111 protein-coding genes (2 of these 111 only partly in view) are annotated in these 111,021 nt (G+C 65.2%); 65 read left to right on the plus strand and 46 right to left on the minus strand.

The features are described from left to right. Both PSAL_RS14795 and PSAL_RS14800 read right to left on the minus strand, forming a co-directional pair. Positions 1–677 carry the 5' portion of a hydroxypyruvate isomerase family protein gene (locus PSAL_RS14795; protein ID WP_119839334.1) on the minus strand. It extends 112 nt beyond the left edge of the window, so only the first 677 of its 789 coding nucleotides appear in the window; it begins with the start codon at positions 675–677; its stop codon lies off the left edge, out of view. 100 nt (positions 678–777) lie between these two features. Then, complete coding sequence (locus PSAL_RS14800; protein ID WP_119839335.1) at positions 778–1,371, minus strand: DUF1285 domain-containing protein; 594 nt, start codon at positions 1,369–1,371, stop codon at positions 778–780. A 69-nt stretch (positions 1,372–1,440) separates the two neighbouring features. Here PSAL_RS14800 and PSAL_RS14805 point away from each other — a divergent pair, with 69 nt between their 5' ends. From PSAL_RS14805 to PSAL_RS14820, 4 genes are read left to right on the plus strand one after another with little or no spacing between them, the layout of a single operon-like run. After that, positions 1,441–2,448, plus strand: coding sequence for an AAA family ATPase (locus PSAL_RS14805; protein ID WP_119839336.1), 1,008 nt, complete (start codon positions 1,441–1,443; stop codon positions 2,446–2,448). Then, positions 2,445–3,320, plus strand: coding sequence for a DUF58 domain-containing protein (locus PSAL_RS14810; protein ID WP_119839337.1), 876 nt, complete (start codon positions 2,445–2,447; stop codon positions 3,318–3,320). Before PSAL_RS14805 ends, PSAL_RS14810 begins: the two co-directional genes overlap by 4 nt. Next, the gene (locus tag PSAL_RS14815; RefSeq protein WP_231388532.1) at positions 3,320–6,103 is read left to right on the plus strand and encodes a DUF4159 domain-containing protein; all 2,784 of its coding nucleotides are present in this window, start codon (positions 3,320–3,322) and stop codon (positions 6,101–6,103) included. The genes PSAL_RS14810 and PSAL_RS14815 overlap by 1 nt, the downstream gene beginning before the upstream one ends. Further along, positions 6,103–8,154: a glutamine amidotransferase gene (locus tag PSAL_RS14820; protein WP_119839338.1), complete on the plus strand. Its 2,052-nt coding sequence runs from the start codon at positions 6,103–6,105 to the stop codon at positions 8,152–8,154. The genes PSAL_RS14815 and PSAL_RS14820 overlap by 1 nt, the downstream gene beginning before the upstream one ends. 115 nt (positions 8,155–8,269) lie before the next feature. Here PSAL_RS14820 and PSAL_RS14825 read toward each other — a convergent pair whose 3' ends face one another. Next, on the minus strand, positions 8,270–8,986 hold the full coding sequence (locus PSAL_RS14825) for a DUF599 domain-containing protein (RefSeq protein WP_119839339.1): 717 nt from the start codon (positions 8,984–8,986) through the stop codon (positions 8,270–8,272). A 117-nt stretch (positions 8,987–9,103) separates the two neighbouring features. Between PSAL_RS14825 and PSAL_RS14830 the strand changes: the two genes are divergently transcribed. The 5 genes from PSAL_RS14830 (at position 9,104) to PSAL_RS14850 (ending at position 14,446) form a co-directional block, all read left to right on the plus strand. Further along, complete coding sequence (locus PSAL_RS14830) at positions 9,104–10,564, plus strand: FAD-linked oxidase C-terminal domain-containing protein (protein WP_119839340.1); 1,461 nt, start codon at positions 9,104–9,106, stop codon at positions 10,562–10,564. A 20-nt stretch (positions 10,565–10,584) separates the two neighbouring features. Then, positions 10,585–11,730, plus strand: a complete 1,146-nt coding sequence (gene glcE / locus PSAL_RS14835; RefSeq protein WP_119839341.1) for a glycolate oxidase subunit GlcE — start codon at positions 10,585–10,587, stop codon at positions 11,728–11,730. A gap of 9 nt (positions 11,731–11,739) precedes the next feature. After that, positions 11,740–13,074 (plus strand): glycolate oxidase subunit GlcF, encoded by a 1,335-nt coding sequence (gene glcF, locus PSAL_RS14840; RefSeq protein WP_119839342.1) that lies wholly within the window; start codon positions 11,740–11,742, stop codon positions 13,072–13,074. A gap of 20 nt (positions 13,075–13,094) precedes the next feature. Then, complete coding sequence (locus PSAL_RS14845; RefSeq protein ID WP_119839343.1) at positions 13,095–13,802, plus strand: trypsin-like serine peptidase; 708 nt, start codon at positions 13,095–13,097, stop codon at positions 13,800–13,802. A 185-nt stretch (positions 13,803–13,987) separates the two neighbouring features. After that, positions 13,988–14,446 carry an Hsp20 family protein gene (locus PSAL_RS14850; protein WP_119839344.1) on the plus strand — a complete coding sequence of 153 codons (459 nt, stop codon included), beginning with the start codon at positions 13,988–13,990 and terminating at the stop codon, positions 14,444–14,446. A 94-nt stretch (positions 14,447–14,540) separates the two neighbouring features. Here the strand turns inward: PSAL_RS14850 and PSAL_RS14855 are convergent, their stop codons facing one another. Together PSAL_RS14855 and PSAL_RS14860 are read right to left on the minus strand one after the other, a co-directional pair. Then, on the minus strand, positions 14,541–15,173 hold the full coding sequence (locus PSAL_RS14855; RefSeq protein ID WP_119839345.1) for a VOC family protein: 633 nt from the start codon (positions 15,171–15,173) through the stop codon (positions 14,541–14,543). Continuing rightward, positions 15,174–16,346 carry a MalY/PatB family protein gene (locus PSAL_RS14860; RefSeq protein ID WP_119839346.1) on the minus strand — a complete coding sequence of 391 codons (1,173 nt, stop codon included), beginning with the start codon at positions 16,344–16,346 and terminating at the stop codon, positions 15,174–15,176. 153 nt (positions 16,347–16,499) lie between these two features. On the opposite strand from PSAL_RS14860, the gene def (PSAL_RS14865) reads away from it, so the two are divergent. Genes def (PSAL_RS14865) through fmt form a run of 3 tightly spaced genes read left to right on the plus strand, consistent with a single transcriptional unit; the run spans position 16,500 to position 18,493 of the window. Then, positions 16,500–17,018, plus strand: a complete 519-nt coding sequence (gene def / locus PSAL_RS14865) for a peptide deformylase (protein WP_119839448.1) — start codon at positions 16,500–16,502, stop codon at positions 17,016–17,018. Positions 17,019–17,048: 30 nt separating this feature from the next. Then, positions 17,049–17,543: a peptide deformylase gene (gene def / locus PSAL_RS14870; protein WP_119839347.1), complete on the plus strand. Its 495-nt coding sequence runs from the start codon at positions 17,049–17,051 to the stop codon at positions 17,541–17,543. 20 nt (positions 17,544–17,563) lie between these two features. Beyond that, positions 17,564–18,493, plus strand: coding sequence for a methionyl-tRNA formyltransferase (gene fmt, locus PSAL_RS14875; protein WP_119839348.1), 930 nt, complete (start codon positions 17,564–17,566; stop codon positions 18,491–18,493). 42 nt (positions 18,494–18,535) lie between these two features. On the opposite strand, the gene rnhA is transcribed toward fmt, so the two are convergent. The 3 genes from rnhA to PSAL_RS14890 form a co-directional block, all read right to left on the minus strand. Further along, positions 18,536–18,991, minus strand: a complete 456-nt coding sequence (gene rnhA, locus PSAL_RS14880; RefSeq protein ID WP_119839349.1) for a ribonuclease HI — start codon at positions 18,989–18,991, stop codon at positions 18,536–18,538. A 286-nt stretch (positions 18,992–19,277) separates the two neighbouring features. After that, a complete protein-coding gene (gene ispH / locus PSAL_RS14885) occupies positions 19,278–20,228 on the minus strand; it encodes a 4-hydroxy-3-methylbut-2-enyl diphosphate reductase (RefSeq protein WP_119839350.1) in 951 nt (316 codons plus the stop codon). A 224-nt stretch (positions 20,229–20,452) separates the two neighbouring features. Next, positions 20,453–21,031, minus strand: coding sequence for a LabA-like NYN domain-containing protein (locus PSAL_RS14890; RefSeq protein WP_119839351.1), 579 nt, complete (start codon positions 21,029–21,031; stop codon positions 20,453–20,455). An 82-nt stretch (positions 21,032–21,113) separates the two neighbouring features. Between PSAL_RS14890 and folK the strand changes: the two genes are divergently transcribed. The 5 genes from folK to PSAL_RS14915 all read left to right on the plus strand — a co-directional run bounded on the left by folK (position 21,114) and on the right by PSAL_RS14915 (position 26,101). Further along, entirely contained in the window at positions 21,114–21,782 is a 669-nt protein-coding gene (gene folK / locus PSAL_RS14895; RefSeq protein ID WP_119839352.1) for a 2-amino-4-hydroxy-6-hydroxymethyldihydropteridine diphosphokinase, read from the plus strand. Positions 21,783–21,816: 34 nt separating this feature from the next. Beyond that, on the plus strand, positions 21,817–22,173 hold the full coding sequence (gene rpoZ, locus PSAL_RS14900; RefSeq protein ID WP_119839353.1) for a DNA-directed RNA polymerase subunit omega: 357 nt from the start codon (positions 21,817–21,819) through the stop codon (positions 22,171–22,173). Positions 22,174–22,251: 78 nt separating this feature from the next. Beyond that, positions 22,252–24,465 (plus strand): RelA/SpoT family protein, encoded by a 2,214-nt coding sequence (locus tag PSAL_RS14905; RefSeq protein WP_119839354.1) that lies wholly within the window; start codon positions 22,252–22,254, stop codon positions 24,463–24,465. A gap of 28 nt (positions 24,466–24,493) precedes the next feature. Beyond that, positions 24,494–25,279: a DUF2062 domain-containing protein gene (locus PSAL_RS14910; RefSeq protein WP_331274412.1), complete on the plus strand. Its 786-nt coding sequence runs from the start codon at positions 24,494–24,496 to the stop codon at positions 25,277–25,279. A 72-nt stretch (positions 25,280–25,351) separates the two neighbouring features. After that, the gene (locus PSAL_RS14915) at positions 25,352–26,101 is read left to right on the plus strand and encodes a pyridoxine 5'-phosphate synthase (protein ID WP_119839356.1); all 750 of its coding nucleotides are present in this window, start codon (positions 25,352–25,354) and stop codon (positions 26,099–26,101) included. 7 nt (positions 26,102–26,108) lie between these two features. Here the strand turns inward: PSAL_RS14915 and PSAL_RS14920 are convergent, their stop codons facing one another. After that, positions 26,109–27,029, minus strand: coding sequence for a LysR substrate-binding domain-containing protein (locus PSAL_RS14920; protein ID WP_119839357.1), 921 nt, complete (start codon positions 27,027–27,029; stop codon positions 26,109–26,111). 97 nt (positions 27,030–27,126) lie between these two features. Here PSAL_RS14920 and PSAL_RS14925 point away from each other — a divergent pair, with 97 nt between their 5' ends. From PSAL_RS14925 to PSAL_RS14955, 7 genes are all read left to right on the plus strand, one after another. After that, complete coding sequence (locus PSAL_RS14925) at positions 27,127–27,324, plus strand: hypothetical protein (RefSeq protein ID WP_119839358.1); 198 nt, start codon at positions 27,127–27,129, stop codon at positions 27,322–27,324. An 81-nt stretch (positions 27,325–27,405) separates the two neighbouring features. Then, a complete protein-coding gene (gene acpS / locus PSAL_RS14930) occupies positions 27,406–27,861 on the plus strand; it encodes a holo-ACP synthase (RefSeq protein WP_119839359.1) in 456 nt (151 codons plus the stop codon). Between the two features lie 114 nt (positions 27,862–27,975). Further along, positions 27,976–28,848, plus strand: a complete 873-nt coding sequence (gene lepB / locus PSAL_RS14935; protein WP_119839360.1) for a signal peptidase I — start codon at positions 27,976–27,978, stop codon at positions 28,846–28,848. 56 nt (positions 28,849–28,904) lie between these two features. Then, a complete protein-coding gene (gene rnc, locus PSAL_RS14940) occupies positions 28,905–29,594 on the plus strand; it encodes a ribonuclease III (protein ID WP_119839361.1) in 690 nt (229 codons plus the stop codon). 36 nt (positions 29,595–29,630) lie between these two features. Next, a complete protein-coding gene (locus PSAL_RS14945) occupies positions 29,631–30,518 on the plus strand; it encodes a DMT family transporter (RefSeq protein WP_231388533.1) in 888 nt (295 codons plus the stop codon). Positions 30,519–30,629: 111 nt separating this feature from the next. Next, positions 30,630–31,535 (plus strand): GTPase Era, encoded by a 906-nt coding sequence (era, locus tag PSAL_RS14950; protein ID WP_119839362.1) that lies wholly within the window; start codon positions 30,630–30,632, stop codon positions 31,533–31,535. 70 nt (positions 31,536–31,605) lie between these two features. After that, positions 31,606–31,935 carry a DUF1491 family protein gene (locus tag PSAL_RS14955; RefSeq protein WP_119839363.1) on the plus strand — a complete coding sequence of 110 codons (330 nt, stop codon included), beginning with the start codon at positions 31,606–31,608 and terminating at the stop codon, positions 31,933–31,935. Between the two features lie 12 nt (positions 31,936–31,947). On the opposite strand, the gene PSAL_RS14960 is transcribed toward PSAL_RS14955, so the two are convergent. Next, positions 31,948–32,568, minus strand: coding sequence for a Pr6Pr family membrane protein (locus PSAL_RS14960; protein ID WP_231388534.1), 621 nt, complete (start codon positions 32,566–32,568; stop codon positions 31,948–31,950). Positions 32,569–32,622: 54 nt separating this feature from the next. Here PSAL_RS14960 and recO point away from each other — a divergent pair, with 54 nt between their 5' ends. Next, positions 32,623–33,357, plus strand: a complete 735-nt coding sequence (recO, locus tag PSAL_RS14965; protein ID WP_119839364.1) for a DNA repair protein RecO — start codon at positions 32,623–32,625, stop codon at positions 33,355–33,357. Positions 33,358–33,362: 5 nt separating this feature from the next. On the opposite strand, the gene PSAL_RS14970 is transcribed toward recO, so the two are convergent. The 3 genes from PSAL_RS14970 to PSAL_RS14980 all read right to left on the minus strand — a co-directional run bounded on the left by PSAL_RS14970 (position 33,363) and on the right by PSAL_RS14980 (position 35,273). Then, entirely contained in the window at positions 33,363–33,860 is a 498-nt protein-coding gene (locus tag PSAL_RS14970; protein WP_196941864.1) for an META domain-containing protein, read from the minus strand. Further along, a complete protein-coding gene (locus PSAL_RS14975; RefSeq protein ID WP_119839366.1) occupies positions 33,841–34,374 on the minus strand; it encodes a TetR/AcrR family transcriptional regulator in 534 nt (177 codons plus the stop codon). Before PSAL_RS14975 ends, PSAL_RS14970 begins: the two co-directional genes overlap by 20 nt. Before the next feature lie 206 nt (positions 34,375–34,580). Next, a complete protein-coding gene (locus PSAL_RS14980; protein ID WP_119839367.1) occupies positions 34,581–35,273 on the minus strand; it encodes a fumarylacetoacetate hydrolase family protein in 693 nt (230 codons plus the stop codon). Positions 35,274–35,432: 159 nt separating this feature from the next. Here PSAL_RS14980 and ade point away from each other — a divergent pair, with 159 nt between their 5' ends. Continuing rightward, positions 35,433–37,133, plus strand: coding sequence for an adenine deaminase (gene ade / locus PSAL_RS14985; RefSeq protein ID WP_119839368.1), 1,701 nt, complete (start codon positions 35,433–35,435; stop codon positions 37,131–37,133). A 192-nt stretch (positions 37,134–37,325) separates the two neighbouring features. Here the strand turns inward: ade and PSAL_RS14990 are convergent, their stop codons facing one another. Beyond that, entirely contained in the window at positions 37,326–38,462 is a 1,137-nt protein-coding gene (locus tag PSAL_RS14990; RefSeq protein WP_119839451.1) for an alkane 1-monooxygenase, read from the minus strand. A 33-nt stretch (positions 38,463–38,495) separates the two neighbouring features. After that, positions 38,496–39,545 (minus strand): A/G-specific adenine glycosylase, encoded by a 1,050-nt coding sequence (gene mutY / locus PSAL_RS14995; RefSeq protein ID WP_196222803.1) that lies wholly within the window; start codon positions 39,543–39,545, stop codon positions 38,496–38,498. Positions 39,546–39,708: 163 nt separating this feature from the next. On the opposite strand from mutY, the gene PSAL_RS15000 reads away from it, so the two are divergent. After that, positions 39,709–40,224 (plus strand): DUF721 domain-containing protein, encoded by a 516-nt coding sequence (locus tag PSAL_RS15000; protein ID WP_119839369.1) that lies wholly within the window; start codon positions 39,709–39,711, stop codon positions 40,222–40,224. A 14-nt stretch (positions 40,225–40,238) separates the two neighbouring features. Then, on the plus strand, positions 40,239–40,910 hold the full coding sequence (locus PSAL_RS15005; protein ID WP_119839370.1) for a DsbA family protein: 672 nt from the start codon (positions 40,239–40,241) through the stop codon (positions 40,908–40,910). A gap of 67 nt (positions 40,911–40,977) precedes the next feature. Here the strand turns inward: PSAL_RS15005 and PSAL_RS15010 are convergent, their stop codons facing one another. Next, the gene (locus PSAL_RS15010) at positions 40,978–42,027 is read right to left on the minus strand and encodes an NADP-dependent oxidoreductase (RefSeq protein ID WP_231388535.1); all 1,050 of its coding nucleotides are present in this window, start codon (positions 42,025–42,027) and stop codon (positions 40,978–40,980) included. Positions 42,028–42,213: 186 nt separating this feature from the next. On the opposite strand from PSAL_RS15010, the gene smpB reads away from it, so the two are divergent. From smpB to PSAL_RS15025, 3 genes are all read left to right on the plus strand, one after another. Beyond that, the gene (gene smpB / locus PSAL_RS15015; protein WP_119839371.1) at positions 42,214–42,687 is read left to right on the plus strand and encodes an SsrA-binding protein SmpB; all 474 of its coding nucleotides are present in this window, start codon (positions 42,214–42,216) and stop codon (positions 42,685–42,687) included. 92 nt (positions 42,688–42,779) lie between these two features. Beyond that, positions 42,780–43,631, plus strand: coding sequence for a 3-mercaptopyruvate sulfurtransferase (gene sseA, locus PSAL_RS15020; RefSeq protein WP_119839372.1), 852 nt, complete (start codon positions 42,780–42,782; stop codon positions 43,629–43,631). Positions 43,632–43,638: 7 nt separating this feature from the next. Beyond that, entirely contained in the window at positions 43,639–44,826 is a 1,188-nt protein-coding gene (locus tag PSAL_RS15025) for an amino acid aminotransferase (protein ID WP_119839373.1), read from the plus strand. Positions 44,827–45,138: 312 nt separating this feature from the next. Here the strand turns inward: PSAL_RS15025 and PSAL_RS15030 are convergent, their stop codons facing one another. Continuing rightward, complete coding sequence (locus PSAL_RS15030) at positions 45,139–45,345, minus strand: cold-shock protein (RefSeq protein ID WP_119839374.1); 207 nt, start codon at positions 45,343–45,345, stop codon at positions 45,139–45,141. Positions 45,346–45,585: 240 nt separating this feature from the next. Continuing rightward, a complete protein-coding gene (dapA, locus tag PSAL_RS15035; RefSeq protein WP_119839375.1) occupies positions 45,586–46,473 on the minus strand; it encodes a 4-hydroxy-tetrahydrodipicolinate synthase in 888 nt (295 codons plus the stop codon). A gap of 170 nt (positions 46,474–46,643) precedes the next feature. Here dapA and PSAL_RS15040 point away from each other — a divergent pair, with 170 nt between their 5' ends. Beyond that, entirely contained in the window at positions 46,644–48,728 is a 2,085-nt protein-coding gene (locus PSAL_RS15040; RefSeq protein WP_231388536.1) for a lytic transglycosylase domain-containing protein, read from the plus strand. Here the strand turns inward: PSAL_RS15040 and PSAL_RS15045 are convergent. Both PSAL_RS15045 and mnmD read right to left on the minus strand, forming a co-directional pair. Continuing rightward, positions 48,693–49,559, minus strand: coding sequence for a DMT family transporter (locus tag PSAL_RS15045; RefSeq protein WP_119839377.1), 867 nt, complete (start codon positions 49,557–49,559; stop codon positions 48,693–48,695). The two genes, PSAL_RS15040 and PSAL_RS15045, sit on opposite strands and share 36 nt — an antisense overlap. Then, entirely contained in the window at positions 49,556–50,233 is a 678-nt protein-coding gene (gene mnmD, locus PSAL_RS15050; RefSeq protein ID WP_119839378.1) for a tRNA (5-methylaminomethyl-2-thiouridine)(34)-methyltransferase MnmD, read from the minus strand. Before mnmD ends, PSAL_RS15045 begins: the two co-directional genes overlap by 4 nt. A 58-nt stretch (positions 50,234–50,291) precedes the next feature. Between mnmD and PSAL_RS15055 the strand changes: the two genes are divergently transcribed. Continuing rightward, positions 50,292–51,338 carry an NAD(P)/FAD-dependent oxidoreductase gene (locus tag PSAL_RS15055; protein WP_119839379.1) on the plus strand — a complete coding sequence of 349 codons (1,047 nt, stop codon included), beginning with the start codon at positions 50,292–50,294 and terminating at the stop codon, positions 51,336–51,338. A gap of 77 nt (positions 51,339–51,415) precedes the next feature. Here the strand turns inward: PSAL_RS15055 and PSAL_RS15060 are convergent, their stop codons facing one another. Then, positions 51,416–51,826, minus strand: coding sequence for a PaaI family thioesterase (locus tag PSAL_RS15060; protein WP_119839380.1), 411 nt, complete (start codon positions 51,824–51,826; stop codon positions 51,416–51,418). Between the two features lie 299 nt (positions 51,827–52,125). Here PSAL_RS15060 and PSAL_RS15065 point away from each other — a divergent pair, with 299 nt between their 5' ends. From PSAL_RS15065 to PSAL_RS15075, 3 genes are all read left to right on the plus strand, one after another. Next, on the plus strand, positions 52,126–53,067 hold the full coding sequence (locus PSAL_RS15065; RefSeq protein ID WP_119839381.1) for a class 1 fructose-bisphosphatase: 942 nt from the start codon (positions 52,126–52,128) through the stop codon (positions 53,065–53,067). Positions 53,068–53,180: 113 nt separating this feature from the next. Beyond that, entirely contained in the window at positions 53,181–53,870 is a 690-nt protein-coding gene (rpe, locus tag PSAL_RS15070; protein ID WP_119839382.1) for a ribulose-phosphate 3-epimerase, read from the plus strand. 476 nt (positions 53,871–54,346) lie between these two features. Beyond that, entirely contained in the window at positions 54,347–55,159 is an 813-nt protein-coding gene (locus PSAL_RS15075) for an antibiotic biosynthesis monooxygenase (RefSeq protein WP_196222795.1), read from the plus strand. Positions 55,160–55,306: 147 nt separating this feature from the next. Here PSAL_RS15075 and PSAL_RS15080 read toward each other — a convergent pair whose 3' ends face one another. After that, on the minus strand, positions 55,307–56,443 hold the full coding sequence (locus tag PSAL_RS15080) for a histidine kinase dimerization/phosphoacceptor domain -containing protein (protein WP_119839384.1): 1,137 nt from the start codon (positions 56,441–56,443) through the stop codon (positions 55,307–55,309). Positions 56,444–56,680: 237 nt separating this feature from the next. Continuing rightward, positions 56,681–57,256 carry a LuxR family transcriptional regulator gene (locus PSAL_RS15085; RefSeq protein ID WP_119839385.1) on the minus strand — a complete coding sequence of 192 codons (576 nt, stop codon included), beginning with the start codon at positions 57,254–57,256 and terminating at the stop codon, positions 56,681–56,683. 130 nt (positions 57,257–57,386) lie between these two features. Between PSAL_RS15085 and PSAL_RS15090 the strand changes: the two genes are divergently transcribed. The 9 genes from PSAL_RS15090 (at position 57,387) to PSAL_RS15130 (ending at position 69,218) form a co-directional block, all read left to right on the plus strand. Continuing rightward, complete coding sequence (locus PSAL_RS15090) at positions 57,387–58,685, plus strand: acetylornithine deacetylase/succinyl-diaminopimelate desuccinylase family protein (protein WP_119839454.1); 1,299 nt, start codon at positions 57,387–57,389, stop codon at positions 58,683–58,685. Positions 58,686–58,824: 139 nt separating this feature from the next. Next, positions 58,825–60,324, plus strand: a complete 1,500-nt coding sequence (locus PSAL_RS15095; protein ID WP_119839455.1) for an ABC transporter substrate-binding protein — start codon at positions 58,825–58,827, stop codon at positions 60,322–60,324. Positions 60,325–60,602: 278 nt separating this feature from the next. Continuing rightward, positions 60,603–61,550, plus strand: coding sequence for an ABC transporter permease (locus PSAL_RS15100; RefSeq protein ID WP_119839386.1), 948 nt, complete (start codon positions 60,603–60,605; stop codon positions 61,548–61,550). Continuing rightward, positions 61,547–62,389 carry an ABC transporter permease gene (locus PSAL_RS15105; RefSeq protein ID WP_231388537.1) on the plus strand — a complete coding sequence of 281 codons (843 nt, stop codon included), beginning with the start codon at positions 61,547–61,549 and terminating at the stop codon, positions 62,387–62,389. Before PSAL_RS15100 ends, PSAL_RS15105 begins: the two co-directional genes overlap by 4 nt. Further along, entirely contained in the window at positions 62,386–63,975 is a 1,590-nt protein-coding gene (locus tag PSAL_RS15110) for an ABC transporter ATP-binding protein (protein ID WP_119839387.1), read from the plus strand. The genes PSAL_RS15105 and PSAL_RS15110 overlap by 4 nt, the downstream gene beginning before the upstream one ends. Before the next feature lie 34 nt (positions 63,976–64,009). Then, complete coding sequence (locus tag PSAL_RS15115) at positions 64,010–65,458, plus strand: aldehyde dehydrogenase family protein (protein WP_119839388.1); 1,449 nt, start codon at positions 64,010–64,012, stop codon at positions 65,456–65,458. A gap of 42 nt (positions 65,459–65,500) precedes the next feature. Next, positions 65,501–66,238 (plus strand): glucose 1-dehydrogenase, encoded by a 738-nt coding sequence (locus PSAL_RS15120; protein WP_119839457.1) that lies wholly within the window; start codon positions 65,501–65,503, stop codon positions 66,236–66,238. A gap of 148 nt (positions 66,239–66,386) precedes the next feature. Then, the gene (locus PSAL_RS15125) at positions 66,387–67,409 is read left to right on the plus strand and encodes an aspartate-semialdehyde dehydrogenase (RefSeq protein ID WP_119839389.1); all 1,023 of its coding nucleotides are present in this window, start codon (positions 66,387–66,389) and stop codon (positions 67,407–67,409) included. Positions 67,410–67,580: 171 nt separating this feature from the next. Continuing rightward, the gene (locus PSAL_RS15130) at positions 67,581–69,218 is read left to right on the plus strand and encodes a DUF4139 domain-containing protein (RefSeq protein ID WP_196222796.1); all 1,638 of its coding nucleotides are present in this window, start codon (positions 67,581–67,583) and stop codon (positions 69,216–69,218) included. 46 nt (positions 69,219–69,264) lie between these two features. Here PSAL_RS15130 and PSAL_RS15135 read toward each other — a convergent pair whose 3' ends face one another. Further along, entirely contained in the window at positions 69,265–69,915 is a 651-nt protein-coding gene (locus PSAL_RS15135) for a carbonic anhydrase (protein WP_119839391.1), read from the minus strand. 333 nt (positions 69,916–70,248) lie between these two features. Between PSAL_RS15135 and PSAL_RS15140 the strand changes: the two genes are divergently transcribed. The 3 genes from PSAL_RS15140 (at position 70,249) to PSAL_RS15150 (ending at position 72,981) form a co-directional block, all read left to right on the plus strand. Continuing rightward, positions 70,249–70,629 carry a hypothetical protein gene (locus PSAL_RS15140; RefSeq protein ID WP_119839458.1) on the plus strand — a complete coding sequence of 127 codons (381 nt, stop codon included), beginning with the start codon at positions 70,249–70,251 and terminating at the stop codon, positions 70,627–70,629. A gap of 91 nt (positions 70,630–70,720) precedes the next feature. After that, positions 70,721–72,124: a leucyl aminopeptidase family protein gene (locus PSAL_RS15145; protein ID WP_119839392.1), complete on the plus strand. Its 1,404-nt coding sequence runs from the start codon at positions 70,721–70,723 to the stop codon at positions 72,122–72,124. After that, entirely contained in the window at positions 72,121–72,981 is an 861-nt protein-coding gene (locus PSAL_RS15150) for a C40 family peptidase (RefSeq protein ID WP_119839393.1), read from the plus strand. Before PSAL_RS15145 ends, PSAL_RS15150 begins: the two co-directional genes overlap by 4 nt. 138 nt (positions 72,982–73,119) lie before the next feature. Here PSAL_RS15150 and PSAL_RS15155 read toward each other — a convergent pair whose 3' ends face one another. Continuing rightward, complete coding sequence (locus tag PSAL_RS15155; RefSeq protein WP_119839394.1) at positions 73,120–73,461, minus strand: DUF2794 domain-containing protein; 342 nt, start codon at positions 73,459–73,461, stop codon at positions 73,120–73,122. A 115-nt stretch (positions 73,462–73,576) separates the two neighbouring features. After that, the gene (locus PSAL_RS15160) at positions 73,577–75,277 is read right to left on the minus strand and encodes a Y-family DNA polymerase (protein ID WP_119839395.1); all 1,701 of its coding nucleotides are present in this window, start codon (positions 75,275–75,277) and stop codon (positions 73,577–73,579) included. A 136-nt stretch (positions 75,278–75,413) separates the two neighbouring features. On the opposite strand from PSAL_RS15160, the gene PSAL_RS15165 reads away from it, so the two are divergent. Next, positions 75,414–75,851 carry a c-type cytochrome gene (locus PSAL_RS15165; protein WP_119839396.1) on the plus strand — a complete coding sequence of 146 codons (438 nt, stop codon included), beginning with the start codon at positions 75,414–75,416 and terminating at the stop codon, positions 75,849–75,851. A gap of 149 nt (positions 75,852–76,000) precedes the next feature. Here the strand turns inward: PSAL_RS15165 and PSAL_RS15170 are convergent, their stop codons facing one another. Next, the gene (locus PSAL_RS15170; RefSeq protein ID WP_231388538.1) at positions 76,001–76,666 is read right to left on the minus strand and encodes a TetR/AcrR family transcriptional regulator; all 666 of its coding nucleotides are present in this window, start codon (positions 76,664–76,666) and stop codon (positions 76,001–76,003) included. Positions 76,667–76,790: 124 nt separating this feature from the next. Between PSAL_RS15170 and PSAL_RS15175 the strand changes: the two genes are divergently transcribed. Beyond that, the gene (locus tag PSAL_RS15175) at positions 76,791–77,246 is read left to right on the plus strand and encodes a YaiI/YqxD family protein (RefSeq protein WP_119839398.1); all 456 of its coding nucleotides are present in this window, start codon (positions 76,791–76,793) and stop codon (positions 77,244–77,246) included. A 59-nt stretch (positions 77,247–77,305) separates the two neighbouring features. Further along, positions 77,306–77,935 carry an HAD family hydrolase gene (locus PSAL_RS15180; protein ID WP_119839399.1) on the plus strand — a complete coding sequence of 210 codons (630 nt, stop codon included), beginning with the start codon at positions 77,306–77,308 and terminating at the stop codon, positions 77,933–77,935. 45 nt (positions 77,936–77,980) lie between these two features. Here PSAL_RS15180 and PSAL_RS15185 read toward each other — a convergent pair whose 3' ends face one another. Next, positions 77,981–79,222, minus strand: a complete 1,242-nt coding sequence (locus PSAL_RS15185) for an MFS transporter (protein ID WP_119839400.1) — start codon at positions 79,220–79,222, stop codon at positions 77,981–77,983. Between the two features lie 152 nt (positions 79,223–79,374). Here PSAL_RS15185 and zapE point away from each other — a divergent pair, with 152 nt between their 5' ends. Continuing rightward, complete coding sequence (gene zapE, locus PSAL_RS15190; RefSeq protein WP_119839401.1) at positions 79,375–80,463, plus strand: cell division protein ZapE; 1,089 nt, start codon at positions 79,375–79,377, stop codon at positions 80,461–80,463. A gap of 334 nt (positions 80,464–80,797) precedes the next feature. On the opposite strand, the gene PSAL_RS15195 is transcribed toward zapE, so the two are convergent. From PSAL_RS15195 to PSAL_RS15210, 4 genes are all read right to left on the minus strand, one after another. Next, positions 80,798–82,036 carry a bifunctional folylpolyglutamate synthase/dihydrofolate synthase gene (locus PSAL_RS15195; RefSeq protein ID WP_408004215.1) on the minus strand — a complete coding sequence of 413 codons (1,239 nt, stop codon included), beginning with the start codon at positions 82,034–82,036 and terminating at the stop codon, positions 80,798–80,800. 32 nt (positions 82,037–82,068) lie between these two features. Continuing rightward, on the minus strand, positions 82,069–83,139 hold the full coding sequence (accD, locus tag PSAL_RS15200; RefSeq protein ID WP_119839403.1) for an acetyl-CoA carboxylase, carboxyltransferase subunit beta: 1,071 nt from the start codon (positions 83,137–83,139) through the stop codon (positions 82,069–82,071). Between the two features lie 62 nt (positions 83,140–83,201). Further along, positions 83,202–84,164, minus strand: coding sequence for a CPBP family intramembrane glutamic endopeptidase (locus tag PSAL_RS15205; protein ID WP_196941865.1), 963 nt, complete (start codon positions 84,162–84,164; stop codon positions 83,202–83,204). Then, on the minus strand, positions 84,131–84,973 hold the full coding sequence (locus PSAL_RS15210; RefSeq protein WP_119839405.1) for a CPBP family intramembrane glutamic endopeptidase: 843 nt from the start codon (positions 84,971–84,973) through the stop codon (positions 84,131–84,133). The genes PSAL_RS15205 and PSAL_RS15210 overlap by 34 nt, the downstream gene beginning before the upstream one ends. 245 nt (positions 84,974–85,218) lie before the next feature. Between PSAL_RS15210 and ilvD the strand changes: the two genes are divergently transcribed. The 5 genes from ilvD to PSAL_RS15235 all read left to right on the plus strand — a co-directional run bounded on the left by ilvD (position 85,219) and on the right by PSAL_RS15235 (position 90,325). Continuing rightward, positions 85,219–86,976 (plus strand): dihydroxy-acid dehydratase, encoded by a 1,758-nt coding sequence (ilvD, locus tag PSAL_RS15215; protein ID WP_119839406.1) that lies wholly within the window; start codon positions 85,219–85,221, stop codon positions 86,974–86,976. Continuing rightward, positions 86,963–87,667: a hypothetical protein gene (locus PSAL_RS15220; RefSeq protein ID WP_196222798.1), complete on the plus strand. Its 705-nt coding sequence runs from the start codon at positions 86,963–86,965 to the stop codon at positions 87,665–87,667. Before ilvD ends, PSAL_RS15220 begins: the two co-directional genes overlap by 14 nt. Before the next feature lie 245 nt (positions 87,668–87,912). After that, positions 87,913–88,686: a DUF6478 family protein gene (locus PSAL_RS15225; RefSeq protein WP_119839408.1), complete on the plus strand. Its 774-nt coding sequence runs from the start codon at positions 87,913–87,915 to the stop codon at positions 88,684–88,686. Between the two features lie 13 nt (positions 88,687–88,699). Continuing rightward, entirely contained in the window at positions 88,700–89,212 is a 513-nt protein-coding gene (locus PSAL_RS15230; protein ID WP_196222799.1) for a hypothetical protein, read from the plus strand. A 207-nt stretch (positions 89,213–89,419) separates the two neighbouring features. After that, entirely contained in the window at positions 89,420–90,325 is a 906-nt protein-coding gene (locus tag PSAL_RS15235) for a LysR family transcriptional regulator (protein WP_119839409.1), read from the plus strand. 33 nt (positions 90,326–90,358) lie between these two features. Here the strand turns inward: PSAL_RS15235 and PSAL_RS15240 are convergent, their stop codons facing one another. From PSAL_RS15240 to PSAL_RS15250, 3 genes are read right to left on the minus strand one after another with little or no spacing between them, the layout of a single operon-like run. After that, positions 90,359–91,417: an OmpA family protein gene (locus PSAL_RS15240; RefSeq protein ID WP_119839410.1), complete on the minus strand. Its 1,059-nt coding sequence runs from the start codon at positions 91,415–91,417 to the stop codon at positions 90,359–90,361. A gap of 9 nt (positions 91,418–91,426) precedes the next feature. Next, the gene (locus tag PSAL_RS15245) at positions 91,427–92,161 is read right to left on the minus strand and encodes a GNAT family N-acetyltransferase (protein ID WP_119839411.1); all 735 of its coding nucleotides are present in this window, start codon (positions 92,159–92,161) and stop codon (positions 91,427–91,429) included. Then, positions 92,158–92,880: a competence/damage-inducible protein A gene (locus PSAL_RS15250; protein WP_119839412.1), complete on the minus strand. Its 723-nt coding sequence runs from the start codon at positions 92,878–92,880 to the stop codon at positions 92,158–92,160. The genes PSAL_RS15245 and PSAL_RS15250 overlap by 4 nt, the downstream gene beginning before the upstream one ends. A 46-nt stretch (positions 92,881–92,926) precedes the next feature. Here PSAL_RS15250 and sfsA point away from each other — a divergent pair, with 46 nt between their 5' ends. Beyond that, positions 92,927–93,634, plus strand: coding sequence for a DNA/RNA nuclease SfsA (gene sfsA / locus PSAL_RS15255; RefSeq protein WP_119839413.1), 708 nt, complete (start codon positions 92,927–92,929; stop codon positions 93,632–93,634). Positions 93,635–93,780: 146 nt separating this feature from the next. Then, entirely contained in the window at positions 93,781–94,575 is a 795-nt protein-coding gene (map, locus tag PSAL_RS15260; RefSeq protein ID WP_119839414.1) for a type I methionyl aminopeptidase, read from the plus strand. Between the two features lie 40 nt (positions 94,576–94,615). On the opposite strand, the gene rsmD is transcribed toward map, so the two are convergent. Next, complete coding sequence (gene rsmD / locus PSAL_RS15265) at positions 94,616–95,176, minus strand: 16S rRNA (guanine(966)-N(2))-methyltransferase RsmD (protein ID WP_119839415.1); 561 nt, start codon at positions 95,174–95,176, stop codon at positions 94,616–94,618. Beyond that, positions 95,176–96,384, minus strand: a complete 1,209-nt coding sequence (locus tag PSAL_RS15270) for an NAD(P)/FAD-dependent oxidoreductase (protein WP_119839416.1) — start codon at positions 96,382–96,384, stop codon at positions 95,176–95,178. Before PSAL_RS15270 ends, rsmD begins: the two co-directional genes overlap by 1 nt. A gap of 89 nt (positions 96,385–96,473) precedes the next feature. Between PSAL_RS15270 and PSAL_RS15275 the strand changes: the two genes are divergently transcribed. Then, positions 96,474–96,962: a peroxiredoxin gene (locus PSAL_RS15275; RefSeq protein ID WP_119839417.1), complete on the plus strand. Its 489-nt coding sequence runs from the start codon at positions 96,474–96,476 to the stop codon at positions 96,960–96,962. A 44-nt stretch (positions 96,963–97,006) separates the two neighbouring features. Here the strand turns inward: PSAL_RS15275 and PSAL_RS15280 are convergent, their stop codons facing one another. After that, positions 97,007–97,582, minus strand: a complete 576-nt coding sequence (locus PSAL_RS15280) for a protein-tyrosine phosphatase family protein (protein ID WP_119839418.1) — start codon at positions 97,580–97,582, stop codon at positions 97,007–97,009. Between the two features lie 114 nt (positions 97,583–97,696). On the opposite strand from PSAL_RS15280, the gene PSAL_RS15285 reads away from it, so the two are divergent. Next, on the plus strand, positions 97,697–98,377 hold the full coding sequence (locus PSAL_RS15285) for a GntR family transcriptional regulator (RefSeq protein WP_119839419.1): 681 nt from the start codon (positions 97,697–97,699) through the stop codon (positions 98,375–98,377). Positions 98,378–98,467: 90 nt separating this feature from the next. Here PSAL_RS15285 and PSAL_RS15290 read toward each other — a convergent pair whose 3' ends face one another. The 7 genes from PSAL_RS15290 to PSAL_RS15320 form a co-directional block, all read right to left on the minus strand. Continuing rightward, positions 98,468–99,340 (minus strand): mechanosensitive ion channel family protein, encoded by an 873-nt coding sequence (locus PSAL_RS15290; protein WP_119839420.1) that lies wholly within the window; start codon positions 99,338–99,340, stop codon positions 98,468–98,470. Further along, positions 99,337–99,633, minus strand: coding sequence for a 4a-hydroxytetrahydrobiopterin dehydratase (locus tag PSAL_RS15295; RefSeq protein ID WP_119839421.1), 297 nt, complete (start codon positions 99,631–99,633; stop codon positions 99,337–99,339). Before PSAL_RS15295 ends, PSAL_RS15290 begins: the two co-directional genes overlap by 4 nt. Further along, positions 99,630–100,826: a GNAT family N-acetyltransferase gene (locus PSAL_RS15300; RefSeq protein ID WP_119839422.1), complete on the minus strand. Its 1,197-nt coding sequence runs from the start codon at positions 100,824–100,826 to the stop codon at positions 99,630–99,632. Before PSAL_RS15300 ends, PSAL_RS15295 begins: the two co-directional genes overlap by 4 nt. 32 nt (positions 100,827–100,858) lie before the next feature. After that, entirely contained in the window at positions 100,859–101,662 is an 804-nt protein-coding gene (locus PSAL_RS15305) for a glycerophosphodiester phosphodiesterase family protein (RefSeq protein ID WP_119839423.1), read from the minus strand. A gap of 55 nt (positions 101,663–101,717) precedes the next feature. Next, the gene (locus PSAL_RS15310; protein ID WP_119839424.1) at positions 101,718–102,182 is read right to left on the minus strand and encodes a RidA family protein; all 465 of its coding nucleotides are present in this window, start codon (positions 102,180–102,182) and stop codon (positions 101,718–101,720) included. A gap of 161 nt (positions 102,183–102,343) precedes the next feature. Next, positions 102,344–103,681: an HlyD family type I secretion periplasmic adaptor subunit gene (locus PSAL_RS15315; RefSeq protein ID WP_119839425.1), complete on the minus strand. Its 1,338-nt coding sequence runs from the start codon at positions 103,679–103,681 to the stop codon at positions 102,344–102,346. Further along, positions 103,678–105,411, minus strand: coding sequence for a type I secretion system permease/ATPase (locus PSAL_RS15320; RefSeq protein ID WP_119839426.1), 1,734 nt, complete (start codon positions 105,409–105,411; stop codon positions 103,678–103,680). The genes PSAL_RS15315 and PSAL_RS15320 overlap by 4 nt, the downstream gene beginning before the upstream one ends. 221 nt (positions 105,412–105,632) lie before the next feature. Here PSAL_RS15320 and PSAL_RS15325 point away from each other — a divergent pair, with 221 nt between their 5' ends. Further along, positions 105,633–106,610 carry an MlaA family lipoprotein gene (locus PSAL_RS15325; RefSeq protein ID WP_231388539.1) on the plus strand — a complete coding sequence of 326 codons (978 nt, stop codon included), beginning with the start codon at positions 105,633–105,635 and terminating at the stop codon, positions 106,608–106,610. After that, positions 106,588–107,208: an MlaC/ttg2D family ABC transporter substrate-binding protein gene (locus PSAL_RS15330; protein WP_119839427.1), complete on the plus strand. Its 621-nt coding sequence runs from the start codon at positions 106,588–106,590 to the stop codon at positions 107,206–107,208. The genes PSAL_RS15325 and PSAL_RS15330 overlap by 23 nt, the downstream gene beginning before the upstream one ends. Positions 107,209–107,318: 110 nt before the next feature. Here the strand turns inward: PSAL_RS15330 and PSAL_RS15335 are convergent, their stop codons facing one another. Continuing rightward, a complete protein-coding gene (locus PSAL_RS15335) occupies positions 107,319–109,340 on the minus strand; it encodes a transglycosylase domain-containing protein (protein WP_119839460.1) in 2,022 nt (673 codons plus the stop codon). Positions 109,341–110,327: 987 nt separating this feature from the next. Between PSAL_RS15335 and PSAL_RS15340 the strand changes: the two genes are divergently transcribed. Then, positions 110,328–110,666 carry a P-II family nitrogen regulator gene (locus tag PSAL_RS15340; protein ID WP_119838554.1) on the plus strand — a complete coding sequence of 113 codons (339 nt, stop codon included), beginning with the start codon at positions 110,328–110,330 and terminating at the stop codon, positions 110,664–110,666. Between the two features lie 33 nt (positions 110,667–110,699). Continuing rightward, positions 110,700–111,021, plus strand: partial view of an ammonium transporter gene (amt, locus tag PSAL_RS15345; RefSeq protein ID WP_119838553.1) — the start only. 1,013 nt of this gene lie beyond the right edge of the window; 322 of the gene's 1,335 nt are visible here — the first part of the coding sequence; the start codon lies at positions 110,700–110,702; its stop codon lies beyond the right edge, outside the window.

Raw genomic sequence — 111,021 nt, forward strand, 5'->3', positions numbered from 1 at the left:
CCGCCTTTTGCCAACTGGCTGAAAAAACCATAGAAATCGATCTCTCCGCCGTCGGGTTCAGCCTGATCGGGGGCCGAGGCGATCTGCACATGGCTGGCCAGATGCCCGTAGCGGTCCCAGGTCCCGGCCACGTCGCCGGTGATCATATGGGCATGGTAGGTATCGAATTGCAGCCCGAGGTTCTTGCGCCCCACGGCCTTGATGACATCGGCAGCAAGGCTGAAATCGTTCATGAAATAGCCCGGCAGATCGGCATCGTTCATCGGTTCGATGGTCAGGCTCTGGCGCGGGGCAAAGTCGCAGGCCCAGGTGAGGTTCTCTATCATCGTCGCGCGCGCCGCCTCGCCAAAGGCGCTGCCAGACATGACATGGACGTGCTGTGCCTTCAGGGCATTGGCATAGCGCAGGGCGCGGCGAAAATCGTGTTGAAACCGCATCTGCCCGTTGGGGACGGCGGCAAAGCCCGCCATGCCACCGGTGTAATTCGGCGGCGGCGCGGCGATCAGGGTCACTGGCAGACCGGTAAAGCCGAGCGTATTGCGCAGATCGACCGCCGGAGCATCATAAGGGAAGGGGATTTCGACCGCGTCGAAGCCGGCCTCGGCCGCCGCCGCGATGCGGTCGGGCACCGGGCGGTCGGTGAACAGGGTCATCACATTTGCAGCGAATTTCAGCATTCAGCCCCCCATCCGACCGGTGGTCCGCGCAGTTTGGCCGCCAGGGCGCAGCGGGCGATCCCTGCGCGGGGCCGGGTCGTTGCTCAAGGATGCGAAGTGGTTACTCGTCGGTCAACTCTTTCGCGCGAATTATCGGAAAAAACTCGCGCGAGGAGCTTAACCCGAACCAGTCTTCCCCTTCATGAAGCCGGGTTTCACCGATCTCGACCAGCCTGTAAAAGCTCTTGCGATCGATCAGCGCCTCCAGCCGGTCGCGGATCAGCACATAGGGTGCTGGTTCGCCCGATTCTGGGTCGCGGGTGACGCGGATCGGGTGGGCTGGTCCGGCAGCCGCATGGTCAGCGACATTGGTCTGAAAGGTCAGCACCTGGTCCGGGCCGGGATCACGCAGGTCGAAATCGACCGCCAGAAACGGCGCATCATCGACGGTTATGCCCACCTTTTCCGCCGGAGTGACGAGAAAGTAATCGTCGCCGTCCCGGCGCAGGATGGTGGAAAACAGCCGCACCAGTTCCGGGCGCCCGATGGGCGTACCAAGGTAGAACCACGTGCCATCCCTCGCAATTCTCATGTCGAGGTCGCCGCAGAAGGGCGGATTCCAGTCGTGGACCGGCGGCAATCCGCGCCCCTTTGCACTTCGGGCCGAGGCGAGGATGCTCTCGGCGGTGACTTTCACGCTTTTTTGTGAGGTCATGAATTGGCCGTTAACCTTATGAGCGGTAGGGTTTGTTATTAAGATATAGTTACACGCAGGAGTAATGTCATGGCAGAAGCCGACGATCTCGTGGCCGCCATCGAAAAGGTCGAGGAAAAACTGGCCGCGGCCAAGGCCTCTATCACCAAGCGATTTGTCGGTCAGGAACAGGTTGTCGATCTGACGCTGTCGGCGCTTTTGTGCAGTGGCCATGCGCTGCTGATCGGTCTGCCGGGGCTGGGCAAGACGCGGCTGGTGGAAACCCTGTCGACGGTCATGGGGCTGGATGGCAGTCGGATTCAATTTACGCCGGACCTGATGCCTGCCGATATTCTTGGCTCCGAGGTGCTGGAAACCGCCGCCGATGGCAGCCGCAGCTTTCGATTTCTGCCCGGTCCGGTGTTCTGTCAACTTCTGATGGCGGATGAGATCAACCGCGCTTCGCCCCGGACGCAATCCGCCCTGCTGCAGGCGATGCAGGAAAAGGTCGTGACCGTGGCCGGGGAAAACCGATCCCTGGGCAAGCCATTTTCGGTTCTGGCGACCCAGAATCCCATCGAACAGGAGGGCACCTATCCGCTGCCCGAAGCGCAGCTTGACCGTTTTCTGGTCAAGATCGACGTAACCTACCCCGACCGGGACACCGAACGCGCCATCCTGCTGTCGACCACCGGCACCGCCGAGGAAGAAGCCCATGCTGTCTTTACCGCGCAAGAGCTGATCGAGGCGCAGTTACTGCTGCGCCGCATGCCGGTCGGCGACAGCGTGGTCGAGATGATTCTCGACCTGGTGCGCGCCTGCCGTCCCGAAGATCCTTCAGCGTCGCAGCGGGTCCGGGACACCGTGTCCTGGGGGCCGGGGCCGCGCGCGGCTCAGGGGTTGATGCTGACGGTGCGCGCGCGCGCCATGCTGCAGGGCCGCCTTGCGCCCTCGCCCGAGGATGTCATTGCCTGCGCCCAGCCGGTCTTGTCGCACCGCATGGGGCTGAACTTTGCCGCCCGTGCGCGCGGGGACAGCCTTGACGGGCTGATCGCGGATGTCGCCACCCAGGTCTCCGGGGTCGAGGCCGCGGCGTGAAAACACCCACCGAACTCCGCCACCGGGCCGAGGAAGAGGCCGCCCGCCTGCCGCCTCTGCTGGCCCGTGCCGAGCAATTGGCTGGCACCGTCCTGCTGGGCGATCATGGTCGGCGGCGGGCCGGGTTGGGGGATGATTTCTGGCAATATCGCCCGGTTCAGCCCGGCGATCCCCGGCGTTGGGTGGATTGGCGCCGCTCTGCCCGGTCGGACGACAAGTTCGTGCGCGAAAGGGAATGGCAGATCGCGCAAAGCGTCATGCTCTGGGTCGATCAATCGGCCTCGATGCAGTTTTCCTCCTCCAAGGCCCTGCCGATGAAGGGTGACCGGGCGCGCAACCTCGCCCTGGCCGCCGCGATCCTGCTGATCCGGGGCGGCGAACGCGTCGGGCTGACCGGCACGCTGCTGCCGCCGCGACGCGGCCAGAATCAGGTGCTTCGGCTGGCAGAGTTCTTTTCCCGCGACGCGGATCAGGATTACGGTGTGCCCGAACATCGCGCCATGATCCCCAACGCCCGCGCGCTGTTCCTGTCCGATTTCCTCGGCCCGATCGATCAACTGACCCTGGCCATGACCAAGGCCGCCGACCGTGGCATCCGGGGTGTTCTGCTCCAGGTCCTCGACCCCGTTGAAGAGGCTTTTCCTTTTTCGGGGCGCACCATTTTCGAAAGCGTTGGGGGCACTGTCGCCCATGAAACGCTGAAGGCCAACGACCTGCGGGACCGCTACCTTGACCGGTTGGCCGCCCGGAAGGAAGAACTGAGCGCGCTGTGCCGTGTCACCGGCTGGCAGGTCAGCACGCATCACACCGAAGCCTCGGCGCAATCGGCGTTGCTGTGGATCTGGCAGGCGCTCGACAGGGGGACGAACTGATGCTGATCGGCGGGCTTGGTTTCATCGCTCCCTGGCTGCTGGTCGCCCTCGCGGCGCTGCCGGTGCTCTGGCTGTTGCTGCGCGCCGTGCCGCCCGCGCCGGTGCGGCGGCGGTTCCCCGGTGTGGCGCTTCTGCTGGGTCTGCGAGACGAGGAAAGCGTTTCCGACCGCACGCCCTGGTGGCTTCTGGCCCTGCGTATGCTGGCGGCGGCAGCGGTGATCATCGGCCTTGCCGGGCCGGTGCTGAACCCCGATCCCGCGCGGCGTGCCACATCGGACCCGCTGCTGATCCTGCTTGACGGCAGCTGGGCCTCGGCCCCCGAATGGCCCCGCAAGGAAGATGCGGTCGAGACCCTTCTGGGCGAGGCTGCGCGACAGGGGCGCACCGCCGCCGTTGTGCGCCTGACGACGCCCGAAGCCCCGGTTTTCCAGACGCCTGAGACATGGATCACAAGGCTGCCCGGTCTTGGCCCCGAACCCTGGCAGCCGCCAGCGGTGGATGACGCCGCGATGGTCCGCTTCCTTGATGCGGTGAACGAGATCGACGGCGGGCTTGAAACCGTCTGGGTCTCGGACGGGCTGGCCCGGCCATCGCGCAACGCGGTGCTGGCGGCGGTGGCAGACAAGGGCCAGGTGCGGGTGCTGGAGACGGGTCGCGACGTGATCGCCCTGCGCCCTGCCAGTTTCGAAGACGGCGCCGTGCAATTGACGGCGGTGCGCGCCAGCCACGATCTGGACCGTCCGCACGTCGTCTCGGTTCAGGCCCATGGCCGCGATCCCGCCGGTGCCATGCGGTTGCTTGAGACGACGGAGATCAGTTTTGCCGAAGGGGCCGCGACGGCGTCGCAATCCCTGATCCTGCCGGCAGAACTGCGCGCTCGGCTGACCCATTTCACCATCGCGGCAGAGCGGTCTGCCGGGGCGGTCGCGCTGACCGATGACGGGCTGCGCCGCCGCGAAGTGGCGCTGATCGCGGGCCGCGAAGACCGCGAAGGGCTGGAACTGCTGTCGCCGCTGCACTACCTGCAGCGGGCGCTGGAAACCAATGCCGACCTCCTGCATGGCGCTTTGACTGATGTGCTGCCGGCCAATCCGGATGTGGTCGTTCTGGCCGATGTAGCCACCTTGTCGGATGGCGAAGCGGCTCAGCTTCAGGATTGGGTGGAAGGCGGCGGCATGTTGCTGCGCTTTGCCGGGCCGCGCCTTGCCGCCAGTGACCTCAGCCGTGATTCGGAAGATGCGCTGATGCCCGTCCGCTTGCGTGCAGGCGGACGCAATGTCGGCGGCGCGATGAGCTGGGGCGAACCCAAGACCCTTGCGCCCTTCGATGCCGAAAGCCCCTTTCACGGGCTCGAATTGTCGCCCGATGTGACGATATCCTCGCAGGTCATGGCGCAGCCCGACCCCACCCTGTCGCAACGTGTCATCGCCCGGCTGTCCGACGGCACGCCGCTGGTGACGCGCAAGCATCTTGGCGACGGCCAGGTCGTGCTGTTCCACGTCACCGCCAATGCGGAATGGTCGACCCTGCCGCTGTCGGGGCTGTTCGTGCAGATGCTGGAACGGCTCTCGGTCAGTTCGGTGACCTCCAACCCCGACCCGGTCGAGCTGGAAGGCACGACATGGCAACCGCAACGGGTGATCGACGCCTATGGGACGATCTCCAACGCGGGCACCTTGCCCGGCGTGGACGGGGAACAGATGCTGTCCGCACCCATCGGACCCGCGCTTTTGCCGGGCCTTTATCAAAGCGAGGACCGGGCCATCGCCCGCAATGTTCTGGCGTCCGACGACAGCCTGGTGCCCAGCACCTGGCCCGGAGATGTGATCGTCGAAGGCATCACCGACCCGGCTGAGCAACCGCTTGGCGGGGCCCTTCTGGCATTGGCGCTTCTATTCCTGTTGGCGGATATAGTGGCCTCCCTTGCCCTGTCGGGCCGCTTGCGGGGGGCGCGACCCACGGTGGCCGCGCTGGCCCTTCTGGCGGCCGCTTCCGGGCTGCCGGGGCAGGGGCGTGCGCAGGACAGTGATGCCTTCGCGATCGAGGCCACGTCAGAGGTCGTTCTGGCCCATGTGCTGACCGGAAATGACCAGATCGACGGGTTGGCACAGGCCGGGTTGCAGGGGCTGTCAAATGTGCTCAGCTTCCGCACTTCGGTGGAGCCGGCGGTACCCATGGCGGTGGATCTTGAGACGGACGAACTTTCGCTGTTTCCCTTCCTGTACTGGCCGATTTCGGCGGATCAGCCGATCCCGTCGGACGCGGCCTATGCAAAGCTGAACCGCTACCTGCGTACCGGTGGGATGATCCTGTTCGACACGCGGGATGCCGATATCGCCGGATTCGGCGCGGCCAGTCCCGAAGGGCGCCGCTTGCAGGCCATTGCCCGGCCGCTGGATATTCCCCCGCTTGAGCCGATCCCCGAAGATCACGTGATCACCCGCACCTTCTACCTGCTGCAGGACTTTCCGGGGCGTTTCGCGCGCGGTGACATCTGGGTCGAAGCGGCTCCTGCGGATGCCGAACTGATCGAGGGCATGCCGTTCCGCAACCTGAACGACGGCGTCACGCCGGTGGTGGTCGGGGGCAATGACTGGGCCTCGGCCTGGGCGGTGGATGGCAATGGCAATGCGCTGGTCGTCGTGGGCTCGGGGCTGGCCGGGGAACGCCAGCGCGAGATCGCCTATCGGTTCGGCGTCAATCTGGTCATGCATGTGCTGACCGGCAACTACAAATCCGACCAGGTCCATGTGCCTGCGCTTCTCGACCGATTGGGCCAGTAATGACAGGACAGATCATCTTTGACCCGCTGGTGCCCTGGGTGCTGCTTGCCGTTCTGGCTGCGCTCACCCTTGGCGGGGTGGGGCTGGCAGTCTGGCGCGGCCTTGCGGGCTGGGCCTGGCGCGGGTTGGCGGGGCTGGTGATCCTGGCGGCGCTGACCGGGCCGGCGCTGCGTCAGGAAGACCGCGCGCCCCTGACGGATATCGTGCTGATGGTCGAGGACCGCTCGGCCTCGCAGCGCCTGTCGGACCGCGCCGCCCAGACCGCCAGCGCGGCCCAGACCCTGGCGACTCGAATCGAGGCGCGCCCCAACACCGAATTGCGCCGCATCACCGTCGGTGACGGCACCGAAGACAGCGGCACCCTGCTGATGACCGCCCTTGCCGAGGCGTTGGCCGAAGAACCGCGGGGGCGGATTTCCGGCGTCATTCTGTTGTCGGACGGGCGTCTGCACGACCTCGATCAGCTGCCGGGCGTGCCGGCCCCTATGCACCTGCTCCTGACCGGTCAGCCCACGGATTGGGATCGCCGGCTGATCGTCAGCAATGCCCCGGCCTTCGGGATTATTGACGAAGAGGTCATGCTGAGCCTTCAGATCGAGGACAGCGGCGCCGTGCCTGCCGAGGTCGCGGGCGAAGCAGAGCTGACCATGTCCGTTGATGGCGGCGACCCGATTTCCGTCCGCGTCCGCCCCGGTGTGACCTTCCAGGTACCCGTGACCCTGACCCATGGCGGGCGCAACGTGATCCAGTTTTCGACCCCGGAAAGTGCAGGCGAGCTGACCGAGCGCAATAATTCGGCCATCGTGCAGATGAATGGTGTGCGCGACCGGCTGCGGGTGCTGCTGGTCTCGGGCGAACCGCATCCCGGTGGGCGGACCTGGCGCAACCTGCTGAAATCGGATTCCTCGGTCGACCTGGTGCATTTCACCATCCTGCGCCCCCCCTCTAAACAGGATGGCGTGCCGGTATCGGAATTGTCGCTGATCGCCTTTCCGACGCGGGAATTGTTTCTCGAGAAGATCGAGGATTTCGACCTGATCATCTTTGATCGGTACAAGCGGCGGGGCATCCTGCCGACGCTCTATATCGACAACGTGCGCCAATATGTCGAAGACGGCGGGGCCGTGCTGATCGCGGCGGGACCTGATTTCGCCTCTGCCGATAGTCTCTATCGCTCGCCCCTGGCCGAGGTTTTGCCCGCCCGTCCCACGGCCCGTGTCTTTGAGGAAGGTTACACACCCAAGGTCACGGACCTTGGTCAGCGTCACCCTGTGACCGCTGGTCTGGAGGCCGAATGGGGCGGAGAGTGGGGCCGCTGGCTGCGCCAGATCGAGGTCACTCCAGAGCGTGGTCAGGTGGTCATGTCCGGGGTCGACGACAGCCCGCTGCTCGTGCTCGATCGGGTCGGGGAAGGCCGCGTGGCGCTGATGGCGTCTGACCACGCCTGGCTTTGGAACCGCGGGTTCGAAGGCGGTGGTCCGCAGCTGGAATTGCTGCGGCGGCTGGCGCATTGGATGATGAAGGAACCGGAACTGGAAGAAGAGGCCCTGACCGCCGAGGCAATGGGGCAGCGCATGGTGATCACCCGGCGCAGCCTGACCGACGACGTGGCTGGCGTGACCGTCACGGCGCCGGACGGTAGCGAAACCGAATTGCCCCTGGTCGAGACGTCACCGGGGCGGTTCGAGACGAGCTACGAGGGCCCTGAGATCGGCCTCTATCGGCTGGCCTCCGGGGATCTGAGCAGTGTAATCGGCCTCGGTCCGGCGGCGCCGCGCGAATTCGAGGAAACGATTGCGGATGGCGTCGCGCTGGAACCGGCCGTTGCGGCGACGCGCGGTGGGGTGGTGACCCTGTCGGATGGGCTTCCCGGATTGCGGGATGTGCGCCCTGGCCGGCCTGCCGCGGGGCGGGGTTGGATCGGGTTCACGCCGCGTGATGCCTATGAGACCCGCAACGTGACCCAGGTGCCGATGTTGCCGCCCTGGCTGGTATTGGTGCTGGCCTCCGGGTTGATCCTGGTGGGGTGGTTGCGGGAAGGTCGCCGCTAGGGTCGGGAGCCTGCGGGGGCTCTGCCCCAACGCCCGGTGACCGCTCGATGCGGTCTCCGCGCGTTCCCCCGGGATATTTGGAACAGGGAAACGGGCGGGGATGCCGAATGTGGTGTCAGTCGTCCTCCGTCTGGAGCAGGGTTTCGCGGGATTGCGAGGCGAATTCGCGGCGCCAGAGCAGGGCGCAGGTGGCCAGGGTCGCGGCCAGCAGGCCGTAGGGGCCTAGAAACCAGCCGGTTGCGGCCAGCGCGAAATAGATCGAGCGCAGGCCCCTGTTGAAGCTGCGGGCAGCGAAGATGTTGATTTCGGCGGCCTTGAGAGCACGCGGAATGGCCTTCGGGTCGTCGGTGCGGTTGGGGATCGCGCCCATCAGCACGGCGCAATAGCCGAACAGCCGGTTTGACCAGACGAATTTCAGGAAGGCGTTCACGAGGAAGAAGCCGATCAGGCACAGCTTTACCTCCCAGAAGACGACGGGGGCACGGGCGGAGGTCAGTTCCGCCACGCCGAGGTCGGTGGCGACGCCGCGCAGTTCCTCGGAGTTGCCCAGAAGGGCGGCGACACCGCCGATGGCAATCATGGTCGAGGAGGCAAAGAAGGAGGTCGCCGCGCGAAGGGTTCCGAGGATCTGCGCGTCGAAGATCCGGGTGCCGCGTTCGGCCATCTTGCGCAGCCATTCGCGCCGGTATTCCGCCATCAGCATCGAGACCGAGGGCCGGTTGGCGGCTGGATGTTCGATCCGCCAGCCAATCGCCAGCCAGGCCAGCAGCAGGGTCCCCACGGCCAGGGCATCAGGGATCGTGTAGAGGGCGAGAAAATCCAGCGCGGTCATGACCTTCGTGTTACCCTTCCAAAGGGCCGCTTGCCTATCGGAATTATTGGAAATAATTTTCCGATGTGCCGCTTTTCGAGGCGGACGCCGGGGGGAGCCGGATCGGGAGGGATCTGAATGGAAATGCCAAGGCCCGATTCACGGGTGCTGGAGCGCAAGGCCGAGCTTGTCGCGCGGTTGACCAAGGCGCTGCCCGCGGGGGCCGTGATCTCGGATCCGGCGGAAACGCGGGCTTATGAATGTGACGCGCTGACGGCATATCGCTGCCCGCCGCTATGCGCCGTTCTGCCGTCTTCGACGGACGAAGTCGCGGCCGTCCTGCGGATCTGTCACGAGATGTCGGTGCCGGTGGTGCCACGCGGATCGGGCACGTCGCTTGCCGGTGGCGCCTTGCCGACGGCGGATTGCGTCATCCTTGGGGTGGCACGGATGGGCGCGGTGTTGGAGACAGATTATGCCAACCGCCTGATCCGGGTGCAGACTGGGCGCACCAACCTCAGCGTTTCCGGCGCGGTCGAGGCGCAGGGATTCTTTTATGCGCCCGACCCGTCGAGTCAGTTGGCATGCGCCATTGCGGGCAATATCGCGATGAACTCCGGCGGGGCGCATTGCCTGAAATACGGTGTGACGACGAACAACCTGCTCGGGGTGACCATGGTCACCATGCAGGGTGAGGTGGTCGAGATCGGTGGCGGCCATCTGGATGCGGGGGGGCTTGATCTGCTGGGGCTGATCTGCGGCAGCGAGGGCCAGCTTGGCGTCGTGACCGAGGCCCTGTTGCGGATCCTGCCGAAGCCCGAGGGCGCGCGCCCGGTGCTGATCGGCTACGAAAGCTCTGAAGTCGCGGGGCGCTGTGTCAGCGACATCATCGAGGCAGGCATCCTGCCCGTGGCGATCGAATTCATGGACCGCCCCTGCATCCGCGCGACCGAAGCCTTTGCCGGCGCGGGCTATCCCGATTGCGAGGCGATGCTGATTGTCGAGGTCGAGGGCAGCCCGGCCGAGATTGACGAACAACTGGCCGTCATCATGGACATTGCCCGGCGCCATGATCCGGTAGCCCTGCGCGAAAGCCGGTCGCCCGAGGAAAGCGCGCGTATCTGGCTTGGCCGGAAAAGCGCCTTCGGGGCGATGGGGCAGATCAACGATTACATGTGTCTGGACGGCACGATCCCGGTCTCGGCCCTGTCCATGGTCCTGCGGCGCATCGGGGAGCTGAGCGCGCAATACGGGCTTGAAGTCGCCAATGTCTTTCATGCCGGGGATGGCAACATGCATCCGCTGATCCTGTTCGATGCCAACCGGCCCGGCCAGCTTGAGCTTTGCGAGGAGCTTGGTGCCGAGATCCTGCTGCTTTGTGTCGAGGCGGGCGGCTGTCTGACCGGCGAACATGGCGTTGGCGTGGAAAAACGCGACCTGATGGACCGGCAATACGGGCCTGCGGATCTTGAGGCGCAGATGGCGGTGAAGGATGTCTTTGACCCGACATGGCTGCTGAACCCGGCCAAGGTGTTTCCCCTTGCCGTCAGCGCCGGGCGACGGGATGGCGCGGCAAGATCCGCCGGTCCGACATTTTGAGTATTTGAGACAGGATGAAGATGCGACCTGCAAGCGAGATCGAACTGGCCGAAGCGATCCGGGATGCGTCGGGCGCCCTGCGCATTCGCGGTGGCGGGACGCGGGGGGCCTGGGTGCCGGGGTCTGCCGAGGTGCTGGAGACCGCCGGTCTGGCGGGGATACGTCTTTATGAACCCGGTGCGCTGACCTTGGTCGTCGGGGCCGGGACTTCGCTGGCCGAGGTCGAGGCAGCGCTGGCGGAAAAGGGGCAGCGGCTGGCCTTCGAGCCGATGGACAACCGGGCCCTGCTGGGCCGCAAGGGTACGCCGACGATCGGCGGTGTCGTGGCAGCCAATATTTCCGGCCCACGTCGGGTGCAGGCGGGCGCGGCGCGGGATTTCCTGCTGGGCGTGCGCTTCGTCGATGGTGCGGGCCAGGTGCTTAGCAACGGTGGGCGGGTGATGAAGAACGTCACCGGCTATGATCTGGTCAAGCTGATGGCGGGCAGCTGGGGCACCCTCGGCGTGCTGAGCGAGGTCAGCCTGAAGGTGCTGGCCCGGCCCCAGGCCGAGGCGACGCTGGTTCTGCGCGGACAGGGGGCGGCTGCGGCGGTGGCCGATCTGTGTCGCGCCATGGGCACGCCCTGGGATGTCTCCGGCGCGGCCTGGCGGGGGCCGGCGCAGGAGCGGCTGATCAGAGTCGAGGGCCTGCTGGGCAGCGTGACCTATCGCGCCGGACGGCTGCGCGATCTGCTTGGCGCCGATGCGGTCGTGACGGGGGAAGAAAGTGCGACCCTGTGGCGCGACCTGCGTGACGTGACGGATTTCGCCGGCCAGACGGCGCCCCTGTGGCGGATTTCCCTGAAGCCGACCGACGGGCCCGCGCTTCTGTCCCGGCTGGAGGTCGCAGGCATCTCCCATCAGGCGATCTGCGATTGGAGCGGCGGCCTGGTCTGGTTGCAGATGGTGGGCCCTTCGGCGCAGGCCGGAGCGCTGCGCGCCGCTGTCGACGCGCTTGGCGGTCATGCCACTTTGATGCGCGCGTCCGAAGAAGAACGCGCAAGGATCCCGATGTTCCACCCCGAACCGTCCCCGGTCGCGCGGCTGACAGGGGCGCTGCGCGCGCGGTTCGATCCGCGTGGCATTCTGAATCCGGGGCTGATGCAGCCCGCGTCGGTTCCGGCATAGGGGCAGGATATGCAAACGAATTTCACGGAAGACCAGCTGCGGGATCCATCCATGGCGCAGGCCAACAAGATCCTGCGCAGCTGCGTGCATTGCGGGTTCTGTACCGCGACCTGCCCGACCTATCAGGTGCTGGGGGACGAGCTGGACAGCCCGCGCGGCCGGATTTATCTGATCAAGGACATGCTGGAAAACGAACGGGTGCCGGATGCGACGACGGTCAAGCATCTGGATCGCTGCCTGTCTTGCCTCGCCTGTGTGACCACCTGCCCCTCGGGGGTCGATTACATGCATCTGATCGACCAGGCGCGGGCCTATGTCGAAACCCATTACAAGCGGCCCTGGCATGATCGGCTGTTGCGGGCGGTTCTGGCAGCGGTGCTGCCCTATCCGGGGCGGTTCCGGGCCGCATTGGTGGGTGCGAAACTGGCGCGGCCCTTCCGCCGCTTCCTGCCCGATCCCCGTCTGCGGGCGATGCTGGAAATGGCGCCCGCGCGCATTCCGCCCCGGTCTCCCCGCGATGATCCGCAAAGCTTTGTTCCCGACCGGCCCCGGATGCGCGTCGCGCTGATGACGGGCTGTGCGCAGAAGGCGCTGAACACCGATATCAACGACGCGACGATCCGCCTGCTGACCCGCCTCGGGGTCGAGGTCGTGGTGGCGCAGGGGGCGGGCTGCTGCGGGGCGCTGACCCATCACATGGGTAAGGATTCCCACGGTTTCGCCGCCGCCAATATCCGTGCATGGACACAGGAATCGGGCGCGGGCGGGCTGGATGGGGTGGTCATCAACACCTCGGGCTGCGGCACGACGGTCAAGGATTACGGCCATATGTTTGCCGGTACCGACCTCGCGCAAGAGGCCGCGCAGATCTCGGCGATGACGATGGATATCAGCGAACTGCTGATGAAGCTGGCCCCGGATGCCGCCTTGCCGGTGTGTCCCGACCACCCCGCGCGGGGTATGCGGGTCGCCTATCATCCGGCCTGTTCGCTGCAACATGGGCAACGTGTCACGGAAGCGCCCAAACGCCTTCTGGCCGCGGCAGGGTTCGAGGTCGCAATCCCCGCGGATGCGCATCTTTGTTGTGGATCGGCAGGTACTTACAACCTGTTGCAACCAGATATTTCGGGTCGGCTCAAGACCCGCAAGGTCGCCACCCTCGAAGCGCTCGCGCCGCAGGTGATCGCGGCGGGGAATATCGGCTGCATGATGCAGATCGGCTCTGGCACCGGCGTGCCGGTCGTGCATACAGTCGAGCTTCTCGACTGGATGACCGGCGGGCCGGTTCCGGCGGCGCTGACCAGCGATCCCCTGCCGCAACCGGTGCCGGTGCTGCGGCCATAGTGACGGATACCGGGACCGGAATGCGGCTGCTGTTGCTTTGCCTTTGTCTGACGCTGTCGGCGCCGCTGCATGCGAGCGACCTGACGACCCTGCGCCGTGGCGCGGTCGAAGGCGGCTGGTGGCAGGCGGTCGGGCGGCTTGATCTGGGCGACGACGGGTTTTGCACCGGGGCGTTGATCGCCCCGGATCTGGTGCTGACGGCGGCGCATTGCCTTTATGATCCCCGTGACGGCGCCGAAATCGCCCCCGGGGACATCCGGTTCCGCGCCGGTCTGGCCGAGGGCGCTTCGGCGCGGCGGGCGGTGCGCCGGACCCTGGCGCATCCCGCCTATCGTCCCGGCGCGGCGGGGGCCGGGCGGCTGGCCCATGACATCGCCTTGCTGCAACTGGATCTGGCCCTGACGGCGCCGCCCTTTGGCATCGACCCGCATCCCGGTATCGGGGATCGCGTCGGCGCGGTGTCCTACGCGATTTCACGGGACAGCGCCCCGCGCCTGCAAGAAGTCTGCGATGTGCTGGCGCGCGAAGCCGGGGTGCTGGTGACCTCCTGCATGGTGGATTTCGGATCTTCGGGGTCGCCGGTGTTTTCCTTTGCCTCCGGGGCGCCCCGGCTGGTGTCTCTGGTTTCGGCCAAGGCCGAGATGGCGGACCAGCCGGTCGCGCTTGGCCCGGAACTGGGCAGCGCGCTTGGCGAATTGCTGGACGCCTTCGACGCGGCTGGCGAATGATCCGCGTTGCCAATGGCCCGGTCGCGACATGCGCCGCTGCGGGGGCGTGCCAAGGGTCTTGAAACCCCGTGATCCGCTCCCCAGATTAAGGTCACAGGACGCCAGACAGGGTCCTGTAACGACCAAGGTCCGTCCCCTCGGGAGGGCCGCCAACATATTGTTATCGCTTCAAGAAGGATGACCCCATGCGTAATCTTGATTTCGCTCCGCTCTACCGTGCGACTGTCGGTTTCGACCAGATCGCCGACATGATGGACCGTGTGCTTTCGGCCGAAGGCGGGCAGCAGACCTATCCTCCCTACAACATCGAAAAGACCGCCGAGGATGCTTATCGCATCTCGATCGCGGTGGCCGGATTTGCCGATGCCGACCTCAACGTCGAGGTCCGCGACAAGGCGCTGATTGTCTCGGCACGCAAGGCTGAAGACGACGAGACCCCGCGCGCCTATCTGCATCGCGGCATCGCCACCCGCGCCTTCGAGCGCCGCTTTGCCCTGGCTGATCATGTGCGCATCACCGGCGCCACCCATGCCGATGGCATGCTGCATATCGAGCTGAAGCGCGAGATCCCCGAGGCGCTGAAACCGCGCCGTATCGAGATCGCCAGCACGCAGGGCGCCGCGTCTCAGGCCCTGGAAGCCTAGGACCGATTTTCGGATCGTCAGATCCGGAGTGCCAGCCATATCGCCAGCCGGATGCGCGGCCCTTTCCGGGGCCGCGCTTTTCGTGTGGGGCAGGTCAGCTCAGGGTGCGGATGCCGTCCGGACCGCTGATGCGCGCCTGCAACGACACGGTGTCAGCGTCGATGAAATGGATGCGTGGGTCCGCCAGATAGGGCGCCAACTGCGCGGCAAGGGCCGAGGCACGGGGATGCCGGATGTCCAGCCGCGACAATTCCAGCCCGGCGCCTGCCATGCGCCGGGGGGGCAGATCTGCGTCATGCTTTGCACACCAGTCGATGACGGTCGGAAAGGCGCCGTCATGGGGCAGGGACCCGTCGTCGGGCACGGTAATCAGCCAGCGCAGATCACCACGCCGGCCTTCGATCACCGGGCCAAGCGCCTGAGGCAGATCGGCGCGCAGCTGCGCCAGCCCGGGCAGGCGGATCACCCAATGCAGAAGCCGGGGCCGCGCGGGCGGATGATCCAGCCCGAACCAGCGCGGCCTGTCCGGGGGGCTGGCCTGGGGGTCGGGCGCGATCACTTCCAGAAAAGATGCCTCGCCCAGTTTCAGCAATCGGTTGTGGGTGCCCATCAGGGGATGCGCCCCGCCGCCCGGCAGGGGGATGCCCAGAGCGGTTTCCGCATGGGCCACCCCTTCGGCCAAAGTCGCCGCCGCGAGAACGAGGTGATCGAAGGCCGCGCCAGCCATCTACTGAAGGTCGCCGAAGGCCGATTGCATTCGCGTCACTGCCTCTTCAATACGGGCCCGCTGGGTGGCCAGGTTGAATCGCTGGAACATCTCGCCGCCGCTGCCGAAGGTGGCGCCGTCATTGACCGCGATCTTCGCGTCCTCGCGGATGCGGCGCAGGACTTCGTCCCGCTCCATCCCGGTGCCGGAAAAGTCGACCCAGGCCAGATAGGTCCCTTCCAGCGGCATCGAGCGCAGGCCGGGGATCGCATTGATCCCGGCGTCGAAGATGCGGGCGTTTTCCGCGATATAGGCACAAAGCGCGTCGACCCATTCGGCGCCTCCTGGGGAATAGGCCGCCTCTGACATCACCTGCCCGAAGGAATTCTGCGACCCGCTGATCGCGGCGTAAGCGCGGGCGAAATCCTGCCGCAACTGCGGATCCGGCACGATGACGTTGCCGACATGACCGCCTGCCAGGTTGAAGGTCTTGGTGGCCGCGGTCATCATCACCAGGCGATCCGAAACCTCGGGCGCGGCAACCGGCATCGGCACGTGCTTGTGGCCCGGCATGACCAGATCACAATGAATTTCATCCGAGACCAGCAGCAGGTCGTGGCGCTGCGCGAAATCGGCAATCTGGCGCAACTCGTTCACGGTCCAGACCCGCCCGCCGGGATTATGCGGCGAACAGAGCACGATCATCTTCTCGGCGCCGGTCATCTGCGCGTCGTAGGCGGCGAAATCCATCTCGTAGCGGCCGTCGTTCAGCACCAGCTGGCATTCGACGACCTCGCGCTCCTGCGCGCGGATGACCTTGGCAAAGGCATGGTAGACCGGCGAGAACAGGATCACCCCATCGCCCGGTTCGGTCCAGGCCTGCAGACAGACCTGAAGCCCGTTTACCAGCCCGTTGGTGGTGAAGATCGCTTCGCGCGGCGGGGTCCAGCCATGCCGGGTTTCGGCCCACCAGCGCACCGCGTCCAGATAGCTTTCGTTATCGCCGTAATAGCCGTAGACGCCGTTTTCCAACATGGCGCCAAGCGCGTCCTGGACAACCTGAGGCGCGCGAAAGTCCATGTCCGCGACCCACATCGGCAGGCCCTCGTCAGGCGAAATGCCGGAAAAGGCCTTCATGTTGTCCCACTTGGCGGCATGGGTGCCGCGGCGTTCGATGATCTCGTCGAAATTCATGGCGTTCGGTCTCGCTATCGTTTTCAGGGACGCTATCGGTTTCCGCGCCGGGGGCAAGGGCACAGCCCCGTCCCGACCGCGCGTGGGTGCACATTGCCTGCCCGATCACCTGCAGATATTGCGCAGACAGGACCCATGTCATACATGGTCGCCATGAAACGCCCCATTCTCATCCACCCGGATCCGCGCCTCAAGAAACTCGCCACGCCTGTCGCCGACCTGGACGACGGGTTGCGCATCCTGGCGGACGACATGCTGGAAACCATGTATGACGCGCCGGGCATCGGTCTGGCCGCGCCGCAGATCGGCATCCTGCAACGGCTGATCGTGCTCGACTGCGTGAAGGAAGAAGGCGAGACGCCCAGCCCGCTGATCATGTTCAACCCCGAGATCATCGCGGCCTCGGACGAGACAAGCGTCTACGAGGAAGGCTGCCTGTCGATCCCCGAGCAATACGGCGAAGTCACCCGCCCGGCCGAGGTCACGGCGCGCTGGATCGACCGCGACGGGACCGAACGGCAGGACACCTTCACCGGGCTCTGGTCAACCTGCGTCCAGCACGAGATCGACCATCTGAACGGCAAGCTGTTCATAGATTACCTCAAGCCGATGCGGCGCCAGATGATCACCCGCAAGATGCAGAAGCTGAAGCGCGAAAAGGCCCGCGATTAAGGCCCGTACCGCCCGATACCCGAGGATTTCATGACCAAACGCCGCTGCATCCCCTGGCCCGACAAGCGCCTGCGCTCTGCCGCCATCGAGGTCGAGGAAATCACCCCCGAGATCCACGCGATCTGGCGCGACATGATCGACACGATGGAGGCCATGCCCGGTGTCGGCCTGGCCGCGCCGCAGATCGGCGTGATGCTGCAACTGGCGGTCGTCGATGCCTCTGACAAGCGCGGCGAGGCGATCCGGATGGCCAATCCGCAGATCCTGCATGCCTCGGTCCAGCCACGCGAACACGAGGAAGCCAGCCCCAACCTGCCCGGCGTTTCGGCCGTGATCTCGCGCCCGCGGGCGGTGACGGTGCGGTTCCTGAATGGCGAGGGAGAGGTCGAGGAGCGCGATTTCGTCGGCCTCTGGGCGACCTCGGTCCAGCACCAGATCGACCATCTGGCAGGGCGGATGTATTTTGACCACCTCAGCAAGACCCGGCGCGACATGCTGCTGCGCCGGGCCCGGAAGACGGCCTAGGTCAGACAGGAGACGACAGGATGCGCGTGATCTTCATGGGAACCCCGGATTTCTCGGTCCCGGTGCTGGAGGCCCTGGTTGCGGCAGGCCATGACATCGCGGCGGTCTATTGCCAGCCGCCCCGCCCCGCGGGGCGCGGCAAGAAGGACCGCCCGACGCCGGTGCATGCCCGCGCGCTCGACCTCGGCCTCCCGGTGCGCCATCCCAAAAGCCTGAAGGGGGCGGCAGAGCAGCAGGAATTCTCGGCCTTCGGGGCCGATGTGGCGGTGGTCGTCGCCTATGGGCTGATCCTGCCCCAGGCCATTCTGGATGCGCCTGCCAAGGGTTGCCTGAATATCCACGCCAGTCTGCTGCCGCGCTGGCGCGGCGCGGCGCCGATCCATCGCGCAATCATGGCGGGGGATTCGGAGACCGGCATCTGTATCATGCAGATGGATGCCGGGCTCGACACCGGCCCGGTGTTGCTGCGCGAAAGCCTTGCCATCGGGCCCGAGGAAACGACCGCCGAACTGCACGACCGCCTCGCCCCCCTCGGCGCCCGGCTGATCACGCAGGCGCTGGCGCAGCTACCCGATCTAAAAGCCGAGCCCCAGCCCGAAGATGGCGTCACCTATGCCCACAAGATCGACAAGACCGAAGCGCGGGTGGATTTCACCAAACCGGCGGAGGAAGTCGATCGGCGGATTCGCGGCCTGTCGCCCTTTCCCGGTGCCTGGCTGGAATACGAAGGTCAGCGGCTGAAGCTGCTCGCCTCGCGCCGCGTCAACGGCAACGGGCCGCCGGGACGTGTTTTGGACGATGCGCTGACAGTGGCCTGCGGCACGGGTGCGGTTCAGATCCTGACGCTGCAAAGGGCGGGCAAGGGACCGCAGGCAGCGGAGGTGTTCCTGCGAGGGGTGCCGATTCCGTCCGGCGCCTGTCTGGGCGGAAGGGGACCGGAAAAGGCTTGATGCCTCCGGCGGGAGTATTTGGGACAGGATGAAGGCGGGCGCCTACCCCTTGAATGGGGCCATCCCGGCACGGGCAAGCTCGTCCGCGCGTTCGTTTTCCGGATGGCCTGCGTGTCCCTTCACCCATTCCCAGACAACGTCATGCTGCGCCTGCGCGGCGTCCAGCCTTTGCCACAGATCGGCGTTCTTCACCGGCTTCTTGGCAGAGGTCTTCCAGCCGTTGCGTTTCCAGCCATGGATCCAGGAGGTCACGCCGTTCTTCACGTATTGGCTGTCGGTGATGATGGTAATCGGGGTCGGGCGTCCCAGGGTTTCAAGCACCTGGATTGCGGCCATCAGTTCCATGCGGTTGTTGGTGGTATCCGCCTCGCCGCCGCTCAGTTCGCGTGATTTCAGGACGCTCTCATCGTCGCGCGCCTGCAACAGGACACCCCAGCCTCCGGGGCCCGGGTTGCCGGAGCAGGCTCCGTCCGTGAAGGCGCGGTAGGTCGTGGGCATGGAGCTTCTTCCTTTTCAGTTCGCGGCGAAAGATCATCTTCGGTGGACGAGGTCAAGGGAAGGGCGGGTCGGAGATCTCGAGGTCAAGATGTCAGGGAATGCCACGCAGTTGGAGCCTGGAAGGGGCGCTGCCCCCGTCTCCGTTCCGGAGACTCCCCCGGGATATTTCGAACAGGGAAACCTTTAGGGCGCGCCCGGTGGTGGCGCATGGTGATGTTTCCCTGTCTGAAATATCCCCGCCGGAGGCAGGAAACTCTTTTGGAACTGCAGTCGCGGTCGCGCGCCATCAGACGGTCGTGCGCAGGATCCGGGGCACCTTGAATTCGACATTTTCCTCGGCAGTTTCGACAAGCTTCCGTGTCACCTCGTAGCGTGCTTCGAGGGCGGCGATGACTTCATCCACAAGGATTTCGGGGGCAGAGGCGCCGGCGGTGATACCGATCGAGCGGATGCCGTCGAGGGCGCGCCAGTCGATGTCGTCGGCGCGCTGCACGAGCTGGGCGTAGGCGCAGCCATTGCGACCGGCCACTTCGACGAGGCGGCGGGAATTGGAGCTGTTCGGGGCCCCCACCACCAGCATGGCGTCGATAAGGCCGGACATGGCCTTGACCGCCTCCTGACGGTTGGTGGTGGCGTAGCAGATGTCTTCCTTGTGTGGCCCGATGATCGCGGGAAAGCGGGCCTGAAGGGCCGCGACGATACCCTTGGTGTCGTCGACGGAGAGTGTGGTCTGGGTGACGAAGGCCAGCTTTTCGGGGTCGCGGACGGTCAGTTCGTCTACGTCGCCGGCTTGTTCCACCAGCAGGACCTCGCCCGGGGGAAGCTGGCCCATGGTGCCGATGGTCTCGGGGTGGCCTTCATGGCCGATCATGATGATCTGCAGGCCGGCATCGCGGTGACGTTCGGCTTCGATATGGACCTTGGAGACCAGAGGGCAGGTGGCATCGACATAGATCATCTCGCGCCGGGCGGCTTCGGCGGGCACGGCTTTGGGCACGCCATGGGCCGAGAAGATTACCGGGCGGTCATCGGGACACTCGGACAGTTCTTCGACGAAGATCGCGCCCTGGTCGCGCAGATTGTCCACAACGAACTTGTTGTGCACGATCTCGTGCCGGACATAGACTGGCGCGCCCCATTTCTGCAGGGCCATTTCGACGATGTTGATCGCCCGGTCGACGCCGGCGCAAAAGCCGCGCGGGGCGGCGAGGTATAGGGTGAGGGGCGGCTTGGTCATCGGGCTCTCCTGTCGCAGGACAGAGGTAAGGAATAGGCCCGGGCAGGTAAAGGGGCGGTTTCGCCGCCTTCTTGCGTGGCGCCTTTCGCCCGCCGGACCCCTAGGAGACGCCTATGAGGCCGCGCGCCGTCGGCCGCAAGGATCCTGAACGGCAGTTTGAAATGACGAAGTCTTTGGCCCTTCCGGTGCGTGCGGGTGGCCGGAAGGGGCTGCGGCTGTGCCTGTCAGCTGTTCACGGAGGCAGATCGCGACGCGCGCACGTCGTCGCCGACGTCACGTGGCGGGCGTCCGATGACTTCTTTCAACTCGTCCAGTTCGATGAAATTGTCAGCCTGGCGACGCAATTCATCGGCGATCATCGGAGGTTGGCTGCGAATGGTGGACACGACCGACACACGAACGCCCTGACGTTGCAGGCTTTCCACCAGCGGGCGGAAGTCCCCGTCGCCCGAGAACAGCACGATGTGATCGACCCGTGGCGCAAGCTCCATCGCATCCACCGTCAGTTCGATATCCATGTTCCCCTTGACCTTGCGGCGGCCCTGGCTGTCGGTAAATTCCTTGGCCGGCTTGGTCACCATGGTGAAGCCATTGTAATGCAACCAGTCGACAAGCGGACGGATCGGCGAATATTCGTCATTTTCAAGCAGCGCGGTGTAGTAGAAGGCCCGTAACAACTTGCCCCGGCGCATGAATTCCTGCCTCAACAACTTGTAATCGATGTCGAAGCCGAGCGCCTTGGCGGCGGCGTACAGGTTCGAGCCATCGATGAACAGCGCGAGCCGTTCGTCCTTGTAGAACATCAAAAAATCCCTTCCAATCAACTGGCCCGGCCATCTGAGTTAAAATTCCGCGGTCCGATCCGGAGCAGATCAGGTAAATTAAATGCCAGAGGAGGATGCATCAAGTGACCCCCGAAGTCCAAGGGATAAGAGCAACCTTCCCGTGAGCCTCTCGTATATCATCGCTCTCGGCGGGAATATGTTCCATGCCGATGAAAGTCGCGGTGCATTTGTGCGCTCGGTCGTGGTGCAATTGGGGCGCGAAATCGGCCCGGTCGAGGCGCTGAGCCGGCTCTACCGGACACCGGCGTTCCCTGCTGGTTCGGGCGAGGATTTCGTGAATGCGGCGCTGATCCTGCGGTCGGATACTGACCCGGAGACGCTTCTGGCGCAATTGCATGAGGTGGAGCATCACTTTGGCCGAGAACGGAAAAAACGGTGGGGGCCACGTCGGCTTGACCTCGATCTGATCGCGGCGGGCGATTGCGTCCTGCCGGACGAGGCGACGCTGAAACGTTGGCGCGACCTGCCGCTGGACCGGCAGATGAAGGACAGCCCCGACCGCTTGTTGCTGCCCCATCCAAGGTTGCAAGAGCGGGCATTCGTCCTGGTGCCCGTCAAAGATGTTGCACCGGGCTGGCGGCACCCGATCCTGGGCCTTACAGTCACGCAAATGTGCGACGCCCTGCCCCCCGAAGCGCGGGCCGAGGTGACGCCACTGCCAGAATCTGCTTGTCTCCTTGCCGCAAAGGGCTTAGGAGTGCCTTTCTAGTTTTCTATCCGATCCTATCCGCAAGGAGTGCCAGATGGCCCGCGTCACAGTTGAAGATTGCGTCGACAAGGTCCCGAACCGGTTCGAACTGGTCATGCTGGCAGCCCATCGTGCGCGCGAAATCAGCGCCGGCGGCCCGATCACCGTGGATCGTGACAACGACAAGAATCCTGTCGTGTCCCTGCGCGAGATCGCCGAAGAAACCCAATCTGCGGATGAACTGCGTGAACGGCTGATCGAATCGAACCAGAACCAGATCGAAGTCGACGAGCCGGAAGAAGACAGCATGGCCCTGCTGATGGGTGCCGAAGCTGCCGACAAGCCGGTCGAAGACGACATGAGCGAAGAGAAACTGCTGCGCGCGCTTGTCGAAGCGCAGCGTCAGGGCTAACCGCCGCCTGGTCGTGGCGCGCCCATTGTGCCGCGACCGACGCCGACCGCCCGGATCACTGATATCCGGAACTGACAGATGCAGGATGGCACGGCCATAGAGGAACAAGGCGCCGGGTTCGAACTTTTCCCCGTCGATGACCTCATCGCGCTTGTACGCGCCTACAACCCCAAGACAGATGAAAAGCGCATTCGTGCCGCCTATGAATTTGGGCGCGACATGCACGACGGGCAGTTCCGCCGCTCTGGCGAGCCCTATTTCAGCCATCCCATTGCCGTCGCGACGATTCTTGCCGGGCAGAAGCTGGATGATGCGACGATCATAACTGCCCTGCTGCATGACGCGATCGAGGATACCAAGGCCTCCTACATGCAGATCGCCGACCAGTTCAGCGAAGAGGTCGCGGATCTGGTCGATGGCGTCACCAAGCTGACCAACCTGCAACTTTCCTCGTCCGAGACCAAGCAGGCTGAGAACTTCCGCAAGCTGTTCATTGCCATGTCCCGTGACATGCGGGTGCTGTTGGTGAAACTGGCCGACCGTCTGCACAACATGCGGACGATCAAGGCGATGAAGCCGGAAAAGCAGACCCAGAAGGCCCGCGAGACCATGGATATCTATGCCCCCCTGGCGGGTCGCATGGGGATGCAATGGATGCGCGAGGAGCTTGAAGACCTGTCGTTCAAGGTGCTTGATCCCGAACGCCGCATGGCGATCATCCGGCGGTTCGTATCACTTCAGAACGAGACCGGCGATGTGATCGAACGGATCACCAGGGACATGCGCGCCGAGATGAAGCGCAATGCGATCCCGGCCGAGGTGCGTGGCCGCGCCAAGAAGCCCTACTCCATCTGGCGCAAGATGGAGGAAAAGGGCCAAAGCTTTTCCCGTCTGTCCGACATCTACGGCTTTCGCATCCTGACCGAAACCGAGGATGACTGCTATCGTATCCTCGGGGTCATTCACCGGCGCTGGAAATCCATTCCCGGTCGCTTCAAGGATTACGTGAGCCAACCGAAATCCAATGGCTACCGGTCGATCCACACCACGGTTTCAGGCCAGGACGGCAAGCGGGTCGAGGTGCAGATCCGCACCCGCGAAATGCACGAGGTCGCCGAAAGCGGCGTTGCCGCGCATTGGGCCTATCGCGATGGAATCAAGGTCGAAAACCCCTTTGCCGTGGACCCGACCCGGTGGATTTCGGCGCTGACCGAACAGGTCGCCGGCGAAGAGGATCATGAAGATTTCCTCGAAGCCGTGAAGCTGGAAATGTATTCCGACAAGGTCTTCTGCTTCACCCCCAAGGGCGAGGTCGTGAAGCTGCCGCGCGGGGCCACGCCAATCGATTTCGCCTATGCGATCCATACGCGTATCGGGTCCGCCTGTGTCGGGGCCAAGGTGGATGGCATGCGCGTGCCTCTCTGGACGCGGATCAAGAACGGCCAGTCGGTCGAGATCATAACCGCCGAAGGTCAGGCCCCGCAGGCGACCTGGCTGGAGATCGCCAAGACCGGCCGGGCCAAGGCCGCAATCCGCCGCGCCCTGCGCGAGGTAGACCGCGAACGCTATATCAAGCTGGGCCGTGAACTGGCGCGCTCGGGCTTTGATCACGTCGGCAAGAAGGCGACCGACAAGGCGCTGGAAGCCGCCGCGCGCAAGCTGCGGCTGGAAGGCCGCGATGAATTGCTGGCCCAGCTTGGCCGGGCCGAGTTGCGCGTTGCCCGCGTGGTGGCCGTTCTCTACCCCGAGTTGATGGAGACCGACGACAAGACTTCGGTCAAGCGGGACCGGGCGCTGATCGGTCTGGAACAGGGACAAAGCTTCAAGCGCGCGCCCTGCTGCCAGCCGCTGCCCGGCGAACGGATCGTCGGCATCACATGGCGCGGCCGCCCGCTGGCGGTACATGCGATCAATTGCGAATCCCTGTCGCAATACGAGGACCAGCCGGACCGCTGGGTCGATCTGCACTGGCAGGCGGGCCGTCACGCGGCGATCTACAGCGTCACGCTGGAACTGACCCTGGCCAATGATCCCGGCGTCCTGGGCCGTGTCTGCACCCTGATCGGCGGGCAGAAGGCCAATATCTCGAACCTTGATTTCAAGGACCGCAAGCCCGATTTCTATAGACTTCTTGTCGATATAGACTTGCGCGACGCGGAACATTTGCACACCGTGCTCTCGGCCCTGGAAGCCGAAGCGGATGTCGCCTCCGTGGGCCGTCACAGCAACCCGGAGGTGGCCCCGCCCGTCGCCCCCGTGACCCCGCACCAGGGAGAGCCCGTTGGTCTTTAAGCGCCGCGACAAACGGCCTGTCCGGACGATGATATCGGATTTCGTCTGGCCCCGTGGCGGCTGGGCCCGTGCGTTTCACTATACCAAGCACCGCTTGCGCCGGCTGCCGGATTCCCCGGAAAAGATCTCTCGCGGGATCGCGGTGGGGATCTTCACGGTCTTCACCCCGTTGTTCGGGTTGCATTTTCCCTTTGCTGCCGCGCTGGCGCTGCTGGTGCGGGGCAATGTGCTCGCCGCACTTCTGGCGACCTTCATCAGCAACCCGCTGACCTTCGTGCCGATCAGCCTGATCTCGCTTCAGACCGGTTTCTACATCGTCAACACCGCCGCCGAGCATGGGATCGGCAATGGGGTCCAGTTCGGCTTTCACCCGCCGGGCGCGCATATGCCGCCACCCCCACCGCCACCGGGTTTCGCGGGCGGCCCTGACGTTCTGGGACCGAACGGCGACCCCGGACTGCCCGGCATGGGTATGGGGCCGGGCGACGGTCGCCGGTCCTTCGTCGGCAAGTTCGTCGATGCGGGCGAGGATCTGGCGGACAATATCCGGGCGCTGTTCACCGATGCGGAACCGCATTGGGAAGGCCTGCGGATTTTCTACCACGAGATCTTCTTTCCCTACCTGATCGGCGGCATCGTTCCAGGGGTGATCTTCGGCATCATCGGCTATTACGTCACCGTGCCCGTGATCCGTGCCTACCAGACCCGGCGGCGCGGTGTGCTGAAGGCCAAGCTGGCGGCGATCCGCGCCAAGTCCGGTCAGGCGCCCAAGCCGCGCAGCAAGCCGGTGTCGGAAACCGGCAAGGGGCGCTAGGGCCAGATTTCGCTGGCTCTCGCCACCGGCTTGCGGCATTCAAGTCCCCGGATTGACTGACAGGAGCCCGGCATGAGCGATCTGCCCCATCTGCGTCTTGGCGTGAACATCGACCACGTGGCTACGGTGCGCAATGCGCGCGGCGGCGCCTATCCCGATCCCCTGCGGGCCGCCAAGCTGGCCGAAGAGGCCGGGGCCGATGGCATCACCGCCCACCTGCGCGAAGACCGCCGCCATATCTCGGACGCGGATATCGAAGGGCTGGCGGACATCCTGACGGTGCCGCTGAACTTCGAGATGGCCGCGACGGATGAAATGCAGGTCATCGCCCTGCGTCACAAGCCCCACGCGGTTTGCATCGTCCCCGAAAAGCGCGAGGAACGCACGACCGAAGGCGGTCTGGAGGTCGCGCGCGAAGAGAACAAGCTGGCGCATTTCATCGCGCCGCTGCGCGAGGCGGGGTGCCGGGTGTCGATCTTCATCGCCGCCGACCAACGTCAGATCGAAGCGGCGCATCGCATCGGCGCCCAGGTGATCGAACTGCACACCGGGGCCTATTGCGACGCCCATGCCGAAGGCCGCTTTGCGGATCGGGATGAGGAGCTTGATCGTCTGCGCGAGATGTCCGCCCTTGGTCATTCCCTCGGGCTGGAGGTCCACGCCGGCCATGGGCTGACCTATGACACGGTGCTGCCCGTCGCCGCCTTCCCGGAGCTGCGCGAGCTCAACATTGGCCATTTCCTGATCGGAGAGGCGATCTTTCGCGGTCTCCAGCCGGCCATCGCCGAAATGCGCCGCCTGATGGATCAGGCCCGCGCCTGAGGCGGGTCTAGCTACGCGGATGGGTTTCAATCGGGCGATGCCCCAGCCCCTCGGCCGAAGTCGTATCGACAAGCCATTTGCGGAACAGCCGCTGGGACGGGGACAGCGACAGATCCCCCGAGGATAGCAGCCAGTAGCGCAGGTCGGTGCGGTGGAACCGCGGGATCGGCGCGACGATCCGGCCCCGGTCCAGCGCGTCCCGGCACAGCGTCTCGAACGACAGGAAGACGCCCGCGCCCCCCATCGCCGCATCAAGGCACAGCGAGGCTTCCGAAAACTCCGGGCCATCGCGCAGGGGCAGCCCGCCGACGCCTTCGGGTTCCAGCCAGTCGTCCCAGGTGTACATCGCGCCGGTGTCGCGGATGATCGGGACCGATGCGAAATCCTGCTGGCTGGTGATGGTGCGGGCCATCTCGGGGCTGCACACCGGTACGATGCGCAGCGGGAACAGCGATTGGGCGCGCAGGTCCGGGTAGGGCCCGCGCCCGATGCGGATCGAGAAATCGGTGTTTCCGTCGTTGGGGTCGGCAAAGGCCACCTGGCTGTCCAGCCGCACTTTCAGATCCGGCCAGGCGCGGTAGAAGGCGGGCAGTCGCCAGATCAGCCAGCGCGCGGCAAAGATCGGGGCGCTGGAAATCCGCAGCTCCTGCCCGCGATCCCGGTGGCCAACCTCGGCGGCGGCGGAAATCTGACGAAAGCCGCTGGTCAGCAGGCGAAAGAACTCGGCCGTGCCGGGCAGGGGGACCATGCCACCGGGCCGCCGGTCGAACAGCTTGTGCCCCAGCGTATCCTCGGCCCGCGCCACCTGTTGCGACACCGCCCCGGCCGAGATCCCCATCTCGGACCCGGCGGCGCGCAGGGACCCCGTGCGGGCCACGGCCTCGGCCGCGCGCAGGTTGTTCAGATGAAGGCGATTGAGCGGGTGCATATAGCTTAGCTAAACCCGGATATACGTTTGCTGCAATTCAAAAGGGGGGTGGGGAACCTTATGTTCGCATGATCTGAAACCAGGAAAGGAGAAAACCATGTTCAAATGGTTCACCAAACCCGCAATGCGCAGCCCCCGCGACCCGATGGATCATCCCGAAATTGCACGGATGTCCCAAAGGGAACTGGCGGATCTGCCGCTGCGACGGCCCGCCGCCCCCGTGGTCCGGCTTGCCGACTACCGCGCCCCCCGTCCTGCGGGTGCGCCGGTTCGTCCGGGCCTCTGCCTCGGCTGACCGACTGACCGCCCAGAAGATCGGACCTGACAGCGCGCACAAATCGCGTTAAGTCGGCCCGAACCCTCTGGCGGAGCAGACATGATCCTTGGAATCGGCACCGATCTGGCAAACATCGACCGTATCGCGAATACGCTCGACCGTTTCGGGGATCGCTTCCGCAACCGGGTCTTCACCGATACCGAACAGGCCAAGGCCAGCCGCCGCAAGGATCAGCCGGGCACCTATGCCAAACGCTGGGCCGCCAAGGAGGCGTGCTCCAAGGCGCTTGGCACCGGGTTGCGCATGGGCATTGCCTGGCGCGACATGGCTGTCAGCAACCTCGAGACGGGCCAGCCCGTCATGCAGGTCACCGGCTGGGCCGCCGAACGTCTGGCCGCGATGACCCCGCCGGGGCACAGCGCCATCATCCACGTCACGCTGACAGACGATCATCCCTGGGCCCAGGCCTTCGTGGTGATCGAGGCGCGTCCCCTCGGCGCCCCCGACATGCCCGCCGTGCCGGTCCCCCCGGCGCCTCCGGTCGCGCCCGATTGATCCTGCGCGGCTTGACTTTTCCCCTGGCCGACGCGCATGAAGCCTCTGTTGGCGGCCCCTTTCAGGGCCCGCGCTATCGGCAGGCATTTCGAGGCAGCAAGGGATCGGCAGCACATGGCTGAAAAGGCGAAGACGGAAAGCGGCAATTTCCTGTGGGAAACGGCAAAGACGATCTTCTGGGCACTGCTGATCGCCGGAGTGTTCCGGGCCCTGTTCTTCCAGCCCTTCTGGATCCCTTCGGGGTCGATGAAAAGCACGCTGCTGGTCGGGGACTTCCTGTTCGTCAACAAGATGGCCTACGGCTATTCCTATGCCTCCTGCCCGTCGATCAAGCTCGGCCCGATCGACATCGACGCCGAAGACATCTGCGGATTTCTCGGTGATGGCGAAGACCGGTTCCTGGGCGGCGATCCCGTCCGCGGTGACGTGGTCGTCTTCCGTCATCCGGTGACCGGCGAAGACTATATCAAGCGGCTGATCGGTCTGCCCGGCGACGAGGTCCAGGTGATCGATTCCCTGCTTTATATCAACGGCGAACCGGTGAAGGTCGAAGACGGCGGCACCTTTGTCGAGACCTATGAACCCCAGGGCCGGCAGGGTCGTCCGCCGCTGTGCTCCAACGGGCCGGTGGGTCTGAACGGCGAATGCGCCAAGACCCGGATCATCGAGACCCTGCCCAATGGCGTCAGCCATGTCGCCCTCGACATCCGCTATCAGCGCGCCGCCGATGACACCGGCGTCTACCATGTGCCCGAAGGCCATTACTTCTTCATGGGTGACAACCGCGACAATTCCACCGACAGCCGCTTTGCCCAAAGCGCGGGGGGTGTCGGCTTTGTTCCGGCGGCCAACCTGATCGGGCGCGCGGACCGGATCATGTTCTCTTCCGCCGGTCGGTCGCTGCTGTTCTTCTGGGATTGGCGCGGGGACCGGTATTTCCGGGCGATCCAGCGCAGCAAGGAACAATTGGAAGCCGAGGGCAGCTGAGCCTTGCGCCGCCGTAAGGCGCGGTGGAATAATCGCAGGATGCCGGGAACCGACAGATGAAGATTTCGCAGGAACTGAAAGCCTTTCAGGACCGGCTCGGACATGAATTTGTCCGGGCCGAACTGCTGTTGCGCGCGGTCACCCACAGCTCGGCCTCGACGCCCGTGCGCAGCGACAACCAGCGGCTGGAATTCCTTGGCGACCGGGTGCTGGGCCTCGTCATGGCCGAGGCGCTTCTGGCCGATGACGAAGAGGCCAGCGAAGGCAAGCTGGCGCCGCGGTTCAACGCCCTGGTGCGCAAGGAAACCTGCGCCGACATCGCGCGCGAGATCGGTCTTGGCGATGTGCTGAAGCTGGGGCGGTCCGAACAGATCAGCGGCGGACGGCGCAAGCTGGCCCTGCTGGGCGACGCGATGGAGGCGGTGATTGCCGCCGTCTATCTGGATGCGGGGTTCGAAGCGGCGCGGGTCGTAATTCTGCGGCTTTGGGCGACGCGGGTCGAGACGGTCGAGGCGGATGCGCGCGACGCCAAGACCTCGCTTCAGGAATGGGCGCAGGCCCGTGCCCTGCCGCCGCCTGCCTATGTGGAACTGGCGCGCTCCGGTCCCGATCACGCGCCGGTCTTCACCATCGCCGCCCGCCTTGTCAGCGGCGAGGAATCCAGCGCGCGGGCGACCTCCAAGCGGGCAGCGGAACAGGCGGCGGCCAAGGCGCTGCTGGATCAGCTTCTGAAAGACGACACGTGATCCTTGCTCTGTGTCCGTCGTGACGCGGGGTCTGGCGTGACGGACAACCTGCGCGGTGCGCTCTGGATGCTGCTGGCCATGGCCGGTTTCGCGGTCGAGGACATGCTGTTCAAGCTGATCACCCGCGACATATCCCCCGGCTTTGCCCTTGCGATTTTCGGCCTGTCGGGAATGGTTCTTTTTGCCGCCCTGTCGCGGCGCGCCGGCGAGCCGGTCTTGCACCCCCAGACCTTCCGGCCGCGCCTGCTGCTGCGTTCGGGGTTCGAGATCGCGGGGCGCTTGTTCTTTGCGCTGGCGCTGGCCTATACGCCGCTGTCCAGCACGGCGGCGATCCTGCAGGCCTCGCCGCTGGTGGTGACCTTCGGTGCGGCGCTGTTTCTGGGCGAAAAGGTCGGGATGCGGCGCTGGACGGCGATGGCCATGGGGCTGGCCGGTGTCCTGCTGATCCTGAAACCGACGCCCGAGGCCTTTCGCCTGGATGCGCTGCTGGCGCTGGCGGCGATGATCGGCTTTTCCGGGCGCGATCTGGCCACCCGCGCCGCGCCGCAGGGGGTGTCGCGCTGGCAGCTTGGCACGCTGGGGTTCGCGGTGCTGCTGATCGCGGGCACGATCCTGATGCTGACCACGGGCGTGCCGGGCCATCTGCCGCAGCCTGCGACCTGGGGTCTGCTGGCTGCGGAAACGCTGTTCGGGGTGCTGGCCTATACCGCGCTGACGCTGGCGATACAGACGGGCGAAATCTCGGTCGTGGCGCCGTTCCGGTATCTGCGGCTGCTGGTGGCGCTGCTGTTCGCCTATTTCCTGTTCGGTGAGCGGCCCGATCTGTGGACCCTGGCCGGGGCGGTGCTGATCGTCGGCAGCGGCATCTATACCCTGCTGCGCAGTGGCCGCGTGGCGTCGCCCCCGCCCCCGACGCGGCCCTGAATTGTCCCGATCCGGCCCATCAGCGCCTGTTGGCGCATCTGGACCGAGACAGGGCTGGCGCAGCAGGGTAAACTGCCCTAAGAGGCGCTCTTCTGTTGCAAGGATCCCCCCATGAGCACACGTGCAGGCTTTGTTGCCCTGATCGGCGAACCCAATGCCGGTAAATCGACCCTGCTGAACCGGATGGTCGGGGCCAAGGTCTCGATCGTGACCCACAAGGTGCAGACGACCCGCGCCCGGATCCGGGGTGTGGCGATGCAGGGCGACAGCCAGATCGTCTTTGTCGATACGCCCGGTCTGTTTCAGCCCAAGCGGCGGCTGGATCGCGCCATGGTCGCGGCGGCTTGGGGTGGGGCGGCTGATGCCGATGTGGTGGTCCTGCTGATCGAAGCGCACCGCGGCATTTCCGAAGGGGTCGAAAAGATCCTCGAGGCGCTGCGCGAGATGAAGGGCAAACGCCGCGTGGCACTGGCGATCAACAAGATCGACCGGGTCGAATCGCCGGTCCTTCTGGGCCTGTCCAAGGACATGAACGAGCGCTACGATTTCACCGAGACCTTCATGATTTCGGCCGAAAAGGGCTTTGGCGTCCAGGCGCTGCGCGACTGGCTGGCGGCCGAGGTCCCCGAAGGGCCGTGGCTGTATCCCGAGGACCAGATCGCCGATCTGCCGATGCGCATGATTGCCGCCGAGATGACCCGCGAAAAGCTGACCCTGCGGTTGCACCAGGAACTGCCCTACCAACTGACCGTGGAAACGGAACACTGGGAAGAACGCGACGACGGCTCGGCCCGGATCGATCAGATGATCTATGTCGCGCGGGATGGCCACAAGGGCATCGTACTGGGCAAGAAGGGCGAGACGATCAAGGCGATCTCGACCTCGGCGCGTCAGGAGATGGAAGAATTCCTTGGCCGCCGCGTCCACCTGTTCCTGCAGGTGAAGGTGCGGGAGAACTGGCTGGAAGAGGCCGAGCGCTATTCCGAGATGGGCCTTAATTTCAAGGACGGCAACTAGGGCGCCGCCCGGCGCTCGCCCCCCCTTTGCGGGGGCACCTTGCCCCGCCCGCCGTCCCACGAGGATCGCCATGCGCCTGACCGCTGAAATCTGGGTGTCGGCCTATCTGACCCGGCTGCGACTGTCCGATATCCCGGCCTTCGTTGTCGCCCATGGCGATGACACCGGCGGCGCGGTGCTGGTCAAGCTGAACACCCTGAATGGGGAGGCGGTGCTGTTCCAGCGCAGTTTCGACATCCTCAGCGGGGATCGCAAATGGATCGAACTGGCGGCGGGCGTCGAAGCGGATGTCGATGCCGCGATAAGCCGACAGCGCGGCTTTGACCCCGATCTCTGGGTGATCGAGGTCGAGGACCGGCAGGGCCGCCACCTGCTGGATGAACCGGGTCTGGCAGACTGACGCCTTGCGGGATCAGCGGCGCAGCATCCGGGCGATAGCGACCAGCACCAGCCCGGCGACAAAGAACGCGAGGCCGATGATCCCCGACCAGATCGTCACCCCATCCCAGCCGACATCCATCGGATCGAGGAAGAAATAGGGATATTTCCCATCCGCATGTCCCCGCGCCAGCACATACAGGATATAGATCAGCGGCCAGGCCAGCCAGGTCAGCGCCGAGCCCGGTGACAGCCGGGCCTTGGGAGCGAAGGCCAGCCACCAGAGCAATGTCAGCACCGGCACCACGCTGTGCAGCCCCAGATCGGCCCAGAAGGCCAGACCGGTCAGCGGCCGCGCCAGCAGCACATGATAGACCAGCCCGGTGATCGCGATCCAGGTCGTCATCCCGCCCAGCCAGCCACCCCAGGCCATGCGCCGCGACAGGGTCATGCCCGCGAATGTCACGAAGACGAGAGCGTTGGTCAGGATGGTGAAATACCGGGCATGGCGCCACAGGATCGCCACCAGGGCCTGATCAGGATCGGCCAGAACCGAATCGACGATTTCCAGTATCAGCGCCCCAGCTGCTGCCAGCGCGGCCAGGGCAGCAAGGGATCGCGCGAGCGGGGACAGGGACCTAGAACGAAATTCCATGGCCGCAGGCTGAGCCATCTTGCACTGCTCCGCAAGTCGATGGATTGTCAGCGGATGGACTGGCGCGAAGACGGAATTCTTCTGGCTCTGCGGCGACATGGCGAAAGCGCGGCGATCATCGAGGTCTTCACGCCCGGCCATGGCCGACATGCCGGAATCGTGCGCGGCGGGGCGTCGCGCAGGCTGGCGCCGATGTTGCAGCCGGGGGCGCAGCTTGACCTGGCCTGGCGCGCCCGGTTGGAAGAACACCTTGGGTATTTCGCAGTCGAGCCGCGCCGGTCGCGTATGGATCATCTCGGCAACCGGCTGGCGCTGGCGGGGCTGAATGCCGTCACCGGGCTGCTGGTCTTCTGCCTGCCCGAACGGGCGCCCTATCCGGGGCTTTATCACCAGACGGAACAGCTGCTGGACCTGATGGGGCAGGACGACCTATGGCCGCTGGCCTACCTGGGCTGGGAACAGCGCCTGCTTGAGGAAACGGGGTTCGGCCTTGATCTGGGCAGCTGTGCCGTCACCGGCGCACGAGAAGGGCTGGAACTGGTCTCTCCCCGGACCGGGCGGGCGGTGACGCGGGCCGGAGCAGGGGACTATGCCGACCGCCTGTTGCCGCTGCCGCCCTGCATGCTGGGGCAGGGGGCGGCAACGGATGCGGATGTGTTCGAGGCGCTTGAGGTGACAGGGCACTTCCTTCGCAACCATCTGGCGCCGGAACTGGGCAGCAAACCATTGCCGGATGCGCGTCAGAGGCTGATCGACCTGATCGCCCGGCGGGCTGCCGCCGGGACCTGAACCGCCTATTCTCCGGTCGCAAGCCGGGCAAAGCCAAGCCGGATACCCGGCCCTTCCAGCCCCAGCCTGTCCTTTCCCGGATCAACCGTGGTCACCCGGTTCAGCGCCGCGAAAAAGGCGGTCTCGGCGGGGAGGTCCGGACAACCCTTTCGGGTCGAAAAGACCCCGTAGATGCGAAAGTCCTGCCCGACCCCGGTCCAGCTGCCACCGTAGTTGTTGCAGGGCGCGACGCCATGCAGCCGGCCTTCTTCCGCAATGATCAAGGTGGCACGCCCGGCGTCGGGCACGGTCGCGCCATTGAGGCTGTGCAATTGCCAGGTGGTCTCGGGGTCGATCGGAGTTTCCTCGCGACAGGCGCTCAGCAGCGCCAGGGTCAGGACCGGTGCCGCCAGCGGCAGTCGCCGGGGAATGGTCGCGATGGCACGCCGCAGGGAGGTCCGGCCGCCCCCTTCCCACCAGAGGCAGAGGGCGAAAGCGGCGCGTTTAGCGCAGCGCCAGGACAAGATCCACCAGGGTATCCAGGGCCGTCTCATTTTCGGGGGTGCCGCCTTCGCCGATCTGCACGATGCCGATCTGTGCGCCGTAAAGCATCCGGGCGATATCGGGATTGGTCACGCCGATCTGACGCAGGATGTCTTGCAAATAGCTGAGCCGGCGCGCATCGATATCCGCAAGGGTCGCCGCCGCATTGGCATCGGTCCGCGCCCAGGCCCGCAGGGCGGTTTCCGCTGCCATGTCGCCGGTAAAGCCATTGCGCATGATCTCGTGCAGTCGCGCCACCGATTGCCGCTTGTCCGACGGCATCTCGTGGTCGGCGCTGGCCATGCGACCCCAGAAATCCAGCAGCGCCTTGCGATAGGCGGGTACATCCGCGAAATGCCAGTAGAAGGATCCCTTGGTCGTGCCCAGTTCGCGCGCGAGGGGTTCTGCCTTCAACGCCTCCGGCCCGGCCACAGCGAGGGCCTGAAGACCGGCATTCAGCCAGTCATCCGGGGAAAGGCGAGGTTTGCGACTCATATGGAAACCATACGTGAGTCGCTGCAGCGCAGCAACGCACCGGGGCGGATCCGTGCCGATCAAGGGCACGGTGACGGCGGTTTGACGCCACACGGGCGAACCAATGCCTTGCGACGTGCGCTAAAGGCGAGGGCCCCGCCCTGAAGCTTGATCTGGCGCCGGAAAGGCGCAGGTCGGGCTGACGTCAGGCGGGGTCCTGCGAAGGGTCAGGCAGGGTCCGTGATCCGCAGGGAAATCGGCTCCAGCCCGTCGATCCGGCCTTCGATCAGATCGCCGGGTTGCACCGGCCCGACGCCTTCGGGGGTGCCGGTCATGATCACGTCGCCCGCCCCAAGGTGATAATACCCCGACAGGTCGCAAAGCACGGCCGCCACGTCGTGCAGCATCAGGTCCAGGGTCGAATCCTGCTTCATCGTGCCATTCTGCGTCAGGCTGATGCGTTGCGCGGCGACCGTGCCGAAATCCGCAGCCTTGGTGGCCGGCGCGAAGACGGCCGAGTTTTCGACATCCTTGCCCAGATCCCAGGGACGCTGCTTTTTCCGCTCGCGGATCTGCAGATCGCGCCGGGTCATGTCCAGAGCGCAGCCATAGGCATAGATCGCGGCGACCGCCTCTTCGCGGGTCGCACGGAACAGGGGGGCCTTCAGGTAGACGGCGAGTTCCAGTTCGAAATGGTAGCTTTCGGTATTGGGCGGATAGGGCGTTTCGGCGCCGCTCAGCACGGCCGAGGCCGGGGATTTGGTGAAATAGAAGGGGGCCTCCAGATCCGGTTCGAAACCGTATTCCCGCGCATGGGCGGCGTAGTTGCGCCCGACGCAGAAGATCCGCCGCAGCGGATAGGTGTCGCTTTCCCCGATGATCGGGACTTCGGGCAGGGGGGGGAGGTCGAACATGCTCATGAATGGCTCCGGTTCTGTGACGAATCATCGATACGCCCCGCGTGGCGCCGGGGCAAGATATCCGGCGGTCCGCAGGCGGGGGCAGATCGGAACAAGTCAACTGGACATGGCCGGGCCTTCGGGCTTTGCTGGCGCCGTGTGAACCCGAAGGAGACCGTCATGCAGTCAAGATCCCTATCCCAGATGATTTCGCAGGGGCATGGCGATCAACCCGCCGACCTCGTGCTGCGCGGAGGGCGGGTGCTCGACGTGGTGACAGGCGCGCTGCTGGACGGCGACGTGGCGATCTGTGGGGGCCGGATCGTCGGCATCATGGCGGGTTACGAGGGCACCGAGGTGATCGACGTGACCGGCAAGATCCTGGTGCCGGGCTTCATCGACACGCATCTGCATATCGAAAGCTCGATGGTCACGCCGCATGAATTCGACCGCTGCGTCGGCCCGCGCGGCGTCACCACCGCGATCTGCGACCCGCATGAGATCGCCAATGTAATCGGTGTGCCGGGGATCGAATATTTCCTGTCCTGTGCCTCGGAAACGGTGATGGACATCCGGGTCAACCTCTCCTCCTGCGTGCCCTCCAGCCACATGGAAACCGCCGGCGCCCGGATCGAGGCCGAGGATCTGAAACCCCTGATGGGTCACCCTCAGGGTATCGGCCTGGCCGAGTTCATGAATTACCCCGGCGTGATCTTCCAGGACCCCGGCTGCATGGCCAAGCTGGAGCTGTTTCGCGGTCAGCACATCGACGGCCACTGCCCGCAACTGGTCGGCAAGGGGCTGAACGCCTATATCAGCGCCGGTATCCGCACCGAACACGAGGCCACGACCGCCGAGGAGGCGCGCGAAAAGCTGCAAAAAGGCATGCGGGTGCTGATCCGCGAAGGCTCGGTCTCAAAGGACATGGTGGCCTTGCAGCCGCTGCTGACCGATCTGACCAGTGCCTACATGTGCCTGTGCACGGACGACCGCAACCCGCTGGATATCGGCGAACACGGCCACCTTGATTTCATGATCCGGGAGTTGATCGCCATGGGCTGCCCCGCGACGGCTGTCTACCGCGCCGCCAGCCTCTCGGCGGCCGAAGCCTTCGGCCTCAAGGATCGCGGCCAGATTGCACCGGGCAAGCGGGCCGATATCGTGGTGCTTGACGATCTGGCGACCTGCCATGCCGAACTGGTGATGTGCGGCGGGGTCGTCAGCGGCGAGGCGGCCTTTGCCGCCCGCAATATCACTCCGCCGGTGGGGCGCAACTCGGTCAAGGCGCCGGTGGTAAGCGCGGCCAGTTTCCGCACTGCGGCCAACCGCGAGGAAACCGACGTGATCGGCATCCTCGAGGGCAAGATCATCACCGAACACCTGAAGGAGGAAATCCCGATCGTCGACGGCGACAAGCGACCCGACCCGGCGCGCGACCTGGTGAAGATCGCCGTGGTCGAACGCCATGGCATCAACGGCAATATCGCGTCCGGCTTCGTGAAGGGCTTCGGGCTGAAACGCGGGGCCATCGCCTCGACCGTCTGTCATGATCACCACAACATCGCCTGCGTCGGCGTGGACTACGACGACATGGCGCTGGCCGCGAACCGGCTGGGCGAGATCGAAGGCGGTTTCGTCGTGGTCGAGGGCGGCAAGGTGCGCGCCGAACTGCCCCTGCCGGTCGCCGGCTTGATGAGCATGGAACCCTTCGAGGTCGTGCACGAGGCGCTGATCCATCTGCGCGCCGCAGCCAGGACCCTGAATGTCACACTGGAAGAGCCCTTCCTGCAACTTGCCTTCCTTGCCCTGCCGGTGATCCCTGCGTTGAAGATCACCGATCGGGGAATGGTCGACGTGGTGAAATTCGAAATCATCTCCTGACGAGGGAGATGCAAGGGCCTGCACGCCTGCTCTCTGGGGAGACCGGGCTTGGGGGCTCTGCCCCCCTCCGCCGCCGGCGGAGCCCCCCGGGATATTTGGAACAGGGAAACAATCGGAGGACTCATCGGGTTTCCCTGTCGCAAATATCCTGGGGGAGGCGCTCGCAGAGCGGCGGGGGCAAAGCCCCCTGTTTCAGGCCGGTTCTTCGTGGCGGCCAGTCCTGTAGGGCTGCCAGTCCGTGATTTCGGGGTAATACATTGCATGCCATTTCCTCACGCGCGGGTTCATCTTGCGCCGCCATAGGGGCGGGATCATCGCCATGAGGCCCATCAGCGGGTAGCCGTGTGGTAACTGGGGTGCCTGGTCGGGGCCGTGGGCTTGCAGCAGCGGATAGGGCCGGTCGGGGCGGGCATGGTGGTCGGAATGGCGTTGCAGGTTGATCAACAGCCAGTTCGTCGCCTTGAACGAGGTGTTCCAGCTGTGATGGGGCTTGACGTGCTCGAAGCGCCCGTTCCCGAGGTACTTGCGCGTCAGGCCATAGTGCTCGACGTAGTTCGTGAGTTCGAGCAGCCAGATTGCGACGAGCGCTTGCCAGAGCAGGAGGAGCAACCCTGTCCAGCCACTGAGGAGCACAGCCAGCAGCAGCATGGCTGCCTGCAAGGCGGCATAACGATAGAAAGGGTTGCGTGGGTCCAGCGGGTCGCGGCCGCGTTTTTTCAGGCGAGCGGTCTCCGCTGTCCAGGCCGAGCGCGGGCATTGCCGCAGGACCCGGCGGAAGAAATGCGGGAAGCTTTCATTGTAGCGGGCCGTAACCGCATCTGATGGCGTGCCCACGGCAGTATGATGCACCAGAAGATGCTCGCTGCGGAAATGGCCGTATAGCGCCATGGCCAGCAGGATATCCGCCAGCCAGCGCTCCTGCCGACTGCGTTGGTGCATCAATTCGTGCGCATAGACGATGCCGATTGCGCCGGTCATCGTGCCGACGCCGAAGAACAGGATGATGGTTTCCAGGGTCCCGAGGTGCTCGGCGCGGGCTGTATACCAGATCACCCAGAACAGTGTCACGAATTGGATCGGCGCCCAGGCCAGCGTGATGGCGCGATACCAGAACAGGTCGTCTTCGGGGGTGTCGGGATCCGCATCCGTGGCATTCAGCCCCAGCAGGCTGTCGAGCACCGAGAACAGCACATAGCCGTAGACCGGCACCAGGATCACTGTCCAGCCACCGAAAAGCGCGCCCGAAACCACCAGGGGCACCATCCCCAATGACAGCCAGAAGGGCGCGGCCTTGCCGAAGCTGGAAAAGCCCGCGCTGGGCAATGTCATGTTCGGCGCCATGTCCTGAGCCTCCCGGTCGGGTCAATTCCTGTCTACGAAGCTGGCATGGGCCAGGTCAAATGCCTTTCGCATCACGGTGGGAAGATCCGAGGGTCGGAAATCTTCGGGGGGCAGGAAGGTACCGCGTTGCGGGTTTGCGCCCTGGTCGATCTGCGCGGTGAGGATCTGCAGGCGCAAGTGGAAATGGGTGAAGGTATGACGCGCCTCTTCGGGGACCGGCTGCCAGTCGGCCTCTATCGGGGGGGCTGGTACGGGCGTGGTTTCGGCCCAGTCCGAGCCAGGCCAGCCGAGCATCCCGCCAAGCAGCCCCTTGTCGGGGCGGCGCTCCAGCAGGTAGGCGCCATCGGTACGGCGTGCAATATAGGCGATGCCAAGGCGGATGGGCTTGGCCTTTTTCGGGGTCTTGCGGGGCAGGTCTGGCGCAGTGCCGCGTGCCCGCGCCAGGCAGGGATCGTGCCAGGGGCAGAGAGCGCAGGCCGGTTTGCGCGGCGTGCAGATTGTCGCGCCAAGGTCCATCACGGCCTGAGCGTAATCGCCGGGCCGGGCGTGGGGCGTCAGCAGCGCCGCCTTTTCGGTCAGTTCGGGCTTGGCGGCGGGCAGGGGCGTATGGATGTCGAACAGCCGCGCCATGACCCGTTCCACGTTGCCGTCCACCACCGTTTCGGATCGGTCGAAGGCGATCGAGGCGATGGCCGCGGCTGTGTAGGGCCCGACCCCGGGCAGGCTCAGCAGCGCGGCTCGGTTGTCGGGAAACTGGCCGCCATGACCGGCCACCACGACGCGGGCGCATTTCAGCAGGTTGCGGGCCCGCGCATAATAGCCAAGTCCGGCCCATTCGCCCATTACGCGGGCGTCTTCGGCGGCTGCAAGATCCGCGACCGTCGGCCAGAGCGCGGTGAAGCGCAGGAAATAGGCGCGCACCGCCGCTACCGTGGTCTGTTGCAGCATCACTTCGGACAGCCAGATGTGGTAGGGATCGGGCCGCTGCCCTGCGGCGCGGGCGGCCGGGCCGGTGCGCCAGGGCATGTCGCGGGCATGCTGGTCATACCAGGCCAGCAGGTCGGCGGACAGATCGCCGGGCCGGGTCGCTCGCGGTGCATCCGGCTTTGTCCGGGCGGCTGGCGTTATGGGGGTCTCACGCAATCTTTATGGCTCCTCGTTGCCGGCCTTGGGCTTTGCGCTGGTTTGCAGCGTATCTTGGACTAGAATAGCGCCGAACCAGAGGATGCAACCCATGCCGCGCCGCAAGACGACAACCTACGGCTTTACCCGCGCCCACGGTCTGATGGAGACGCGGATCCGCAAAGCCGGTGAAACCCGCGGGTTCGCCGAGGCGCGCATCATCACCCATTGGGAAGAAGTCGCGGGTACCGAGATCTCGGCCATCGCACGCCCGGTGAAGGTGACCTATCCGCGTGGCAGTGGCAATCTGGGCGCGACACTGGTGCTGCTGACCACGGGGGCCCATGCCCCGGTGCTGGAAATGCAGAAGGAAACCCTGCGTCAGCGGGTGAACGCGACCTATGGCTACAACGCCATTTCGCGGATCAACATCACCCAGACGGCGCCAACGGGCTTTGCCGAAGGCCAGGTCGCCTTCAGAACCCGCGAAAAGCCCCTGAGCCCGCCTCCGCCCGACCCGGCACTGCTGGCGCGGGCGGCCGAGGTTGCGGATGGCATCCGCGACGAAGGGCTGAAGGCCGCGCTTGAGACTCTGGCGCGCAACGTATTAAAGACATCCGGAATTTAGGAAAGGAATCCTCGATGGATCGCAGGACCCTCATCGGAGGCGGTATTGCCGCGGTTGCCCTCGTGGCTGTCGGCGGCGGCTACTTCTACTTCAAGCAGGACAGCGCACAGACGGAAATGGATCCGGCCGCCGGGGAAGACGTCGCCGCGATCGACACCTCATCGATCACCGAAATGGTGCTGGGCGACGCGGATGCACCGGTGACGCTGATCGAATATGCGTCCTTCACCTGCCCGCATTGCAAGTCCTTCCACGACACGGTCTTTCACCAGCTGAAGACGAATTACATCGACACCGGCAAGGTAAAGTTCATCTACCGCGATGTCTTCTTTGACCGCTACGGTCTTTGGGCGTCGCTGATCGCGCGATGCGACGGCGGGATGCGGTTCTTCGGCATTGCCGACATGCTTTACGACCAGCAGGCCAACTGGTTGCAGGGGGCCGAAACCGAAGCCGGGATCGCAGACAACCTGCGCCGTCTGGGTAAGGTCGTGGGCCTGGAAGAAGCCCAGGTCGACGCCTGCATGGCGGACGAGGAGAAGGCCAAGACCCTGGTCGCCTGGTTCCAGCAGAACGCGACCGCAGACGAGGTGACGGGCACGCCGACGCTGATCATCGACGGCGAAAGCCATGGCAACATGAGCTACGAGGACCTGTCGCAGATCCTCGACGAAAAGCTGGGCTGACGGCTCTTGCGGAATGTCTGACGAAATCGGGCCGGGGGAAACCTTCGGCCCGTTTCACGTTCCGGGGTCAGGCGATCCTGACGATCTGCTTGCCCTTGTTGCCACCCTTCAGCATCGCGAAGAAGGCTTCGGGCGCATTTTCGAGCCCTTCTGCGATGTCCTCGAGATAGGCAATCTCGCCAGAGGTGACAGGCGGGGCGACCTTGGTCAGGAATTCACCGAACCGGCCGACATGATCGGTCTGTAGCAGGCCCTGCACGGTCAGCCGCTTGACCAGCGCAATGCGCCACAGCTTTTGCAGCGCCATGTCCCCGGTTTCGCAACTTTCACCGGAATACCAGGCGATCATGCCGCAGATGATGATCCGGCCATGGGTGTTCATCACCGGCAGCACGCCGCCCAGCACATGGCCGCCGACGTTTTCGAAATAGATGTCGACGCCGTCGGGGCATTCCCTGTGCAACGCCTCCATCATGTCGAGCACGCTGTTATGGGCACGGTGGTCGATGCAGGCGTCAAAGCCGAAGGTATCCACGGCCATGGCGCATTTTTCGGGGCCACCGGCCACGCCGACGACTCGCAGCCCGGCCTGTTTCGCCAATTGCCCGACCATGGAGCCGACAGGCCCGGTAGCGGCGGCCACGACCAAAGTCTCGCCCGGCTTCATCCGGCCATGGACCTCCAGCCCGGCCCAGGCGGTGAAACCGGGCATCCCCAGCACACCAAGGGCTGTCGAAGGCGGCAGCGCGGGGTCCAGTTTTCGCAACTGGCGACCCGGCAGGCAGCCGTGGCTGGCCCAGCCGAACATGCCGAAAACAAGATCATCCTTGCTGAACTTCGGATCGCGAGAGGTGATGACCCGGCCCACACCGCCAGCGCCCATGGTGTGGTTCAGCTCTTGTGGGGCGGTATAGCTTTTGACGTAATCCATCCGTCCGCGCATGTAGGGATCAAGCGACATGTAGGTGGCCTGCACCAGAACCTCGCCCGCCGCGGGGCGCGGCATCCCGGTTTCCTCAAGCCGGAAATCCTGCGCCACGGGAAACCCCTGGGGACGTCGTGCGAGGACGATCCGCTGCATGACCTGCGGATCGACCGGCTTCATCGTATCGGACATATTGAAATTCCCCTCCTTGCGCACAACTTAACCCTTCGCAGGAAACATCCTATCGCTACAGGGAAAACCTTTCGGCTCTCTTGCCGAAAGGCTGGTGGGCCTTGGCACCGTCGGGATAGGGCCGGGACCCTGCGAAAGCAGACCTGATGGACATGGCCCTCGGGTCTGACGTAAAGAGGCGCGATCATGATACAGAAGAAATCAGACCCGAATTACAAGGTGATCGCCGAAAACCGGCGAGCGCGCTTTGATTATGCGATCGCGGATGACCTGGAATGCGGCATCCAGCTGATGGGGTCGGAGGTGAAATCCCTGCGCATCGGCCAGTCCAACATCGCCGAAAGCTATGCGACCGTCGACAACGGAGAGCTGTGGCTGGTCAATGCCTATATCGCCCCCTACGAGCAGGCGATGTTCGGTCACGAAGACCGGCGGCGGCGCAAGTTGCTGGTTTCGCGCAAGGAATTGTCCCGCCTCTGGAGCGAAACCCAGCGGAAGGGCATGACCCTGGTGCCGCTGGTGATGTATTTCAACCATCGCGGCATGGCCAAGATCAAGATCGGCATCGCCAAGGGCAAGCAGGCCCACGACAAGCGCGAATCCGAAGCCAAGCGCGACTGGGGACGGCAGAAACAGCGGCTGCTGAAGGATAACCGCTAAGGTCGCGGAGCCTGCCTGCCCTTGCGCATTTGCGACAGGGCGGCTAGGGAATCAGCGGTTTCCCCGTGAATTGACCTGAGAGGCGCGGTTCTGTGCAGGATGATCCCAAGGTACTGGTTTCGACAACCTGGTTGGCGCAGCACCTGAAGGACCCCGATCTTCGGGTTCTGGATGCAAGCTGGTTCATGCCCGGTGCGGGGCGCGACGGACGGGCGGAATACCTTGCCGCCCATATACCCGGCGCCCGTTTCTTTGACATCGACGAGATCAGCGACCACCGGTCCGAGCTGCCGCACATGGCGCCGCCGGTTGAAAAATTCATGTCGCGGCTGCGGGCCATGGGGGTCGGGGACGGCCATCAGGTCGTGGTCTATGACAGCCAGGGCATCTTTTCCGCCGCCCGCGTCTGGTGGCTGTTCCGCCTGATGGGGCAATTCGATGTCGCGGTGCTGGATGGCGGATTGGCGAAATGGATTGCCGACGGCCACACCGTCGAGGATCTCGATCCGCTGATCCGCGACCGCCACATGACCGTGCGCCGCCAGAACCAGATGGTGAAGGACGTGACCCAGGTCAGCGCCGCCAGCAAGCTGGGCGATTACGAAATTGTCGATGTACGCGCCGCCCCGCGGTTCCGTGGCGAGGTGCCCGAGCCCCGCGAAGGCCTGCGCGCGGGCCATATTCCGGGCGCAAGGAACGTGCCTTTCGCCGATCTGCTGACTGCAGAGGGGCTGATGAAGGAACCCGCCGCGCTGACGGGGGTTCTGCAAGGGGCCGGCGTCGACCTTGGCAAGCCGATCATTGCCAGCTGCGGTTCGGGCGTGACGGCGGCGATCCTGTGCCTGGCGCTGGAACGGATCGGCAAGACCGACCATGCAATTTATGACGGCTCGTGGGCGGAATGGGGGGCCTTCCCCACCCTGCCCCTGGCCACCGGAGAGTGAGAGACTGATGTTCGAGACCCTCAAGGAACAACCCGCCGACAAGATCCTGGAGCTGATAGGCCTCTACAAGGCCGATCCGCGTGCCGAAAAGATTGACCTGGGCGTCGGCGTCTACAAGAACGCCGAAGGCGTGACCCCGGTGATGCGCGCCGTAAAGGCCGCTGAGAAGAAGATCTGGGAAGAGCAGACCACCAAGGCCTATACCGGCCTCGCCGGTGATCCGGTCTATGTCGACACCATGATCGACCTGGTGCTGGGCAACAGTGTGCCGGGCGACCAGATCGCCGCGGTGACCACGCCGGGCGGCACCGGTGCCGTGCGTCAGGCCTTCGAACTGACCCAGAGCGCCACACCGGGCGCACGGGTCTTCGTTTCCGATCCGACCTGGCCGAACCACCTGTCGATCCTGAAGTACCTCGGCATGGAAACCATTCCCTACCGCTATTTCGACAGCGAAACGGGTGGCGTGAATTTCGACGGCATGATCGCCGATCTGAAAGCCGGGCTGAAGCCGGGCGACGTGGTGCTGCTGCATGGCTGCTGCCACAACCCCACCGGCGCCAACCTGAACATGGTGCAGTGGAAAGAGGTCGTCGCGGTCCTGAATGAAAAGGGTGCCGTGCCGATGATCGACATCGCCTACCAGGGCTTTGGCGATGGTCTGGAAGAAGATGCCGCCGGCACCCGATATGTCGCGGAAAACGTGCCGGAACTGCTGATCGCGGCCTCGTGCTCCAAGAACTTCGGGATCTACCGCGAACGCACCGGCCTGCTGATGGCTGTCGGCAAGGATACCTCGCGTCGCGACGTGACCCAGGGGATGCTGGCCTTCCTCAATCGTCAGAACTTCTCCTTCCCGCCGGATCACGGCGCGCGGGTGGTCGGCACGATCCTGTCGGATGCCGAATTGCGCGCCGACTGGAAGGCCGAGCTGGAAGACGTGCGTCTGGGCATGCTGGAACTGCGCAAGCAGCTGGCGGGCGAATTGCAGCGCCTCTCGGGGTCGGACCGCTTTGCCTTCCTCGGGGAGCACCGCGGCATGTTCTCGCGCCTCGGAACCACACCGGAACTGGTGCAGAAGATGCGAGCCGACAGCGGGATCTACATGGTTGGTGATTCGCGGATGAACATCGCCGGTCTGAACACGGCCACGGTGCCGATCCTGGCGCAGGCCATCATCGACGCGGGCGTCTGATCGCCCCGTGCCCCCTTTCCGCCAGACGGCGGGGAGGGGGCACAGCAACGAAGATCGCCGGCCCGCAGCGATCCGGCCCAAGCGTACAGCTTTGGGCGTCCCGTGCCAGGGACAAGGGAACGACCGATTCGATCAGCTTGTTGGGGAAGCAGGGCGAAGCATCGCGCCGGCCTGCGGCAGCGTCGTGCCGACTGGCGGGGTCTTCGCTGCACGGGGGCGGGCGCTGCAGGGGTGGGGCGCTATGCAGGCCCCTGAAATGCAAAACGCGGCGCCCTGGGGCACCGCGTTCCGTATCGTCTTCGGTCGAAAGGCTTACGCCAGAGCGATGTTCGAAGCCGACTCACGGCCGTCACGGCCGGATTCGATGTCGAAGGTCACTTTCTGGTTGTCGGCCAGACCGGTGAGGCCAGCGCGCTCAACGGCAGAGATGTGCACGAAGACATCTTTGCTGCCGCCATCGGGTGCGATGAAACCAAAACCTTTAGTGGTGTTGAACCATTTTACGGTGCCAGTGGCCATATCCGTAGTCTCCTAAGTATACCTGTCCGCACTACGCGACAGCTCGGCGTTGTTGGTCTGGATCGAAAGCTGAACGCCGGTTAGGGAGACAGTGGTCGAAATAGATAACGTCTGCAAAGACCTTGTAGCAGTAATCGACGCGCATTCCAATAGGTCTTCGCAGGTCCCTGCGAATTTTCGAAACCGGGGGTTGAACCGGTCCGGCGGCAGCGGGCGCAGGCCCGTGTCGCCGGATCCGCTTCAGGCGGCAGCTTTTTCGGTCAGGCCGGCATGCGCCATGGCGGCTCGGATCTGGGCCTTGGTGCTGTCTTCAAGCTCGGTCAGGGGCAGGCGGACTTCGGCGCTGCACAGGCCCAGCTCGGACATGGCGAATTTCACCCCGCAAAGGCCCGGCTCGACAAAGATCGCCTCGTGCAGGGGCATCAGGCGGTCCTGGCATTCCAGCGCCGTCTTGTAATCGCCCGCAAGCGTGGCGGCCTGAAGCGCGGCGCAGAGTTTCGGCGCGACATTTGCCGTGACCGAAATACAGCCGACCCCACCCATGGCGTTGAAGCCCACGGCGGTCGCGTCTTCACCCGAAAGCTGGCAGAATTCCGGCCCGCAGGCGATCCGGGTCTGGGCAACGCGGGCCAGGTCGCCGGTTGCGTCCTTGACGCCGATGATGCGCGGCAGCCGGGCGATCTGGGCCATGGTGTCGGGCTTCATGTCGATGACCGAGCGGCCGGGGATGTTGTAGATCACGATGGGCAGGTCGGCGGCATCGTGCATGGCGGTATAATGCGCCACCAGGCCGCGCTGTGTCGGCTTGTTGTAATAGGGCGTCACGACCAGGGCGGCATCGGCGCCGACCTCGGCTGCATGCTTGATCAGGCGGATGCCTTCGACGGTGTTGTTGGCGCCCGCGCCGGCGATGATCGGAATCCGGCCGGCGGCGAATTTCACCACTTCCTCGATGACGATTTCATGCTCGCGCAGGCTCAGCGTCGGGGATTCGCCGGTGGTGCCGACGGGAACCAGCCCGGTCGAGCCCTGCTCGATATGCCAGTCGACCAGCTTCTTGAGGCAATCCAGATCCAGCGCGCCGTCCTTGAACGGCGTGACCAGTGCGGGTAGGGACCCTGTGAACATGACACGCTCCTTTCATCATGGCGGGCGGCGGGAATCCGCACTGACCCGGATCTAATGTCGCGCTGCCGTGAAAGTGAGTTGAGCACGGCGCGCGGCGGGGTATTGTGGCAGCGTCTATCCACAAGCTTGGGGCAAAACAAGAGATGGCAACGCGGTTTGCGGCGCTTTTCGTGACATCATGCCTGCTGTCCGGCACCGGGGCAGAGGCCCAGTCCGGCTTTGCTCCGGCCCGGTCGGTGACCCCGCCGCTGGGTGAGGCGGCGCCGTCTGATCCCGCTTCTGTCCCGGCGGAGTCCGAACCGGACGAGGTCGTGGCGGAAATCACCCAGGGGCCGCTGGCTCCGTCGCGGGCGGTGGTACCACGCCACCTGCACTGGGCGCTGATCGCGGCGCGGGCGGGGGATTACGACCGCGCCGCGCAGATTGCCCTGCGGGATGGCCCGGTCGCCGTCGACATCATCGAATGGACACGGCTGCGTGACGGCGAAGGCAGCGCGCAGGAGGTGCTCGATTTCCTTGGCGATCACGGGGACTGGCCGGGGCTGGACCTGCTGCGGTCGCGCAACGAAGGCGTCTTTGCTGCCGCCGATGCCGCGCAGGTGCTGGCCTTCTTCCATTCTTCACCGCCGGAAACCGGCCTTGGCACGCTGGCTTATGCTGATGCGCTGCGCCAGCAGGGGCAGGGCGATGCGGCGGATGCGGTGCTGATTGCCGCCTGGCGCAATCTGCGCCTCAGCCCGACGTTGCAGGCGACCTTCCTTGTCGGCAACCAGGACCTGCTGGCCCCCTATCATGGGGACCGGCTGAACATGCTCTACTGGGCAAGCGGCGCCGAAGAAATTCAGGCGATGAAGGATGTCGCCAAACCGGGTGACTGGGCGCTGGCCCAGGCGATCCGCCTGGCGCGGGTCGGGGCCGAGGGCGCGGATGCGGCCATCGCTGCCCTGCCTGCCGAGGATCGTCTTGATGGCACCCTGGCCTATGCCCGCTTCCGCGCCCGCGTGGCGCAGGGCCGGACCAGCGATGCCAAGACCCTGATGGTCAGTCAAAGCCGCATCCCCGGTGGCCTTGATCGCCCCGATGCCTGGGCGAGCGAACGCCGCGCCTATGTGCGCGAGGAAATGCGCGCCGGGAACAACGACCTGGCTTATGACCTTGCCGCCCACCACCAGCTGACAGCGGGCGGCAATTTTGCCGATCTGGAATGGCTGGCGGGCTATATCGCCCTGCAGCGTCTGGACCAGCCCGAGGTCGCGCTTGGCCATTTCGAACGGCTGCGCGGTGGGGTGGAAACCCCGATCTCGCTCGGGCGGGCCTATTACTGGATCGGGCGCGCGCAGGAGGCGCTTGGCGACAAGGCAGCCGCGCAGGCGGCCTATCGCGCTGGCGGCGCGCATCAGACCAGCTTTTACGGCCTTTTGGCGGCGGAAAAGGCCGGGATGCCGTCTGATCCCACGCTGGCGGGAGCCCCCTCTGCCGTCCGTTGGCAAGGGGCGGATTTCGCCGGGTCTGACTTGCGGCAAGCCGCCGCCCTGCTGCGCTCTGCCGGGGAAGGCTGGCGGGCCGAGCTGTTCCTGCTTGGCCTGTCCAACCGCCTGGATGAAGATGGATTTTCCGCGCTTGGTGCCATGGCCGAGGATTGGGGCGATGCGCATCTGCAGGTGATGATCGGCAAATGGGCTGCCGGGCGGGGCATCGTGCTGCCGCGCCATTACTATGCGCTGCACCCGCTGGCCGGGATGGATCTGCCGGTGCATCCCGAACTGGCGCTGGCCATCGCCCGGCGTGAAAGCGAATTTGACCCCGCGGTGATGAGCGGCGCTGGTGCCGGTGGTCTCATGCAGCTGATGCCGGGCACCGCACGCGACATGGCGCGGGATCTGGGCGTCACAGACCACAGTCAGGCGCGGCTGACGGAGGATTGGCAGCACAATGCGGCTCTCGGCTCGGCCTACCTGGCGGATCTGGGGCAGCGCTTTGGTGGCAATGTCCTGCTGATGTCGGTCGGCTACAACGCGGGTCCGGGGCGGGCAGAGCAATGGCTGCAAAGCCTTGGCGATCCGCGCGACCCGGAGGTCGATGTGGTCGACTGGATCGAGGCGATCCCCTACCGTGAGACCCGCAACTATGTTCAACGGGTGGCCGAAAGCCTGCCGGTCTATCGCGCCCGGCTGGGCCTTGACCCCCGGCCGGTGCCTTTCAGTGTGGAGCTGAAGGGATCAACGCTTCTGCCGCTCGCGCCAAAGGGTGAATAGCCCGGCGCTGATGACCACGGTCGCGCCGATCACCACGTTCAGATGCAGGTCCTCGCCGAAGATGAACATGCCGACCAGCGCGCCGAAGAACAGCTGGAAATAGGCAAAGGGCTGCACGGCCGAGGCTTCGGCCATTTCGTAGACCCGGATCAGCAGGTAGTGGCCCAGCATGCCGCCCACGCACAACAGGGCCATCCAGCCCCAGTCGGGCGGGCTCATCGGTTCCCAGAACCAGATGCCGGCGAGGGTCATGACCACCGCGCCCATCGTGCCGGTCCAGAAGAACGAGGTGGCCGAACTGTCGTAGCGCGCGACATAGCGGTTCAGTAGGCCGTAGATCGCGAACATCGCCGCGGCGGTCAGCGGCAGGAGCGCGGCGGGGGAAAAGACGCCGACCCCCGGCTGGATGATGATCATCACCCCGACAAAGCCGACCCCGATCGCGGACCAGCGCCGCCAGCCGACCTGTTCGCCAAGGATCGGGCCCGACAGGGCGGCAATCAGCAGCGGATAGGCGATGAAGATCGCCTGGGTGTTGATGATCCCGAGATAGGCAAAGCCCGCGACCATCACGCAGACCTCGACCGACAGAAGCGCGCCCCGGAACATTTGCAGCACCGGTTTGCGCGACCGGGCCACGGCACGGATGCCGCCGGTTTTGCGCGCCGCCATCGCGATGACGAAGGCCGAGAAGAACCAGTAGCGGATCATCACCACCATCAGGGTGTTGTACTCCCCTGCCAGGTGGCGCGACAGCCCGTCCTGGATGGCGAAGACCGCCGTGGTCAGGATCATCAGCCAGATCCCGAGCTTCGTGTTCTGTTGTGTCATTCCGGTTCCGTGGGCTTTCGGGTCTGGGTCATGTGTCTCTTGCGGCCGAACCCCGGCGCGCGGGTGACTTCGAACCCGGCTTCGGCCAGGGCGCGGCGCACATGGCCGGCGGCGGTGTAGGTCGCCGCCGTGCCGCCCGCTGCGGTGTGATCGCATACGGCCTGCATCAGCGCGGGGTCCCAAAGCTCGGGGTTCTTGGCGGGGGCGAAACCGTCGAGGAACCAGGCATCGGCCTGTTGATCCCAGTTCGGCAGCGCCTGTCGCGCATCGCCCGCAACCAGGCGGAAGTCCAGATCACCAAGGGTAAAAGCGCTCTTGCCGAAATGCGGGGAAAGCTCCTCTGTCAGGTCGGCGATCTCGGGGAAGGCGGCCTGGGCGCGGATCATGTCAGCGCGTGCCATCGGGTAGGCTTCGAAGGTGGTAAAGCGCAGGCGACCGGCCGTGCCGCTGTCCCGCCACAGGCGCAGCGCGGCCAGCAGGTTCAGCCCGGTGCCAAAGCCCAGTTCGGCGATGTGGAACCCGTCCCGGAACCGTTGCGGAAGGGCATTCCCGGCCAGAAAGACATGGCCGGTTTCCAGCAACCCGTTGCCGAGGCTGAAATAGGGGTCGTCAAAACGGGTGGCCACGGGGACGTCGTCCTCGGTCCAATCCAGCTCGGGCGGCTGGTCCTGCATGGCGGGAACCTTTACGAGAGGGGGGTAAGGGTCGGCAGGATGAAGCGGAGTGGGCGGAATGGCAAGCGTGGACGTGACGGTGCGGGGCGCGGGGATCTTCGGGCTGAGCTGTGCCTGGGCCTGTCTGAAACGCGGCGCACGGGTGCGGGTCGTGGATCCGGGCGGAGTGGCGGCGGGGGCCTCTGGCGGGATCGTCGGGGCGCTGGCGCCGCATGTGCCCGAGAACTGGAACGACAAGAAGCAGTTCCAGCTGGAAAGCCTGCTGATGGCCGAAGCCTGTTGGGCCGAGGTCGCCGCCATATCGGGGCGCGATCCGGGCTATGCCCGCAGTGGCCGGCTGCAACCCTTGGCCGATGCGCGGGCGGTAGAGCTTGCCCATGCCCGCGAAGACAGTGCGGCCCGTCTGTGGCAGGGCGCGGCGCGTTGGCAGGTGATCGCGGCGACGGGCGCGCCCTGGGAGCCGCAGACTCCCTCTGGCTGGCTGGTCGAGGACAGCCTGACCGGGCGTATCCATCCCCGCCGCGCCTGCGAAGCGCTGGCGGGGGCGATCCGCGCCGCGGGGGCCGAGATCTTGACGGAGGCCCCGGATGAAGGCGCGGAGGAGGGAGCTGTGCTCTGGGCGACGGGCGCCGCCGGTCTTGCCGAGATGAGCGGGCAGGCGGGTCGCATGGTCGGGACCGGCATCAAGGGGCAGGCGGCCCTGTTGCGCCATGCGGCACACAACCTGCCGCAGATCTTTGCCGGGGGGGTGCATATCGTGCCCCACGCAGATGGCACGGTCGCCATCGGGTCGACAAGTGAGCGTGACTTCGACGGGCTCGAGACGGATGCGCAGCTGGACGAGGTGATCGCGGCGGCGCGTGCCGCGCTGCCGGCCCTGCTGGGCGCGCCGGTGATCCAACGCTGGGCGGGTCTGCGCCCGCGGGCCAAAAGCCGGGCGCCGATGCTGGGGAGCTGGCCCGCACGGCCGGGGCATTTCATCGCCAACGGCGGTTTCAAGATCGGCTTCGGCATGGCGCCCAAGGTGGGCGAGGTCATGGCCGAACTGGTGCTGGAGGGGCGTGACGCCATCCCCGAGGGCTTCCGGGCGGCGGCGTTGTTCTGACAGGCAGGGCGCTGCCCTCCTGGGACCTGCGGTCCCAGTTCACCCGGAGTATTTTCGGCCAGATGACAGGGAGCGGCTCAGCTGCCGCTGCGGATGCGGAAGACGCCGGTACCAGTGGCGGCAAGGGTGCCGAGGTCGTCTGAAATCCTGGCCTCGGCGAAGAAGGTTCGGGCGCCGCCACCGGTACGGAACCCTTCGGCGATCAGCAGCTTGCCCTTGACCTGCGCCAGAAAATTGGTGCTGAGGTTCAGTGTCATGGCAAGCAGGCGGTGATCCGGGTCGCCTGTGTAGCAGCCGGCAAACCCCATCGCTGTGTCGCACATCATCGCATGCACGCCACCATGCAGGATGCCGTAGCGGTTCATCAGGAAATCTTCGAGCGGCAGTTCGAGGCGCGCATAGCCCTCGCGCCAGCCGGTGACCTGATAGCCGATATGGTTTTGCATGGCTGAGGGGGCTTCGATCAGATCGGGGTCGAGTTCGGGCATGTGGATCCTCAGGCTGGTCCGGGCGCGGGGTGGAGACGTGAGATGATGCCAGCCATGAGCGGGAAGGTGAAGGGCTTGTTGGGGGCGAAGCGGTGTCAGGGGGCGCTGCCCCCTCTTGACCCCTGCGGGGCCAATTCACCCCCGGGATACTTGAAACAGGGAAACGATTGGAGCCCGGGTGAGGCGCGGGGCGCTGTTTCTGCGAGCGTTACCGCTCACATCCCTTCGGGAGCGTTGAAAGGCGTTTTTCTGCCGCGCAGGGTGTGGAATAAGTGCGGCAATGGCCCAAGGAGATTTTCATGCCTGCAATTGATCCCGATCTTATTCCTGCAGACCTTTTTCCGACGATCGAGGCGCTTTGCGCCACCGGTGCCAAGGTGGCGGCCGTGGTTGCGCGCGGGGCTCTGGGGCCGTCGCTGGCGGCCGGGGTGGGCGAAAACTCGGACGGTGACCAGCAAAAGGCGCTGGACGTGATGGCCGACGAAATGTTCGAAGCCGCTCTGCGGACCGCCGGGGTGCGCCATTATGCCAGCGAAGAGCAGGAAAGCGTGCTGAGCCTTGATCCCGAGGGCGCCTATGCGCTGGCGATCGATCCGCTGGACGGGTCCTCCAACATCGACGTGAACGTCACCATCGGTACGATCTTTTCGATCTTCGAGGCGGCCGAGACGCCGGAGGCGAGCTTCCTGCGCCCGGCGTCGGAGCAGATCGCGGCCGGGTATATCGCCTTTGGGCAGCAATGCCTGCTGGGGATTACCTTCGGGGCGGGCACGATGCTGTTCTGCCTTGATCCGGAAACCGGGGTTTTCGCGCTGGCGGACAAGGCGATGGCGGTGCCTGAGGCGGCGAAGGAATATTCGATCAATGCCTCGAACCGGCGACACTGGCAGGTCCCGGTGCGGGTCTATGTGGAGGAATGCGAAGCCGGGGAAACCGGCGGCAAGGGCAAGAACATGAACTTCCGCTGGGTTGGGTCGCTGGTAGCGGAAACCCACCGCATCCTGACGCGGGGCGGCACGTTCCTGTATCCCGCTGACGCGCGCAAGGGTTATGAGAAGGGCCGGTTGCGGATGGTATACGAGGTCGCGCCGATGGCCTTCCTGGTGGAACAGGCCGGCGGGTTGGCCACGGATGGATCCGAGCGGATCCTCGACAAGAGCGCCAGTGAATTGCATGAGCGCTGCCCACTGGTCTTCGGTGCCAGCGAGGAAGTCGAGCGGGTGAAGGCCCTGCACGGCTGACCCTGTCGTGGTTCCTGGCGGGGCCTCTTTGCGACGTCCCGCCAGTCAAAGCTTTCCCTGTGGGGGCTGGACCCCTATATGAGGCCCGTGTTCATCTGATCCGGAGCCCCGTCATGTCCTTTTCCCGTGCGCTGAAGATCGCCCCGTCGATCCTGTCCGCCGATTTCGCCAATTTCGGATCCGAGATCGAAGCGGTCGAGGCCCAGGGCGCCGATTGGGTGCATGTCGATGTGATGGACGGGCATTTCGTGCCCAATCTGACCTTCGGTCCGCAGCTCTGCAAGGCGATCCGCAAGCACATCACCACGGTCATGGATGTGCATCTGATGATCTCGCCCGTGGATGCCTATATCGATGCCTATGCGGATGCCGGGGCCGATGTGCTGACCGCGCATGTCGAGGCCGGGCCGCATATCCACCGCACGCTTCAGGCCATTCGCGGAGCGGGCTGCAAGGCCGGGCTGGCGCTGAACCCCGGCACCCCGGTCGAGGCCGCCGCGCCACTGCTGGACATGGTCGATCTGATCTGCGTGATGAGCGTGAACCCCGGCTTCGGCGGGCAGAAGTTCATTCATTCGCAGGTCGAGACCGTGCGTCGGCTGCGCGCCATGATCGGCGACCGTCCGGTGCATATCGAGGTCGATGGCGGCGTCACTCCCGAAACCGCGCCTCTGATGCAGGCCGCCGGGGCGGATGTCCTGGTGGCCGGCTCGGCGGTGTTCAAGGGCGGGTCGGTTGCCGATCCCGCCCCCTATGGGCACAATATCCGGGCGATCCGCACGGCCTGCGACGTGCTGGTCTAGGCTTCGCGGCCGGATCAGGGGGCGCGGCGAAGGGTCTGGAAGACCTGTCGTTTAAGTGCTTTGCGGTCTGGTGACCAGTCGGGGCGGCGCAAGGCGATTGGCCGCAAAATCGCAGCCGCGATTATTCCTTTCACATTGCGCGATAGCTGTGCTGATCGGGTGTCTCCCTATCAGCCAGGACAGTGTGTTCATATCAATAAATATGATGCCATTTTTATGACAATTCATTTACCTATTGCGCGATTGGTGAATTCGAAGGCGGTGAGGGAAGATTGGGCAACCAATTGAAATAAATTGAGAATGCAGGGCCGTTCGCCATTGTTCTGCCTGTCCGGAAAGAGCCGTCCCCGCGCCTGATTTCAGCCATTTGCAATGCGTCCGCTGCGCTGATGTCCCCGCTGCGCAAGGGACGTGCGACTTTGCCGATCAGCCCTTTGGGGCGGATCAACGGGGGCACATTTTTCGAGGAGGAAACAATGTACATGAAACTGACTTCGGCTTTGCGGGTTGCCGCATTGGTCGCCGTCTCGGCGACTGCGGCACCTGCCGACACCACCATGTCCGACGGGACTGTCCTGTCCGACACACCGACATTCATCGTGACCTATATCGAGGTCGATCCCGCGGACATGGACAAGGCCAGGGCGCTGATCAAGGACCAGACCACGGAAAGCCAGTCGGAGGATGGCAATCTGCGGTTCGAAGGGTTGCAGCGCGTCGGGCAGGACAACCAGTTCCTGATCCTCGAAGCCTGGAGCGGTCCTGAGGCGCGCGCGGCCCATGCGGCATCGGATCATACCCAGATGTTCCGCAAGGATCTGGAGCCGATGCTTTATGCGCCTTACGATGAACGACCCCATGTCGGGCTGGCCGCGGTCGATCCCGCGTCGCTTCCGGCGGGCGATTCATCAACCGTTTATGCTGTCACTCATGCCGACATCATCCCGGATGAACAATTCGCCCCCTGCGGCCGCCAGGTGGATCCGAATGGCCCCTGTGGCATCGAACTGGTCAAGAGCCTGCCCGATTTCGGCCGGGATCAGGACGGCAACCTGCGTTTCGACATCCTGACGCAATCCAACCGATCCAACCACATGACCATTGTCGAAATGTGGAACGGCTCGGATGCGCTGATGGCGTCTGAAAACAGCGCGGAAAAGCGGGCGTTCCGGAACCAACTGTCCGGCATTCCCTCCGAAGGTGGCGTAAACGCGGACCCGCAGTTCGTTCTGAACATGCTGACGGGCAGCCTGTATGACGAGCGGCTCTATACGCTGATCGGCAACTGATGCGGGGCTCCGGGCGGTCGCGGTTCTGGCAGTCGCGGTTCTGACGGTCGCGGTTCTGACGGTCCGGGCCTGATTGCGGCGTTATGCGGGTTTTGCCTGCCGGCGTGGTCCTTTCCGGGCCACGCCGTTCATTTGCGCCGGGCTGGCCTACATCCGGGCCAGTGCGCCGTCTTCGAGGCGCGGCGCGTCCTCGGGGTCGTACAGCGGGAAATCCAGCGTGATCCGGGTGCCCGAAGGCCCGGTTTCCAGCGCGAAGGTGCCGCCCAACTGGCGGGCGGAGGCTTCGATCACCTGCATGCCCAGCCCGTGATGCTTGGTTACACCGCCGGGCAGGCCGACACCGTCATCCGACAGCACCAGATCGCAGCGCCCGTCGTCGCGCGGGGTCGCGACGCAGCCGATCACCCCTTCGCGCCCGTCCGGGAAGGCGTGCTTGAAGGCATTGGCAGCGAATTCGTTCAGGATCACGCCGAGCGAGGCCGCAACACCGGCGTCCACCGGCGCATAGGGCCAACTGGCATCGATGCGCACATTGGGCGGGGCAGAGCCGCCGACCAGCCGACAGACCGAGGTGCCAAAGGTGTTCAGATCGATGGTTTCGCTGTTTTCGGCGCGATATAGCTGCTCATGCAGTTCGGCCACGGTTTCGATCCGGCGGCGCACATGGGCCAGGGCCGCGCGTGTCTCTTCGTTGTCGACGTCGCGTTCCTGCATCCGGGTCAGGGCGGACACGGATTGCAGCGAATTCTTCACCCGGTGATCTACCTCGCGGCGCATCAGGTCGGCTTGTTTCAGGGACCGGACAAGCTCCATCTGTGCGATGACCTGCCGGCCGAGGACGCGCAGGGTATCGCGTTGCAGCGGGGTCAGCTCGTTCGGTTGGGTATCCAGCACGCAAAGCGATCCGATGGGCTGGCCTTCGGAACTGCGCAGCACCGCACCGGCGTAGTAGCGCAGGTTCATGTCGCCGGTGACAGCGGGATTATCCGCCGTCCGCGGGTCCTTGGTGGTGTCGCGGATTTCCAGAAAGCCGTCCTTTTCCAGGATGGCATGGGCGCAGATCGATTCCTCGAGCGTGGTTTCCTCGGCATCGATGCCGATCTTCGCCTTGAACCACTGGCGTTCCTCGTCGACCAGGCTGATCAGTGAAATCGGCATGCCGCAAAGCGCCGAGGCCAGTTGCACCACCTCGTCGAAAGGCTGGTCGGGATCCGTATCGAGGATCTCGAAGGACTTCAGGGCGGCAAGACGCGCGGTCTCGTCAGGGTTCAGGGGCGCTTTCATCGGATCTCACATGGCTTTCAGCCGTCAGGGCTGAACGAGCCTATATGCAGCGCCATTGGGTCCGGCAATCATGCCGCCTTATTGCCCTAGCGGCAACTTTCAACATTCGACGTTTATAGCTGTAAAGCGCGCGATGGATGATTTTTGTTAACCATGTCTGGGTGGCAGGTAAGCCTTTGGTCCCGCTTTCGACGACCGCGCCGGTCGGAAAGTGGGGGTGATTCGGGGCGCTCTGGCCTATAGGCCGGGTCCGGCCAACCGGCGGATCAGCTCGGCCGCGTTGCGCACCCCGAGCTTTTTCAGCAGCCGGGCGCGCACATCTTCGACGCTGCGCGGTGACAGGCCGAGGCCGCGGGCGATTTCCTTGCTGGTCTGACCGCGCGCCAACCCGGCGGCCACATCGCGTTCGCGCGGGGTCAGCCGGCCCGGTTCGGCCAGGGGCAGGGGCGCGAAGCTCATCACGATGCGGGCAAGCGGGGCTTCGGGGGTCAGGGTATGGGCGCGGAACCGCACCCAGAACATGCCCGCAGGCGCGCGCCGCATCATCCGTTCGTCGCTATAGACGCCTGTTTCGCGCAGGGCCGTGATGCCGATGTCGCGGATCGTGTCGAATTCGCTCTGGCTGGCATAGAGGATGCGAAAGCTTTGACCGATCAGCGCCGTGCGGGTGCGGGCGACCAGATCGCAGAAGGTGGCATTGCAGGCCCGGATCATCCGGTCCTCGGCCAGTACCAGGCCGACCGGCGCGGCGTCCCAGGCCAGCCTTTCGGCTGCTGCCAGATCGGGCAGTGGCGTGATTTCCTTGTCCGGCATTCCCGACTTCCCCCTGAAAATGGCGCGATACCGTATTCATACGGTATTGAGACCGTAGCCCCTGCGCGCGCAGCGTGAAAGCATGAATGACCATGGTTCCAGCCCCGACTCCGATCAGCCCGATCCCGATATGCACGATTTCAAGGTGCGTGACCTGTTGCGCGCGGAACTGGCGGACCGGCGCGACGATCTGATCGCCCTGACACAGGCGCTGATCCGCATCCCGACGCTCAATCCGCCGGGCGTTCATTACCGCGAGATCTGCGAATTTCTCGACAAACGGCTCAGCGCATCCGGTTTCGAGACCCAGTTGATCCGCGCGATCGGCGCCCATGGCGATACCGACCGCTATCCGCGCTGGAACATCGTCGCGCGCCGGGACGGCCCGCGAAGCGGCGATTGCGTTCATTTCAATTCCCACACCGACGTGGTCGAGGTCGGGCGCGGCTGGACCCGCGATCCCTTTGGTGGCGAGGTCGCGGATGGCAAGATCTACGGCCGTGGCGCCTGTGACATGAAGGGCGGACTTGCCGCCTCCATCGTCGCGGCCGAGGCCTTTTTGGCTGTCGTGCCCGACTGGGCCGGCGCGATCGAGATTTCCGGCACCGTGGACGAGGAATCCGGCGGCTATGCCGGGGTCGCCTACCTGGCGGAGAAGAGCTTTTTCGACAAGGTTCAGCACGTTATCATCCCCGAACCGCTGAACCCGGACCGGATCTGCCTTGGCCACCGCGGCGTCTGGTGGGCCGAGATCGAGACCTTCGGCGAGATCGCTCATGGCTCCATGCCCTTCCTCGGTGATTGCGCCGTGCGCCACATGGGCGCGGTGCTGCACGAGATGGAAGAGAACCTGTTCCCCGCCCTGCACGCGAAGACGACCGAAATGCCGGTGGTCCCCGAAGGCGCGCGCCATTCGACGCTGAACATCAATTCGCTGCACGGCGGTCTGCCGGAACCGGGCGAGGACGAGACCGGTTTCCCTTCGGCCTGCGTGCCCGACTCTGCGCGCATGGTGATCGACCGCCGCTACCTGATCGAGGAAGACCCCGAAGAGGTGAAGGCCGAGATCCGCGCCATGCTGGAACGGGTGAAATCCCAGCGCGAGAATTTCACCTACGAGTTGCGCGAGATGTGGGGCGTGACCCCGACCATGACCAGGAAGGAAGCGCCGGTGGTCCAATCCATCGCCCGCGCCATTCGCCAGACCTATGGTCGCGACCCCGAATATGTCGTTTCGCCGGGGACCTATGATCAGAAACACATCGCCCGCATCGGCAAGCTGCACAATTGCATCGCTTATGGACCGGGAATCCTCGATCTGGCGCATAAGCCGGATGAATACATCGGGATCGACGACATGCTGCAATCGGCCGAAGTCATGGCTCTGTCGCTGGTCGAATTGCTGACGGCCGGCAAGGCGCCGACCTGAGGTGAAAAAGACCGTGCCGCCGACTGGACCTTGTGCGGGATTGCACGGAAGATGCGACCGATCAGGGATGCGGCCGGGACAAAACGAACGGGCCGGACGCACGACATGGGAAAACCATGCGGACAACAGGGAGACCAAGATGAACGATAAATTCACCAAGGCGGCGCGGATTTCGGTTCTGGCTCTTGGCGCGGCTCTGGCGGCCACCGCCGGACATGCTCAGGGCAAGATGGACCTGACCTACGGGCTGCAACTGGAACCGCCGCATCTCGACCCGACATCGGATGCCGCCGGGGCCATCGACCAGGTGCTCTATTCCAACGTTCTGGAAGGGCTGACGCGTTTCGGGCCCGACGGCTCGGTCAATCCGGGTCTGGCGCGCAGCTGGGATGTCTCCGACGACGGTCTGACCTATACCTTCCATTTGGCCGAGGGCGTGACCTTCCACGATGGCACCGATTTCGATGCCGAGGACGTGAAGTTCACGTTGGATCGCGCGCGGGCCGAGGACAGCACCAATGCGCAGAAACCGCTGTTCGCAGGGATTTCCGAGGTCGCGGTGATCGACCCGCTGACCGTCGTGGTGACGCTGTCGGCGCCGGACGGCGCTTTCCCGTTCAAGATGGCCTGGGGTGATGCGGTGATCGTCGCGCCCGAAAGCATCGACCAGATCAAGACCCATCCCGTGGGCACCGGCGCCTTCACCTTCGCCAGCCGCATCCAGGGCGATTCCATCGAGTTGGACAGATACGCGGAGTACTGGGGCGAACCGGCCCTGCTGGACGAGGTGACGTTCAAGTTCATCTCCGACCCTTCGGCGGCCTTTGCGTCCGTCATGGCCGGCGACGTGGATGTCTTTGCGGCCTTCCCGGCGCCGGAGAACCTGCCGCAATTCGACGCGGATCCGCGGTTCAAGGTGCTGATCGGCTCGACCGAAGGCGAAACGATCCTCGCCATGAATAACGCGCGCGAACCCTTCTCCGACAAACGGGTCCGCGAAGCTGTCGCCCATGCGATCAACCGTCAGGACATCATCGACGGGGCCATGTTCGGGTATGGCACGCCGATCGGCACCCATTTTGCGCCTCATAACCCTGATTACGTCGACCTGACCGACATGTCGGATTACGATCCCGAGAAATCCAGGGCCCTGCTGGAAGAAGCGGGTGTCACCCTGCCTCTGAAGGTCAAGATGACCCTGCCGCCGCCCTCCTACGCGCGCCGGGGAGGCGAGATCGTGGCGGCCCAACTGCGCGCCGTCGGGATCGAGCCGCAGATCGAGAATGTCGAATGGGCGCAGTGGCTGGAATCCACCTTCCGCAATGCGCATGATTTCGACCTGACCATCATCAGCCACACCGAGCCGATGGATATCAACATCTACGCCAACCCCGATTACTACTTTGGCTATGACAATGCGGACTTCCGCCAGGTGCTCGCCGATCTCGACGTCGAAAGCGATCCCGACACCCGATCCGACCTGCTGAAACAGGCCCAGACCACCATCGCCGAAGACTACGTCAACGGCTACCTGTTCCAGCTTCCGCTGCACACGGTTGCCAACCGGGCGGTAGAGGGCCTTTGGGTCAATGCCCCGACCCAGGCGGCCGACGTGACTGGCGTATATTGGGACGAATGAAGCATTAACCCCGCCGGTCCTTCCGGGCACCGGCGGGCCCTATCGATCAGCCGGGCCTCCTTCCCCACACGGCAGATGCCTCCGGCGGGGATATTTGAAACAGGGAAACGAACAGACGTGCGCCTGACCGGTCTTGTCCCGCCTTTTCAATTGTGTCCGGACCGACATGTTTCCCTGTCGGAAATATCCCGGGGAAGAGCGGCAGTGCGCGCAGCGGAGTGCCGCTCTGGGGCAGAGCCCCTGCTTGTGATGCATCCAGGCGGGGCAATGGCCTTCTGATGCTGCACTATGTTCTGAAACGGCTTCTGTCGCTCGTGGTGAGCCTTTTCGTGGCCTCAATCGTGATCTTCGCGGTGATCGAGGTCATGCCGGGGGATCCGGCGCAGGTGATGCTTGGGGTGAATGCCCAAGAGGATACCCTGGCTGCCTTGCGCGAAGAGCTTGGGATGACCGAGGCGCCGGTGACCCGATATCTGCAATGGGCCGGCGGGTTGCTGCAGGGGGATTTTGGCATCTCCTATTCCTACCGAATTCCGGTGGCCGAGATGATTTCGGATCGCTTGCAGGTTTCCTTGCCGCTGGCGCTCTTTGCCCTCAGCCTGACCGTGGCGATTGCCATTCCGGTCGGGGTCTGGGCGGCCTCGCGGCGCGGAAGTGCTGTTGATCTCGGCGTTATGGGGGTCACCCAACTGGGGGTGGCCCTGCCAAACTTCTGGTTCGCCATGTTGATGGTGCTGGTCTTCTCGGTGAACCTGCGCTGGTTTTCCGCCGGCGGGTTTGCGGGATGGGACGAGGGCTTTTTTGCCGCGATGAAAAGCCTGACCTTGCCCGCCATTGCGCTGGCCCTGCCGCAGGCTTCGATCCTGGCGCGGGTCATGCGCTCGGCCCTTCTGGACACGCTGGCAGAGGATTTCATCCGCACCGCCCGCGCGAAGGGGCTGACGCGGCGCCAGGCGTTGTGGCGCCATGCCTTGCGCAATGCGATGATCCCGGTGCTGACCATCATCGGCTTGCAGTTCTCCTTCCTGCTGGCCGGGGGCATCATCATCGAGAACGTCTTCTACCTGCCCGGACTCGGGCGGCTGATCTTTCAGGCGATTTCGGCGCGGGATCTGATTGTCGTGGAAAGCGTCGTCATGCTTCTGGTCTTCGCAGTGATCCTGGTGAATTTCCTGGTCGAGGTGGCCTATGCGCTGATTGACCCGCGGCTGAGGAACGCACGATGACCGGGACTTTGCAGATGGCGCTGCGGTCGCGCGGGCTGATCCTTGGCGGGCTCTTGGCCGGGGTCTTTCTGGTTGCCGCGCTGATCAGTTTTGTCTGGGTGCCCTACGATGTCGCCACCCTTGATATCGCCAACAAGATCAAGCCGCCAAGTGCCACGCATTGGCTGGGCACCGATCTGTTCGGGCGCGATATCCTGTCGATGATCATGGTCGGCGCGCGGACCTCTATCGCCGTGGCGGTGCTGGCGGTCGGCATCGGCATGGGGCTGGGGGTTCCGCTTGGCCTTTGGGCGGCGGCGCGGCGCGGCAGCTTGCTGGACGAGCTCATCATGCGGGGCAACGATCTGGTCTTTGCCTTTCCCGCCCTGCTGATCGCGGTAATGATCACTGCCATCCTGGGCCCTTCGGCGACAAATGCGATCATCGCCATCGGAATCTTCAACATCCCGGTCTTTGCCCGCCTGTCCCGGTCCGGAGCGTTGTCGCTGTGGCAGCGCGATTTCGTGCTGGCCGCGCGGGTTGCGGGCAAGGGAGCGGGGCGGATCAGCCGTGAACATATCCTGCCCAATATTCTCAACATGCTGATCGTTCAGGGCACGATCCAGTTCTCGCTGGGGGTGCTGGCGGAAGCCGGGCTCAGCTATGTTGGTCTGGGCGCGCAGCCGCCCGTGCCCTCCTGGGGGCGGATGCTGGCGGACAGCCAGACCTTCATCACCTTTGCCCCGCACATGGCGCTGTTCCCCGGTCTGGCCATCCTGCTGACCGTGCTGGGGCTGAACCTGATGGGCGACGGGCTGCGCGACCTGCTGGATCCGAAACTGCGGCGGGGCCGGGAATGACTTTGCTCGATATCGACAGCCTGTCCCTGCGCATCCATGGGCAGGAGATCCTGCACGAGGTCAGCCTGCAGGTCGCGGCGGGAGAGATCCTTGGCGTGATCGGTGAAAGCGGCTCGGGCAAGTCCATGACGGCCTTTGCAGCCATGCAACTGCTGCCTGAAGGCGCGGCAGCATCGGGGCGCATCACCCTTGACGGCAACCAGATGCTGGACCTGCCCGAAGCCCGGCTTTGCGCGCTGCGCGGTCGCGCGGTCGGCATGGTCTTTCAGGAACCGATGACGGCGCTGAACCCGCTTCAGACCATCGGCGACCAGGTGGCCGAGACCATCCGCATCCACGAAAGGACCTCGCGCCGGCAGGCCCTGGCGCTGGCACGGGCTGCGCTGGAACGGGTCGAGCTTCCTGCTGATCTGTTCCCGTTGTCGCGCTATCCGCATGAACTTTCGGGCGGGCAGCGGCAGCGGGTGGTGATCGCCATGGCCATCGCCCTGCGTCCGCGTCTGCTGATCGCGGACGAGCCGACCACGGCGCTGGACGTGACCACTCAGGCGCAGATCCTGGCGCTGCTGACGCGGCTGGTGCGCGAAGATGGCATGGGCCTTATGATGATCTCGCATGACCTTGCGGTGGTCGCGGGCATGGCCGACCGCATTGCCATCATGCAGAAGGGCCGCGTGGTCGAACAGGGGCCGGCAGTGACGCTGTTCCAGACCATGCAGCATCCTTATTCCCGCGCGCTGCTGGCCGCCTCGACCCATGCCCCCGAGATCGTGCCGCATGGCAGCGACACCCCCCTGCTGGAGGTGCGCGATGTCCACCGCAGCTATCCCATGCCCCGCCGCAGCCTGTTGGGTCCGCGGCCCGCGTTTCAGGCCGTGCGGGGGGTCTCCCTGACACTGAAGGCCGGGGAAAGCCTTGGGCTGGTGGGGGAGTCGGGCTGCGGAAAATCGACCCTGACGCGGGCGATTCTGGGGCTGGAACAGGTGCAGGCGGGCACGATCCGCCTGGGCGGAGAACCGGTCTTTACCGGAGACAAGCCCAATCCGGCGGTGCGCCGGCGCATGCAGGTCGTCTTTCAGGACCCCTACGGCAGCTTCAACCCCCGGCACCGCGTTGCCCGGCTGGTCAGCGAACCCTTCCACCTGGCCGAGACCCCGCCCAGGGGGGCCGCGCTGGAGGCTGCCATTGCCGAGGCGCTGGAGGCGGTTGGCCTGCGCGCCGCGGACAAGTCGAAATACATCCACGAATTTTCCGGCGGTCAGCGTCAGCGGATCGCCATTGCCCGTGCGCTTATCACCCGGCCGGATCTGATCCTGCTGGACGAGGCGGTCAGCGCGCTCGACGTGCAGGTGCGCGCCCAGATCCTTGATCTGCTGGCCGATCTTTCGGGGCGCTACGGGCTGAGCTACCTTTTCATCTCGCATGATCTTTCGGTCGTGCGGTCGATCACGGACCGGGTTCTGGTGATGCAGAACGGACTTATCGTGGAAGAGGGCAAGACGGGGGATGTGCTGGAACACCCGCAGCATCCCTATACGCAGAAACTGGTCGCCGCCGCGCCCCGGCTCCCTGAAGGGGTCGCCTGAGCCGGTCGGCAATCTGGTCCGGGGAGGGACAAATATGCAGGAATTGTGGTTCGATCCGTCGCGTTGCCTGATCGGCGGCGCCTGGGTGGCACCGGCGGGCGGCGGCACGCTGCCGCTTTACGACCCTTCGACGGGCGAGGAAATCGGCGCGATCGCCCGTGGCCGCGCCGAGGATATCGATGCCGCCGTCACGGCGGCGCGGATGGCCTTCGATGGCGGCTGGAGCCGGGTTCCGGCAGCCGAACGCGGGCGCATCCTGATGCGTCTGGGCCAGTTGGTGCAGGAAAGGGTCGAGGCCCTTGCCATGATCGAGGCCCGCGATGTCGGCAAGCCGCTGAAACAGGCGCGCGCCGATGCGGTGGCCCTGGCGCGGTATCTGGAATTCTACGGCGGGGCGGCGGACAAGCTGCTGGGCGAAACCATTCCCTATCTCGACGGCTACACCGTTTACACCCTGCGCGAACCGCATGGGGTCACGGGGCATATCGTGCCCTGGAACTACCCGATGCAGATCATCGGACGTTCGGTCGGGGCGGCACTGGCGGCGGGGAACTGCTGCGTGCTGAAACCGGCCGAGGATGCCTGCCTGACGGCGCTGGCCTTTGCCGATCTGGCCCGCGACGCCGGCCTGCCAGATGGCGTGCTGAATGTCGTGCCGGGCCTTGGCGCCGAAGCGGGCGCGGCCCTGTCGGCCCATCCCGGTGTGCAGCACCTCAGCTTTACCGGTTCGGTCGCCACGGGCGCGGCGGTGCAGACGGCAGCAGCGGCCAACGTGGTGCCGGTGACGCTGGAACTGGGGGGCAAGTCGCCCCAGCTGGTCTTTGGCGATGCGGATCTGGACGCGGCGCTGCCGTTCCTTGTCGGGGCCGGTATCCAGAACGCGGGGCAGACCTGCTCGGCCGCGTCGCGCATCCTTGTCGAGGCGTCGCGTTATGACGAGGTCGTCGAACGCATGGCCGCCCGCTATGCCGCGCTGCGGGTCGGGCCGGCGGTGTCGGATCTGGACGTCGGCCCGCTGATCTCGGCCCGCCAGAAGAGCCTTGTGGAGGGCTGGATGGCACAGGGCGCGGACCTTGAGGTTGCCGGGCAGGCGCGCCTTGAGGACGATCTGCCCGACGGCGGCTATTACGTGGCGCCGACGCTTTTTGCCGGGGTTTCAGGCGATCACACCCTTGCCCGGTCCGAGATCTTCGGGCCCGTTCAGGTGATCATCCCCTTCGATAGCGAAGAACAGGCCGTCGCCCTGGCCAATGGCACCGACTACGGTCTTGTCGCTTCGGTCTGGAGCGCCGAGGGCGCGCGCCAGATGCGCCTGGCGCGGTCGCTGAAGGCGGGACAGGTGTTCCTGAACAATTACGGCGCCGGGGGCGGTGTCGAACTGCCCTTCGGGGGCGTCGGAAAATCGGGCCACGGCCGCGAAAAGGGGTTCGAGGCGCTTTACGGGTTTACCGCGCTCAAGACTGTCGCGGCCTTCCATGGGTAGGGTTTTCACAAGAATGCGGATCAGAAGGGGGGAGGCATGACAATGCGTCTGAAGGACAAGGTGGCGGTGGTGACCGGCGCGGCACAGGGCTTTGGCGAAGGGATCGCGCGGCGGTTCGCGGAAGAAGGCGCAAAGGTGCTGGTGGTCGATCTGCAGGGCGACAAGGCCGATGCGGTGGCCGCCCAGATCGGTGGCATCGGCATGGGCGTCAACGTGGCCAGCCGGGACGCGCTGGAGGCGATGTTCGACCGCGCCGAGGCCGAGTTGGGGCCGGTTGATATCCTCGTGAACAACGCCGGAGTGACGCATCTGCCGCAACCGATGCAGGACGTGACCGAGGAGGACTTTGACCGGATCTTCGCGGTCAACATGAAGGCGATCTTCCATGCCGCACAGCTTCTGGTACCGCGCATGGCCGAACGGGGGGGCGCTGTGATCAATGTCTCGTCCACTGCCGCGATTTCTCCGCGGCCGAACCTGACATGGTACAATGCCTCGAAGGGGTGGGTGAACACGGTGACGCAATCCATGGCGGTGGAACTGGCGCCGAAGGGCATCCGCGTGAACGCGATCTGCCCGGTAGCCGGGGAAACGCCGCTGCTGCAAAGCTTCATGGGGCAGGACACGCCCGAAGTCCGGGCGAAATTCCTGTCCACCATCCCGATCGGGCGGTTCACCACGCCGCAGGACATCGGCGATGCGGCGGTCTTCCTGGCTTCGCCGGAGTCGGGGATGGTCACCGGCCTGTGCATGACCGTGGATGGCGGGCGCTGCATCTGACCTGAAAACGGGGGGCAGCGTGGCGGAAACCCCGTCCGCTGCCCCCATTCCATCACCCGCCTTGATATCGCGTATCACCGCAATACCCTTTCAACCCGTTGCCTCATGCGGTATGGACCCGCGTCCTGATTGAAAGGAGTCATTCATTATGGGCTATAAAGTCGTCGTCGCCGGAGCCACGGGCAATGTGGGCCGCGAAATGCTGAACATCCTGGCCGAGCGCCACTTCCCCGTGGACGAGATCGCCGTGCTCGCATCCCGGAAGTCGCTGGGGACCGAAGTCAGCTTTGGCGACAAGACCCTGAAGACCCAGGATCTGGACACCTTCGATTTCACCGGCTGGGATATCGCGCTCTTTGCGGTCGGCTCCGGCCCGACAAAGAAATACGCCCCCAAGGCCGCGGCCTCGGGCTGTGTCGTGATCGACAACAGTTCTCTCTACCGCTACGATCCGGATGTGCCGCTGGTCGTGCCGGAAGTGAACCCGGATGCCGTGCTGGGTTATGCCAAGAAGAACATCATAGCCAACCCGAATTGTTCGACCGCGCAGATGGTTGTGGCGCTGAAGCCGCTGCATGACCGCGCGAAGATCAAGCGCGTCGTGGTTTCGACCTACCAGTCGGTTTCCGGTTCGGGCAAGGCAGGCATCGATACGCTTTGGGATGAAACCAAGGCGATCTACAACCCGACCGACAACTACAGCTCGGATGTCTATCCCAAGCAGATCGCCTTCAACGTGATTCCGCATATCGACGTCTTCCTCGAAGACGGTTCGACCAAGGAAGAATGGAAGATGGTCGCCGAGACCAAGAAGATCATCGACAAGAACATCAAGGTCACCGCGACCTGCGTTCGCGTGCCGGTCTTCGTCGGGCATTCCGAAGCCATCAACATCGAGTTCGAGGACTTCCTCGACGAAGCCGAAGCCCGCGACATCCTGCGCGAAGCGCCGGGTTGCATGGTGATCGACAAGCGCGAAGACGGCGGCTACGTCACCCCGATCGAATGCGTCGGCGATTTCGCCACCTTCATCAGCCGGATCCGCCAGGATTCGACGCTGGATAACGGGCTGAACATCTGGGTCGTCTCGGACAACCTGCGCAAGGGCGCGGCCCTGAACGCGGTTCAGATCGCCGAGACCCTAGGCGCGAAAGTGCTGAAGAAGGGCTGAGGTCGCTGTCAGTGCCGGACCTGCTAAAGGGCGTCCCCTCGGGGGCGCCCTTTTCGCATGGCGCGGGGGCCTGAATGCGCCGGGCAGGCGGTCTCGCGCCAGTTGCACGGAACTGTCATTGGCAGGCGGGGCGTTCCATGCCCATCATGGCCCAAAGTCGCGAGGAGAGACATGAAAGCCCCCATTTCCCAGATCCGCCTTGTACCCGGCGCTGCCCTCGGCGCGCTGGTCCTTGCCTTCCCAGGCCTTGCCTGGGCCGAAGATTTCACCCTGCGGTCGGCCATCACCTCGGTCACGCTGTTTCCCGATGCGGCGACGGTCCGGCGCGCGGTCAGCTATGATCTTCCGGCGGGGGATCACCGTCTGATCCTGACCGATGTGCCGATGATCGACCCCTCGGGCCTGCGCGTCAGCGGCAGCGCCGGGGTGCTGGGCGCGGTGGCCTACCGCGATGATTTCGTCCCGCCCCGCAACGCCGAGGACAGCGCCGCCATCACCGCCGCCCGCGACCGGATCGCCGCGCTGGAGGCGCAGATCGAGGGGGTGCAGGATCGCGCCCGTGCCGAGGACCTGCAGGCCGAGGCCGCGATGGCCCGCGTTGATTTCCTGTCTCGCATGGCCACCGGCGACACGCCGCAGGATCCTGCGGCCCTGCGCGATTTGCTGGCGCTTGTCTCCGACGAAGGGCTGAAAGCCCGGCAAGAGGCCGAAGCCGCCCGGCAGCGCGCCCGCACCATCCGCGAAGAGATCGACCCGCTGGAAACGGACCTGGACCTTGCGCGCACGGCCCTCGCTGCCCTGCAGACCGAAGACCCCGACCGCGCCTGGCTGACGGTCGAGATCCACGCCGATGCCCCCATTTCGGGTCAGCTTGGCCTCTCCTACCTGACCGGCGGCGCCGGCTGGCAACCGGCCTATGATTTCAACCTCTCTACAGATGACGAGGCCCCGGCGCTGAGCGTTACCCGCGCCGCCCAGATCACCCAATCGACGGGCGAGGACTGGTCCGACGTCACCCTGCACCTGTCCACCGCGCGGCCTTCGGGGCAGACCGAACCGGGCGAGCTTTGGCCGACGCCGCTGCGGATCGGGGATCCGGGGCCTGCGCCGATGCCTCTGCAACGGCTGAACACGGCCAAGGCCGGGGCGCTGATGGACGAAGCCTTTGTCGCCGCACCCGTGGCCGACAACGGCATAACCATGACCTATGAATTCCCCCGTGCGGTCAGCGTCGCCTCTGGGGCCGATGCGCTGCGTCTGGACATGGGGCAGAAGGATCTGACCCCTGATCTCTATGCCCGCGCGGTGCCGATGCTGGATGATATTGCCTATCTGGTGGCCGGTTTCCGCAATGACACGGGCGAGGCCCTTCTGCCCACCAATGCCGCGCAGTTCTTCGTCGATGGCACCTATGCGGGTCGCCGCACGATCCCTCTGTTGCCGGCAGGAGAGGACGCGGATTGGTCCTTTGGCCCGCTGGACGGGCTGCGCCTGTCGCGGGTGGTCGAGGATCGCAGCGAAGGCGACGAAGGCCTTCTGCGCCGTTCGGGCAAGCTGAACGAAACCGTGACACTGCGCCTGCGCAACCTGACCGACCGGGCCTGGCCGGTACGCCTGATGGATCAGGTGCCCTATTCCGAACAGCAGGACCTTACCATCAACTGGCAGGCAGATCCGATGCCGGGGGTAACTGACCCCGACGGCAGGCGCGGGCTGCTGGAATGGCACTTCGACCTGGCCCCCGAGGCCGAGCGCGACGTGACGCTAAGCTACGAGGCAAGCTGGCCGGCGGACAAGGTCCTGCAATAGGGGGATCAGCCGGGGGCGCTGGCCTGCAGTCGCCCCCGGCACGCCGTCAGATGGGTCGGAAGGCGTTCTGCGCCGGCAGGAACTGCTCCACCGTGCCATTGCCGATATCGTGCCACAGACCGTGCAGCGACAGGTTCTCGGCATCGACCTGCGAGGCCACGAAAGGGAAGGTCATCAGGTTTTCCAGCGATACCAGCACCGCCTCGCGTTCCAGCGCGGCGCGTTGCGCGTCGTAACCGTCCAGATCCTTGACCCGTTCGTAGCCGGGGCGCAGCAGATCCATCCAGCGCCCGACGAAAGAGCTTTTCTCTTCCAGTTCCGGCGCGCGGCCGGAACACATGTCCAGACAGCCCTGCACGCCGCCACAGGCGGAATGGCCCATCACCACCACATGCGCCACCTTCAAGGCGGTCACCGCGTATTCCAGCGCCGCCGAGGTGCCGTGCTGCTGGCCGTCTGGCAGGTAAGGCGGCACAAGATTGGCGATATTGCGGTGAATGAAGAATTCCCCCTGATCGGCACCAAAGATGCCGGTGACATGCACACGGCTGTCACAACAGGAAATGATCATCGTCTTGGGGCGCTGGCCTTCGTCCGCCAGGCGGCGATACCAGGCCTTGTTTTCCATATAGGAGGTCGCTCTCCAGCCATGGTAGCGCTGGACCAGAAGACTGGGAAGAGGTTTGGCCTTGTCCATCGGGGGCTCCGCGATTTGTTCATGCCTCGGGACGTTATAGTCTTCTGCGACGCGCGGCGAAATGCGAAAAGCGCGGCACGGGGGTTCCCGTGATAACCTGCGGTGAAATCGGGCCTTTCTCGGGCTTCGCTCCCCTTCAGTAGCCGGCATGGGGCCGTTGATTGGCGCCCGACCCGGCGGGCCTTGCTGAAAATCCAAGGCAAATCCACGGAAAAACTGCCCCAAATGCCACCGGTTTTTCCGCCCCCTGGAAGCCGCGGGGCAAGGATTTGGGAACTTCACGGCGCCAATATGCTTCTGCCGTGGGGGCATTGGAATAAGGGTGTGGAAACATTGGAACATGTGTTGGTTCTTGTTCAGCAGGAAGCCGTGAGGCTCGATCCCGACCGGCTGGAGGCGCTATACTTTCAGCTTGGCGAAGCGGGCGCAGAGGACGTGCTGTGCCGCGCCATGGAAGAGATCGCCCTGCGTCTGGGTCATACGGAGCGGTTGTTTCGTCAGGGCCGTCGCGCCGAGATGCGCAAATCATCGCGTAGTTTGGTCGCTATGGCCGAGCAGATCGGAATGAACGCCCTGGCCCGCGTGGCGCAGGATGTGACGCAATGTATCGACGACGACGATTTCGTCGCCCTGGCGGCCACCCTTGCCCGGCTCCTGCGCGTCGGAGAACAATCGCTGACGGCCGTCTGGGACCTGCAGGGCGTGCACCTTTAAGGCTGCCACGCGGCGGCGCGGGTGCAATCCCCCTTGCAGCGCGGGCAGGCGGGACTAGGCTGGGGTCAACAGCCCTTGCAAGAGATTTTCCATGGACCGCTCCAACGCCCTGACCTTCGCCTCTGATACCTCAGCGGGTTTGCCGCTGCATGTCATCGAATCCTCGGCTTTGGAGGGCTTTCTGGAAGGTCAGGACGCGGCTGCCGTCACCTGGATCCGTGCCAGCGGCTTTGCCGGCGCGCTGTCGCAGTCCTGCCTTGTGCCGGGACCGGACGGTGCTCCGGCAATGGCGCTGGTGGGATATGGCGATGCGGGCAAACGCGCGCGGGGCCGGTTCTGGCTGGCGGCCGCAGCCGGCGCCTTGCCCGCCGGAACTTACCGGATCGCCTCTGGTCTGCCTGCTGAGGCGGCCGAGATTGAATCCCTCGGCTGGCTGCTTTCCGGTTACCGTTTCTCGCGTTACCGCGACCAAGGCCGCTTCGGCGCGGAATTGGTTGCGCCCGACGGCGTGAACGCCGCCCGCGTCGAGGCCCTTGCCGCGGGCGAGGTACTGACCCGCGACCTGATCAACACCCCGGCCAGCGACATGGGCCCGGCGGATCTGGAAGCCGCCGCACGCACCCTGTCCGAAGATTTCGGCGCCCAGATCTCGGTCCTCGAAGGCGATGCGCTGTTGGAGGGGAACTATCCGATGATCCACGCGGTCGGTCGGGCGGCGGGACCGGGTCGCGCGCCGCGCCTGATCGATATGCGCTGGGGCGACAGCGGTCCGGCGCTGACCCTGGTGGGCAAGGGGGTCTGCTTTGACACCGGGGGGCTGAATATCAAGCCGGGGGCCTCCATGGGCCTGATGAAAAAGGACATGGGCGGCGCGGCGACGGTGCTGGGCCTGGCGCAGGTCATCATGGCGCGCGACCTGCCGGTGCGCCTGCGGGTGCTGATCCCGGCGGTGGAAAACGCGATCGACGGCGATGCCTTCCGCCCGGGCGACATCCTGACGGCGCGCAACGGTCTTACGGTCGAGATCAACAATACCGACGCCGAAGGCCGCCTGGTCCTGGCCGATGCCCTGGCGCTCGGGGCCGAGGAAACGCCCGACATGATGGTCTCTTTCGCCACGCTCACCGGCGCGGCACGGGTGGCGGTCGGCCCCGATCTGGCCCCCTTCTACAGCGACGATCCGGACGTCGCCGGCGCGCTGTCGATGGCCGGAGACCTGGCCGCCGACCCGGTCTGGCGCATGCCTTTCCATGACCCTTACGAGGCGATGATCGAACCGGGCATTGCCGATCTCGACAACGCGCCGAAGGGCGGCTTTGCGGGGTCGATCACTGCCGCGCTCTTCCTGCGCCGTTTTGCCGGGACGGGGTCGCGCTATACCCATTTCGACATCTACGGCTGGTCGCCGACAGACAAGCCGGGGCGCAGCAAGGGCGGGGCCGGGCAAGGCGCCCGCGCGCTGTTCTCCGCGCTGCCGGGGCTGCTGGGACTATGACCTCCCCGGACCGCCGCCGCTGGCCGGCGAATGCCCGCGTGGCCGCCGCGCGTCTGAAGGACCAAATCGCCGAAATGTCTGGCGCCGCGCCCGAATTCACGGCCGGCCAAAGCGACAGTATCGTTATCCCGGTGGCAGACCTCTGCCGCACCCCGGATGGCGCCCGCGACCGTCAACTTCTGCTCGGCGCGGCGCTGACCGTCTACGAAATCCATCAGGGCTGGGCCTTTGTGGAAGCTCACACCGATGGCTACACCGGCTATGTCGCGCAAACCGCGCTGACAGGTGCCAGCCTGTCGCCCAGCCACCTGCTCACGGCCCGCTCCAGCCAGATCTACAGCTCGCCGGATCTCAAAAGCCCGGACATCGCGGCGCTTTCAATGGGATCCCGCATCGCCGTCACGGACTGGCAGGGCGATTTCGCGCAAACTCACCAGGGTTGGATCCCGCGGCAACACCTGTCCCCGCTGGCCAATTCGCCCGTCACCGACCCGGTCACGCTTGCCGAAACGCTCCTCGGTACGCCCTACCTCTGGGGGGGCAATTCGGCCTTCGGCATCGATTGTTCGGGCCTCGTGCAGCTACCGCTGCAAATGCTGGGCCGGGCCTGCCCCGGTGACAGCGACATGCAGGCGCGCGAACTGGGCCATGACCTCGCCCCCGACGCCCCCCTGCGCCGCGGAGACCTGATCTTCTGGAAGGGCCATGTGGCCTGGGTCGTGGCGCAGGACCTGATCCTGCACGCCAATGCCGGATCGATGAGCGTCGCCCACGAAGGCCTCGCGGCCGCCATTGAACGTATCGAAGCGGCCGGCGACGGGCTGGTCACCGCCCGCCGCCGCCTTGATCCCAGCTGATCGTTTCCCTGTTCGAAATATCCCGGGGGAACGCCCACTGACCGCATCGAGCGGTCGGTGGGCGTGGGGGCGGAGCCCCCGCCGCTCCACCGGTGACCGTCTCTCCGGTAGCCGATGGTGTGATCCCGCGTTCAGCGCCTAGTCCACCGCCCGAATCAGCTTGCGTTCCAGCACCCGGAGCACGGTTTTCAGGTCATGCCCGCGGCGCATCACCTGTCCGTCCATGCTGACCACCGCGTACATGCCTTGCTTGTTGCGCAGCTTCGGGCGCTTCTCGATCCGGTAGAGCGGATATTCTGCCGTGCGCCGGAAGATCGAAAACACGGCCATGTCCGACAGGCTGGAAATGCCATAATCGCGCCATTCGCCCGCGGCGACCATCCTGCCGTACAGGGACAGGATCACGTTGAGTTCGGTGCGGTGGAACGCCACCTGCACCGCAGAGGATCCGGGACCCGGAGGCGTGGATTGCAGCGTCATGGCAAAATCCTGCGCCCAGCCTCGACCGAAATCAAGGGTGATTTCCGTCGCATTGGTCAGGCTCTCCCGCTTCCGGCCGCTTTGCCGCCCCGATGCGCAGGCCTGCCCCCTGTCATCACGCGAACCGCCCCTGGCAGAACCACCCGCCCGAGACGGCACCCCCATGGGCATAGAACAGCCAGAGCCGCTCTGCGCTGACGGTCAACACCAGCCAGTAATCCCGCGTGCCGGACCGCCACAGCGGATCCTCCAGCCACCATTCCGGCGCGATGCGTTCCCGCTCTCCGGCGCCACAAGCCTGCAACACGCGCCCTCGCCAGCGGAACCGTGCAGGGGGCGCGCGGGGGAAATCGGGCTGCGGGCCAAGCGGTGTAACCATCTCGGGCCGGAACAGGCGCAGGGGGCGCAGCTTGCCCGGGCCGGTCCATTCGGGCGCGGCTTCGGACCAGGCCGCGGCCAGCGTCTGAGCGGTCTTTTCGGGGATATGCGAGGCGACGGGGTGCTGCCGGGTGATCGCCTCCATCCCCAGGCGCGCGCCAAGACGGGCCATCAGGTCTTCTCTTGCCAGGAACGGATCGCGCAGGGCCGGACCATTGCCGCCGCCATCCGCGCCGGTCAGGCCGGGGTGACCGGGGGGCGCGGCGCGGGACGGGTCTTCGATCTGGGCGGCGACAAGGCGCAGCATGTCGATGCCGAAGCCGGCCTCGATTTCAGCCAGTTTCATCGCCAGAAGGGGGCGGATGCGGTCGGGCTCGGCGGCGGGACGGGCAAGGCCGGCGGCGACCCATTGCATGCTGCCGTCGCTGCGCCAGGCCTCCAGCCGGATCAGCCGGGGGACCTTGCCGGAACTGCGCAGCATGTCGCACAGCCGGGGCAACATCCGGTCGATCCCGGCCAGCAGGTCGGCCTCCAGCCCGATCGGGTCGGGCAGGGTCAGACGCACGGAAAAGGCCGGCCGGTGGCGCTCGGGGGAAACCGGTTCATGGACATGGCCAAGCGCCTGATCCAGCCGCCGGATTAACGGCTGGCCAAAGCGCCGGGCCAGGGGCGCACGTGGCTGGCCGATCAGATCGCCGATGCGGCGCAGGCCGACGCGGCTCAGCGCTTCGACCAGGTCGGGGCCGATGCGCAGGGCGGCCAGCGGCAGCGGCGCCAGCACGTCATACCCGTGCCCGGCCGGTTGAATCCGCTGCGCTGCCTCGGGCGGTGGCGCGGTGGGCGGACGCGCCCCGCCGCGTTCCCATTGCCGTTTGCGCGCCGCCCGCGACCGGGTGGCGCGGGCCTCGATATCGACCGCATCGCCGCCGTGGCCTTCGGGGCGCAGCGCGGCCCCATCGCGCCCGGCATAGCGCGACATCGCCCAGGCCGCACCCGGCGTATCCGCGATGGCCGCGCGCAGCGTGATCCCCAGTCGCGCGCAATCGGCTTCGACCTGTTCCAGCAGCGCGACTTCGCCGCCGAAAAGATGGGCGCAGCCGGTGATGTCCAGCATCAGCCCGTCGCCCCCGCTTTCCCCCACCCAGGGAGAGAACCGGCCGGCCCAGCGGCCCAGCACGGCGAGCTGATTCGTCTCGGCCGGGACATGGCGGGACCGGGTCACCAGATCGGGATACATCGCCAGCGCATCGGGCAGCGGCATCCCCAGCCGCAGCCCCCGCGCCTCGGCGGCGGCGGACAAGCTGCTGATGATCTGAAGATTTCCGCGCTGCTCCACCACCGCCAGGGGCAGATCCTGCGCCGCCCCCATGCGCCGCAATACGCGATCCGCCCCGAGACGGGGAAACCAGAGCGAAAGAATGCGGCTTGGACGGGGCATCGGAGCGATCTGAAAAGGGGGCAGGCATGTTCTCTTTATGTTCTCGTATCTAATCTTTTCGTGAGAAGGAGTCGATACGGGTTCTCGTGACACGGGATGCAGGTATGCTGGGCGGGTTCCAACATGGAGTTTTCAGATGAACCGGAAATTGCTGACGATCTCGACAGCCGCCGCGGTGCTCGCCGGGGCGGCGCTGGCCCATAGCGAGGTGCAGAACGAAGACGTGAAGGCCCGCATGGACCTCATGAAAGACCTGCGTGACAATTTCGGCGCGCTTGCCGGAATGGCACAGGGCAAGACGGATTTCGACGCCGACGTGGCCCAGGCCTCGCAACTTGCGGTGATCGGGATCGCCGGCAAGATCCCGAGCACCTTCGAAGCCGAGGCTATGGATCCCGAATCCGAGGCCAGCCCGGATATCTGGACCAACTGGAGCGATTTCGTCGCCAACGCCGAGGCGCTGGAAGTCGCGGCAGAGGGTCTTGATCCGTCGTCGCTGGACACGCTCAAGGCCGGGTTCGGCAGCGTGGCGGGTACCTGCGGCACCTGTCACAAAGCCTTTCGCGTGAAATAGACGCGGTCTTGCGGCGGGCCGGGGGCCTTGTCGAAAGACAAACGAGGCCGAAAGGCAAAAGACAATGGGGACAGGCCGGGCGAATGGCATCGGCCCGTTCCCGTGTCAGCACGATCAGGACCCGTGATCGAGATGGCGGCGGGCGCGGATTACTCGGCGGCGGTGCGGGACGCGGGGACCGCAGCCTGTTCGCGGTCTTCCTTGCCGTAGCGGGCCAGGAAGGTCTCGACCGCTTCGTGGGCCACCTTGTCGGCCAGATCGGGGTCGATTTCGGTGCCGGGGCACAGCATCTGGCGGGCAAAGATCCCGGCCTTGCACAATTCCAGGAACTGGTTGGCGGCCAGCGGTATGTCGTCGATCACCAGTTCTCTGCGCGCCACGGCCTGTTCCAGATAGCCTGACAGCATGTTCTGGGCCATCAGCGGACCCTGTTCGTAAAAGTCGCGGGCAAGGTCCGGGAACCGCTCGGCCTCGGAGATGCAAAGTCGGAAGATCGCGACCGACAGTGGCGCGGTACAGGTCGCAACGATCCGACCGGCGGCAAGCTCCAGCATCGCGCGCGGGGCAAGGTCGGGTTGCACGATGCAGCCCGCGGCTTCGGGTTGCTGGCTGAATTCCTGCCGCGCGACCTCAAGGAACAGCAGCCGCTTGTCGGGGAAATAATTATAGAGCGTCGCCTTGGAGACGGCTGCCACACGGGCGATTTCATCCACGTTGGCGCCGTCATAGCCATCCCGCAGGAACACGTCACGCGCGCCTTGCAGGACCTGGTCGTATTTCCGCCCCCGGCGCTTCTGCAGGATGCACGTTGTCAAGAGGTCCTCCGGCTTGATCCAGAATACATTGTCCTGTTCCTTGGCTTGCAGCAAGTGTTCCGGCCCGTCAGTCTGTGCAAGCACGGGCTTGACGCGCCCGGTAGTGCGGTGATGATGCGCGCGCATGAGCATAATCTATGTCGATGCAGACGCCTGCCCAGTCAAAGCCGAAATCGAACGCGTGGCCACGCGGCACAAGCTGGTGATGAAATTGGTGTCGAATGGCGGGCTGCGGCCCTCTGCCAACCCGCTGGTGGAAAGCGTCATCGTCCCCGATGGCCCGGACGAGGCGGACAAGTGGATCGCCGACCGCTGCGGCCCCGCCGACGTGGTGATCACCGGTGACATTCCCCTGGCCGCCAAATGCGTCGAGGCCGGGTCCGAGTGCCTGCGCCACAATGGCGAGCGATTCACCGGTGCCAATATCGGTCAGCAACTGGCGATGCGTGATCTGATGGCCGATCTGCGCGCCGCCGATCCGTTCCGGCAGGGCGGCGGGCGCGGCTTTACAAAGGCGGACCGGTCCCGTTTTCTGGACGCATTGGAACGGGCCGTCCGCGCGGCGAAGGCGCGGGAATAGCGGTCCGCGACGACGATTTTAAAGACAGTGACAGATTTTCAGAAGGTGATGGACAGAACATGAGCAGTACACAGGCCAAGGCCGTGGTTTTCGATATCGGCAACGTGCTGATCGAATGGAACCCCGAACGGCATTATGACGCCAAGATCGGGGTGGACCGGCGCAAGGCGCTGTTTGACAGCGTCGATCTGCTTGGCATGAACGACGAGGTCGACCGGGGCGCCGACATGGCCCTGCTGACCGAGGGCCTTGCCGCTGAAAACCCCGAATGGGCGGATGAAATCCGCATGTGGCATGGTGACTGGCTGAAGATGGCCTCGCCCGCCATCCCGCATTCGGTACGCCTGTTGCGCCGGTTGCGCGGCAAGGGCGTGCCGGTTCATGCCCTGTCGAATTTCGGCATCGGCACTTTCGACATCGCGCAGGGGGCCTATGATTTCCTCGGCGAATTCGACAAGCCCTTCATCTCGGGGCACCTCGGGGTCATCAAGCCCGACGTCCGGATCTACGAGATTCTGGAGGACGGCACAGGGCTGAGCGGGGCCGAGATCCTGTTCACCGACGACCGGGCCGACAATATCGCCGCCGCCGCCGCGCGGGGCTGGCAGACGCATCACTTTGAAGGCCCCGAAGGGTTCGCCGCCCGGCTTGTCGCCGATGGCTTCCTGACCGAAGACGAAGCGGCCTGAGCCGAAAGCCCGCGCGTCGGATTGGACCGGCGCGCGGGGCGTTGGTCAGGCTGGCTGTGGCATGGGCGATGGCTTTTCGCGGATCGGCAGGTGGATGATGGCCGACAGCGCCCCGACCCCGACGCCAACCCACCAGACCAGCGTGTAATCCCCGTTGATGTCGTACAACTTGCCGCCCAGCCAGACGCCCATGAAACCGCCCAACTGGTGGCTGAAGAAGACGATCCCGTAAAGCGTGCCCATGTAGCGCATGCCGTAGATATAGCCGACCAACCCCGATGTCAGCGGCACGGTCGCCAGCCAGAGCGACCCCATCACCGCCGAAAACACCAGCACGGTGACAGGCGTAATCGGCATCAGGATGAACCAGGCCGCGACCAGGGTGCGCAGCACGTAGATCCCCGCCAGCAGGTATTTCTTGGTGTATCGGTTGCCCAGCCAGCCCGCCATCAGGGTGCCGACCACGTTCATCACGCCGATGACCGAAATCGACACCGCCCCAAGCGCCGAGGTCGAGGTGATCCCGAGCGATGCCAGTATGCCGCCCGGCGCGATGGGGCCGCAAAGTTCGGTCACGAAGGCCGGAAAGTGCGCGGTGATGAAGCCCAGCTGATAGCCGCAGGAAAAGAACCCGATGAAGATCATCGCGAAAGTCGGGTCCCGCAGGGCGCGGGTGATGATCTGGCCCAGGCCTTCCTCCAATTCGGATTTCGGGGCCGGGGCCGGGACGCGCATCAGCGGCAGGACCAGCAGCACCGCCAGGATCGCTGCGGCAAAGACCAGAAAGACCGACTGCCATGGCATCATCCCCAGCATCCACTGGGCCGCCGGCGCGCCAAAGACCTGCCCCGCCGATCCCGCCGCCGTGGCAATGGCCAGTGCCATGGAGCGATGCTGCGGCGCGGCTGCCCGGCCCACCACCGCCAGGATGACGCCGAACCCGGTGCCCGCGATGCCGAAACCCACCAGCACCTCAAGCCCCCAATGAGCCTGTGGCGTCACCGCAAAGGACGAGGCGACCAGCCCGGCGGCATAGACCAGCGCGCCAAGGATGATCGCGCGGCGGTCGCCCAGTTTTTCGGCGAAGGCCCCGAAGAAGGGCTGCCCGATGCCCCAGGCCAGGTTCTGGATGGCGATGGCAAGCGAGAAATCCGCCCGCGCCCAGCCGAATTCGGCCGCGATGGGGATCTGGAAGACGCCGAAACTGGCGCGGATGGCAAAGCTGACCATGATGATCAGGCAACCGGCGATCAGCACCGGGGAAATCAGGCGGGGGGCAGGGGGCATGGGGGATCCTTTGAACGCCCGCAAAGGCTACTGCTCGGATTCCGCCCGTCAATCGTGACTTTGTGATCTGCCACATTCCGGATCGTGACCTCGGGCCGCCAGCGCGCCATTGGCATCTTTCCACCGCGCGCGCCTCGGGCTATCCAAGCGTCATGAGCACCCGCATGTCAGAGCTTTACCGCACCCGCGTCGCCGATGGCACGATCCGGCCCGATCCGGCGCAGGAAAGTGTCCTGCCGGAATTCGACCGCATCGAGGCCGCGCTTGCCGCTGCCCCGGAACCCGCCCGGCGCGGCCTGTTCCGCAAGGCCAAGCCACCCGAGCCGGTCCGGGGGCTGTACCTTTGGGGCGGGGTCGGACGGGGCAAGTCGATGCTGATGGATCTGTTCGTCGAAAGCCTCGACGTGCCGGTGCGCCGGGTGCATTTCCATGCCTTCATGCAGGAAATCCACGAAGGGCTGAACGAGGCCCGCAAGGCCAATACCGAAGACAGCCTGGCCCCGGTCGCCGCTGGCATCGCGCAAAGCGTCAAGGTGCTGGCCTTCGACGAGATGCAGATCACCGATATCACCGATGCGATGATCGTCGGCCGCCTGTTCGAGGCGCTGTTTGCCGCCGGGGTCGTGATCGTGACCACGTCGAACCGGGTGCCGGACGATCTTTACAAGAACGGGCTGAACCGGCAGCTTTTCCTGCCCTTCATCGCACTGATCAAGGAACGCCTTGTGGTGCATGAACTGGCCAGCCCGCATGACTACCGGCAGAACAGGCTGGAAGGCGGGCAGGTCTATTTCGCCCCTGCCGATGCCGAGGCGCGGCGCAAGATCGACGCGATCTGGCAGGATCTTACGGGCGGTGATGCCGCGCCGCTGGTGCTGACCGTAAAGGGGCGCGAGGTCGTGCTGCCCGCCTATCGCAATGGCGTTGCACGGGCGCAGTTTCACGATCTGTGCGGGGCCATGTTGGGGCCGGGCGACTACCTTTCGGTGGCCCGCGCGGTCAAGGTTCTGGTGCTCGAGAATATCCCCTGTCTGGGGCGGTCGAACTTCAACGAGGCCAAGCGCTTCGTGACGTTGGTCGATGCCCTTTACGAAGCGCAGGTGCGGCTGATCTGTTCGGCGGCCGACGACCCTGAAAGCCTGTATCTGGAAGGTGAGGGGGTGTTTGAATTCGAACGCACCGCAAGCCGCCTGCGCGAAATGCAGGACAAGGACTGGGGCCGGGATGCGGATGCAGGCTGAGGTCCGGGACTGAACGTGGGTCCCTGGGGGGCGCAAAGGAAGGGGGTCGTTGAACCGACCCCCTGTTTTTTGCCCGATGGTCCCAAGTGCCGTAGGTCGCGTCACACCGGTTGTCTGCTGTCTCGGAGGTCGGCGTCGTCTGGAGAATGTCTTGTTTCTATTGAAAGGTTAGCCGAATCGAGGCGAATCGGTCAACCGAAACCGAATCGTTTTCCGCCAGTCAGCCCGGACTGCGGTCTGGGTGATTCGGAAAGCCGATTCGGAACAGCGCCTTACACGCCCCAGTTGACGTGAAGAAAATTCGGGCAAGGGCCCCCGGGCAGGCCGGATCGGCCTAGCCGTTGGCCTCCAGCACGGTACCCGCAAGGTAAAGAGATCCGCAGATCAGCACGCGCGCCGTTGGGTCGCTGGCCTGAATGGCGGCAAGGGCCGCTTCGACGCTGGCGGCTTCGCTGGCCTCGTATCCGCAATCGCGGGCGGCGGTGGCGGTCTCTGCAGCGCTGAGCGTGGCGGTGACACCGGGAATCGACACGGCCTGCAGGCTGGTGATCTTCGGGGTAAGCGGGCGCAGGTAGCCGCGCACGTCCTTGGTGTTGAGCATGCCGCAGATCATATGGGTGGGCCGCGCGGGCAGGCTGGTCAGATGGGCGGCAAGCGCCGCGCCGGCTGCGGGGTTGTGGCCGCCGTCCAGCAGCAGTTCGATCCCCGGGGCGCTGTCGCATAGCGGCCCCTTGCGCAGTCGTTGCAGGCGGGCGGGCCATTCAGCCTGTGTCACGGCGGCTTCGCAGGCGGCGGCGTCAAAACCCAGATGACGCAGGGCGGCCACGGCGGCCCCGGCGTTTTGCAACTGATGCGCGCCGGGCAGGTTGGGCAGCGGCAGGTCGAGCAACCCGTTCAGGTCCTGAACGACCATCCGGCCATGTTCGCTCCAGACCTGCCAGTCCTGACCATGGACCAGCAGCGTCGCGCCGGTTTCGGCGGCGCGGGTTTCCAGCACCTCCAGCGCTTCGGGCTGCTGGGGGCCGACGATGCAGGGCACGCCGGGCTTCAGGATGCCGGCCTTTTCGGCGGCGATCTGCGCGATCGTGTCCCCGAGAAAGCTTTCGTGATCCATGGAGATCGGCGTGATCACCGTCAGCGCGGGCCGGGCGACGACATTGGTCGCATCCAGGCGCCCGCCAAGGCCGGTTTCCAGCAGGCACCAATCGGCCGGGGTGCGGGCAAAGGCCAGCAGGGCGGCGCAGGTGGTGATCTCGAAATAGGTGATCGCATCGGGGCCATTGGCGGCCAGGCATTCATCCAGCAGCGCCGACAGGGCGTCTTCGGAAATCAGTTCTCCTGCCAGACGGATGCGTTCGTGAAATCGCACAAGGTGGGGCGAGGTATAGGCATGGGTGCTTTGGCCCGCGCCTTCTATCCCGGCGCGCAGCATCGCCTGGGTCGAGCCCTTGCCGTTCGTGCCCGCCAGGTGGATGACCGGCGGCAGGCGGTCTTCGGGATGGTCCAGCGCGGCAAGCAGGCGCCAGACCCGGTCCAGCACCAGGTCGATGACCTTCGGATGCAACTGCATCATCCGGTCCAGCAGCGCATCGGAAGATCCGTCGCTCACGGCTTGTCTTTGGCTTTCGCGGCGGCAGGTTTGGCAGAGGGGGTCTCAACCGGTTTGGCTGCTGCTTTCGGCTTGTCGCTGGTGGCGGTCCCGGTCTCGGGCGTGCCCATGTCGCGGGCCAGATCGGCGGCGACCGGGGCGGGGGCATCAGCCTGATCGGCCTCGGCTTCGATCTCGGGCAGGGGGGCGGGGGGCGGCAGGTCGCCGGCGACGGCAGGCGGCAGGCCGGTCAGCATCCGGGTGATGGTGATCAGCTCGTTCCGCATCTCGGTGCGCGGGGTCACCCGGTCGAGCATCCCGTGATCAAGCAGGTATTCGGCGCGCTGGAAGCCCTCGGGCAGCTTTTCGCGGATCGTCTGTTCGATGACGCGCGGCCCGGCAAAGCAGATCAGCGCGTTGGGTTCCGCGATATGGACATCGCCCAGCATTGCGTAGCTGGCGGTGACGCCCCCGGTGGTGGGGTGGGTCAGCACGACGATATACGGCAGGCCGGCTTCCTTCAGCATCTGCACGGCCACGGTTGTGCGCGGCATCTGCATCAGCGACAGGATGCCTTCCTGCATCCGGGCGCCCCCGGCGGCCGAGAACAGGATCAGCGGGCATTTGCGTTCGACGGCGCGTTTGGCGGCGGCGATGATCGCATTGCCGACGAACATCCCCATGGAGCCACCCATGAAGCTGAAGTCCTGCGCGGCCAGAACCACGGGCGCGCGGCCCATGTCGCCTTCGGCCACCAGCATGGCTTCGTCTTCGCCGGTCTTCTTCTGCGCCGCCCGCATCCGGTCGGGATAGCGTTTCTGGTCACGGAACTGCAGCGGGTCATGCACCGGCTCGGGGATGTCGACCTCGGTAAAGATTCCGCCGTCGAACAGCGACTGGAACCGCTGGCGCGGCGAGATCGCCATGTGGTGGCCGCAGCTTGGACAGACATTCAGATTGTCGCTGAGCTCGCGGTGGAACAGCATGGTGCCGCAGCTGTCGCACTTGGACCAAAGGTTCTCGGGCACATCCCGGCGCGCAAAGATCGAATTGATTCGAGGCCGGACGTAGTTGGTGATCCAGTTCATCGGCGGCGTTCCCCCGGTTTCGATTAGGCCCCCCAGATAAGGGGCGGCGGCGCGGAATGCAATCAGCGCCTTATGGCAAGTCGCGTGGCAAGCCAGGCGACAAGGATCAGGGCCAGTTCCATCAGCAGTTGCGGCGTGACAACCGGACCGATGGCGTCGATGGTGTCCTGCGGTTCGGTCAGGGTCAGTTCGGGGTAGAGGAACAGCGCCAGCCCGGAATCAAGGGCACCGGCATCGGCGAAGAACAGGAAGGCATAGGCGTTGTTGGCCATGTGCAACCCGATTGCGGGCCCAAGCGATCCGCTGCGCGCGGTCAGGTCGCTGCAGGCAAGGCCAAAGCAGAAGGCCCATATCACATAGCGCAGGTTGTCCACCGTCTCGGCGCCTTGTTCCCAATGCACCCAGGCGAACAGCAGGTTCGGCAGGATCAGCCAGACCCGCGGATCGGGCAGGCGGGCGGCGATCTGCTGCTGGATATAGCCGCGATAAAACATCTCTTCCGCGCCCGTCTGCACCAGCAGGGCCAGCAGGGCAAAGGGCAGCAGGGCGATCCAGGCGGCAATGTTGCGGTGGCTCTCGATCCCATGGAAGTCGATCCAGGGCGGCAGGATCTGGATCAGGACATAGACAGCGGCGGCGCCGAAAAAGGCCGGGAACATCAGTCGCATCCGGTCCCAGGGGCCGAACAGGCTGACCGGGCGGCGCAGGTGCAGCCGGGTCACGATCAGCATCAGGGCCAGGCCGAGCATCCCGAAGGACAGCAATTGCAGGATCAGCGCGACGCCGGTGTCGCCGTAATAGACCGCATCGGCCAGGCTGGGCGAGACCCGCAGTAGCAGCCGGTCCAGCCCCGACATGCCGAAGGCGAACAGAAGCTCCGCCAGAAGGATACCGATCAGCAACCGCCCGATCTGGCAACGATAGCGCGCCGGGGCGACAAAGCTTTCGTGCGCCGCATAGGCCGGGATGCTGGGCGCGGACCAGGGCGCGGTCATCGCCGCAGCACCAGCCGGGCGGTCAGCCACAGCACCAGCGTCGTCGCAAGGTCGATGGGAATGAAGGGGCGCAGGGCCGGATCGGCAGAGGCCACGGGCAGGTGGAACAACGCCAGCCCGCCCAGCCCGTCGGGCAGCGCCAGCAGCAGCACGCCGAAGATGTTGTTGGCCAGATGCAACGCGATTGCCGGCCCCAACGTGCCGCTGCGCCGGGTCAGATCCGCCGCCGCGAGGCCAAAGACCGTGGCCGTCAGCACGAACAGCCAGCCGTTGTCCCCGGCCGAGCTCTGGAAGTGCAGCGCGCCGAACAGGACCGAGGGCAGCAGCGCCCAGATCGCCGGACTGGCAAAGCGCGCCGCCAGACGGGATTGCAGGTAGCCGCGAAACAACAGTTCCTCGGCGCTGACCTGGATCATCAGCAGCGGCAGGGCCAACGGCAGCAGCCGGGCCCAGTCGGGCAGGCTCATGTAGCGGATCGGGGTCAGGTCACGCGGCAGCGGCATCATCCAGACCAGCCCGAGCATCAGCATCACCGCACCGAAACAGCGCAGCCCCTGGCGCAGGGCGATATCGGGCGTGCCGATCAGCCGGACCAGGGGGCGCTGGTGCAGGGTACGCATCATCAGGGCCACCGCCAGGATCGCCACGATGAAGGACCCCAGCATGGTCAGGGTCAGCCCCTGCGGATCCTGCGGCTGGGGCATGGCCAGAAACCATACCGCGCTGAACGCGACATAGAAGAGGGCGAACAGGATGAACCCCAGCCCGGTGCGCCACAGGGCAACGGGGGCGTCGGTCCAAAGCTCTGGCAGCGGTGCGCGGGCGGGGGGCGGTGTCATGGCGGCAAGCTATCTCTCTGCTGCGATGGGGGCAATCGCCGCCGAATGCGACCTTTGGCCGTTCCGGGGGCTTCGGGGCCGCTGTCCTCCGGCCCCGGACGTCCGGCAGAAACCAGCCCAGCCCGCCAACCGCCCCGTCTTGTACCGCGCCAATGGCTGTCTTATGCCCTTTTCAGCCATTTTTCACGGCTCGGGGCGCCTCTGTGCGCGCTTCGGGTCGGTTGTATCGGGGGAGGGATCGCCAGATGACGAAATTCGACAAGGCGCGGCTGCCCAGCCGTCACGTCACCGAAGGCCCGGCGCGGGCACCGCATCGGTCCTACCTCTACGCCATGGGCCTGTCCGAGACCGAGATCCATCAGCCCCTGGTCGGCGTCGCCACCTGCTGGAACGAGGCCGCGCCCTGCAATATTTCGCTGAACCGTCAAGCTCAGGCGGTGAAGATGGGGGTGAAGGCCGGCGAAGGCACGCCACGGGAATTCACCACGATCACCGTCACCGACGGCATCGCCATGGGTCACGAAGGCATGCGGTCCTCTCTGGCCTCGCGCGAAGCCATTGCGGACACGGTCGAACTGACCATGCGTGGCCATTGCTACGACGCCATCGTCGGCCTTGCGGGTTGCGACAAGTCGCTGCCGGGCATGATGATGGCCATGGTGCGGCTGAACGTGCCCTCGGTCTTCATCTACGGCGGGTCGATCCTGCCGGGCAAGGCGCCCCAGGTCGACGAGATCCCCGAGGATTTCCGCAGCCGCGACCTGACCGTGCAGGATATGTTCGAAGCGGTCGGGCGGCACCAGAACCAGGCAATGTCGAGCGCCGCTCTGGATATGCTCGAACGGGTGGCCTGTCCGTCGTCCGGGGCCTGCGGGGGCCAGTTCACCGCCAACACCATGGCCTGCGTCTCTGAGGCCATCGGGCTGGCGCTGATGAATTCGTCCGGAATGCCGGCCCCTTACGAAAGCCGCGATCAATATGGCGAGGCCTCGGGTCAGGCGGTCATGGCGCTGGTGGAACGCAACATCCGCGCCCGGGACATCGTGACGAAGGAATCGCTGATCAATGCCGCCCGCGTCGTGGCCTGCACCGGCGGGTCGACCAACGCCGGGCTGCACCTGCCGGCCATCGCCCATGAGGCGGGGATCGACTTCGACCTGTTCGACGTCTGCGACATCTTCCGCGAAACGCCGTATTTCGTGAACCTGAAACCGGGCGGCGACTATGTGGCAAAGGATCTGTTCGATGCCGGCGGCATCCCCGTGGTGCTGAAGGAACTGGATCGCGCCGGGCTGATCCACCGCGATTGCCTGACCGTCAGCGGCCTGTCCATCGGCGAGGAAATCGACCGCATCACCCGCAAGATCGACGGCAAGGTCATCCATGCCATCGACGCGCCGATCACCGCCACCGGCGGGGTCGTCGGGCTGAAGGGCAACCTTGCCCCGGAAGGCGCCATCGTGAAGGTCGCGGGCATGAGCCCTGAACAGCAGGTCTTTACCGGCCCCGCTCGGGTCTTTGAATGCGAAGAGGACGCCTTCGAGGCGGTCCAGCAACGCGCCTACGCCGAAGGCGACGTGATCGTGATCCGCAACGAAGGTCCTGCGGGCGGGCCCGGCATGCGCGAGATGCTGGCAACCACCGCCGCCCTGTCCGGTCAGGGCATGGGCAAGAAGGTGGCGCTGATCACCGACGGGCGCTTTTCCGGGGCGACGCGGGGTTTCTGCGTCGGCCATGTCGGCCCCGAAGCCGCCCATTGCGGCCCCATCGCCCTGCTTCGGGACGGCGATATCATCACCATCGACGCGATCAGCGGCACCATTGATGCCGATCTCTCTGTCGCCGACCTGGCCGACCGCAAGGCCGCCTGGACCGGCCCACGCGAGACGATCTATGCCTCTGGTGCCTTGTGGAAATATGCCCGGCAGGTCGGCTCGACCCGGCTGGGCGCAGTGACCCATCCGGGCGGCAAGGCCGAAAAACATGTCTATGCGGATCTATAGATCTATGGCTGCCGGGCGTTCCGCGGCGCCGCGGCCGGTCGGTGGGGTGGCCCGCCGCCCGGTGCGGCGCCTGCGCGGCGTGATGGTTGCGGGCCTTCTTGGCATCGGGCTGCTGGCGGGCTGTGCAGAGGCGCCACAGGGGGATGACTCGCTGGGGTTCGTGTCCTCGGGGCAAAAGTCGGGCGGCAGCGGCGTCGCCGCGGTGGGGCTGGTCGGCGGCAATGTCGTGGTGAAGGGCCCGCGCGGCTATTGCGTCGAACGCGACTCGATCCGCAATGGCGACGGCAGCGCCTTTGCCATGCTGGCCCGTTGCGATCTGCTGAGCGGGCTGTCTTCCAGCCGCGCTGCCCTCGGCGTGCTGACCGTGACCATCGCGCCCTTTGAAGGGGCCGACCTGCCGGATGTGCAGGAGTTGGCGCGGGACTTCGGCTCTGGCAGTGTGATCGAGGTCGCGCAGCGCTCGGATGTGCGCATGTTGCATCTGGCCAGCGGCGGTGATCGCCTGGTCGAGGCCGCCGATCCCCGGCAATGGCGCGGGGCCTTCCTGATCAATGGCCATGTCGTGTCGATGGCGGCCTATGGTCCGCAGCAAGGCAGCGTGGCCGGACGTGGCGGGCTGAAACTGATGCTGGACCTGGCCGAGGCGATCCGGAAAGCCAGCCCGCGCAATGCCACGCCACCTGTGGATTGAACGCCGCGCCGTACCGTGCGCGATGCCGTGCGCGGCCCGCTGCGTGTTCGGGTCTCGGGCAATCTGCTGTCCGCATTGGCCTGCCCGCTTCATGCCCATCGAGCTATTCCTCAAGATGCTGGAACAGCTTCTTTTCCATTGCTTTGCAATCGGGGAACTTGCACCGCGCAGCCGCACGGGCGATAGGTTCATGACCGGGCAGGCCAGGAACAGCGGCGGCTTCGGTTTCGGCAAGGGGGAAGGGAATGGCGCTTTCTATCCGATCTATGCTGCGCAGGCAGATCGAGCAGCGGGAATTCAGCCGCTGGCGATATCGCGCCGCCACGGTCGAAGATACCCGCCTTTCGTTGCTGCGCCGTCAGGTCCTGCAGGCGCAGCGTCTGCGCGCCGAGCTTGACCAATTGATCCAGGTTGCCGACAGCCGGCTAGCCTTTCCTGCCGTGGGGGCGAACGGGTTCGACCTGCCTCAGGATACCGATTGGCGCTGGCGTCCCGCCCTGTGGCGGGGTCCGCTGCCGCGCCCCGGTGTCACCGCCGTCACCTCGGGCGAGGAACTGGGCGAAGAGGTCAAGCTGTTCCACGATTGCGCCGCCCCCGAGGTCACCCTGCGCCAGATGCGCAATCACAGCGAAAACGACCTTGCGCCCTTCGGCCTGCGGATGGAGGTTTTCGGCTTTACGGGCAGTTTCCTGTCGCTGGCCGTCGATCTGCCCGCCGAGGCGATTGCCGGTCTGCGCCGCCGGCATCTGGTGCGCGTCGCAGCCCATTTCGATCTGGAGCGCCCGATCGAAATCTTTGTCCGGCTGAATATCAAGCACGGTCCCAATACCGAAGAACTGGTCGAACCGCTGCCGGGCTCCGGGCCCGAAAGCATGGTGGAATTCGACCTCGCCTATTCCGAAATCAACGAAAAGCGGATCGAGAAAGCCTGGGTAGACATCATCTTTGGCGATCCGGCGATGAATGCGGTGGCCCTGCGCGACCTGACCTTCAGTCGCCGTCCGCGCGCCGAATTGTGACTGGAGGCCCTGCATGACCGACACCACCCTGATCAAGACCCGACTTGCGGGTGGCACCTGGCAAGGGCTGCTGACTGCGCGGGGGCGGCGGACGCCCCCGGCCCTGGACGTGCGGGTGGACGACCGCGTGGTCGAAGGGGTCGAATTGACCGCCCCGGAGGCCGGGCCGGGCGTGGACGTCGCCAACAGCTGGCTCGTGACCGTGCCGATTCCGGCGGCGGCGATTGCCGATGGGGTGCGGGTCTTTGTCATTCAGGAACAGGAGTCGGGCCGGCTTCTGAACAGCTTTGCCATCGTCGCCGGAGAGGCGCTTCAGGATCGCCTGATTGCCGAGGTGGAGCTTTTGCGCGCCGAACTCGACATGCTGAAACGGGCGTTTCGCAACCATTGTGCCACGACCTCGGGCCAGGCGGGGCAGGCTCATGACGATCGCGGCCCGCTGGAAGATCCTCAGGACGGGCCCTGGCGGGACGAGGGCTGGGAAGAAGACCCCTGGCAGGTCGATCCGGGTCCGGAAGAAACCTAGAAACGGCCCGGCCGTGATCGAGCCGAGTGCGCTGCAGGGGCCTCGACTCCCAATGGCGCAAGGCGCTGCCGACCCTTCAAACCCGGCATTTTCGTTTCTCTTTGGGCGACGATCCCGACGATTACCCTGATATTGTCCATGCTCTGCCCCTTTCTTGCCAGATTTGACGCCAATAAACGTCATGTTCGGGAACAGGCAGGCGGGCATATGGATCGGCTCACGGAAATGGAAGCTTTCGCCACGGTGGTGGATCAGGGGGGCTTCACCGATGCGGCGAAGAAGATGGGGATCTCGAAATCCGCGGTTTCCAAGCATGTTTCCTCGCTCGAGGCGCGGCTTGGCGCGCGGCTGCTGAACCGCACCACGCGGCGGGTGTCGCCTACGGAAATCGGGCTGGCCTACTACGACTGCGCCCGCCGGGTCCTGACCAGCGCTGGCGAGGCGGATGCGCTGGTGACCTCGATGCAGGGCGCGCCGTCGGGGGCGTTGCGGATCTCGGTCACCAAGGATTTCGGCGTCAATCATCTGAGCCCGGTTCTGGGGCGGTTCCTGGCCGAATATCCTGCCGTCACCGTGTCGATGGATCTGACCAACCGGCATGTGGAACTGGTCAGCGAAGGCTTTGACGTGGCCGTGCGCATGGGGGCGCCCGCCGATGGCAGCCTGTTGACGCAGGAACTGACCCGCACGACCCGGCGCATGGTCGCCAGCCCAAGCTATTTTCAGCGCCATGGCCGCCCCCAGAAGATAGACGATCTGAGCGATCATCGCCTGTTGCATTATTCCGACCAGATCGGCGGCCATGCCTGGCGGCTGATCGCCCCTTCGGGCGAGGTGCGGCAGGTCCGCACCGGCGGCGCCCTGTCGGTGAACGACGGGCAGTCGCTTCTGAATGCCGCGATCTCGGGGCTGGGCATCGCCTATCTGCCGGGCTTTCTTTACGCCAAGGCCCTGCAGGACGGGATGGTCGAGGATGTGATCCCGGCCCTGCCCATGGATGAGGTCGGCATCTTTGCCACCTATCCGCCGGGGCGTTTCACCCAGCCGAAGGTGCGGGCCTTCGTGGATTTCCTGACCGAAGCCTTTGCCGAAAAGGGCCCGGGCTTTCACTAGGGCCCCGGCCTTCACGAAAACCTTGGCGCCCGGTCAGGGATCGGTGACCAGTACCGCTTCGACCCGGCGGTTGGCTTCGCGCCCCTCGGGGCTGCGGTTGCTGGTGATCGGTGCCAGATACCCGATGCCGCGCATTGACAGCCTGTCGCCGGCCACCCCGTATTCCTCGATCAGCCGGTTGCGCACTGATTGTGCCCGCAGGCGCGACAGGGCGATATTGCCGTCCAGCGCCCCAAGGTTGTCGGTGTGCCCGACCAGCGCGACGGTGGCGGCCGGGTTGTCGGCCAGAAAATCCGCAAGCGCTGTCAGGCTGGCATAAGGCGCGTCGGCCAGGTCGGAAGCCCCGGTGGTAAAGGCCAGGCCGGCCAGGACCGCATGACCGCGCCGCAGCAATTGCGCCGCAATCGGCAAGCCATCGGTGGTGGTATCCGGCAGGTTGTCGGCCCTCGGCAGGTCGGGCGCGGCGATTGTGACATCGAGGCCCTGCTCATCGTCCGTAGCCTCGGGTGTCACATGGATAAGTTGCACGAAACCGGCAGCGGCAGAGCGGCTGACCACCAGAAAGACCTGTTCGCCGCCTGATGTTTCGCCGTCGCCGGCTCCGTCCCGCTGCCCGGAGAAGGCGCGGAAATCGAACAGGTCGACATACATGTCCGGCGGTTGCAGGATCTCGGCGCCAAAGCGGAAATCAAAGCCCCCGCAGGCGTCGGTTTCACAATCAAGCTGCGGCGTGAACCCGGCGGCAACCAATTGATCGCGCAGCGGCGCAAAGACCTGAAGCGTGGTCCGGCTTTGCCCCGGCAGACGCCAGCTTTGCCGGGAAACCTCGCCCTCCACGACCTTCACCGGCAGGGTGCCCTCGCTGAAGGGGCCAAGCGGCAGCGCGAAAGAGGCATAGTCCACCGCGCTTGCCTGTGGCACGGCCCCCGCTGGCAGGCTGAGCGCCAGGGGTGCTGCGTCAAGGTGAGGCGCTGTGCCGATCACCATGCCGAAGGTCAGGGCCAGCCCGGCTATTGCGCGCAGAGCCAGGCGCTGAGAGGGCTTGGGCGCCTTGGCAGGGCGTGTCGGACAGGTTGGATCAGGGGATGTCATCTGGGGCTTTCAGCCTTTCTGCCGGTAATGGTAGCCGCCAACCAGCGCCATGCCGAGCCTGGAATACAGCGCATTGCCCGCCGCGTTCGCACGGGTGCAGACGACCGAAAGCTCCGCCGCACCCTGCTGCAGGGCCCAGGCGGCAGCGTCGATCATCATGGCGCGGCCCATCCCCTTGCCGCGCAGGTCCGGGCTGACTTCCAGCGCGTGCAGCATGGCGATTCCGTCTGTGGTGGCGACGAAGGCGGTGGCGGCGGGGCTGTTGCGCCAGCGGCCCAGCAGGGTGGTGCGCGGCCCGGTCGCGCGCTGCATCACGGCGATGCGTCCGGCACCGATGCCACCTTCGGCCCAGATTTCCTGCTGGATGGCGAGCGGTTTCCAGATCGCCATCGACCCGCAGTCCGGCGAGCGCGCTTGCGCCGCCAGATCCGCCGTCGTGCCAAGGTAGGCCAGCACCGGGTCGATCACGTCATAGCCGCGCGCGGCAAGGGCCGCGTCCAGCGCCAGGTCGCGGTCAGTCAGGCGGAACAGCGGCGGCTGGCCCCAGGCGGCAAGGCCCGCCTCGGCGCGGTCGATCTGCGCATCGGTCACCGGGCGGTCGGTCGAGGCGGCCGAGACACGTTTGCCCCCGCCCGCTCCGCGCCGCAGGGTCCAGGGCCCGTCGCGCAGGATTTCGGCGGCAGGCCAGGTGCCGTCGACCACGTCCATCAGGCGCGCGGTCTTGTCCCCGGCCTGTGTGATCATGCCGGGAATGTTTCGGCCAGGCGGGCCATGGCGGCATCGACCTGCGGCCCCTCGGAGCCCCGGATCACGATGGTCGCACCATAGACCCCGTCGCGCTGGAACGGGTAGGAACCGATGGACAGATCCGGGAAATCCTGCGCCAGGACACGCAGCGGCCCGGCGATTTCGCCTTCGCCGCGATTGATGCGCAGGGACTGGCTGAGCAGCGGTTTTCCCCCGGTCAGGCCGGGCAGGACGGTGGCGACCATGGCCTCGAAAACAGCCGGAACGCCGGCCATGACATGCACGTTTTCAAGGGTGAACCCCGGCGCGATCGAGACCGGGTTGTCGATCAGCGCCGCGCCTTCGGGAATGCGGGCCATGCGCAGGCGTGCTTCTGTGACTTCGGTGCCGCGGGCCTCCCAATGGCTGACCAGCAGGTCGCGGGCATCTTCGCGCACGTCGATGCTGCGGCCGAAGGCGGCGGCGATGCAATCGGCGGTAATGTCGTCATGGGTCGGCCCGATCCCGCCCGAGGTGAAGACCTCGTCATATGCCTCCGACAGCGCCTTGACGGCGGCGGTGATCGACGGGGCATCGTCGCTGACCACGCGGACCTCTTTCAGGTCGATACCCATCTTGGTCAGCTCACCGGCGAGGAAGTACATATTGGCATCGCGGGTGCGTCCCGACAGGATCTCGTCCCCGATCACGAGCATGGCGGCGGTGGGATTGGGCATCTGTGAACTCCTTGAGCGTGGCTGTTGAAATCTATAGGCCCGCGCCATGCGCTTTCAAACCCCACTTGTGCCCGCCACGCTATTGCGCCGTTACAAGCGCTTCCTCGCTGATATCCGGCTTGAGGACGGGACCGAAGTGGTCGCCCATTGCGCAAACCCCGGCTCGATGCTGGGTCTGCGGGAACCGGGCTGCCGGATCTGGGTCGAACCCAACGACGATCCGAAGAAGAAACTGAAATACGGCTGGCGACTGGTCGAGCATGGGGATGGGCATTTCACCGGCGTCGATACCTCGGTGCCCAATCGCGCGCTGAAAGAGGCGCTGATGGCCGGGCAGGTGCCGGGCCTGACCGGCTATGATCAGGTGCTGCCGGAACAGAAATACGGCACCGCGAGCCGGGTCGATTTCCTGCTGCGGGGTGCGGGGCGTCCCGATGCCTATGTCGAGGTCAAATCCATGACCCTCAGCCGTCAGCCGGGTCTTGCGGAGTTTCCCGACAGCGTGACCGCGCGCGGGCTGAAGCACCTGGAGGAACTCGCGCAGGTCGCGCAGCAGGGGCACCGGGCGGTGATGCTGTTCCTCGTTCAGCGCACCGATGCCCGGGCCACGGCCATCGCCGCCGACATCGACCCGGGGTATGCGGAGGGCTATGCCCGTGCCCTTGCCGCCGGGGTCGAGGCGCTGGCATTTGGCTGCAATATCGCGCCCGAAGAGATCACTTTGGCCGGTGCCTTGCCGCCCCCGCCTGCGTGAACCCGGGTTCTCTGGAATTTCCCCCGCGATTGCCTTATTTGGGGGACAAGAGGTCGGCTGGCGTCATGCGCCGGGCCAGAGGGCATGGTTGCCAGTTTATTACCGATGCAAGGGCGAAAGATTTGAAACAGGAACATCGTGGCCGCATGACGCGGGAAGGGATCCGGATCTACGAACCAGCCGACGTGGAAGGCTTCCGCGCGGCCTGTCAGGTCACGGCCCGTATACTTGACGAGGTGGCCGCCCATGTCTGGCCGGGCCAGTCGACGGCCGCCATCGACAAGTTCATCGAGGACAAGGTGACCGAATATGGCACCACCTCGGCGACCATCGGGTACAAGGGGTATCAGCATGCCTCCTGTATCTCGGTCAACCACGTGGTCTGCCACGGCATCCCCGGTGACAAGACGCTGAAGGATGGCGACATCCTGAACATCGACGTGACGGTGATCTTGGATGGCTGGTTCGGGGACAGTTCGCGGATGTACGTTGCCGGCAAACCCAGCCGCAAGGCCGAGCGGCTGATGGATGTCACCCACGACGCCTTGATGCTGGGGATCGAGGCGGTGAAGCCCGGCAATACCTTTGGCGACATCGGCCATGCAATCCAGACCTATGTCGAAAGCAACCGCATGTCGGTGGTCCGCGATTTCTGCGGCCATGGCGTCGGACGGGTCTTCCATGCGCCGCCCAACGTGCTGCACTACGGCCGTCCGGGCAGTGGCGCGACGCTGGAAGAAGGCATGTTCTTTACCATCGAGCCCATGGTGAACCTTGGCCGGCCTGAAACCAAGGTGCTGGCCGATGACTGGACCGCCGTCACGCGGGACAAGTCCTGGTCGGCACAATACGAACATTCCGTAAGCGTGACCGCCACGGGCGTCGAGGTCCATACCACCTCGCCGGGGGGCGTTTTCCACCGGACCTGGGAAGCCCTGTAATCCATCGGATTGGCCCCTTGCCCGCCGATGCGGGATGGGGTCAGCCGCGTTCCAGCAGGGTGATATGGGTGTCGCCATAGCGGCGGCTTTCCAGCAGCACAAAGCCCTCGGGCGCCTCCTGGGGCGTGCTTTCCTCCCAGACGATCAGCGCCTCTTCGGCGATCCAGCCTTGGGCCGTCGCAGCGGCCAGGGCGGTCTGACCATGCCCGCGCCCATAGGGCGGGTCGAGGAATACCAGCCCGGCAGGCACGCCGGGGCAGGCGGGCAGGCGGTTGGCGTTCACGCGCAGCAGACTGGTGCGATCCTTCGCGCGCAGCTCTGCCACGTTTTGCGAAATCAGCCGCTGCGCCACCCGCCCGTCATCGACAAAGGTGCAGTGGCGCGCCCCGCGCGACAGCGCCTCCAGCCCGAGGGCCCCTGTTCCGGCGAACAGATCCAGCACCACCCGGTCCGTCACCGGGTCGCCAAAGCGCCCGCCCATCAGGACGGAAAACAGGCTTTCGCGCACCCGGTCGGTGGTGGGGCGCAGATGTGCGCCCGCGTCGCCCTTGCCAAGCGCGGCCAGGCGGCGGCCGCGGTATTCGCCCCCGATGATGCGCATCAGCCCTTCATCAGCTCCTTCAGGTCGGTGGCGGGATCGGCCAGTTTCACAGGATCGGCGGTCTTGCCCGCCTCGATCAGGCGCTTGCCGACCATGTAGCCGCGCGGATCGTTCATCGCATCCACCGCCAGCAGGCGGTCACCGGCGAAGTACCAATGGCTGACCGCGCCCTTGTCGCCAAGCCGCGCCACCACGTTGTCATAGCCGGTGTTCAGCCCGGCGATCTGCAGCTTGACCTCGTATTGATCGGACCAGAACCAGGGCTTGGGCACATAGGGTTTTGCCCCGCCCAGCATGTTGACGGCCACGGCTTCGGCCATGTCGATGGCGTTCTGAACGCTTTCCAGACGCAGCCGCCCGCCTTGCCAGGGGAAGCTGGCACAATCGCCCGCCGACCAGATATGCGGATCGCTGGTGCGCCCGTGGGAATCACAGCGGATGCCGTTCTCGATCTCCAGCCCGGCTTCTTCCGCCAGGATTTCGTCGGGCAGGATTCCCATGCCGACGATCACGAAATCGACTTCCAGCTCGGTACCGTCGCCCAGCACGGCGCCGCTGACGCGGCCCGCGCCCGTCAGCCGTTCCAATCCGGTGCCTTCCCGCAGATCGACGCCGCGCGACAGGTGCAGGTCGCGGAAATAGCGCGAGGTTTCAGGGCAGGCGACCCGTTGCAGGATACGGTCCGCCATCTCGATCAGGGTGACTTGCAGGCCCAGCTTGCTGGCCACGGCGGCCGCTTCCAGCCCGATGTAGCCGCCTCCGACGATCAACACCCGCGCGCCTTGCTGGAACTCGGGCGCCATGGCATCGACATCCGCCAGGCTGCGCACCGCGTAGACGCCGGCCAGATTGCCGCCAAGGGCCGCCGGCAGATGGCGCGGTACGGACCCGGTGGTCAGGGCCAGCTGATCGTATCTGACCACCTCACCGCCAACGATGATTTCCCTGGCAGCGGGGGCGATTGCCTCGACCGGGGCGCCAAGGCGCAGGTCGATACCGTTCTCGGCGTACCAGCTTTCGGGCCGCAGGTAGAGCCGCGCTTCGTCCATCTCGCCCAGCAGGTACTTCTTCGACAGCGGAGGCCGTTGATATGGCGGCGCGATTTCCCCGCCGAACATGGTGATTGTCCCGCTGAAGCCTTCGCTGCGCAGCTTCGCGACAAGCGAGGCCCCGGCTTGTCCGGCGCCGATCACGGCAATATCGGTCATCAGAATTCTCTCACTCTCTCTGGCCCGTCGGGATCGGCAGGCTATAGTCGGGACCATGTGAAACGCAACTCCAGAACAGGATGCAAGACATGACCATTTCCACAGGAGATACCCTGCCCGATGCAACCCTGGTCACAATGGGCGACGAGGGCCCGGTGACCGTGTCGATGAAAGAAAAGCTGGCCGGCCGCAAGGTCGTGGTCTTCGGGCTGCCCGGCGCCTTCACCGGCACCTGCACTTCCGCCCATGTGCCCAGCTTCATCCGCACCAAGGGCGATTTCGACGCCAAGGGCGTGGACGAGATCATCTGCGTCGCGGTCAACGACCCCTTCGTGATGGCCGCCTGGGGGGACTCCACCGGTGCGACCGAGGCGGGCCTGACCTTCCTTGGCGATCCGGCGGCGGAGTTCACCAAGGCCATCGGCCTTGAGTTCACCGCGCCGCCCGTCGGGCTGTACGACCGGTCCAAGCGCTATGCGCTTTATGCCGAGGACGGCGTGGTCAAGGTGCTGCACCTGGAAGACAGCCCGGGCACCTGCGATGTCTCGGGCGGTGAAAGCCTTCTGGACGACATGTAATGCCCTTTCCGGGGCGGGCCTTGGCTTGCCCCGGACCCTACGACCTAGCGGTCTGACGCCGTGCCCCCATACCGTGGCAGTGTTGCGTCCCGCCGGTCCATCAGCCAATCCTGTTGCACATCGCTTTCCACCGCCTCGGGGATGGCCGAGCGGGTCATTTGCAGGGCGATTTCTGGCGCGAAGCCGCGTTCGATCAGCAGCAGACAGGCCAGCAATCCGCTGCGTCCGGCGCCGTACTGACAGGTGATCCCCAGCCGCCCGCCCTGGTCCAGCCTGTCGTGCAACCCGTCCCGCAGCCCGGCCCAACGGATCATGAAATCCCCATCCGGCGCCTTGAAATCCGGGATCGGCAGATGCAGCAGTTCGGCCCCGCGCCTGTCCAGCGCCGCGCCAAGCTGGTCCAGCGCGCCCTCGGGCAATTCACCTGTTTCGGGCAGCGCGATCCACAGGGGGGCACCGCCCAGATGGTCCAGAACCGCCGCCCGGATCCCGGCGTCGATATACCCCGCCCCCTGCACGGTGGTGGCCAGCCCCGGAAACCCGGCGAGCAGGCAGCTTCCACCGTCCGGAACCGGCAAGATCCCGCGAATGGACAGCGCCCTGGCGACCTCTTCGGGCATTATATGTATTCCCACCTTTTGACGTGTCGTTCCCGCAGACATAAGGTCGATCAACGCATAAGTATAAAATACCTGCCCGAGCAGGCAACGGCACGGAGCCGGAAAAGACCCCAGATGAGAGCAACCAACGAAGAAATCGCGGCCGTTCTGCGTGAACGTATCTGCCTTTTCGCAGGTCCGGGCGACATGCTTTTGCACGAGGGGCAATTGGCGGCGGAATTCGGTGTCTCGCGCACGCCGATCCGGCAGGTCCTGCAGATGCTGGCCTATGAAAGTCTGGTCGAGACCCGGTCCGGCGTCGGCACGATCGTATCGCCCTTGTTGCCCGAACGGCGCCGCAATGACGAAATCGCCTTTCGGGCCCTTCTTTCTGCGGCTGCATCCTGTCCGGTCCCGGGCCGCTATGGTCTGGACGAGGCGGGGGCGCTGCTGCGTAAGGCCCGCGTCTTGCTGCGCGCCGAAGGACCCATCACCCGAGACCGACTTTTCCACCTGTTGGAGCATCTGCTGGACGCCACGGCCATCCTTGTGGATGACCATATCCTGGTTGCCGCCATGCGGGCATCCTGTCTGCGCTACATGCGCTGGGTGGTCACCGAACTGCCTCTGGCGTCGCAGGATGCAGAGGCCGAATATGCCGAATGGCTGGAGGCGGGGATCCGGTTGGCGGTCAGCGCGCCCAGTGCAGATCTTCTGAGGCATCTCGCCCGTCGCAAGGATTGCCCCGTGGCCGCCGATCCCACCCCCGAGGCCGCTCCGGACACCGCTTCGGGGGATGCGGACCCGGGAGCCTGAAGAAAGCGCCATGAAAAAGGGGCGCCCGAAGGACGCCCCGCAAATGGGTCACAACACCCGTTTTCAGCCGAAGGTCATTCTACCACTGGATCAAAGGCCCAGATCGGCCCCGTCCTCGGCCTTTTTCACAGTGAGCGTTCGTGTGGGAAAGGGAATGTCGATGCCACCGGCATCCATCGCCTCCTTCACCTTGCGTGTCATGTCGGTCTGAAAGCCGAACAGATCGGCGCGGTTGCACCAGACGCGCACCAGGAAGTCGACCGAGCTTTCGCCGAGGTTGCTGACCTGAATAAAGGGCTCGGGGTCGGCCAGGGCGCGGGGATCGGCCAGGATGGTGTCCTTGATGATCTGCTCGGCCGCCTTCAGGTCGCTGTCGTAGCTGACGCCAAAGGTCCATTCCGCCCGACGGGTCGGATAGACCGAATAGTTGGTGATCGTATTGCCCCAGACCTGGCTGTTGGGGATGATGATCTGGGTATTGGACAGGCTGGCCAACTCTGTGTTGTTGAGCGAGATCGACATGACCGTGCCCATCTGGCCGCTGACCTCGACGAAATCGCCGTTCTTGAACGGGCGGAAGAAGATGATCATCACGCCGGCGGCGATATTGGACAGGGTGCCTTGCAGGGCCAGACCGATGGCAAGACCGGCGGCACCGATCAGGGCGACGATCGAGGTCGTCTGCACCCCGAAGGTGTTCAGCACGAAAAGCACCGACAGGCCGATCACCGCGTAGCTCAGGATCGAGCCGAAGAAGGCGAACAGCGTGTCGTCCAGTTCCTGATGCTTCTTCGAGATCCCGAGGATCCGGCGCTTGACCCATCCGGCAAACCAGAAGCCGACGATCAGGATCAGGATGGCAGCAAGGACATTGCCGAGGACCGAGGCCAGCAGTTCAAGGGAAATCACGTCCCCGATGCTGTGTCCGTTCCAGAGTTCTTTGTTCCAAAAAGAGTCGATCATGTCAGCAGCTGGTCCATTTTTCTTGCAAGTTTCGCATCCAGCGACGTTAAGCCGCCCATGTCATGGGTTGTCAACCTGACGTTGACTGTCTTGTAACTGTTGCTCCAGTCCGGGTGATGGTCCCATTTCTCGGCCCAGAGCGCTGCGCGGGTCATGAAGGCGAAGGCTTCGGTGAAGTCGCCGAAGGTAAATGTCTTTTCCAGCACGTCGCCGTCGCTGTCGATTTCCCAGCCGGAGTCCAGCAAGGGGCCCAGCAGGGCGTCGCGGGCGGATTTGCTGAAAAGTTCGGTCATTCCTGTTCCTCCTGTTGTTCGCGGCGGAAAGGACCGTATTCGGTCAGAACCTCGATATCCTCGTCGACGGCACGGGCTTCGGCCCGCAGGAATTCGTCGATGGCATGGGCGAGGTTCGGATCGGCGATCCAGTGCAGCGAATGGGTGCGGGCGGGCAGATAGCCGCGCGCCAGCTTGTGTTCGCCCTGTGCTCCGGCTTCGACGCGGGCCTTGCCGGTGGCGATGGCATGGTCGATGGCCTGATAGTAGCACAGTTCGAAATGCAGGCAGGGATGGTGTTCGGTGCAGCCCCAGTAGCGCCCGAACAGCACGTCCCGCCCGATCATGTTCAGCGCGCCGGCGACCATCTGGCCGTCGCGTTCGGCCAGCGCCAGAAGCACGTCGTCGCGCATCTCCTGTTGCAGGATGTCGAAGAAATCCCGCGTCAGGTAGGGCGTGCCCCATTTGCGGCTGCCGGTGTCCATGTAGAAACGCCAGAAGGCATCCCAATGCGCCGGGCGCAGGTCGTCCCCGGTCAGCAGATGGATGCGGCCACCGAAGTCCTGCGCCTGCCGGCGTTCCTTGCGGATATTCTTGCGCTTGCGTGACGACAGCGTTTCGAGAAAGTCATCGAAGGTCGCGTAGCCCCGGTTTTCCCAGTGGAACTGCGTCGAATAGCGCCGCATAAGGCCCATGGCTTCGCCCGCCTCGGCCTCGGCTTCGGTGCAGAAGGTCGCATGCAGCCCCGACAGCCCGTTTTCCGACGCCAGTTGCACCGCGCCCTGCACCAGAGCCGCCATCCCGGTGCCCTCATGGCCCGGCTTGACCAGAAAACGCCGCCCCGTCGCGGGGGTGAAGGGCACGGCGATCTGCAGCTTCGGGTAATAGCGCCCGCCGGCGCGTTCATAGGCATGGGCCCAGTTGAAATCGAAGATATATTCGCCCTGGCTATGCCCCTTGGCATAGGATGGGGCGACGCCGATCAGCGTGCCGTCGCTCCATGCGGTCAGGTAATGCGGCTCCCACCCGGTGCCGGGCCCGACCGAGCCGCTGTCTTCCAGCGCTTTCAGGAACCGCCAGGTGGTGAAGGGGTCGATGGGGGCGCCGCCCGTGCTGGTCTCGGGGCAGGCGCAGGCATCCCATTCGGCCTGCGCGATCCCGGAAACAGAGGACAGCAGGCGGATTTCGATACTTTGGTCGCGGGAATTATCCATCCCCCGATTATCTGTCCCGCGCCGTGGCGGGATCAAGCGGGAATGGCCGCGTCATACCCTTCGAAGGTCACATTGTCGGCAAGCGCCCGCGCAGATGCCTCTTCGGCCGAAGACCGGATAGTCCAGCAGAGCACGGGGATGCCCGCGTCACGCAGCGCCTGCACGGCGGGGCGGTCAAGGTCGCGGGCGTGATGGCTGATGAACGAAGACCCGGTGGTCGCGAAGTCCGCAAGGTCGCGCAGCCGGGCCCGGCGTGCTTCGGGCAGGCTCGGGAAATCGTCCGCATCATAGCCGCAGCTGGTCAGGCCACGCGGGACGCCGGGCGCAAACCGGGCCATGCGGGCGACCGCGTCGGGGTTGAAGGACATGAAGGCCAGTGGACCGTCATAGCCTTCGACCGCTGCGGCGGCGGCTTTTTCAAGCGTCTCGGGAGGTAGGTCGGGGACATCCGCACGGCCCTGATCCTTGATCTCGACCAGCAGGGGCACGCGCCCCGCGACCAGGTCGAGGATCTCGGCAAAAGTGGGGATGGTGTCCGAAGAACCCGTCAGGGTCAGGCCCCGCAGCGACGCGGCATCCTGCGCGCAGACCGGGCCGGTCGCACCGGTCACGCGGTCGAGCGTGTCGTCGTGAAAGACCATGGCGACCCCATCGGAGGACGGTTGCAGGTCGATCTCGATCCCGTAACCGGCCTCGACGGCGGCGAGGATGGCGGCGCGGCTGTTTTCGATCCGCCCGCCGGCTTGATCGTGAAAGCCCCGGTGCGCGATGGGCGCGCCCCGGAAGCTGTCGTGCAGGGTCGGGGATGTCGGCGTCTGGGCGGTCGGGTCGGACATGGTGTTTCCTGTCGGTATCGGGTCAGGCTCACAGGGTCAGGCGCACAGGGCAGGCTCAGACGAGTTCGAAGATGCCTTCGATCTCGACCGCGCCATTCATCGGCAGCGCCCCGGCGGACACGGCGGACCGCGCGTGGCGGCCGGCATCGCCCAGTACCGCGACCAGCAGATCCGAGGCACCGTTGATCACGGCGGGCTGGTCTTCGAAGTCGGGGGTGGAATTGACGAAGGCGGTCAGCTTCAGCACCCGCTTCAGCCGGGTCCAGTCGCCGTCGCAGGCCGCGTGGACCTGAGACAGAAGGCTGAGCGCGCAGCGTTTGGCGGCTTCGGAGCCCTGTTCAGGGGTCAGATCCGTGCCGACCTTGCCGGTGATCGGGCCATTTTCATCGATCGAGATCTGGCCCGAGACATAGACTGTCTTGCCGCTGATCATATAGGGAACGTAGTTGGCAATGGGCGCGGCTGCCTTGGGCAGGGTCAGGCCAAGCTCGGCCAGGCGGGCGTCGATATCGGTGCTCATGTGCGTCTCCGTTGCGGGGCGATGTTTGGCGCGACGCTACAAGCCCGCGCCGCGATTGCAACCGCGAATGCACCGGGCCGGAGCCGCAGGCGGATCGTTTGGGGCGGGTCTTGAAGAGGTGTCCCTGGCCTTGGGGATGTCCTGCCGGTTCCCTTGCGGCGTCAGCGGAACGCCTTGGCAAAATAATCCGCAAAGGGTTTCACCAGATAGGCCAGGGGGGTGCGGTCGCCGGTGCGCAGGTAGGCCTCGACCGGCATGCCGGGGATCAGCAATTGGTCCTGGGGCAGCTTGTCCGTTTCGCCCGCGTTCAAGCGAATCTCGACCTGGTAGTAGGCCTGCCCCGTGACCTCGTCGCGAAAGGCATCGGCGCTGATCCGGGTCAGCCTGCCGGCCAGTTCCGGGGTCGTGCGTTGGTCGAAGGCGGGAAAGCGCAGCAGCGCGTCCTGATCAAGGTGCAGCGCATCCACATGGATCGGCTCTACCCGCGCGGCGATGACCAGCGGACGGTCGTCGGGCACCAAGTAGAGCACCGGCTCGGCCGGTTTCAGGACCGATCGCGGCCCGAAAACCTGCAGATCATAGACCACGCCAGCCACCGGAGAGCGGATTTGCAGCCGATCCAGCCTTTGACCCAGGGCGCGGCGGCGTTCCAGCAATTCCAATTCCCGGTATTGCTGTTCGCGCAGGCCCTCGATGGCTTCCTGGCGGGCCGAGACACCGAGGTTCAGGATTTCCAGCCGGGTCTCCGTGATCCGCCCCTGGGCTTCGGCGCGGGCTGCGGTCAAATCGCCGATCTCGCCCTGAAGGCGGGCGGATTCGCGTTGCAGGGCCAGCACCCGCGCGATCTGCGACAAACCCCGATCCAGCAGGCCCTGTTGAATTTCCAACTCCTGCGCGATCAGGTCCAGTTGCAGGGAATAGGCCGCAAGCTGCGCTTCCATCCCGTTGATTTGACTTGAAATCTGGGCGCTGCGTTCCTGCAATTGCTGTTCGGCCTGACGCCGGGCGACCTGTCGTGCCGCGCGCAGGCGGGTCTGCCCGGCCAACAGTTCGGCCACGTCGGGATTGCGCGCCGCTTCCTCCATCGCGAGCGTCGGGAAGACAAGTGTATCGGCGTCGTCCCGTTCAGCCACCAGGCGTCCGCGCCGGGCCATGAGTTCGAAAAGCTGCCCTTCGACGATCGCGAGGTCCGACGCCAGACCGTCGGCGTCAAGTTCCAGCAGGATTGCGCCGGCATCGACCCGATCGCCCTCGGCGACGCCGAGCGTGCGGACAACGCCGCCCTCGGGGTGCTGGACCACCTGGCGATTGCGCTCGACTTCGATCTGACCCGAAGCGATGACCGCGCCGGCGATCCGCGTCAGGGCGGACCAGGTGCCGAAGCCGCCAAGGAGCAACAGCAGGGCGGCGAACCCCAGCAGCAGCGGCATGCGGGCCGACAGCACCCTGTCGCCCGCACGGGAGGCGGAAGGCCTGGGCGGAGGTGCCTGTCTGGTCATTGTACACCCCCCTGACCGGTCGCCTTGCGGATCTGGTCATGGTTCTGCAACACCTTGCGCAGCACGTCGTCACGCGGTCCGAAGGCGACGCGATTGCCATGTTCCAGCATCAGCAGCAGGTCGCATTCCTGGATCGCCGCGGGCCTGTGCGCCATGATCATGATCGCGCAGCCTTCGGATTTCAGCACCCGGATCGCGCTGTTCAGCGCCTCGCTGCCTTCGTTGTCGAGGTTCGAGTTCGGCTCGTCCAGCACCAGCAGCACCGGGTCGCCATACATCGCCCGCGCCAGGCCGATCCGCTGGATCTGGCCACCGGACAAGCGGCCGCCATGGGCGCTGACCATTGTGTCATAGCCTTCGGGCATCCGCAGGATCATGTCATGGGCATCGGCGCGCCGCGCGGCTTCGACCACCTTGGCGTCATCCGGCGTCTCGGCCATGCGAGAGATATTGGCGCCGATGCTGCCGTCGAACAATTCGACCCTCTGCGGCAGGTAGCCGATCAGGTTGCCGAGCATCTCGCCGGGATATTGTTCAAGCGTGGCGCCGTCGAGGCGGATCTTGCCCCCCTGACAGGGCCAGGCGCCGGTCATGGCGCGGGCCAGCGTGGATTTGCCCGCCCCCGAGGGGCCGATGACGCCAAGCGCCTGGCCCGGGTCGATGCCGAAACTGACCATGCGCAGGGTGGCGGCCTTTTCGCCCGGTGGCGTGACGGTGGCCTGCTGAATCTCGACCTTGGCCCTGGGGCGCGGCAGGGTGGTCCGGGGTGGCTCCGCCGGTTCGATCCCCAGCAGCCAGGCGAGGTTGGTCCAGCCGCGCCGCGCGCGTTGCAGCAGCGGCCAGTTGCCGATCAATTGTTCCACCGGGTTCAGCGCGCGCCCCAACAGAACCGAGCCCGCAATCATCGCGCCGGCGCTGATTTCGCCCCGCAGGGCCAGCAGCGCCCCAAGGCCCAGCATTGCCGATTGCAGGAACAGCCGCAGCGTCTTGGTCAGCACCGAAAAGCCCGAGGTCACGTCGGCCAGCGCGATCTGGCGGCCGACCGCCATGCGACGCAAGCCCAGCCAGCGGCGGAAGACCGCGCCGCTCATGCCCATGGCGCGGATCATGCCGGCCTCTGCGCGCATCTGGTCGGCCTGACCTTGTGCCTGTTGTGCGGCCCCCTCAGCCTCGGCCTGGGGGTCGCGGGACAACATCTGGTTGAGCAGGGCGACCAGGATCAACACCGCCCCACCGCATAGCGCCAGACCACCCAGCAATGGGTGGAACAGGGCGATCCCGGCCAGGAAGACCGGCGTCCAGGGCAGGTCGAACAGCGCGCCGGGCACCGGAGAGGCCAGCAGCCTTTGCTGCGCCTCCACATCGGGGAGGGCCGAAGCGGACAGGGGATCGGCATGGATCGCGGCGCGGCGCAGTGCGGCGTCATAGGCGCGGACGTCCAGCCGCGATTGCATCCTTGCCCCGATCCGCGACATGATCCGCCCCCGCGCGAAATCGAGCACGCCCATGACGCCGAACAGGAAGGCGATCAGCACCGTCAGGGCCATCAGCGTCTCGACAGATCGCGTGGTCATCACCCGATCATAGACCAGCATCATGTAGAGCGGCCCGGCCAGCATCAGGAGATTGGCGAAGACTGAAAACAGCGCGGCGACCCAGAACAGGGCGCGATTTTCCCGACGAATGGCGCGCAGTTCGACCAGCCCCCGGGCCTTGATCTGGTCGATCATCGGGCGCTCCCGGTCCGCAGCGGCCGCCGGAGAGGCGCCATCATATTGCGACCCGCGTCTTTCCGCCCATGGCAATTTCGCGGTGTCGCGAGGGAAGTCAAGATCATAGTATGGCCCTTGATGGCCTGCGTCGCCACCGGGGGTGGCCTGTCGTTTCCGCGATACAGGTCAATTTTTTGCATGGGCAAGCTATGACACTCGCGCATTTAAAGAATAGATAAATGCTGCAGGCTATTCTGGCCTTCTATTGGACCCAATTTGAAGAGATTGATCAGCGGATGACCAACAGCCCTGCCGTGTCCCGGCCCCGGAATGCTTCTTCCCAACCTGCCGGATCCCTGCGGTCCAGGTCCATACGCCGCGCGACCATGGCCGGCCTCGCCACGCTTGTCGCGCTGACGCTGGCGGGCTGTGCCGGGAACCAGCCTGCAGACACGCCGACACGGCTTTACGATGACCCCTACGAGGCGGATAACCGCAAGACCCACTCCTTCAACAAGGCGCTGGACACGAATGTCCTGCGGCCCGTGTCGGTCACCTATGTCAAGGTCGTGCCACATGAATTCCGGTACCTGCTGGGCAATTTCGGCGAGAACCTCGGCACGCCGCTGGACGTGGTGAACAACCTGCTGCAATTCCGCTTTGGCCAGGCGGCCCTGAACACGGCGCGCTTCGTGATGAACACCACGCTCGGCTTCGGCGGTACGGTGGATGCGGCGACGAAATTCGGCATCCCCTGGCGCGATACCGATTTCGGCGAAACGCTTTACGTCTGGGGTGTTCCCGAAGGCGCCTACGTCGAACTGCCGGTCTTTGGCCCGTCGAATCAGCGCGATGCGGTCGCCAAGGTGGTGGACTTCATGAACTCGCCGCTCAGTTGGTTCGGGTATGACGTGAACGCGGATGTCTACCTGGTCGGTCTCGGCGCCCGGATGAGCGGCATCGCCTCGGCGCGGGGCGAAAATGCCGAAACCATCGACTCCGTGCTTTACAGCAGTGCCGACAGCTATTCCCAGGCGCGGTCGATCTACCTGCAGAACCGTCGCTATCAGCTGGCACGGAACGCGGGACGGACCGGAATGGGATCGAGCGAGGGGTCCGGATATGACGACCCCTATGGAAATTCCGACGAAGACCCTTATCTCGAGTCCTATGATGATCCCTATGGTGAGACCTATGACGATCCTTACGCGCAATAACCCGAACCGACGCGGCTTTCTTGCTGCCGGAGCAGCGGCGCTTGCCGCCTCCGCCCTTCTGCCCGGAGCCGCGCGCGCGCTGACCGGGTCGCAGGCCGAACAGCTGGTGACCTCGGCGGTCGACCGGATCAATACCGTGATCTCCTCCGGCAAATCCGAATCCGCGATGATTGCGGATTTTCAGCAGATCCTGAACCAATACGCCGATGTGAACATCATCGCCCGTTCCTGTCTTGGTGCCTCTGCGCGCACGGCATCGGCGGCTGAAATGGCGGCCTATACCAAGGCCTTCTCCGGCTACCTGGCCCGTAAGTACGGCAAGCGGTTCCGCGAATTCATCGGCGGTGAGATCACGGTCAAGGGATCGCGCCAGGTGAAGACCTGGTACGAGGTTTCCTCGACCGCGGACCTGAGTGGGCAATCGCCTTTCGAAGTGCGCTTCCTGGTCTCGGACGGATCGGGCAAGCCGCTGTTCTTCGACCTGTTCATCGAAGGCATTTCGCTGCGCCTGACCGAACGGGACGAAATCGGCGCGATGCTGGATCAGAACCGTGGCAGCATGGCCGGTCTGACGGCCGCCCTGCAGAAGGCGGGCTGAGGCCAGCGCGCCACCGGTTCGAGGACCGGCCCGTGGCCAAATATCCGACAAATTGAAAAGGGCGGCCCCGCGGGGTCGCCCTTTTGTTGTTTCCGCCCGATCTGGTCGCGTCAATTCAGTCCGAAGATATCACGCAGGGCTTTTTCGATGACATTCTCGACCTGCTTGATCGGATTGCTGCCCGACGACCCCGCGCTGCCGCTGTCACCGGCCATTTCGCGCCCTTGCGAAGTGTCCGGATGGATCATCGGCAGGGGACGCGGTTCCAGCCCGTCCTGCACGCGGACCATGGTTTCATGGAAGATCTCGGCAGGCAGGCCCGACCCGGTGACACCGGTCAGCGGCGTGTTGTTGTCATAGCCCATCCAGACCCCGATCACGTAGTCCGCCGAGAAGCCGATGAACCAGGCATCCCGCGCGGCCTGCGTGGTGCCGGTCTTGCCGGCGATCTCGACATTGTCGAGCCCGGCGCGCTGGCCGGTGCCGCTCAGCACCACTTGGCGCATCATGTAGATCAGCTCGCGCGCTGCATCTTCGCGGATCACCCGTTCGCCGATGCCGCCTTCGGTTTCCGCCAGCGGTTCGCTGTCGCCCTGCAGCGTGACCCGCGTCATGCCGTAGGGTTCCACTGAAGAACCGCCGTTCAGGATGCCGGCATAGGCGCCGACCATCTCGATCAGCGTCGCTTCCGAGGCGCCAAGCGCCAGGGCCGGACCGGGGGCGAGATCATGCCCGATGCCGAAGTCCTCGGCCACCTTGCGGACGTTGTCGAGGCCGGCCGCCTGGGCCACCCGTACCGCCGGAATATTGAGGGATTTCTTCAGCGCATCGACCAAGGTCACCGGGCCGCGGAAGTCATGGTCGTAGTTTTCCGGCGTCCAGGGGCCGGAGCCTGGGATGTTGATGGTCAGAGGTGCGTCCTGAACGATGTCGTTCCAGGACCAGCCCAGTTCCAGCGCGGTTGCATAGACGAAGGGTTTGAAGCTGCTGCCGGTCTGGCGCAGCGCCTGGGTGGCACGGTTGAACACCCCGCCACCGTCAAGGTCACGCCCGCCGACCATGCCACGCACCGCGCCATCGGCGCTCATCACGACAATGGCGGCCTGCGCATCTGATCCTTCGCGGACCTTGGTTTCAAAGACATGGGCCAGCGCCCCTTCGGCGCTTTTCTGGATGCGCGGGTCCAGCGTCGTGTCAAAGACCACGTCGGCATTGCGCCGGGTCAGGAAATCCGGGGCCGAGGACATCAGCCAGTCGGCGAAATAGCCCCCGGACTGGTCACGCGCCGCGTCGGACAGCTGCGCTGGATGGGCAATGGCCTGTTCGGCCTGCGCGGCGGTCAGGTAATCCTGATCCTCCATCAGCCCGATGATCAGGTTGGCGCGGTTCTGGCTGCGCGCCAGATTGTTGGTCGGCGCGTAACGCGTCGGCGCGACCAGCAACCCGGCCAGCATGGCGGCCTGCGCGGGATCGACATCGGCGGCGCTCTTGCCGAAATAGCGCTCGCTCGCGGCTTCGAACCCGCGCGTACCTTCGCCCAGATAGGCGCGGTTCATGTAGATGGTCAGGATGTCGTTCTTGGAATACCGCATCTCCATCCCGACGGCATAGACCGCTTCCTTGGCCTTGCGCCAAAGGGTGGTCTGGCGGCAGTCGGATTCATAGGCGGATTCGTTCTTCCAGACAGTCGGGTCATAGGGCACCCCGAGGCAGATCAGCTTGGCCGTCTGCTGGGTGATGGTCGAACCGCCGTGCCCTTCCAGCGGGCCACGGCCTTCGCGCAGGTTGATCGCGATGGCGCCGATGACGCCACGCGGACTGACCCCGAAATGCCGGTAAAAGCGCCGGTCCTCAGTCGCCACGATGGCGTTCAGCAGGTTCGGAGAGACATTCTCGGCCGAGACCAGCCCACCATATTGATCGCCGCGCCAGGCAAAGGTTTGCCCCGAGGCATCGCGCATGGTGACCGATCCGCGCGCGCGACCGTCGGTCAGATCCTCGACCGGGGGCAGGGTCACGGCGACAAAGGCCGAGGCGATCAGGATCAGGGCGACCGAAACCGCGCCGATGCGCCAGAGCACCCGCCAGATCAGGCTGAACGTCAGGCGGATGATATTGTAGAAGAAGCGCAGCACCGGGTTGCGCGGCCCACGGGACGGACCCCGACCCGAGCCCCCGCGACCCGAGCCCCCGCGACCCGAGCCCCCGCGACCCGAGCCCCCGCGACCTGATCCACCGCGCCCTGAACCGCCCCCGAACCGCCTGCCCCGGGGCGCCCTTTCGCGCTGCGGGGTGAGGACTTTGCCGGAGCCTTGGCCGATGCCCGGGTCTTGCCGGTGGGTTTGGGCGCAGGTTTCGTCGGTTTGCGGGCAGGGGCCCTGGCGGGCTTTCGCGCCGGCGCCTTGCCTGCGGTCGGACGGGGGGCGGGCTCTGCTTCGGGGTGAACGTCCTGGGCCATGGGGGCCTCGGGGACGGAACGGGATGGCCGGGCCGGCTGGGGCGCGCGGTTCTGCATGTCGGGACAGGTCGGCTCACCGCCGGCCGTGCGCTGCTCCGCGCGAACGTAAGCCTGCCGGAGCGGCGTCCTGTGCTGGGCCTGATCCGTCAAACGAGGATCCGTCACACGCGGGTCCACCGGTTCCTGAGCGACCGGGCCCCGCCCCGTCACGCCCCGGGAGGCTGTGCCAGCGGTGGATGTGGGCGGGGTCGGCGCCATACCGCGGGACAATTGGGGTTCACCCCCCCCGCGTCGCACCAGCTTGCGCCCCTGTCCCGCGCTCGCCGTGCCCTGCGGGTCCACGCCATGGCGGCGGTCCGCCACGAGCGGCGGTCTTCCGTATCCTGAATCGTTCATGATGCCCTGCCCGAGCTTTTTGATTTTGGGCATCCTACACCCAACGCGCAGGAATGTTGAGGCGGAAGCCATCAGCTCGGCGATAAATGAATTGACCAAAAAATGTGCTAATTTCTCAAAACGTCCAAAAAAAAGGCGACCAGAGTGCATTTTACACTAGTCAACCCCACCTGCTGTTCCGCAATGCGGGTAGGCGCGGCTTATCTGCCAGTGCCAAACTGCGGTGCCTACGACTCCTGGGTCCGCAAAAAGGAAGGGGATAGTAGTGAAACTGATCATTGCAACAATCAAACCGTTCAAGCTCGAGGAGGTCCGCGAGGCGCTGACCGAGATCGGCGTTCGCGGGATGATGGTAACGGAAATCAAGGGCTTCGGCTCTCAATCGGGCCATACGGAGATCTATCGCGGCGCCGAATACGCGGTGAACTTCGTTCCGAAGATCAAGCTCGAGATCGCTGTGACGGCCGCCATGGCTGACCAGGTCGTCGAAAAGATCACCGAAACGGCAAAGACCGGCAAAATCGGTGACGGCAAGATCTTCGTGCTCGACGTCCAGCAGGCGGTGCGGGTGCGGACCGGCGAAACCAACGACGACGCACTCTGAGCGGCACCGGACAGGGAAAAGGGAACTCAATCAATGAAAACCATTCAGAAACTTGGCCTTGCCGCGGCGCTCATGGCGCTGCCGAGCATCGGCCTTGCACAGGAAGAGGAAGTCGTCGCGGCACTCGTGCCCACGGATTCCGTCTTTATCCTCAACACGTTGCTGCTGATCATCGGCGGTTTCCTCGTGTTCTTCATGGCCGCAGGCTTCGGCATGCTGGAAGCGGGCCTGGTCCGTTCCAAGAACGTCGCCATGCAATGCACCAAGAACATCGGCCTCTTCTCGCTGGCGTCGATCTTCTACTACCTGATCGGCTACAACCTGATGTACCCGCTCGGCACCTGGGCCGTTGATG

It is taken from the genome of Pseudooceanicola algae, assembly GCF_003590145.2.
Classification (GTDB): domain Bacteria; phylum Pseudomonadota; class Alphaproteobacteria; order Rhodobacterales; family Rhodobacteraceae; genus Pseudooceanicola; species Pseudooceanicola algae.

What these genes read in the sequence shown, in the direction of transcription:
- PSAL_RS14800 (WP_119839335.1), bottom strand. Translation starts at nt 1,371, where the DNA reads ATGACCTCACAAAAAAGCGTGAAAGTCACCGCCGAGAGCATCCTCGCC.
- PSAL_RS14805 (WP_119839336.1), top strand. Translation starts at nt 1,441, where the DNA reads ATGGCAGAAGCCGACGATCTCGTGGCCGCCATCGAAAAGGTCGAGGAA.
- PSAL_RS14815 (WP_231388532.1), top strand. Translation starts at nt 3,320, where the DNA reads ATGCTGATCGGCGGGCTTGGTTTCATCGCTCCCTGGCTGCTGGTCGCC.
- PSAL_RS14820 (WP_119839338.1), top strand. Translation starts at nt 6,103, where the DNA reads ATGACAGGACAGATCATCTTTGACCCGCTGGTGCCCTGGGTGCTGCTT.
- PSAL_RS14825 (WP_119839339.1), bottom strand. Translation starts at nt 8,986, where the DNA reads ATGACCGCGCTGGATTTTCTCGCCCTCTACACGATCCCTGATGCCCTG.
- PSAL_RS14830 (WP_119839340.1), top strand. Translation starts at nt 9,104, where the DNA reads ATGGAAATGCCAAGGCCCGATTCACGGGTGCTGGAGCGCAAGGCCGAG.
- glcE (WP_119839341.1), top strand. Translation starts at nt 10,585, where the DNA reads ATGCGACCTGCAAGCGAGATCGAACTGGCCGAAGCGATCCGGGATGCG.
- glcF (WP_119839342.1), top strand. Translation starts at nt 11,740, where the DNA reads ATGCAAACGAATTTCACGGAAGACCAGCTGCGGGATCCATCCATGGCG.
- PSAL_RS14845 (WP_119839343.1), top strand. Translation starts at nt 13,095, where the DNA reads ATGCGGCTGCTGTTGCTTTGCCTTTGTCTGACGCTGTCGGCGCCGCTG.
- PSAL_RS14850 (WP_119839344.1), top strand. Translation starts at nt 13,988, where the DNA reads ATGCGTAATCTTGATTTCGCTCCGCTCTACCGTGCGACTGTCGGTTTC.
- PSAL_RS14855 (WP_119839345.1), bottom strand. Translation starts at nt 15,173, where the DNA reads ATGGCTGGCGCGGCCTTCGATCACCTCGTTCTCGCGGCGGCGACTTTG.
- PSAL_RS14860 (WP_119839346.1), bottom strand. Translation starts at nt 16,346, where the DNA reads ATGAATTTCGACGAGATCATCGAACGCCGCGGCACCCATGCCGCCAAG.
- def (WP_119839448.1), top strand. Translation starts at nt 16,500, where the DNA reads ATGAAACGCCCCATTCTCATCCACCCGGATCCGCGCCTCAAGAAACTC.
- def (WP_119839347.1), top strand. Translation starts at nt 17,049, where the DNA reads ATGACCAAACGCCGCTGCATCCCCTGGCCCGACAAGCGCCTGCGCTCT.
- fmt (WP_119839348.1), top strand. Translation starts at nt 17,564, where the DNA reads ATGCGCGTGATCTTCATGGGAACCCCGGATTTCTCGGTCCCGGTGCTG.
- rnhA (WP_119839349.1), bottom strand. Translation starts at nt 18,991, where the DNA reads ATGCCCACGACCTACCGCGCCTTCACGGACGGAGCCTGCTCCGGCAAC.
- ispH (WP_119839350.1), bottom strand. Translation starts at nt 20,228, where the DNA reads ATGACCAAGCCGCCCCTCACCCTATACCTCGCCGCCCCGCGCGGCTTT.
- PSAL_RS14890 (WP_119839351.1), bottom strand. Translation starts at nt 21,031, where the DNA reads ATGTTCTACAAGGACGAACGGCTCGCGCTGTTCATCGATGGCTCGAAC.
- folK (WP_119839352.1), top strand. Translation starts at nt 21,114, where the DNA reads ATGCCAGAGGAGGATGCATCAAGTGACCCCCGAAGTCCAAGGGATAAG.
- rpoZ (WP_119839353.1), top strand. Translation starts at nt 21,817, where the DNA reads ATGGCCCGCGTCACAGTTGAAGATTGCGTCGACAAGGTCCCGAACCGG.
- PSAL_RS14905 (WP_119839354.1), top strand. Translation starts at nt 22,252, where the DNA reads ATGCAGGATGGCACGGCCATAGAGGAACAAGGCGCCGGGTTCGAACTT.
- PSAL_RS14910 (WP_331274412.1), top strand. Translation starts at nt 24,494, where the DNA reads ATGATATCGGATTTCGTCTGGCCCCGTGGCGGCTGGGCCCGTGCGTTT.
- PSAL_RS14915 (WP_119839356.1), top strand. Translation starts at nt 25,352, where the DNA reads ATGAGCGATCTGCCCCATCTGCGTCTTGGCGTGAACATCGACCACGTG.
- PSAL_RS14920 (WP_119839357.1), bottom strand. Translation starts at nt 27,029, where the DNA reads ATGCACCCGCTCAATCGCCTTCATCTGAACAACCTGCGCGCGGCCGAG.
- PSAL_RS14925 (WP_119839358.1), top strand. Translation starts at nt 27,127, where the DNA reads ATGTTCAAATGGTTCACCAAACCCGCAATGCGCAGCCCCCGCGACCCG.
- acpS (WP_119839359.1), top strand. Translation starts at nt 27,406, where the DNA reads ATGATCCTTGGAATCGGCACCGATCTGGCAAACATCGACCGTATCGCG.
- lepB (WP_119839360.1), top strand. Translation starts at nt 27,976, where the DNA reads ATGGCTGAAAAGGCGAAGACGGAAAGCGGCAATTTCCTGTGGGAAACG.
- rnc (WP_119839361.1), top strand. Translation starts at nt 28,905, where the DNA reads ATGAAGATTTCGCAGGAACTGAAAGCCTTTCAGGACCGGCTCGGACAT.
- era (WP_119839362.1), top strand. Translation starts at nt 30,630, where the DNA reads ATGAGCACACGTGCAGGCTTTGTTGCCCTGATCGGCGAACCCAATGCC.
- PSAL_RS14955 (WP_119839363.1), top strand. Translation starts at nt 31,606, where the DNA reads ATGCGCCTGACCGCTGAAATCTGGGTGTCGGCCTATCTGACCCGGCTG.
- PSAL_RS14960 (WP_231388534.1), bottom strand. Translation starts at nt 32,568, where the DNA reads ATGGAATTTCGTTCTAGGTCCCTGTCCCCGCTCGCGCGATCCCTTGCT.
- recO (WP_119839364.1), top strand. Translation starts at nt 32,623, where the DNA reads ATGGACTGGCGCGAAGACGGAATTCTTCTGGCTCTGCGGCGACATGGC.
- PSAL_RS14975 (WP_119839366.1), bottom strand. Translation starts at nt 34,374, where the DNA reads ATGAGTCGCAAACCTCGCCTTTCCCCGGATGACTGGCTGAATGCCGGT.
- PSAL_RS14980 (WP_119839367.1), bottom strand. Translation starts at nt 35,273, where the DNA reads ATGAGCATGTTCGACCTCCCCCCCCTGCCCGAAGTCCCGATCATCGGG.
- ade (WP_119839368.1), top strand. Translation starts at nt 35,433, where the DNA reads ATGCAGTCAAGATCCCTATCCCAGATGATTTCGCAGGGGCATGGCGAT.
- PSAL_RS14990 (WP_119839451.1), bottom strand. Translation starts at nt 38,462, where the DNA reads ATGACATTGCCCAGCGCGGGCTTTTCCAGCTTCGGCAAGGCCGCGCCC.
- PSAL_RS15000 (WP_119839369.1), top strand. Translation starts at nt 39,709, where the DNA reads ATGCCGCGCCGCAAGACGACAACCTACGGCTTTACCCGCGCCCACGGT.
- PSAL_RS15005 (WP_119839370.1), top strand. Translation starts at nt 40,239, where the DNA reads ATGGATCGCAGGACCCTCATCGGAGGCGGTATTGCCGCGGTTGCCCTC.
- PSAL_RS15010 (WP_231388535.1), bottom strand. Translation starts at nt 42,027, where the DNA reads ATGTCCGATACGATGAAGCCGGTCGATCCGCAGGTCATGCAGCGGATC.
- smpB (WP_119839371.1), top strand. Translation starts at nt 42,214, where the DNA reads ATGATACAGAAGAAATCAGACCCGAATTACAAGGTGATCGCCGAAAAC.
- PSAL_RS15025 (WP_119839373.1), top strand. Translation starts at nt 43,639, where the DNA reads ATGTTCGAGACCCTCAAGGAACAACCCGCCGACAAGATCCTGGAGCTG.
- PSAL_RS15030 (WP_119839374.1), bottom strand. Translation starts at nt 45,345, where the DNA reads ATGGCCACTGGCACCGTAAAATGGTTCAACACCACTAAAGGTTTTGGT.
- dapA (WP_119839375.1), bottom strand. Translation starts at nt 46,473, where the DNA reads ATGTTCACAGGGTCCCTACCCGCACTGGTCACGCCGTTCAAGGACGGC.
- PSAL_RS15045 (WP_119839377.1), bottom strand. Translation starts at nt 49,559, where the DNA reads ATGACACAACAGAACACGAAGCTCGGGATCTGGCTGATGATCCTGACC.
- mnmD (WP_119839378.1), bottom strand. Translation starts at nt 50,233, where the DNA reads ATGCAGGACCAGCCGCCCGAGCTGGATTGGACCGAGGACGACGTCCCC.
- PSAL_RS15055 (WP_119839379.1), top strand. Translation starts at nt 50,292, where the DNA reads ATGGCAAGCGTGGACGTGACGGTGCGGGGCGCGGGGATCTTCGGGCTG.
- PSAL_RS15060 (WP_119839380.1), bottom strand. Translation starts at nt 51,826, where the DNA reads ATGCCCGAACTCGACCCCGATCTGATCGAAGCCCCCTCAGCCATGCAA.
- PSAL_RS15065 (WP_119839381.1), top strand. Translation starts at nt 52,126, where the DNA reads ATGCCTGCAATTGATCCCGATCTTATTCCTGCAGACCTTTTTCCGACG.
- rpe (WP_119839382.1), top strand. Translation starts at nt 53,181, where the DNA reads ATGTCCTTTTCCCGTGCGCTGAAGATCGCCCCGTCGATCCTGTCCGCC.
- PSAL_RS15075 (WP_196222795.1), top strand. Translation starts at nt 54,347, where the DNA reads ATGTACATGAAACTGACTTCGGCTTTGCGGGTTGCCGCATTGGTCGCC.
- PSAL_RS15080 (WP_119839384.1), bottom strand. Translation starts at nt 56,443, where the DNA reads ATGAAAGCGCCCCTGAACCCTGACGAGACCGCGCGTCTTGCCGCCCTG.
- PSAL_RS15085 (WP_119839385.1), bottom strand. Translation starts at nt 57,256, where the DNA reads ATGCCGGACAAGGAAATCACGCCACTGCCCGATCTGGCAGCAGCCGAA.
- PSAL_RS15090 (WP_119839454.1), top strand. Translation starts at nt 57,387, where the DNA reads ATGCACGATTTCAAGGTGCGTGACCTGTTGCGCGCGGAACTGGCGGAC.
- PSAL_RS15095 (WP_119839455.1), top strand. Translation starts at nt 58,825, where the DNA reads ATGAACGATAAATTCACCAAGGCGGCGCGGATTTCGGTTCTGGCTCTT.
- PSAL_RS15100 (WP_119839386.1), top strand. Translation starts at nt 60,603, where the DNA reads ATGCTGCACTATGTTCTGAAACGGCTTCTGTCGCTCGTGGTGAGCCTT.
- PSAL_RS15105 (WP_231388537.1), top strand. Translation starts at nt 61,547, where the DNA reads ATGACCGGGACTTTGCAGATGGCGCTGCGGTCGCGCGGGCTGATCCTT.
- PSAL_RS15110 (WP_119839387.1), top strand. Translation starts at nt 62,386, where the DNA reads ATGACTTTGCTCGATATCGACAGCCTGTCCCTGCGCATCCATGGGCAG.
- PSAL_RS15115 (WP_119839388.1), top strand. Translation starts at nt 64,010, where the DNA reads ATGCAGGAATTGTGGTTCGATCCGTCGCGTTGCCTGATCGGCGGCGCC.
- PSAL_RS15120 (WP_119839457.1), top strand. Translation starts at nt 65,501, where the DNA reads ATGCGTCTGAAGGACAAGGTGGCGGTGGTGACCGGCGCGGCACAGGGC.
- PSAL_RS15125 (WP_119839389.1), top strand. Translation starts at nt 66,387, where the DNA reads ATGGGCTATAAAGTCGTCGTCGCCGGAGCCACGGGCAATGTGGGCCGC.
- PSAL_RS15130 (WP_196222796.1), top strand. Translation starts at nt 67,581, where the DNA reads ATGAAAGCCCCCATTTCCCAGATCCGCCTTGTACCCGGCGCTGCCCTC.
- PSAL_RS15135 (WP_119839391.1), bottom strand. Translation starts at nt 69,915, where the DNA reads ATGGACAAGGCCAAACCTCTTCCCAGTCTTCTGGTCCAGCGCTACCAT.
- PSAL_RS15145 (WP_119839392.1), top strand. Translation starts at nt 70,721, where the DNA reads ATGGACCGCTCCAACGCCCTGACCTTCGCCTCTGATACCTCAGCGGGT.
- PSAL_RS15150 (WP_119839393.1), top strand. Translation starts at nt 72,121, where the DNA reads ATGACCTCCCCGGACCGCCGCCGCTGGCCGGCGAATGCCCGCGTGGCC.
- PSAL_RS15155 (WP_119839394.1), bottom strand. Translation starts at nt 73,461, where the DNA reads ATGACGCTGCAATCCACGCCTCCGGGTCCCGGATCCTCTGCGGTGCAG.
- PSAL_RS15160 (WP_119839395.1), bottom strand. Translation starts at nt 75,277, where the DNA reads ATGCCCCGTCCAAGCCGCATTCTTTCGCTCTGGTTTCCCCGTCTCGGG.
- PSAL_RS15165 (WP_119839396.1), top strand. Translation starts at nt 75,414, where the DNA reads ATGAACCGGAAATTGCTGACGATCTCGACAGCCGCCGCGGTGCTCGCC.
- PSAL_RS15175 (WP_119839398.1), top strand. Translation starts at nt 76,791, where the DNA reads ATGAGCATAATCTATGTCGATGCAGACGCCTGCCCAGTCAAAGCCGAA.
- PSAL_RS15180 (WP_119839399.1), top strand. Translation starts at nt 77,306, where the DNA reads ATGAGCAGTACACAGGCCAAGGCCGTGGTTTTCGATATCGGCAACGTG.
- PSAL_RS15185 (WP_119839400.1), bottom strand. Translation starts at nt 79,222, where the DNA reads ATGCCCCCTGCCCCCCGCCTGATTTCCCCGGTGCTGATCGCCGGTTGC.
- zapE (WP_119839401.1), top strand. Translation starts at nt 79,375, where the DNA reads ATGAGCACCCGCATGTCAGAGCTTTACCGCACCCGCGTCGCCGATGGC.
- PSAL_RS15195 (WP_408004215.1), bottom strand. Translation starts at nt 82,036, where the DNA reads ATGATGCAGTTGCATCCGAAGGTCATCGACCTGGTGCTGGACCGGGTC.
- accD (WP_119839403.1), bottom strand. Translation starts at nt 83,139, where the DNA reads ATGAACTGGATCACCAACTACGTCCGGCCTCGAATCAATTCGATCTTT.
- PSAL_RS15210 (WP_119839405.1), bottom strand. Translation starts at nt 84,973, where the DNA reads ATGACACCGCCCCCCGCCCGCGCACCGCTGCCAGAGCTTTGGACCGAC.
- ilvD (WP_119839406.1), top strand. Translation starts at nt 85,219, where the DNA reads ATGACGAAATTCGACAAGGCGCGGCTGCCCAGCCGTCACGTCACCGAA.
- PSAL_RS15220 (WP_196222798.1), top strand. Translation starts at nt 86,963, where the DNA reads ATGCGGATCTATAGATCTATGGCTGCCGGGCGTTCCGCGGCGCCGCGG.
- PSAL_RS15225 (WP_119839408.1), top strand. Translation starts at nt 87,913, where the DNA reads ATGGCGCTTTCTATCCGATCTATGCTGCGCAGGCAGATCGAGCAGCGG.
- PSAL_RS15230 (WP_196222799.1), top strand. Translation starts at nt 88,700, where the DNA reads ATGACCGACACCACCCTGATCAAGACCCGACTTGCGGGTGGCACCTGG.
- PSAL_RS15235 (WP_119839409.1), top strand. Translation starts at nt 89,420, where the DNA reads ATGGATCGGCTCACGGAAATGGAAGCTTTCGCCACGGTGGTGGATCAG.
- PSAL_RS15240 (WP_119839410.1), bottom strand. Translation starts at nt 91,417, where the DNA reads ATGACATCCCCTGATCCAACCTGTCCGACACGCCCTGCCAAGGCGCCC.
- PSAL_RS15245 (WP_119839411.1), bottom strand. Translation starts at nt 92,161, where the DNA reads ATGATCACACAGGCCGGGGACAAGACCGCGCGCCTGATGGACGTGGTC.
- PSAL_RS15250 (WP_119839412.1), bottom strand. Translation starts at nt 92,880, where the DNA reads ATGCCCAATCCCACCGCCGCCATGCTCGTGATCGGGGACGAGATCCTG.
- sfsA (WP_119839413.1), top strand. Translation starts at nt 92,927, where the DNA reads ATGCGCTTTCAAACCCCACTTGTGCCCGCCACGCTATTGCGCCGTTAC.
- map (WP_119839414.1), top strand. Translation starts at nt 93,781, where the DNA reads ATGACGCGGGAAGGGATCCGGATCTACGAACCAGCCGACGTGGAAGGC.
- rsmD (WP_119839415.1), bottom strand. Translation starts at nt 95,176, where the DNA reads ATGCGCATCATCGGGGGCGAATACCGCGGCCGCCGCCTGGCCGCGCTT.
- PSAL_RS15270 (WP_119839416.1), bottom strand. Translation starts at nt 96,384, where the DNA reads ATGACCGATATTGCCGTGATCGGCGCCGGACAAGCCGGGGCCTCGCTT.
- PSAL_RS15275 (WP_119839417.1), top strand. Translation starts at nt 96,474, where the DNA reads ATGACCATTTCCACAGGAGATACCCTGCCCGATGCAACCCTGGTCACA.
- PSAL_RS15280 (WP_119839418.1), bottom strand. Translation starts at nt 97,582, where the DNA reads ATGCCCGAAGAGGTCGCCAGGGCGCTGTCCATTCGCGGGATCTTGCCG.
- PSAL_RS15285 (WP_119839419.1), top strand. Translation starts at nt 97,697, where the DNA reads ATGAGAGCAACCAACGAAGAAATCGCGGCCGTTCTGCGTGAACGTATC.
- PSAL_RS15290 (WP_119839420.1), bottom strand. Translation starts at nt 99,340, where the DNA reads ATGATCGACTCTTTTTGGAACAAAGAACTCTGGAACGGACACAGCATC.
- PSAL_RS15295 (WP_119839421.1), bottom strand. Translation starts at nt 99,633, where the DNA reads ATGACCGAACTTTTCAGCAAATCCGCCCGCGACGCCCTGCTGGGCCCC.
- PSAL_RS15300 (WP_119839422.1), bottom strand. Translation starts at nt 100,826, where the DNA reads ATGGATAATTCCCGCGACCAAAGTATCGAAATCCGCCTGCTGTCCTCT.
- PSAL_RS15305 (WP_119839423.1), bottom strand. Translation starts at nt 101,662, where the DNA reads ATGTCCGACCCGACCGCCCAGACGCCGACATCCCCGACCCTGCACGAC.
- PSAL_RS15310 (WP_119839424.1), bottom strand. Translation starts at nt 102,182, where the DNA reads ATGAGCACCGATATCGACGCCCGCCTGGCCGAGCTTGGCCTGACCCTG.
- PSAL_RS15315 (WP_119839425.1), bottom strand. Translation starts at nt 103,681, where the DNA reads ATGACCAGACAGGCACCTCCGCCCAGGCCTTCCGCCTCCCGTGCGGGC.
- PSAL_RS15320 (WP_119839426.1), bottom strand. Translation starts at nt 105,411, where the DNA reads ATGATCGACCAGATCAAGGCCCGGGGGCTGGTCGAACTGCGCGCCATT.
- PSAL_RS15325 (WP_231388539.1), top strand. Translation starts at nt 105,633, where the DNA reads ATGCTGCAGGCTATTCTGGCCTTCTATTGGACCCAATTTGAAGAGATT.
- PSAL_RS15330 (WP_119839427.1), top strand. Translation starts at nt 106,588, where the DNA reads ATGACGATCCTTACGCGCAATAACCCGAACCGACGCGGCTTTCTTGCT.